This window comes from Alcaligenes sp. RM2, assembly GCF_052931795.1.
Genome location: NZ_JBRFIO010000005.1, coordinates 115,344 through 230,141 on the forward strand (window position 1 = coordinate 115,344; position 114,798 = coordinate 230,141).

99 protein-coding genes, 1 tRNA gene and 1 riboswitch (2 of these 101 running past the window's edge) are annotated in these 114,798 nt (G+C 56.5%); of the genes, 60 read left to right on the forward strand and 40 right to left on the reverse strand.

Annotation, left to right across the window (positions count from 1 at the left end; translation table 11 throughout):
- From selB to fdnG, 6 genes are all read right to left on the reverse strand, one after another.
- Nucleotides 1–1,291: the 5' portion of a selenocysteine-specific translation elongation factor gene (gene selB / locus ACU6HM_RS15975; protein ID WP_009463461.1), read on the reverse strand. Its footprint begins 629 nt before the window's first position; only the first 1,291 of its 1,920 coding nucleotides appear in the window; it begins with the start codon at nt 1,289–1,291; its stop codon lies off the left edge, out of view.
- Nucleotides 1,288–2,706, reverse strand: coding sequence for an L-seryl-tRNA(Sec) selenium transferase (gene selA / locus ACU6HM_RS15980; RefSeq protein WP_446764092.1), 1,419 nt, complete (start codon nt 2,704–2,706; stop codon nt 1,288–1,290). Before selA ends, selB begins: the two co-directional genes overlap by 4 nt.
- An 87-nt stretch (nt 2,707–2,793) precedes the next feature.
- Nucleotides 2,794–3,720, reverse strand: a complete 927-nt coding sequence (gene fdhE / locus ACU6HM_RS15985) for a formate dehydrogenase accessory protein FdhE (protein ID WP_021447215.1) — start codon at nt 3,718–3,720, stop codon at nt 2,794–2,796.
- A 77-nt stretch (nt 3,721–3,797) separates the two neighbouring features.
- Nucleotides 3,798–4,451, reverse strand: coding sequence for a formate dehydrogenase subunit gamma (locus ACU6HM_RS15990; RefSeq protein WP_009463457.1), 654 nt, complete (start codon nt 4,449–4,451; stop codon nt 3,798–3,800).
- Nucleotides 4,444–5,361: a formate dehydrogenase subunit beta gene (gene fdxH, locus ACU6HM_RS15995; RefSeq protein ID WP_021447214.1), complete on the reverse strand. Its 918-nt coding sequence runs from the start codon at nt 5,359–5,361 to the stop codon at nt 4,444–4,446. Before fdxH ends, ACU6HM_RS15990 begins: the two co-directional genes overlap by 8 nt.
- Nucleotides 5,362–5,364: 3 nt before the next feature.
- Nucleotides 5,365–8,439: a formate dehydrogenase-N subunit alpha gene (gene fdnG / locus ACU6HM_RS16000; RefSeq protein ID WP_254500260.1), complete on the reverse strand. Its 3,075-nt coding sequence runs from the start codon at nt 8,437–8,439 to the stop codon at nt 5,365–5,367.
- A gap of 560 nt (nt 8,440–8,999) precedes the next feature.
- Between fdnG and ACU6HM_RS16005 the strand changes: the two genes are divergently transcribed.
- Nucleotides 9,000–9,419, forward strand: a complete 420-nt coding sequence (locus ACU6HM_RS16005; RefSeq protein ID WP_009463451.1) for a helix-turn-helix domain-containing protein — start codon at nt 9,000–9,002, stop codon at nt 9,417–9,419.
- 140 nt (nt 9,420–9,559) lie between these two features.
- Here ACU6HM_RS16005 and ACU6HM_RS16010 read toward each other — a convergent pair whose 3' ends face one another.
- Together ACU6HM_RS16010 and ACU6HM_RS16015 are read right to left on the reverse strand one after the other, a co-directional pair.
- Complete coding sequence (locus ACU6HM_RS16010) at nt 9,560–10,510, reverse strand: carbon-nitrogen hydrolase family protein (RefSeq protein WP_446764065.1); 951 nt, start codon at nt 10,508–10,510, stop codon at nt 9,560–9,562.
- A gap of 20 nt (nt 10,511–10,530) precedes the next feature.
- The gene (locus ACU6HM_RS16015) at nt 10,531–11,853 is read right to left on the reverse strand and encodes an MFS transporter (protein ID WP_009463449.1); all 1,323 of its coding nucleotides are present in this window, start codon (nt 11,851–11,853) and stop codon (nt 10,531–10,533) included.
- 136 nt (nt 11,854–11,989) lie between these two features.
- Here ACU6HM_RS16015 and ACU6HM_RS16020 point away from each other — a divergent pair, with 136 nt between their 5' ends.
- The 7 genes from ACU6HM_RS16020 (at nt 11,990) to ACU6HM_RS16050 (ending at nt 19,358) form a co-directional block, all read left to right on the forward strand.
- A complete protein-coding gene (locus ACU6HM_RS16020; RefSeq protein ID WP_021447210.1) occupies nt 11,990–12,889 on the forward strand; it encodes a LysR family transcriptional regulator in 900 nt (299 codons plus the stop codon).
- 66 nt (nt 12,890–12,955) lie between these two features.
- Complete coding sequence (locus tag ACU6HM_RS16025) at nt 12,956–13,639, forward strand: response regulator (protein ID WP_254500261.1); 684 nt, start codon at nt 12,956–12,958, stop codon at nt 13,637–13,639.
- A gap of 24 nt (nt 13,640–13,663) precedes the next feature.
- Nucleotides 13,664–15,070 carry a sensor histidine kinase gene (locus tag ACU6HM_RS16030; protein ID WP_009463445.1) on the forward strand — a complete coding sequence of 469 codons (1,407 nt, stop codon included), beginning with the start codon at nt 13,664–13,666 and terminating at the stop codon, nt 15,068–15,070.
- A gap of 123 nt (nt 15,071–15,193) precedes the next feature.
- Entirely contained in the window at nt 15,194–16,186 is a 993-nt protein-coding gene (locus ACU6HM_RS16035) for a Bug family tripartite tricarboxylate transporter substrate binding protein (protein ID WP_021447208.1), read from the forward strand.
- A gap of 94 nt (nt 16,187–16,280) precedes the next feature.
- Nucleotides 16,281–16,718 carry a tripartite tricarboxylate transporter TctB family protein gene (locus ACU6HM_RS16040; protein ID WP_031232925.1) on the forward strand — a complete coding sequence of 146 codons (438 nt, stop codon included), beginning with the start codon at nt 16,281–16,283 and terminating at the stop codon, nt 16,716–16,718.
- Entirely contained in the window at nt 16,715–18,238 is a 1,524-nt protein-coding gene (locus ACU6HM_RS16045; protein WP_446764066.1) for a tripartite tricarboxylate transporter permease, read from the forward strand. Before ACU6HM_RS16040 ends, ACU6HM_RS16045 begins: the two co-directional genes overlap by 4 nt.
- Nucleotides 18,239–18,317: 79 nt before the next feature.
- Nucleotides 18,318–19,358: an AbrB family transcriptional regulator gene (locus ACU6HM_RS16050; RefSeq protein WP_035270197.1), complete on the forward strand. Its 1,041-nt coding sequence runs from the start codon at nt 18,318–18,320 to the stop codon at nt 19,356–19,358.
- A gap of 87 nt (nt 19,359–19,445) precedes the next feature.
- Here the strand turns inward: ACU6HM_RS16050 and ACU6HM_RS16055 are convergent, their stop codons facing one another.
- The 3 genes from ACU6HM_RS16055 to ACU6HM_RS16065 all read right to left on the reverse strand — a co-directional run bounded on the left by ACU6HM_RS16055 (nt 19,446) and on the right by ACU6HM_RS16065 (nt 21,598).
- The gene (locus ACU6HM_RS16055; protein WP_446764067.1) at nt 19,446–19,973 is read right to left on the reverse strand and encodes a pyridoxamine 5'-phosphate oxidase family protein; all 528 of its coding nucleotides are present in this window, start codon (nt 19,971–19,973) and stop codon (nt 19,446–19,448) included.
- Nucleotides 19,974–20,009: 36 nt separating this feature from the next.
- Nucleotides 20,010–20,558: a superoxide dismutase family protein gene (gene sodC, locus ACU6HM_RS16060; protein WP_009463437.1), complete on the reverse strand. Its 549-nt coding sequence runs from the start codon at nt 20,556–20,558 to the stop codon at nt 20,010–20,012.
- A gap of 275 nt (nt 20,559–20,833) precedes the next feature.
- The gene (locus ACU6HM_RS16065; RefSeq protein WP_254500262.1) at nt 20,834–21,598 is read right to left on the reverse strand and encodes a class I SAM-dependent methyltransferase; all 765 of its coding nucleotides are present in this window, start codon (nt 21,596–21,598) and stop codon (nt 20,834–20,836) included.
- A gap of 120 nt (nt 21,599–21,718) precedes the next feature.
- On the opposite strand from ACU6HM_RS16065, the gene ACU6HM_RS16070 reads away from it, so the two are divergent.
- Nucleotides 21,719–22,462 (forward strand): class I SAM-dependent methyltransferase, encoded by a 744-nt coding sequence (locus ACU6HM_RS16070; protein WP_051316297.1) that lies wholly within the window; start codon nt 21,719–21,721, stop codon nt 22,460–22,462.
- 144 nt (nt 22,463–22,606) lie between these two features.
- Here ACU6HM_RS16070 and ACU6HM_RS16075 read toward each other — a convergent pair whose 3' ends face one another.
- Complete coding sequence (locus ACU6HM_RS16075; protein WP_128831723.1) at nt 22,607–22,930, reverse strand: hypothetical protein; 324 nt, start codon at nt 22,928–22,930, stop codon at nt 22,607–22,609.
- Between the two features lie 445 nt (nt 22,931–23,375).
- On the opposite strand from ACU6HM_RS16075, the gene ACU6HM_RS16080 reads away from it, so the two are divergent.
- The 14 genes from ACU6HM_RS16080 (at nt 23,376) to ACU6HM_RS16145 (ending at nt 49,468) form a co-directional block, all read left to right on the forward strand.
- A complete protein-coding gene (locus tag ACU6HM_RS16080) occupies nt 23,376–24,914 on the forward strand; it encodes a ShlB/FhaC/HecB family hemolysin secretion/activation protein (RefSeq protein WP_446764068.1) in 1,539 nt (512 codons plus the stop codon).
- Between the two features lie 51 nt (nt 24,915–24,965).
- Complete coding sequence (locus ACU6HM_RS16085; protein ID WP_446764069.1) at nt 24,966–26,918, forward strand: DUF2341 domain-containing protein; 1,953 nt, start codon at nt 24,966–24,968, stop codon at nt 26,916–26,918.
- Nucleotides 26,919–26,927: 9 nt separating this feature from the next.
- Nucleotides 26,928–27,341 (forward strand): ExbD/TolR family protein, encoded by a 414-nt coding sequence (locus ACU6HM_RS16090; protein ID WP_088451941.1) that lies wholly within the window; start codon nt 26,928–26,930, stop codon nt 27,339–27,341.
- Nucleotides 27,342–27,360: 19 nt separating this feature from the next.
- Nucleotides 27,361–28,080, forward strand: a complete 720-nt coding sequence (locus ACU6HM_RS16095; RefSeq protein ID WP_021447204.1) for a TonB family protein — start codon at nt 27,361–27,363, stop codon at nt 28,078–28,080.
- 42 nt (nt 28,081–28,122) lie between these two features.
- Entirely contained in the window at nt 28,123–29,841 is a 1,719-nt protein-coding gene (locus tag ACU6HM_RS16100; protein WP_009461847.1) for a putative porin, read from the forward strand.
- Between the two features lie 66 nt (nt 29,842–29,907).
- A complete protein-coding gene (locus tag ACU6HM_RS16105) occupies nt 29,908–30,558 on the forward strand; it encodes a hypothetical protein (protein WP_021447203.1) in 651 nt (216 codons plus the stop codon).
- Between the two features lie 32 nt (nt 30,559–30,590).
- Nucleotides 30,591–31,124, forward strand: coding sequence for a YbjN domain-containing protein (locus ACU6HM_RS16110; protein ID WP_021447202.1), 534 nt, complete (start codon nt 30,591–30,593; stop codon nt 31,122–31,124).
- A 14-nt stretch (nt 31,125–31,138) separates the two neighbouring features.
- The gene (locus tag ACU6HM_RS16115; protein ID WP_137430600.1) at nt 31,139–32,119 is read left to right on the forward strand and encodes a peptidylprolyl isomerase; all 981 of its coding nucleotides are present in this window, start codon (nt 31,139–31,141) and stop codon (nt 32,117–32,119) included.
- A 91-nt stretch (nt 32,120–32,210) separates the two neighbouring features.
- A complete protein-coding gene (locus ACU6HM_RS16120) occupies nt 32,211–32,681 on the forward strand; it encodes a hypothetical protein (protein WP_250756209.1) in 471 nt (156 codons plus the stop codon).
- Nucleotides 32,682–32,807: 126 nt separating this feature from the next.
- On the forward strand, nt 32,808–33,539 hold the full coding sequence (locus tag ACU6HM_RS16125; protein ID WP_009461857.1) for an STN domain-containing protein: 732 nt from the start codon (nt 32,808–32,810) through the stop codon (nt 33,537–33,539).
- Nucleotides 33,540–33,542: 3 nt separating this feature from the next.
- Nucleotides 33,543–34,097, forward strand: coding sequence for an RNA polymerase sigma factor (locus tag ACU6HM_RS16130; RefSeq protein ID WP_009461859.1), 555 nt, complete (start codon nt 33,543–33,545; stop codon nt 34,095–34,097).
- Between the two features lie 10 nt (nt 34,098–34,107).
- Nucleotides 34,108–35,085: a FecR family protein gene (locus ACU6HM_RS16135; RefSeq protein ID WP_268379712.1), complete on the forward strand. Its 978-nt coding sequence runs from the start codon at nt 34,108–34,110 to the stop codon at nt 35,083–35,085.
- A gap of 102 nt (nt 35,086–35,187) precedes the next feature.
- Nucleotides 35,188–48,795: a filamentous haemagglutinin family protein gene (locus ACU6HM_RS16140; protein WP_446764070.1), complete on the forward strand. Its 13,608-nt coding sequence runs from the start codon at nt 35,188–35,190 to the stop codon at nt 48,793–48,795.
- A 22-nt stretch (nt 48,796–48,817) separates the two neighbouring features.
- Nucleotides 48,818–49,468 (forward strand): RNA polymerase sigma factor, encoded by a 651-nt coding sequence (locus ACU6HM_RS16145; RefSeq protein ID WP_128831698.1) that lies wholly within the window; start codon nt 48,818–48,820, stop codon nt 49,466–49,468.
- A gap of 203 nt (nt 49,469–49,671) precedes the next feature.
- Here the strand turns inward: ACU6HM_RS16145 and ACU6HM_RS16150 are convergent.
- Nucleotides 49,672–49,747 (reverse strand) — tRNA-Phe (locus ACU6HM_RS16150).
- A gap of 295 nt (nt 49,748–50,042) precedes the next feature.
- Here ACU6HM_RS16150 and hemA point away from each other — a divergent pair.
- The 5 genes from hemA (at nt 50,043) to ACU6HM_RS16175 (ending at nt 54,290) form a co-directional block, all read left to right on the forward strand.
- A complete protein-coding gene (gene hemA / locus ACU6HM_RS16155; RefSeq protein ID WP_021447198.1) occupies nt 50,043–51,317 on the forward strand; it encodes a glutamyl-tRNA reductase in 1,275 nt (424 codons plus the stop codon).
- A 98-nt stretch (nt 51,318–51,415) separates the two neighbouring features.
- Nucleotides 51,416–52,495: a peptide chain release factor 1 gene (gene prfA / locus ACU6HM_RS16160; RefSeq protein WP_009464100.1), complete on the forward strand. Its 1,080-nt coding sequence runs from the start codon at nt 51,416–51,418 to the stop codon at nt 52,493–52,495.
- 2 nt (nt 52,496–52,497) lie between these two features.
- Nucleotides 52,498–53,364, forward strand: coding sequence for a peptide chain release factor N(5)-glutamine methyltransferase (gene prmC, locus ACU6HM_RS16165; protein WP_009464102.1), 867 nt, complete (start codon nt 52,498–52,500; stop codon nt 53,362–53,364).
- A gap of 21 nt (nt 53,365–53,385) precedes the next feature.
- Nucleotides 53,386–53,712 carry a Grx4 family monothiol glutaredoxin gene (gene grxD / locus ACU6HM_RS16170; protein ID WP_003804985.1) on the forward strand — a complete coding sequence of 109 codons (327 nt, stop codon included), beginning with the start codon at nt 53,386–53,388 and terminating at the stop codon, nt 53,710–53,712.
- Nucleotides 53,709–54,290, forward strand: a complete 582-nt coding sequence (locus ACU6HM_RS16175; RefSeq protein WP_009464105.1) for a UbiX family flavin prenyltransferase — start codon at nt 53,709–53,711, stop codon at nt 54,288–54,290. The genes grxD and ACU6HM_RS16175 overlap by 4 nt, the downstream gene beginning before the upstream one ends.
- A 158-nt stretch (nt 54,291–54,448) precedes the next feature.
- Here ACU6HM_RS16175 and ttcA read toward each other — a convergent pair whose 3' ends face one another.
- The 3 genes from ttcA to ACU6HM_RS16190 are packed head-to-tail and all read right to left on the reverse strand — an operon-like array spanning nt 54,449 to nt 57,750.
- Complete coding sequence (gene ttcA, locus ACU6HM_RS16180) at nt 54,449–55,504, reverse strand: tRNA 2-thiocytidine(32) synthetase TtcA (protein ID WP_009464107.1); 1,056 nt, start codon at nt 55,502–55,504, stop codon at nt 54,449–54,451.
- A gap of 59 nt (nt 55,505–55,563) precedes the next feature.
- Entirely contained in the window at nt 55,564–55,923 is a 360-nt protein-coding gene (folB, locus tag ACU6HM_RS16185; RefSeq protein ID WP_009464109.1) for a dihydroneopterin aldolase, read from the reverse strand.
- Nucleotides 55,924–55,974: 51 nt separating this feature from the next.
- Complete coding sequence (locus tag ACU6HM_RS16190) at nt 55,975–57,750, reverse strand: M61 family metallopeptidase (RefSeq protein ID WP_446764071.1); 1,776 nt, start codon at nt 57,748–57,750, stop codon at nt 55,975–55,977.
- 34 nt (nt 57,751–57,784) lie between these two features.
- Between ACU6HM_RS16190 and ACU6HM_RS16195 the strand changes: the two genes are divergently transcribed.
- The 10 genes from ACU6HM_RS16195 to ACU6HM_RS16240 all read left to right on the forward strand — a co-directional run bounded on the left by ACU6HM_RS16195 (nt 57,785) and on the right by ACU6HM_RS16240 (nt 66,274).
- Nucleotides 57,785–58,561, forward strand: coding sequence for an enoyl-CoA hydratase (locus tag ACU6HM_RS16195; protein WP_009464111.1), 777 nt, complete (start codon nt 57,785–57,787; stop codon nt 58,559–58,561).
- 282 nt (nt 58,562–58,843) lie between these two features.
- Nucleotides 58,844–59,329 carry an ATP synthase subunit I gene (locus tag ACU6HM_RS16200; RefSeq protein ID WP_021447195.1) on the forward strand — a complete coding sequence of 162 codons (486 nt, stop codon included), beginning with the start codon at nt 58,844–58,846 and terminating at the stop codon, nt 59,327–59,329.
- Nucleotides 59,330–59,385: 56 nt separating this feature from the next.
- Nucleotides 59,386–60,267: a F0F1 ATP synthase subunit A gene (gene atpB / locus ACU6HM_RS16205; RefSeq protein ID WP_009464115.1), complete on the forward strand. Its 882-nt coding sequence runs from the start codon at nt 59,386–59,388 to the stop codon at nt 60,265–60,267.
- A 104-nt stretch (nt 60,268–60,371) separates the two neighbouring features.
- The gene (gene atpE, locus ACU6HM_RS16210) at nt 60,372–60,614 is read left to right on the forward strand and encodes a F0F1 ATP synthase subunit C (protein WP_009464117.1); all 243 of its coding nucleotides are present in this window, start codon (nt 60,372–60,374) and stop codon (nt 60,612–60,614) included.
- A 154-nt stretch (nt 60,615–60,768) separates the two neighbouring features.
- A complete protein-coding gene (locus ACU6HM_RS16215; RefSeq protein ID WP_009464119.1) occupies nt 60,769–61,239 on the forward strand; it encodes a F0F1 ATP synthase subunit B in 471 nt (156 codons plus the stop codon).
- 14 nt (nt 61,240–61,253) lie between these two features.
- Nucleotides 61,254–61,793, forward strand: a complete 540-nt coding sequence (locus ACU6HM_RS16220; protein WP_003805005.1) for a F0F1 ATP synthase subunit delta — start codon at nt 61,254–61,256, stop codon at nt 61,791–61,793.
- Nucleotides 61,794–61,828: 35 nt separating this feature from the next.
- Nucleotides 61,829–63,370 carry a F0F1 ATP synthase subunit alpha gene (gene atpA / locus ACU6HM_RS16225; RefSeq protein ID WP_003805007.1) on the forward strand — a complete coding sequence of 514 codons (1,542 nt, stop codon included), beginning with the start codon at nt 61,829–61,831 and terminating at the stop codon, nt 63,368–63,370.
- Between the two features lie 94 nt (nt 63,371–63,464).
- A complete protein-coding gene (gene atpG, locus ACU6HM_RS16230) occupies nt 63,465–64,373 on the forward strand; it encodes a F0F1 ATP synthase subunit gamma (protein WP_003805009.1) in 909 nt (302 codons plus the stop codon).
- A 44-nt stretch (nt 64,374–64,417) separates the two neighbouring features.
- Nucleotides 64,418–65,839, forward strand: a complete 1,422-nt coding sequence (gene atpD / locus ACU6HM_RS16235; RefSeq protein ID WP_003805012.1) for a F0F1 ATP synthase subunit beta — start codon at nt 64,418–64,420, stop codon at nt 65,837–65,839.
- Nucleotides 65,840–65,851: 12 nt separating this feature from the next.
- A complete protein-coding gene (locus ACU6HM_RS16240) occupies nt 65,852–66,274 on the forward strand; it encodes a F0F1 ATP synthase subunit epsilon (protein ID WP_009464130.1) in 423 nt (140 codons plus the stop codon).
- A gap of 298 nt (nt 66,275–66,572) precedes the next feature.
- Here the strand turns inward: ACU6HM_RS16240 and rfbD are convergent, their stop codons facing one another.
- Both rfbD and rfbC read right to left on the reverse strand, forming a co-directional pair.
- Nucleotides 66,573–67,499 (reverse strand): dTDP-4-dehydrorhamnose reductase, encoded by a 927-nt coding sequence (rfbD, locus tag ACU6HM_RS16245; RefSeq protein ID WP_041202954.1) that lies wholly within the window; start codon nt 67,497–67,499, stop codon nt 66,573–66,575.
- 4 nt (nt 67,500–67,503) lie between these two features.
- The gene (gene rfbC, locus ACU6HM_RS16250; RefSeq protein WP_446764093.1) at nt 67,504–68,052 is read right to left on the reverse strand and encodes a dTDP-4-dehydrorhamnose 3,5-epimerase; all 549 of its coding nucleotides are present in this window, start codon (nt 68,050–68,052) and stop codon (nt 67,504–67,506) included.
- Nucleotides 68,053–68,248: 196 nt separating this feature from the next.
- On the opposite strand from rfbC, the gene ACU6HM_RS16255 reads away from it, so the two are divergent.
- The gene (locus ACU6HM_RS16255) at nt 68,249–69,361 is read left to right on the forward strand and encodes a hypothetical protein (protein WP_446764072.1); all 1,113 of its coding nucleotides are present in this window, start codon (nt 68,249–68,251) and stop codon (nt 69,359–69,361) included.
- A gap of 11 nt (nt 69,362–69,372) precedes the next feature.
- Here ACU6HM_RS16255 and rfbA read toward each other — a convergent pair whose 3' ends face one another.
- Genes rfbA through ACU6HM_RS16275 form a run of 4 tightly spaced genes read right to left on the reverse strand, consistent with a single transcriptional unit; the run spans nt 69,373 to nt 73,867 of the window.
- Nucleotides 69,373–70,263: a glucose-1-phosphate thymidylyltransferase RfbA gene (rfbA, locus tag ACU6HM_RS16260; RefSeq protein ID WP_252605613.1), complete on the reverse strand. Its 891-nt coding sequence runs from the start codon at nt 70,261–70,263 to the stop codon at nt 69,373–69,375.
- The gene (gene rfbB / locus ACU6HM_RS16265) at nt 70,260–71,327 is read right to left on the reverse strand and encodes a dTDP-glucose 4,6-dehydratase (protein ID WP_446764073.1); all 1,068 of its coding nucleotides are present in this window, start codon (nt 71,325–71,327) and stop codon (nt 70,260–70,262) included. Before rfbB ends, rfbA begins: the two co-directional genes overlap by 4 nt.
- 26 nt (nt 71,328–71,353) lie before the next feature.
- Complete coding sequence (locus tag ACU6HM_RS16270) at nt 71,354–72,598, reverse strand: flippase (protein ID WP_446764074.1); 1,245 nt, start codon at nt 72,596–72,598, stop codon at nt 71,354–71,356.
- A gap of 3 nt (nt 72,599–72,601) precedes the next feature.
- Nucleotides 72,602–73,867, reverse strand: a complete 1,266-nt coding sequence (locus tag ACU6HM_RS16275) for an O-antigen ligase family protein (protein ID WP_446764075.1) — start codon at nt 73,865–73,867, stop codon at nt 72,602–72,604.
- A 264-nt stretch (nt 73,868–74,131) separates the two neighbouring features.
- Here ACU6HM_RS16275 and ACU6HM_RS16280 point away from each other — a divergent pair, with 264 nt between their 5' ends.
- The gene (locus tag ACU6HM_RS16280; RefSeq protein ID WP_446764076.1) at nt 74,132–75,319 is read left to right on the forward strand and encodes an exopolysaccharide biosynthesis polyprenyl glycosylphosphotransferase; all 1,188 of its coding nucleotides are present in this window, start codon (nt 74,132–74,134) and stop codon (nt 75,317–75,319) included.
- On the opposite strand, the gene ACU6HM_RS16285 is transcribed toward ACU6HM_RS16280, so the two are convergent.
- On the reverse strand, nt 75,316–76,176 hold the full coding sequence (locus tag ACU6HM_RS16285) for a glycosyltransferase family 2 protein (RefSeq protein WP_446764077.1): 861 nt from the start codon (nt 76,174–76,176) through the stop codon (nt 75,316–75,318). The genes ACU6HM_RS16280 and ACU6HM_RS16285 overlap by 4 nt on opposite strands.
- 5 nt (nt 76,177–76,181) lie before the next feature.
- On the reverse strand, nt 76,182–76,937 hold the full coding sequence (locus ACU6HM_RS16290; RefSeq protein ID WP_446764078.1) for a glycosyltransferase family 2 protein: 756 nt from the start codon (nt 76,935–76,937) through the stop codon (nt 76,182–76,184).
- Between the two features lie 855 nt (nt 76,938–77,792).
- Here ACU6HM_RS16290 and ACU6HM_RS16295 point away from each other — a divergent pair.
- The 7 genes from ACU6HM_RS16295 to ACU6HM_RS16325 are packed head-to-tail and all read left to right on the forward strand — an operon-like array spanning nt 77,793 to nt 86,919.
- A complete protein-coding gene (locus ACU6HM_RS16295) occupies nt 77,793–78,593 on the forward strand; it encodes a glycosyltransferase (RefSeq protein ID WP_252605602.1) in 801 nt (266 codons plus the stop codon).
- A gap of 36 nt (nt 78,594–78,629) precedes the next feature.
- Nucleotides 78,630–79,421 (forward strand): ABC transporter permease, encoded by a 792-nt coding sequence (locus tag ACU6HM_RS16300; protein WP_009458571.1) that lies wholly within the window; start codon nt 78,630–78,632, stop codon nt 79,419–79,421.
- A gap of 10 nt (nt 79,422–79,431) precedes the next feature.
- Complete coding sequence (locus ACU6HM_RS16305) at nt 79,432–80,193, forward strand: ABC transporter ATP-binding protein (RefSeq protein ID WP_446764079.1); 762 nt, start codon at nt 79,432–79,434, stop codon at nt 80,191–80,193.
- Between the two features lie 11 nt (nt 80,194–80,204).
- Nucleotides 80,205–82,448 (forward strand): glycosyltransferase family 4 protein, encoded by a 2,244-nt coding sequence (locus ACU6HM_RS16310; RefSeq protein ID WP_009458573.1) that lies wholly within the window; start codon nt 80,205–80,207, stop codon nt 82,446–82,448.
- 52 nt (nt 82,449–82,500) lie between these two features.
- A complete protein-coding gene (locus ACU6HM_RS16315; protein ID WP_031232888.1) occupies nt 82,501–83,589 on the forward strand; it encodes a class I SAM-dependent methyltransferase in 1,089 nt (362 codons plus the stop codon).
- A 4-nt stretch (nt 83,590–83,593) separates the two neighbouring features.
- Complete coding sequence (locus ACU6HM_RS16320) at nt 83,594–85,594, forward strand: glycosyltransferase (RefSeq protein ID WP_446764080.1); 2,001 nt, start codon at nt 83,594–83,596, stop codon at nt 85,592–85,594.
- Between the two features lie 2 nt (nt 85,595–85,596).
- Nucleotides 85,597–86,919, forward strand: a complete 1,323-nt coding sequence (locus ACU6HM_RS16325) for a hypothetical protein (protein ID WP_446764081.1) — start codon at nt 85,597–85,599, stop codon at nt 86,917–86,919.
- Nucleotides 86,920–87,160: 241 nt separating this feature from the next.
- Here ACU6HM_RS16325 and ACU6HM_RS16330 read toward each other — a convergent pair whose 3' ends face one another.
- Together ACU6HM_RS16330 and ACU6HM_RS16335 are read right to left on the reverse strand one after the other, a co-directional pair.
- The gene (locus ACU6HM_RS16330; protein ID WP_021447186.1) at nt 87,161–87,577 is read right to left on the reverse strand and encodes a GtrA family protein; all 417 of its coding nucleotides are present in this window, start codon (nt 87,575–87,577) and stop codon (nt 87,161–87,163) included.
- A complete protein-coding gene (locus tag ACU6HM_RS16335; RefSeq protein WP_446764082.1) occupies nt 87,570–88,532 on the reverse strand; it encodes a glycosyltransferase family 2 protein in 963 nt (320 codons plus the stop codon). The genes ACU6HM_RS16330 and ACU6HM_RS16335 overlap by 8 nt, the downstream gene beginning before the upstream one ends.
- Before the next feature lie 257 nt (nt 88,533–88,789).
- Here ACU6HM_RS16335 and ACU6HM_RS16340 point away from each other — a divergent pair, with 257 nt between their 5' ends.
- The 4 genes from ACU6HM_RS16340 to hpaI all read left to right on the forward strand — a co-directional run bounded on the left by ACU6HM_RS16340 (nt 88,790) and on the right by hpaI (nt 92,337).
- Nucleotides 88,790–89,803 (forward strand): ABC transporter substrate-binding protein, encoded by a 1,014-nt coding sequence (locus ACU6HM_RS16340; RefSeq protein WP_446764083.1) that lies wholly within the window; start codon nt 88,790–88,792, stop codon nt 89,801–89,803.
- Entirely contained in the window at nt 89,803–90,630 is an 828-nt protein-coding gene (locus ACU6HM_RS16345) for an ABC transporter permease (RefSeq protein ID WP_226349158.1), read from the forward strand. The genes ACU6HM_RS16340 and ACU6HM_RS16345 overlap by 1 nt, the downstream gene beginning before the upstream one ends.
- The gene (locus tag ACU6HM_RS16350; protein ID WP_226791389.1) at nt 90,606–91,349 is read left to right on the forward strand and encodes an ABC transporter ATP-binding protein; all 744 of its coding nucleotides are present in this window, start codon (nt 90,606–90,608) and stop codon (nt 91,347–91,349) included. Before ACU6HM_RS16345 ends, ACU6HM_RS16350 begins: the two co-directional genes overlap by 25 nt.
- A 181-nt stretch (nt 91,350–91,530) precedes the next feature.
- Nucleotides 91,531–92,337, forward strand: a complete 807-nt coding sequence (gene hpaI / locus ACU6HM_RS16355) for a 4-hydroxy-2-oxoheptanedioate aldolase (protein ID WP_009458582.1) — start codon at nt 91,531–91,533, stop codon at nt 92,335–92,337.
- 120 nt (nt 92,338–92,457) lie between these two features.
- Here hpaI and ACU6HM_RS16360 read toward each other — a convergent pair whose 3' ends face one another.
- The 5 genes from ACU6HM_RS16360 to rimO form a co-directional block, all read right to left on the reverse strand.
- Nucleotides 92,458–93,345, reverse strand: coding sequence for a LysR substrate-binding domain-containing protein (locus ACU6HM_RS16360; protein ID WP_446764084.1), 888 nt, complete (start codon nt 93,343–93,345; stop codon nt 92,458–92,460).
- Nucleotides 93,346–93,645: 300 nt separating this feature from the next.
- Complete coding sequence (locus tag ACU6HM_RS16365) at nt 93,646–94,407, reverse strand: maleate cis-trans isomerase family protein (protein ID WP_009458584.1); 762 nt, start codon at nt 94,405–94,407, stop codon at nt 93,646–93,648.
- Between the two features lie 122 nt (nt 94,408–94,529).
- Nucleotides 94,530–95,537 (reverse strand): UDP-glucose 4-epimerase GalE, encoded by a 1,008-nt coding sequence (galE, locus tag ACU6HM_RS16370; RefSeq protein ID WP_009458585.1) that lies wholly within the window; start codon nt 95,535–95,537, stop codon nt 94,530–94,532.
- A 37-nt stretch (nt 95,538–95,574) separates the two neighbouring features.
- Entirely contained in the window at nt 95,575–96,099 is a 525-nt protein-coding gene (locus ACU6HM_RS16375) for a gamma carbonic anhydrase family protein (RefSeq protein WP_009458586.1), read from the reverse strand.
- Nucleotides 96,100–96,260: 161 nt separating this feature from the next.
- The gene (gene rimO, locus ACU6HM_RS16380; protein ID WP_252605578.1) at nt 96,261–97,580 is read right to left on the reverse strand and encodes a 30S ribosomal protein S12 methylthiotransferase RimO; all 1,320 of its coding nucleotides are present in this window, start codon (nt 97,578–97,580) and stop codon (nt 96,261–96,263) included.
- A 204-nt stretch (nt 97,581–97,784) separates the two neighbouring features.
- Here rimO and rsmB point away from each other — a divergent pair, with 204 nt between their 5' ends.
- From rsmB to ACU6HM_RS16400, 4 genes are read left to right on the forward strand one after another with little or no spacing between them, the layout of a single operon-like run.
- On the forward strand, nt 97,785–99,089 hold the full coding sequence (gene rsmB / locus ACU6HM_RS16385; protein WP_321291058.1) for a 16S rRNA (cytosine(967)-C(5))-methyltransferase RsmB: 1,305 nt from the start codon (nt 97,785–97,787) through the stop codon (nt 99,087–99,089).
- A gap of 48 nt (nt 99,090–99,137) precedes the next feature.
- Nucleotides 99,138–99,722 (forward strand): DUF4390 domain-containing protein, encoded by a 585-nt coding sequence (locus ACU6HM_RS16390; protein WP_026483737.1) that lies wholly within the window; start codon nt 99,138–99,140, stop codon nt 99,720–99,722.
- The gene (locus tag ACU6HM_RS16395; RefSeq protein ID WP_026483738.1) at nt 99,722–102,058 is read left to right on the forward strand and encodes a sensor histidine kinase; all 2,337 of its coding nucleotides are present in this window, start codon (nt 99,722–99,724) and stop codon (nt 102,056–102,058) included. Before ACU6HM_RS16390 ends, ACU6HM_RS16395 begins: the two co-directional genes overlap by 1 nt.
- A 21-nt stretch (nt 102,059–102,079) precedes the next feature.
- Nucleotides 102,080–102,775: a response regulator gene (locus ACU6HM_RS16400; protein ID WP_009458594.1), complete on the forward strand. Its 696-nt coding sequence runs from the start codon at nt 102,080–102,082 to the stop codon at nt 102,773–102,775.
- Nucleotides 102,776–102,887: 112 nt separating this feature from the next.
- Here ACU6HM_RS16400 and ACU6HM_RS16405 read toward each other — a convergent pair whose 3' ends face one another.
- The 3 genes from ACU6HM_RS16405 to ACU6HM_RS16415 form a co-directional block, all read right to left on the reverse strand.
- Nucleotides 102,888–103,382, reverse strand: a complete 495-nt coding sequence (locus ACU6HM_RS16405; RefSeq protein WP_009458595.1) for a 6,7-dimethyl-8-ribityllumazine synthase — start codon at nt 103,380–103,382, stop codon at nt 102,888–102,890.
- 97 nt (nt 103,383–103,479) lie between these two features.
- Nucleotides 103,480–103,622, reverse strand: a riboswitch (FMN riboswitch).
- 33 nt (nt 103,623–103,655) lie between these two features.
- Nucleotides 103,656–104,996 carry a HAMP domain-containing sensor histidine kinase gene (locus ACU6HM_RS16410; RefSeq protein WP_336973354.1) on the reverse strand — a complete coding sequence of 447 codons (1,341 nt, stop codon included), beginning with the start codon at nt 104,994–104,996 and terminating at the stop codon, nt 103,656–103,658.
- Nucleotides 104,993–105,673 (reverse strand): response regulator transcription factor, encoded by a 681-nt coding sequence (locus ACU6HM_RS16415; RefSeq protein WP_021447183.1) that lies wholly within the window; start codon nt 105,671–105,673, stop codon nt 104,993–104,995. Before ACU6HM_RS16415 ends, ACU6HM_RS16410 begins: the two co-directional genes overlap by 4 nt.
- Before the next feature lie 83 nt (nt 105,674–105,756).
- Here ACU6HM_RS16415 and ACU6HM_RS16420 point away from each other — a divergent pair, with 83 nt between their 5' ends.
- A complete protein-coding gene (locus ACU6HM_RS16420) occupies nt 105,757–107,778 on the forward strand; it encodes a TonB-dependent receptor domain-containing protein (protein ID WP_446764085.1) in 2,022 nt (673 codons plus the stop codon).
- Between the two features lie 7 nt (nt 107,779–107,785).
- Here the strand turns inward: ACU6HM_RS16420 and ACU6HM_RS16425 are convergent, their stop codons facing one another.
- Entirely contained in the window at nt 107,786–108,700 is a 915-nt protein-coding gene (locus ACU6HM_RS16425) for a methyltransferase domain-containing protein (RefSeq protein WP_031232879.1), read from the reverse strand.
- A gap of 81 nt (nt 108,701–108,781) precedes the next feature.
- Here ACU6HM_RS16425 and ACU6HM_RS16430 point away from each other — a divergent pair, with 81 nt between their 5' ends.
- Nucleotides 108,782–109,531 (forward strand): ComF family protein, encoded by a 750-nt coding sequence (locus ACU6HM_RS16430; RefSeq protein ID WP_446764086.1) that lies wholly within the window; start codon nt 108,782–108,784, stop codon nt 109,529–109,531.
- Between the two features lie 54 nt (nt 109,532–109,585).
- Nucleotides 109,586–110,056, forward strand: a complete 471-nt coding sequence (locus ACU6HM_RS16435) for a tRNA (cytidine(34)-2'-O)-methyltransferase (RefSeq protein WP_446764087.1) — start codon at nt 109,586–109,588, stop codon at nt 110,054–110,056.
- Nucleotides 110,057–110,204: 148 nt separating this feature from the next.
- Here the strand turns inward: ACU6HM_RS16435 and ACU6HM_RS16440 are convergent, their stop codons facing one another.
- The 5 genes from ACU6HM_RS16440 to ACU6HM_RS16460 all read right to left on the reverse strand — a co-directional run bounded on the left by ACU6HM_RS16440 (nt 110,205) and on the right by ACU6HM_RS16460 (nt 113,490).
- Nucleotides 110,205–111,203, reverse strand: coding sequence for a Bug family tripartite tricarboxylate transporter substrate binding protein (locus ACU6HM_RS16440; RefSeq protein WP_009458612.1), 999 nt, complete (start codon nt 111,201–111,203; stop codon nt 110,205–110,207).
- Nucleotides 111,204–111,281: 78 nt separating this feature from the next.
- A complete protein-coding gene (locus ACU6HM_RS16445) occupies nt 111,282–112,334 on the reverse strand; it encodes an NAD(P)H-dependent glycerol-3-phosphate dehydrogenase (protein ID WP_446764088.1) in 1,053 nt (350 codons plus the stop codon).
- Entirely contained in the window at nt 112,334–112,822 is a 489-nt protein-coding gene (gene secB, locus ACU6HM_RS16450) for a protein-export chaperone SecB (RefSeq protein WP_009458614.1), read from the reverse strand. The genes ACU6HM_RS16445 and secB overlap by 1 nt, the downstream gene beginning before the upstream one ends.
- A gap of 39 nt (nt 112,823–112,861) precedes the next feature.
- Nucleotides 112,862–113,119: a glutaredoxin 3 gene (grxC, locus tag ACU6HM_RS16455; RefSeq protein WP_009458616.1), complete on the reverse strand. Its 258-nt coding sequence runs from the start codon at nt 113,117–113,119 to the stop codon at nt 112,862–112,864.
- A 23-nt stretch (nt 113,120–113,142) separates the two neighbouring features.
- Nucleotides 113,143–113,490: a rhodanese-like domain-containing protein gene (locus ACU6HM_RS16460; protein WP_226349166.1), complete on the reverse strand. Its 348-nt coding sequence runs from the start codon at nt 113,488–113,490 to the stop codon at nt 113,143–113,145.
- Nucleotides 113,491–113,651: 161 nt separating this feature from the next.
- On the opposite strand from ACU6HM_RS16460, the gene gpmA reads away from it, so the two are divergent.
- Together gpmA and ACU6HM_RS16470 are read left to right on the forward strand one after the other, a co-directional pair.
- The gene (gene gpmA / locus ACU6HM_RS16465; protein WP_009458620.1) at nt 113,652–114,398 is read left to right on the forward strand and encodes a 2,3-diphosphoglycerate-dependent phosphoglycerate mutase; all 747 of its coding nucleotides are present in this window, start codon (nt 113,652–113,654) and stop codon (nt 114,396–114,398) included.
- 3 nt (nt 114,399–114,401) lie between these two features.
- Nucleotides 114,402–114,798 carry the 5' portion of a murein hydrolase activator EnvC family protein gene (locus ACU6HM_RS16470; RefSeq protein WP_083054738.1) on the forward strand. The gene runs 1,178 nt beyond the window's last position, so the window shows 397 of its 1,575 coding nt (coding positions 1–397); it begins with the start codon at nt 114,402–114,404; the stop codon falls past the right edge of the window.

Below are 114,798 nucleotides of genomic sequence, written 5' to 3' on the forward strand. Positions count from 1 at the left end.
GCTGACTTTGTGGGCGAGATCCGGTGTGCCAGCGGGCATTGGCGGGGGCGCTCAAGCCTTGTTGAGATCCTCCTGACAGACGCAGCAGTGTTGCTTCGTCCAGACCGTAAGGTGCTTGGGCCAGCAGGCCCTCCAACGGTCCGCCGCGCGTCCATTGTGCCAAGGCATCCAGCCAGGCAAGGCGTGTCGTAGAGCGTCGTTTGCGGTCCGGCGCATTTGGGTCCAGCACAATCCCGCCGCCGACGGTCTCGCTGGCCTGGGCGTTGCGCAAGATAAAGCGCTCGCCCGTCATGGAGCAGATCGGGCGGTCAAAGACCAACTGGACCTTGCCGGTCTGGCCGGGCTGCAAGGACTCGCCATCCAAAGGTACGGCATGGGCCGTCAGGTGCGCGGCACCCATGTGGATATGCCAGGGCGACCAGGTGCGTAGGGCGGGAATATCTTTGTCCAGCAGGCTCAGTTCCACATCGATACGAGTGGAGGGGATGAAGCAGCGGGCATCGGCCAGCCAGTCGCCACGCTCTATATCCTGCACATCAATCCCGCCCAGGTTCAGGGCACAACGCTGCCCGGCGCGGGCCTGGCGTGATGCCTGATTCTGGGCGTGAATGCTGCGCACTCGTACGGGTGTACCGCGTGGCATCAGGCGCAAGTCCATCGCCGGGCCATCAAGATCCAACACGCCATCGTGCACGGTGCCGGTCACGAGGGTGCCGTGACCTTGCAAGGTGAAAACGCGGTCAATGGCCAGGCGGAAATAGCCGTTGCCATCCTGCTTGGTGGATTGCATGGCCTGTGCGTGCAGATGTTGGCGCAGTGCTTCCAGGCCGGGTTTGTCGGCGGACAGGGCATCAACAACGAAGATGGGGGCATTGTCCAGAAAGCTTCCTTGGACAAGTGCTTGCAGCTCGGCTTTGACGGATTCAATTCTGGCAGCATCAGCGCGATCCGCCTTGCTCAGGACGATGGCTCCCGCCTGCAAACCCAGCAATTGCAGTACGGCCAGATGCTCGCGGGTTTGCGGCATGACGCCGTCATCTGCGGCCACGATCAGCAGGCCAAAATCAATGCCGGTCGCACCCGCGACCATGGTGTGCACCAGACGTTCGTGACCGGGCACATCAATAAAGCCCAGGATCTGTCCGTCGGGCAAAGGCGTATAGGCATAGCCCAGCTGGATGGAGATGCCGCGCTTTTTTTCCTCTTCCAGACGATCGGTATCCACGCCGGTCAAGGCGCGGATCAAGGTGGTTTTGCCGTGATCGATATGTCCTGCGGTGCCAACAATCATGCTTGCTCGGGAATCAGTTGTGCGCTGAAGGCGGCCTCAAAGGGCTCTTCCAGGCAGCGCAAGTCCAGCCAAAAGGCATCTTGCGCAATGCGCCCGATGACGGGCTGGGGCAAAGTGCGCAGGCGTTTTTCCAGTTGAGTCAGATGGCGGCCCGGACGGCCTGTGCCTTGGTAGGCAAAGCGCAGTCCAAAGCTGGGCAGTACGTCTTCGGGCAACGCACCGCTGCCGATCTGGCTCAGCATGGCAGTGGGTTCTACAGCAAATTGTGTCCCCACCCATTGCTGCAAGACATGGGCCAAACGTAGTGCTTGGGCACGCATTTCAGCCGAAGGTCGAGTCAGCAGACGCAGGGTGGTCAGGTGCTCGGGCAGGCGCTCTGGCGAACGGTACAAGGCCAGCACAGGCTCCAGTGCGGCCAAGGTGATTTTACCCACGCGCAGAGCACGTTTGAGCGGGTTTTTCTTGATCTTGGCGATCAGGTCTGCACGGCCTACGATCAGACCGGCCTGGGGGCCACCCAGCAGCTTGTCGCCGCTGAAGGTCACGATATCGGCACCGGCTTCGATGGTCTCGCGCACGGTGGGCTCAGGCGGCAGGCCCCATTGGCTCAGGTCCACCAAGGTGCCACTGCCCAGATCCACGCTGGTGGGCAGGCCGTGTTTTTTGGCTATCTGTGCAACTTCTTCGACTGAAACGCTTTTGGTGAAGCCTTTGACGGCGTAGTTGCTGCAATGCACCTTCATCAACATGGCGCTGCGCTCGTTGATGGCGTTTTCGTAATCAGCTGCGTGGGTACGGTTGGTGGTGCCTACTTCATGCAGGCGAGCACCGGCACGCTTCATGATGTCGGGAATACGAAAGGCCCCGCCAATTTCAACCAGCTCGCCGCGTGACACCACGGTCTCACGGCGGGGGCTCAGGGTGCTGAGCATCAGCAGCACGGCAGCCGCATTATTGTTGACGACTGTAGCGGCTTCAGCGCCGGTCAGCTCGCAGAGCAAAGGGTTGATCAAGTCATCGCGGTCGCCTCGGCCGCCGGTTTCCAGGTCAAACTCCAGATTGGCGGGCGAGCGCATGGCCTGGACGACAGCCTGTATGGCTTCATCCGGTAGCATTGCTCGCCCAAGATTGGTGTGCAGCACGGTGCCGGTCAGATTGAAGACCGGGCGCAGCTGCAAGCGGGATTCTTCTTGCAGCTTGGCCTGCAGTGCATTGGCGAGCTGAGCGGGCTCCAGGTCCTGAGGGCTTAGTGCTCCCTTCAGCACGGCCTCCCGCAGTGCCTGCAAATGGGCACGAGTGCGTTGACTCAGGCGCGTGTGGCCGAACTGGCTTAGCAAGGGCTGGAACTCTGGCGAGCGCAGCAAGCGATCCAGGGAAGGGATGTGGGCGGGGGAGAGTTCAGGCGTTGGGCTCATCATTCAAAGGCAGGCGTTTGAGTCTATGGGCAAGGTCCGTCAGCTACGCCTTGTGCTCGGGGCAACAAGGCGTAGGGGAATCTTAGCTTAAGACTGGTGCCAAAGAAGCGGATTGCCGCTGGCGCGGGAATAGCCTTCTTCGCCCATCAGAACGTCCAGAGCCAGACTGGCCAGGTCGTCTGCAACTGGATCAAGACCCAGCTGCTTTTCCTGATAGAAGATTTTGCGGTAGGTGTGGCAGTTGTCGCAGGACTCGGCCTTGATCCCTTCCGGGCCATCTTCAATGGCGTGATACGCCACGCTTTTGGTACTCTCGCAGTGCGAGCAGGTCACGCGCACCAGATGCCATTCCACGCTGCAACGCGGGCAGCACATGTAGCGGCAGCCATCTTCACGACCACCCACACGCACCACACTGGATACGGGAAGGCTGCCGCAGGACGGGCATACGCCAAAGGGGCTGGTTACAGACAGTTGGCCCTCGGTCAGCGAGCAGGCCAGATGCGTCCAGTAAACCTGCAAGGCGGCCATGACAAAAGGTGCCGCGGCACCGTCTTGCTCAGGCAATTGCTCGGCCAGAATCGCGTCAGCCAGATCTTCCAGTTTTTGTGGGTCAGACTCGGCTTTCTTGAGCAGGTCCTGACAGACTTCTTGGGCGGCTGCAGGCACGTCCGAAGTGTTGATCATGTGATTGAGCAGGCTGCTCAAAATGCTGAGCCACTGTGGATCGCGCTTCCAGCCCGATGCCAGCAGGGGCGGCATACCGTGTCTTTGCGCTGTTTCCAGCACCTCGGCGGGCAGTTCGGTCGGGGGCAGGGCATTGAGTTGTTTGTGCTGCCCATCTACCAGATGTGCCAGCAAGAGCAGGTAGGCACCAACGGGATTGCCGTCAGCCAATTGACGCAGACGTGCTGCCCGGTCAGCAAAGACGCTGGCTCGCACAGGCAGGCGCAGTCGGGGGATGGAGGTGTGGTCCAGACTTTCGATTTCGCCGCGCGGAAGGATGCGTTGCAAGACAGACTCCTGAAAACAAGGCTGCCATGCCCGAAATGGTGCATGGCAGCCGGGTTGCTTATGTACCAGAGCCCCGCTTATTCGGCAGGACGGCTGGGACCTTTTTCCATTTCTTCACGGAACCAGGCGCGGTGGTGCTTCCAGGCCCAGGCACGGGTAACCGTACCGCGGGTCATGGCTTTGACTGAACCTTTTACCCAGATACCGGCGTAGATGTGCACGATAATCGCGCAAATCATCAGCAGGGCGCAGACCGCGTGCAGCACGGAGGCCAGACGGATAGCCCAGATGGGGAAGAAGGCGGAAAAGTATTCGCGCCACATCACCACACCGGTTGCCAGCAGGCCGATCATGAAGATCACCAAAGCAAAAAACAGGATTTTTTGCCCGGCGTTGTAGCGGCCTACTTCGGGAATGCGCTCGTCCTTGGCATTGAGCACGTCCTTGAAGTGACGCAGCCAGGCCGCGTCACCCTTGGAGAACATATTGTGCCGTACCATGCGGGCCGCAAACAGGAAAAAGCACACAAACATCACCACACCAATGAACGGGTGCAGAATGCGTGTCCACGGACCGCCGCCAAACAGATTGGTCAGCCAGAACATTGACGGATGAAACAGCGCCAGCCCGGACAAGGCCAGGAGCACAAAGCTCATGGCAATGATCCAGTGATTAATGCGCTGACTGGTGGTGTAGCGCTGAATCAAGCCCTTGCGGTTGTGATCAGTCATGGTGAGCCTCCTGGATCTTGCGTGCGTCCTCGTCGGCGCGGCGCTCGTCTTCCTCGTCAGTCTCGTTAGGACCGGTTCGGATGTAGTGGAAGAAACCAATCAGGGCGGTCAGTGCCATGGCAGCAACCCCCAGCGGCTTGGCCACTCCCTTCCAGAGCGAGACCATCGGACTGATTTGCGGGTCCTTGGGCAGGTCGCTGTACAGCTCAGGCTTGTCGGCGTGGTGCAGCACGTACATGACGTGGGTGCCACCCACTCCAGCCGGGTCGTACAAACCTGCGTTTTCAAAGCCGCGCGATTTCAGGTCTTCGATACGCTCTGCAGCGTGGTGCTGCATGTCTTCTTTGGTACCGAACACAATCGCGCCGGTAGGACAGGTCTTGGCACAGGCCGGTTCCTGTCCGACCGCCACACGGTCCGAACACAAGGTGCACTTGTAGGCTTTCTTGTCCTTTTCCGAAATGCGGGGCACATCGAAAGGACAGCCGGTAACGCAGTAGCCGCAGCCAATGCAGTTTTCCTCGTGAAAATCCACAATGCCGTTGGTGTACTGCACGATGGCGCCTGGCGAGGGACAGGCCTTCAGGCAGCCCGGGTCCTCGCAGTGCATGCAGCCGTCTTTGCGAATCAGCCATTCCAGATCGCCAGCGGGGTTTTCATACTCCGCAAAACGCATGATGGTCCAGGACTTGTCGGTCAGGTCGGCCGGGTTGTCATACACCCCGACGTTGTGACCGATTTCGTCGCGCGTATCGTTCCATTCCATGCAGGCGACCTGACAGGCCTTACAGCCAATGCACTTACTGGTGTCGATCAGCTTGGCCACTTCCCCGCCCACGGGCTCGCGCACGCTGGGCGATGGGGTGGTGGTTGCGGAGCGCCGTTTGATATCAAGTGATTGCAAGGCCATGGCTTACTCCTTAACCTTTTCAAGTTGAACCAGGAAGGCCTTGGTCTCCGGCGTTTGCGAGTTGCCATCGCCTACCGGCGGGGTCAGCGCATTGATCAGGAAACCAGGTCGGGCCAGACCCACAAATCCCCAGTGCAGCGGGATACCCACTTGGTGGACAACTTTGCCATCCACGTTCAGGGCTTTGATGCGCTTGGTCACCACCGCCACGGCCTTGATATAGCCACGGTTGGAGGACACCTTGACGCGGTCACCTTGCACAATGCCCACTTCCTTGGCCAGCTCCTCGCCAATTTCCACAAACTGTTCGGGCTGCACGATGGCGTTCAACTTCACGTGCTTGGTCCAGTAGTGGAAGTGCTCGGTCAGGCGGTAGGTGGTGCCCACATAGGGGAACTTGTCTACCGTACCCATGGCTGCCAGGTCGTCCTTGAAGATACGGGCTGCCGGGTTGGTCATGGCACGTGGTTCGTCAGGACTGAGCGGGTTGTAGCTCAGAGGGCTTTCAAAAGGCTCGTAGTGCTCGGGGAAGGGGCCTTCTGCCATGCCTTTACGGGCAAAGAAGCGGGCGACACCTTCAGGGTTCATGATGAACGGGCCCATGCCATCAGCCGGATTTTCATCGGCCTTGTAGTCAGGGATATCCGCACCACCCCAGCGCTTGCCATCCCAGTGAACCAGGCTGCGACGTGGGTCAAAGGGTTTGCCGGTCAGGTCACAGGAAGCACGGTTGTAGAGCACGCGGCGGTTTGCTGGCCAGGCCCAGGCCCAGTTCAGCGTCTGGCCGATTCCGGTTGGATCGCTATTGTCGCGGCGAGCCATCAGGTTGCCTTGCTGCGTCCAGGCACCGGCATAGATCCAGCAACCGCTTAGCGTGGTGCCGTCGTCGCGCAATTCGGCAAAGCCATCCAGCTGCTCGCCTGCCTTACGCGTGATCTTGCTTGGATCTTTGGGATCATGCAGATCCACCAGTGCGCGGCCCGAATATTCCTTGGCCAGTTCAGCGGCGGTTGGATCATCCGGGTTGGAGTAGGGCCAGGACAGGTTCAGGATTGGATCAGGGAAGGCACCGCCTTCTTTCTGGTACAGCGAGCGAATACGCGTGAACAGCGTACTCATGATCTCAATGTCGCTCTTGGCCTCGCCCGGAGGATTGGCGGCCTTCCAGTGCCATTGCAACCAGCGACCCGAGTTCACCAGTGCGCCTTCTTCCTCGGCGAAACAGGTGGTGGGCAGACGGAAGACTTCAGTCTGGATGGAAGCGGAATCGACATCATTGTGCTCGCCATAGTTCTTCCAGAACTCTGACGTTTCCGTAACCAGCGGGTCCATGATGACCATGTACTTGAGCTTGGAGAAACCACGCAGCAGCTTGGCCTTGTACGGTGCCGCCGCCAGGGGGTTGAAGCCCTGACAGATGTAGCCCGTCATCTTGCCTTCGTCCATCAGCTCGAACACTTGCAGCATGTCGTAGAGCTTGTCCAGCTTGGGCAGATAGTCGTAGGCCCAGTTGTTCTCGGCCTGGGCGGCATCACCAAACCAGGCTTTCATCAGGCTGACGTGGAACTTCTTGTAGTTGCGCCAGTAGCTGAGCTGGTTGGGGCGTAGCGGCTGTTGGGCACGTGCGCCGATGTAGCCGTCAAACTCTTTCTCGGCCTGGTTGGGCAAAGTCAGATAGCCGGGCAGCAGGTTGGACATCAAACCCAGGTCAGTCAGACCCTGAATGTTGGAGTGTCCGCGCAGCGCGTTCATGCCACCGCCGGCAATACCAATATTGCCCAGCAGCAGCTGGACCATGGCGCCGGTACGGATGATCTGCGAACCAATACTGTGTTGCGTCCAGCCCAGCGCATACAGGATGGTACCCGCGCGACCCGGTTCAGCGGTCGAGGCCAGCATTTCACAGACTTTCAGGAACTTGTCCTTGGGCGTGCCACAGACGCGTTCCACCATCTCGGGCGTGTAGCGCTCGTAGTGCTTGCGCAGCAGTTGGTAGACCGAGCGTGGGTGTTGCAAGGTGGGGTCCGTCTTGACGTAGCCGTCCTCGCCCAGCTCGTAGTCCCAGGAGGACTTGTCGTAGCTGCGTTTTTCTTCGTTGTAGCCCGAATACAGCCCCTGCTCGAAGTCAAAGTCTTCGCGCACGATAAAGGGCATATCGGTGTAGTTGCGCACGTATTCGTGCTGGATCTTGTCGTTATCCAGCAGGTATTTGATGACGCCACCCAGGAAGGTGATGTCACTACCGGTACGTATAGGCGCGTAAAAGTCCGCTACGGATGCCGAACGCGTAAAGCGTGGATCCACAACGATCAGTTTTGCATTGTTGTGTGCTTTGGCCTCGGTCACCCATTTGAAACCACAGGGGTGCGCCTCGGCTGCGTTGCCGCCCATAATCAGCACAATATCCGCGTTCTTGATGTCGACCCAATGGTTCGTCATCGCTCCACGGCCAAACGTCGGGGCAAGACCTGCCACCGTCGGGCCGTGTCAGACACGTGCTTGGTTATCGAACGCCAGTACACCCATGCTGCGGATGACTTTATGGGTGACATAGCCCACTTCGTTACTACTTGCCGAAGCAGCCAGCATGCCGGTGGTCAGCCAACGGTTGACGACGGTGCCGTCTTCAGCGGTGGTCTGGAAGTTGGCGTCGCGGTCTTCTTTCATCAGCTTGGCAATACGCGTGAAAGCGTCTTCCCAGGAGATGCGTTCCCACTTGTCCGAGCCAGCGGCACGGTATTCAGGGTATTTGAGTCGGTTGGGGCTCTTGATGAAATCCACCAAGCCTGCGCCCTTGGGACAGAGTGTGCCGCGGTTCACGGGGTGGTCGGCATCGCCTTCAATGTGAACCACGCTGGGCTCGGCATTCATGGCGCCGTCACCACGGGAGTACAGCAGCACCCCACAGGCTACGGAACAGTAAGGACAGGTATTGCGCGTCTCTGTCATGCGGGTCAGTTTGTACTGCCTGACTTCCGCCATGGCGGGGGTGGGCGCAGCGCCCAGCAAGACCATGCTGGAACTGGCCAGCGAGGCCCCCGTCACTTTGAAGAACTGACGCCGATTCATGTTCACCATGCGGCTCTCCAATAGGATTGTGTTTTCGTGTTTGAAATCGTCAGGGGAGGCGCCTTGTGAGCTCTGCCCCCGTTTTATAGTTGAACAGTATAAGCGTTGAACTTATGGGCTACTGCCAAGAGGGCGTGTCTAATTGATCAAGGACAATCTTGATTCTATTGAGGTTTTCACGCCGGAGCCGCAAGTGTAGTCGGTGATGCGGGTATTCACCTACTATTTGCAAGGGATTTTTTCAATTTAGCGGGCTTGTTTGAAGTATTCGATCTGAAAGCTGCCGGGCAGTTCGAACTCCACGTGATGCAAAATTTGGGGTTCACAAAGTATTCATGCGTGAGTTGTAGTCGCAGATACGAATGTAAATATGCCCAATGCTGTGTTTTGAAAGCGCGCCTCTGACGTGTTCAGGGGCTTTTTTTATGGTCTGTTTGGATGTGTGTCTTGATCAGGATCAGCCGATAGGGCGGTCAGGGAGCACTTTCAGAATTATCTGACAGACCGGGATGGAACGGGACGGTAAGTTCAGGGTTCTCCGTTCTCTTACATCCTTAGGTTTGTCAGCCATGATGAATACATACTTGTTGACCACTGAAGATACTGATCCTCGTACCTTGCCCGAGCAGGCCGTGCTGTATGCCCATCTGTTGACACGAGATGCCATGAATGATGAGTGCGTGCGCAAGTTGATGGCCGCACCGCGTTTTGTGCGTTCGGACAAGGGGATTCCGTATGTGGTGCTCAAGGATATGCGAACGCATCGTTGGACCCTGATTCGTGCCTGGCGCGAGTATCTGGAAATCAAGCGCGAGCGTTTGGCCAGTCGCTTGGGAATCAGTGTGGCGGAATACAACGTGATTGAGAAAGGTCTTGTTCCATTGAGCCTGACGATGTTGGCTCTGTTGGCGCAGGGAATGGGTCTGGACGAGACGCAGTTGCAGATGTCTCCGTATCAGCCCGTGCTGGAACCTTTGGCTTTGAGCTAGTGCCAAGGGATCAAAAACAAAGCTACGACAGGAAAGAGCAGGTGCAGGCAGCAGCTTGTGCCAGGCTCGAAAGCAGTTCCGGCCCCATCACGTTTATCGCGTAATGGGGCTGGTTTTTTAAGTGCAGGATTTGGCTGGTTTTACTCGGCCGAGTCTTCGGTTTGCAGTTTCACTACCTGCTTGGCTCGGGTGTCGACATGCAGAGAGAAGATGTCGGGGCGCGAGTAGTGGCCGTAGACGTCAAAGTCCAGATTGGCCTGTTTGAGCAGGTCCATATCCAGTTCGGCGTACAGCTCGGTTTCTTCATCAAACACCGGGCCGGCCAGCACTTCGCCGGTGGGGCTGACGATCATGCTGCCGCCGTGCATCACGTAGCTGTCCGGAGCAAATTCGCCGGGCAGAGCAAATTCTTTCTGGAAGGACTCGGGGTAATTGTTCAGGCGGATGGCCTGGCAGGCGGACAGCACGAACACACGGCCTTCAACGGCGATGTGAATCATGGACGAGGCCCAGGTGGGGCGGTCGTCTGCCGTGGGGGCGCAGTACAGTTCGGTGCCTTGGGCATACATGGTCTGACGCAGGGTGGGCATGTAGTTTTCCCAGCAGATCACGTTGCCGATACGACCCATGGGAGTATCGACAGTGCCCATGGTGGAGCCATCGCCAAAGCCCCAGACCAGACGTTCCTGGCCGGTAGGCATCAGCTTGCGGTGGATGCCCACCACGCCTTTGCCGGGAGCCAGTGTCAGAGCGGTGCAGTACAGGGTGCGACCCATTTTTTCGATTACGCCCATGACGGTGTACACACCGGTGTGGGTGACTGCATCGGCCAGTGCTTCCAGTTCAGGGCCACCCAGGGTGACAGCGCCTTCCACATACATCTGGTACAGGGCACGGCCTTCGGGGCGGCGGTTGCCGATGACGCTGCCAAAGCTGATGCCTTTGGGATACCCGCCCAGAAAGGCTTCGGGAAAGACAGCCAGTGTGGCGCCATTGGCAGCCACACGCTGCAAGATGGCGGCGGCTTTTTCTACACTGCTGGCAGAGTCAAACGGGATGGATGCCGCTTGTATAACTGCAACTTTGCTCATAACTAGGTCTCCTTTAAAGGTCAGCCTGCGGACAAGTCCACGTTTTTGGTTTCAGGCAGGCGGGTATACAGGATCAGGAAGCACACCAGGGATACCGCAGCCAGGTACCAGGCCGGTACGTTGGGGTTACCTGTGTACTGGATCAGGGCAGCAGCAATGAAGGGGCCAGGGCCAGCCAGCAGTGCTGACGAGACGTTGTGGCCCAGTGCGGCGCCGGTCGAGCGAATCGAGGCGGGGAACACTTCCACCAGCAGCACCACGTTCATGACGGCAGAGATGGCTACCAGGAAAGCCATGATGATCAGGCCCAGCAGGATCAGCGCGGGTTTGCCGGAGTTCATCATGATGAAGATCGGGTAGGCCATGATGGTCAGACCCGCAGCGGCAAACAGCGCCAGTTTGCGACGACCGTAGTGGTCCGAGAAGCGGCCAACCAGCGGGTGCAAGATGCAATACACCACCAACGAGGCACTGCACAGCCACAGGGCCGAGGTCTTGCTCATGCCCAGGATGGAAACCAGGTGGTTATTGGCGTAGGTGATGAAGTAGTACAGCGACACCAGGAACAGGGCGGAGAACGCAAAGGACAGAACAAAGGCGTTGAACTTGTCCTTGGACGAGACGCGCTCCAGCGTGTTGTTGGCTTTCTTTTCCTGCAGCTCGTGGTAGACGGGGGTGTCGTTCAGTTTGCGGCGGATAAAGACCGCAATGAAGGTCATCACAATCGACAGCACGAAGGGCACACGCCAGCCCCAGCTGTAGACCTGGGCTTCGGTCAGCGTGGCGTTGATGGCGGCAGCCGTGGCCGTACCCATCAGGAAAGCGATACCGGCGGTAAAGGTCACCACGCTGGCGGCCGAGGCACGACGGTTGGAGGGGGCGCTTTCCACCAGGAAAATACCGGCAGCGGACCACTCGCCACCCACCATCATGCCTTGCAGGAAGCGCAGCACAACCAGCAAGATAGGAGCCGTAATGCCGATGGTGTCATAGCCAGGCAGCAGGCCAATCAGAGTAGTGAACACACCCATGCCAAAGACGGTAATCATCAGCACGGTCTTGCGGCCAAAGCGGTCGCCAATGGGGCCCAGAATCAGGGCGCCAAAGGGGCGCGAAACAAAGCCTACGGCAAACACGGCCAGGGACGAGAGCAGGGAAACGCCAGCGGCGTCGGATGGAAAGTAGATGCTGCCGATAATGGCTGCAAAGTAGCCATAAATCGCGAAGTCAAACCATTCCATAAAGTTGCCAATACCAACGGCAACAACTTGTTTTTTACTTAAGCCCGGCTGGCCTGGGGGGGCCGATTTGGCATGCGAAGGGGCGACGGTAGCAGTGCCCATAAAGATCTCCTCGAGCAGGGCAGGTGAATACCTGACCCTTATTGTGGTTGTGGCTGATTTTTAGTCTAATCAAGCCAAATAATTATTCAAACTAATTAGAAAAATGGCTTCCATTAATATTGCTAATATCAGGCGGATGGATCTGAACTTGCTGCTGGTGTTCCAGTGCTTGATGAACGAGCGCAGCGTGACCAAGGCCGCCAATGCCCTATTTCTGACCCAGGGCGCGGTCAGCGCGTCCTTGCGCAAGTTGCGGGTGGTATTCAATGACGAGCTGTTTACCCGTGGTTCGCACGGAATGACGCCTACGCATCGGGCCTTGGAGATTGCCCCGCAGATATCCGAGGCCCTGAAAAGCATCTCGGCGCTGGTTACATCCGAGCAGGAGTTCGATCCAGCTCGCTCCAGCCGGGTTTTTCGCATCGCTTTGTCCGACGATCTGGAAAATATGCTGGCCAAACGCATGATTCGCATGGCTGACGAGCAGGGCTGGACGATCAGTTTTTCCTTCTACCAAACCAATAGCTATTTGTGGCCGCAAAGCATGGTGGAGCATGGGGCGGATCTGGCGATCTGCTCCAGCCCTAAATTTCTGAGCACCATGCACAAGTCGCAAGTGCTGTTTTCCGCTTCCTATATCTGCATTTACGATAAGCAGTCCATTGCGTTTTCAACCCCCATCAGCAAGCAGGAGTATCTGCATGCTCATCATGGGCGGGTGTCCTTTGACGGCTTGCGCGGCTTTGTCGATGAACTCTTTGATGCCGAGCGACTGCAGCGCAAGGTCAAGGCCTCATTCACGCATTTTTCCGGGGCAATCAACGCCATTATTGGCAGCCCTTTGGTGCTGACCATGCCCGATTACGCCGCCCGCTCCTTTGTGGAATGCAATAGTCGATTAGCCGTCTCGCCGGTGCCATTGCGGGTGCCGTCTTTTGTGGTGTCCATGATTTGGGACATCAACAAGGAACATGATGAAGAAAGCCGCTGGTTGCGGCGTTTTGTGCTGGAGCTGACCGAGTCTGTCAGCCAGTGACGTGCTGCTGATACGATCCGGCGGCGTACTATTGCCCCTGTTCTGTTTTCTTTTCTACTATCCGCCATGCGAATTTTATTGATTGAAGACGAGCCTGATTTGGCCCTGTGGCTGACACGCAGCATGCAAAAGAAAGGGTTTGCAGTCGAGTGGTCCAACGACGGGATGGTGGCCTACCATCGTTTGCAGATCGAGGAATTTGATGCGCTCGTCCTGGACCTGGGCTTGCCGGGCATGGACGGACGTGCCTTGCTGGCACGTCTGCGTTCGGAGGATAACCGGACTCCCGTGTTGATCTTGACGGCTCGCGACTCCTTGCAGGAGCGAGTGGAAGCCCTGGAGTGTGGGGCGGACGATTTTTTGCCCAAACCTTTTCGTATTGAAGAGCTGGTGGCGCGCGTTAATGCCCTGATTCGTCGTAGCCGGGGCAAGGACAAACCGCGTATGGCGTGTGGCAGTCTGGTCTATGACTTGTCCACGCAGCGCTTTACGCTGGATTCGACGCTTCTGTCCGTGTCACCGCGCGAGGCCGAGGTGCTGCGTATTCTGGTGCAGCGTAGCGGAGAGCCAGTGAACAAGCAGTTCATCCTGGATCGGCTCAATGACAAGGATGAGGATGAAATCAATATCGAAGCTATCGAGGTATTGGTGCATCGCTTGCGCAAGAAACTGCAGTCCTCGGATGTCCATATCGTCACTTTGCGCGGCGTAGGTTATTGCCTGGAGCCTGTAAGCGATGACGAGCCTTAGCGTATTGCCTTATTGGGGGCAAATATGGCCTTAAGCAGTTTGCGTCGTACTTTGTTGTTCATGCTGATTCCTGCGGCCTTGCTGACCTCGGGCGTGTCCCTGTTTGTTTCCAGCATGACCCTGAAAGATCAGGTCAACGCCGCGTTTGACCGGGCCTTGGCCGGTGCCTTGAAATCCATGTCGTCCAATGTCTTGACCATCAGTGGCGGGCTGGCGATGGAGCAGTCTTACTACATGATGGAGTTCATGGAGTACACCATCAGCAGTCAGGTGTATTTCAGAGTGGCCACTGAAGACGGTTTGTCGGAAATTGGCTTTACCGGTATGCCGCTTCCAGCGCGGCGTCTGCTCAGTAATCAGCCCGTTTTTTATGACGCTGAATATCTGGGAGAGCCCTTGCGCATCGCGGCAGTGGCGCTGGAATCGGATGGGCGCCTGCAGACTTATCAAGACAGCCGAATCCTGATTCAGGCAGGTGAAAACCTGAGCGAGCGCCATGCTTTCATACGCAAAGTCATTATCCAGAATCTGATTCAGGACGTGGCGGTGCTCAGCCTTTTCATTATTCTGATTCTGGTTGGCACCTTGCTGGCGCTACGCCCTTTGCGCAAGTTGAGCGCCGAGGTACGGCATCGTTCCCCCGACAACCTGGAGCCGATCAGCGAGGCCAGCCTGCCGCGAGAGGTCCGGCCTTTGGTACAGACCATCAATTTGCATATGGATCGTTATGCACGCAAATCACGCGAGCAACAGCAGTTTCTGGACGATGCCTCGCACCAGTTGAAAACCCCCTTGGCTGTTTTGCTGACCCAGGTGGATTTTGCCCTGTCTCTGGCCAAGACCGATGAGATGAAGGAGGTGCTGGAGGCAATTCAATTACGCTTGAACAACACGGCTCAGATGACGCATCAAATGGTGGCCTTGTCCAGGGTTCGCGATGCTGCTGACCAGCTACGCACCCGCGCGGCCTTGGGCACAGTCGACTTGTGCCAGCAAGCCGGGCTGGTGGTGGATGAGCTATGGAGCCTGGCGAGGTCCAAGCGTCAGGACCTGGGCCTGGACGCGCCCTCCACCCCTGTTCGGGTAGCCGGGGAGGCTTGGCTCTTGCAACAGGCTTTAAGCAATATGGTCAGCAATGCCATCAAGTACTGCCCACGTGCTGCATGCATTACGGTAACGGTGCGCAAGGAAGGGCCGGTGTGCAGCATTCAGGTTGAAGACGATGGTCCGGGTATGAGTGCTGATGATATGGCCAAGGCAGGCCATCGTTTCAGGCGCGGCGAGGCGGGGAAGGCCTTGCAGGGCTCCGGTTTGGGGCTGGCGATCGTACAGGCTATTGCACAGATTCATGGCGCCCGCATGAGCTTGCGGACAGGACCGCAGCAGCGTGGTTTGATCGTGCGTTTGGAGTTTGATTCGCTTGAACACTGATTGGATTTTCAGGGTATACCCTTGAAAATCGTGTTTTTTGGCGAAATTGAAAGGTAGGCGAAAGCTTCTCTCCGGTAAGGTCGCATCCATTACAACGACTAAGATCCTCCTGGAGGCGAATCAATGACTATCCACATGAAACTACGGGTGCTACTGGCCAGCAGTATTCTGGGCTTGAGCAGCCTGAGTGGCGTACAGGCTCAGCAACCCTCCAAGCCTGAGTGTATTGCTCCAGCACAGCCAGGCGGCGGGTTTGACCTGACCTGTCGTGTGGCCGTGAACGGTTTTCTGGAAACCAAGCTGCTGGAAAATCCCATGCGCACCGTCTATATGCCCGGCGGTGTAGGGGCGGTGGCCTATAACCATATCGTGGCGCAGCGTCCGGGCGACGGCAATGCGATTGCTGCTTTCTCGGGTGGCTCCCTGCTGAATCTGGCACAGGGCAAATTTGGCAAATATTCGGTAGAGGACGTGCGCTGGCTGGCGTCGATTGGCAGTGATTATGGCGTGACCATTGTGCGTGCGGACTCGCCTTATCAGGACCTGAAATCCCTGATGGAGGCCTTCAAGGCCGACCCGACCAAGATTGTTCTGGGCGCGGGTGGTTCCGTGGGTGGGCAGGACTGGATGAAGGCTGCGCTGACAGCCCGTGCTGCAGATGTGGATTTCCGCAAAATGCGCTTTGTTGCCTTTGAGGGCGGTGGCGAGGCGATGACGGCCCTGCGCGGTGGTCATATTCAGGCCTATATGGGCGATGCAGCCGAAGCTCACACCATGCTGGAGGGTGGGGCGCCTATTCGTATACTGGCTGTCTTTAACGACAAGCGACTGGACGGTGCACTGGCCGAGATTCCCACGGCCAAAGAGCAGGGCTTTGATATTGAGTGGCCTATTATTCGCGGCTTTTATGTGGGCCCCAAAGTCTCTGACGAACAATATCAGTGGTGGGTTCAGGCGTTCGAGCAGCTGATGAAAACGCCCGAGTTTGCTCGCATGCAAACTCAGCAGGGCCTGTTTCCCTTCAATATGAGCGGCCAGGAACTGGATGCTTACGTAAAACAACAAGTACTTCAGTATCGAGAATTGGCTGACTCGTTTGGCCTGATCAAGAAGTAAGTTTTTACGCTACTCCCGGCCAGTTTGTGCCGGGAGTGCCGCCTGTCTGCCCCGTCGTCCATGGCGGGTGAATCCGGAGATTCCAATCATGACGCTGAATGATCGCGTACTAGGCGTGGGCGCGCTGGTGCTCGCTGCCTTGATCACCGCTTTTGGCTACGACCTAGAGCCCCCATTTTCCTATGAACCTGTTGGGCCCAAGGCCTTTCCCTTATTGCTGGCCTTGATCATTGCTTTATGCGGGCTGCGCCTGACTATCAAAGGTGGTGGTACTGTGCCTGCCAACCCCAATGGAGCCAATGGCCGCATCTTGATGATGGTGGCTTATCTGGCGGCCTATGCCTGGCTGTTTCAGTGGCTGGGTTTCATCATTGCCACCACGCTGATGGCTACTTTGGTAGGCCGTCTGTTTGGCGGTAGCTGGAAGCAGGCCCTGATTGGCGGGCTGGCGATGGGAGTGGGGCTGTTTCTGCTATTTGATTTGGGCCTGGATGTGGTTCTGCCCTACGGCATCCTGGGAGAGTGGTTATGAGCTCGATTCTTGATTATTTGAGCGTAGGCTTTGGTGTTGCTTTTTCTGCCCAGAATCTGCTGGTCGCCGCGATTGGCGCTTTTATCGGCACCATTGTGGGCGTGTTGCCTGGGCTGGGGCCGATTAATGGTGTAGCCATGCTTGTGCCCATTGCCTTTGCCATGAAGCTGCCCCCGGAGTCTGCTCTGATCCTGCTGGCCGCTGTGTATGTGGGTGCGGAGTATGGTGGTCGTATTACCTCCATTCTGATCAATGTGCCCGGTGAAGCGGCAGCGGTCATGACGACGCTGGATGGTTATCCGCTGGCGCGCAAAGGTTTGGCCAGCGTGGCTTTGTCCTTGTCGGCTTTTTCCTCGTTCATCGGGTCCACCATTGCCATCTGCGGCATTGTGCTGTTGGCTCCCATGCTGGCGGGTTGGGCGGTTGCCTTTGGCCCGGCCGAGTATTTTGTGCTGATGGTGTTTGCCTTTTGTGCGCTGACCAGTTTGTTGGGGGATGAGCCAGTCAAAGGTATCCTGGCCGCCATGCTGGGCCTGTTCATTTCTACGGTGGGAGTGGACGCCAACTCGGGGGTATATCGGTACAGCTTTGATATTCCGAACCTGGCTGATGGCATTGATTTTGTTGTTGTCGTGATTGGTTTGTTTGCTGTGGCAGAGATGTTGCAGATGCTGGAAAACCTGTTGGGTGGCGTGTCGATCGAAGTACCTAAAAGCAAGCGCAAGCTCTTTAACCTGAAAGAGCTGGGCATGACCGGGTGGAGCACCGTGCGTGGTGGCGTGATGGGTTTTTTCATCGGTATCCTGCCCGGTGCCGGGGCCAGTGTGGCCTCTGCAGTAGCCTACGCCAATGAGAAAAAATATATCGAAGGCAAAGATCCCAATGCCATGTTTGGCCAGGGCGATATGCGTGGCCTGGCTGCGCCAGAGGCGGCCAATAACAGTGCTGCAACCGGCTCCTTTATTCCCATGCTGACACTGGGCGTGCCAGGCTCTGGAACAACGGCGGTCATGATGGGTGCCCTGACGCTGTACAACATCACGCCGGGGCCGGTGCTGTTTGAGTCTCAGCCACAGATTGTGTGGGGCTTGATTGCTTCCTTGATGGTCGCCAACGTCATGCTGTTCTTGATGAACGTGCCCATGGTGCGGGTCTTTGCCTCCATGCTGGCTATTCCTCCGCGCCTGTTGGTGCCTGGTATTTTGGCGATCAGCTATATCGGGGTCTATGCCATCAATGGCACGAGCTTTGATCTGCTGCTGGTCGTTGGTATCGGCGTTCTGGGCTACTTCCTGCGCAAGATGAACGTGCCCATGGCACCGATGGTGCTGGGAGTGGTTCTGGGCAATATGATGGAGCAGAGTCTGCGTCGCGCGCTGTCCATCACGAACGGTGAAATCGGTATTCTGTTCGAGAGCAAAGTTTCAATTGCCTTGTGGATCGCGGCCGTTTTGGTTAGTGTAGGTCCGATCGTGCTGCGTCGTATTGCAGGACGCAAGCAACTGCACGACGAGACATAAATAGGGGGACCCCACCGCTTCGGTGGGGCTTTTATCGGGAGAAAGCGCCAGGCTGCGGCCTGGCCTTGTTGTTTTTGTTATGGCTATCTGGTTTCGAATTGCCCTGGGTTTTGGGGTGGCCCTGCTTGGTGCCCTGGTGGCCAGTTGGCTAAGTATGCCTTTGCCCTGGATGTTGGGTGCCCTGATCTTGACGGCAGCTACCAAAATGGCAGGCAGTCCGGGGGCCTGCATGCCGCTGGCGCGCAACGCAGGTCAATGGGTTATTGGGACATCCCTGGGGCTGTATTTCACTCCGGCCATGGTGCATCTGATTGGCAGTAATGCTCTGTTTATCGTGATGGGCATGGTGTTTGCGCTGGTCTTGTGCTGCATAGGTACATTCATGCTGACCCGTTATGCCGGTACGGATCTGCGTACTGCCTGGTTTGCCAGTGCAGTAGGAGGAGCCAGCGAGATGACGGGGCTGGCGGAGCGTTATGGCGCACGTCCGGATCTGGTCGCCTCTGCACATGGTTTGCGGGTGCTGATGGTCGTAGTGATTATTCCCTTCGCGTTCGAGGCTTTGGGCTTTTCGGGGGAGCAGGCGGGAGCTGTCGTACGGCCTGATTTTTTGAACCTTCCTGGTCTGGCTCTGCTGGTGCTGTTAAGCAGTGTGGCCGGCTTCCTCTTTCAAATCTTGCGTTTGCCCAACCCTTGGGTGCTAGGCCCTTTGTTGGTGGTGGCCATTCTTACGTATAACGACATTATTTTGTCGGGCCTGCCGATACAAATTTCCAACTTGGGGCAGCTGTGCATTGGCTGGGCTCTGGGCGACAAGTTCGGGCCGGACTTTTTCCGTCGTGCTCCCAGGTATTTGGGGGTAGCTGCCATCAGTAACCTGATCAATCTGTGCTTGGCGTTTGCCTTCGCCTATGGCCTGTATAGGCTTTCCGATATTGCCTATCCCACGTTGGTGCTTGGCGTCAGCCCAGGCGGCATTGCAGAGATGGCGATTACCGCCAAAGTGCTGCAACTGGGAGCGCCGATGGTGACCTCCTTTCAGGTGGCGCGCATGGTTTGCGTGTTGGTGTTGACCGGACCTTTATATACCCGTCTTGCCCGCTACTTAAAACTGAGTTGAGGGCTGTTCGTATCAGCCTGATGAAAAAAGCCCGGTGTCTGACCGGGCTTTTTTTGGCATCAAGAAAGGGTGGCTTGCGGCAGAGGGTTAGCGGCCTGGCGTGACTTTGCCATGCTCGCCGATCTCGGTCAGGCGCTCGCCCATCAGGGTGGCTTTCAGCATTTTTCCGGCTTGTGCCAGCTTGCCTTCGCGCACGCTCCAGTACTCCGCACTATCAATATGCACGCACACCAGCGCCAGATCGGGGTCGGTAATCCCCCCGGCAAACCAGGCTTCAGTCATGGTGTTCCAGAAGCGTTCTTTCTGGTTCATGGAGTCGACCACGCGGGCCATACCGGACACCGACACATAGGTGTCGCTTTTAGGATCGGCATAGCTGACGTTCACATGCGGATTGGCGGTCAGATTACTGACCGGGTCACTGCTGCGCGACATGAAGAACCATAGCTTGTCATGCTCATAGTCCTCTTGGGTCGACCCCATTTTTGCCTTCTGGGTTGTCATGGGCCAGGCATGAAGTTCGCCATTGGCCGCATGGGTGACGAACATCGCAAAGCGGATGTCCTTGATAATCTCTTGCAGATGTTCAAAGGAAGATTCAATTGTTTCGTTCATGGCATCTCCTTGAGAAGGTTGAAGAGTTAAGACTGCTTACTTAATCACCCCGCAAGCAAAGCGTCCGCCACCGCCGCCCAGGGGCGCGGGGTGGTCGGAGTGGTTGTCACCGCCTTCGTGAATCATCAGGGAGCGGCCCTTGATCTGATCCAAGGACTTCAGGCGTGGGGCCAGAACGGGTGTGCTGGCGGTACCGTCAGCCTGTACATACAGGGCGGGCAGGTCGCCCAAGTGGCCGTTGCCCCATGGGAAGCCGTGCTTGCCGGTTTTTGCAGGATCCAGGTGGCCGCCCGCTGCTCCGGCAGGCGTTACCTTGCCGTCTTTTTCGCTGGGGGCGCAGCTGGCGTTCTCATGCACATGGAAGCCATGTACACCGGGTTTCAGGTTTTTCAGGTCTGGCGTGAAAACCAAACCATGCTCTGTCTGACGGACGCTAACCTGGCCGATCTGTTCGCCAGCACCGCTTTCGGTAGCCATATTCATGGGAATGATGACATCGGCCAGCGAGGGGGCGGATAAAGCAAGGGTGGCGCCTGCGGTGGCCAAGACCATTGCGCATCGCGCTTTGAAGGAAGAAAAACGCATAAGGCTGATTCCTTTGCTGAAATAAAACAGAAGGTTAGATCAGCCTAGCATTGCAGCCGCGCCATACAGTTAAGAGACGTTTCTCTTTGTCAGTAAAGTCGGCTCGGAAAAGAGATCAACCGTGGGCGGTACGCTGGTGGTTCCGAACGTGTCGACAAGCTGTGTCTTGGATTCCGTCATGCTGAAAAATATTTTGACGATTAGATGCCAGTTCCAAGCCGTTGCCCTGACTTCGTGCCAAAGCGATACAGTATGAAGAAAAAGGCCAGCCGGAATCAGTACTCTGCTTCCACCTCTTCCACGGACAGCAGTTCCTGGTGGTCGAAGTACAGATGGGAGCTGATTACGGGCGAGGATTCGTCGGCCTGCGCACTTAGTTCCAGGCAATCGCCGGACAGATAAAGATCAGTCAGCCGAGCGGGCTTGCCATTCATCCAGATTTTCCCGCTGACATCCTGATACCGCTGCTTGAGCTGCAAGCGATAGTCCGTCCCGTCCAGACCTTCCCATTCCCATTCGCCTGCCACCTGCGCGGGCACAATCCATTTGTAGATTTTGATGCCGCCTACATGCAGGATTTCGTCGGCTTCCCAGTCTCCCATATCAAAGGCGTGCGACACAATGCGCGCACCGGGTCGCAGCTCCTGCAACAAGCGCGGGCGCAGGATGGCATTGATGGTGTCCATCAAGTACAGCGTCACGATGGTGGCCTGGCTGAAGTCTGCGGTAAACAGATCCTCTTCCACAAAGTCCACCAGATACTCCACGCCGGCATGGCCGGCTTGCTCCATGGCATCGGCAACGCGCAGCGGGTCCAGTTCGACGCCTATGCTGGTGCAGTGGTATTTTTTGGCGGCCGCAATAACAATGCGCCCATCGCCACAGCCCAGGTCATACAAGACGTCCTTGCGCCCGGTTTGAGCCAGTTGCAGCATGGTGTCGATGACGCGGTCGTCGCTGGGGACGAAGGGTACGTCCAGAAAAATGTCAGGTTCCACGATGGAATGGTCGTCAAGGTCTTTAATCAGGTCTTTGAACAATAGCGGTCCTTATCAATGGTGTTGGGCGAAAATTCGTTTAAATTCGGCTAACTATAGTTTAAACCACAGCAAAGTAAGCCAAAATTCGCTTTTTGTGTGGATATGGACGATCATCAGTCTATGTCAGACTTATATGGCTCGACCTCATCCACGCCCGCCAAGTTAAAAACCCGTCTCCAGCATATACGAATCTCGCCCAGAGAATCGTTACGTATTCGTTCCTTGGCCGATCACATGCAATATGCTGACCCGTTGGGACATGCACAGTCTCTGGGCATAGGCCCGGCTGTCTGGCCCTTGTTTGGCCTGGTATGGCCGTCCAGCATTCAACTGGCGCGCAAATTGAAAAATCGTCCCATTCGGGCGGATGAAAGCATTCTGGAACTGGGCTGCGGATTGGGCCTGACCAGTCTGGTGATGCATAAACGTGGCGCGCAAATCCACGCCAGCGATTGCCATCCCATGGTGCCGCATTTCCTGAAGCTGAATCAGGCATTGAATGGCTTGTCCGATCTGCCGTATGTCCATGCCCAGTGGGGGGAGCAATCTTGCCCTGATTTATTGGCTTCTTTGGGGCTGAAACCCGCCCGGCAGCGTTATGACCTGATCGTGGGCAGTGATCTGTTGTATGAAGGGAATACGCCCGCCCAATTAGCCCAACTGGTAGACCAGCGCGCGAAGAAACAGGCCGAAGTCTGGGTGGTAGACCCGGACCGGGGGCATCGCAACAAATTTACTCAGGAAATGTCGCGCTACGGTTTTGAGCTGGTACGACAGGTCTGCTTGCGCGATCGTCCCATTTTGATGCCCGAAGGCAAGGAGGTGTCTTACAAGGGGCGCTGCTTGCAGTATCAGCGCAGTTAGAAAAAACACATCACCCCAAGTGTTTTTACCTGAGGGGCTGGAGTCGGTAACCGCTGGCAAAAGCCCCACACAAATCGGTCCCGTGTCCGATTTGTGTGGGGCTTTTCTATATTCAAACAGGTTTGCTTGAGGCCGGCTGCTTTCTCAGGGATTCGGCGGCGCAAAAGGCGAGGGCGCTGATGGCCGTGGCGGTCGTTGCGGATAAGCCGAGGTCCCGAAGTTCGAGCCCATGCGATTGCTGCTTGTTGCCGGATTGACCAAACCCATTGCATTCGGGCCTTTCTGGATGATGGCTTCAGACCCTATTCCTGGCGCCCCGGGTGTTGGGCCTGCTTTGGGCTGCATTTGCTGGCTCAAGCAATCGTAGGACAGGGCCGCCTGTCCATCCACTACTACACTGACACAGCCGGGAGACACATCGGACGGGGGCCTTTTTGCGCCTTCAATCTGCGCGTTTTCCTGTGCCATGCTGCCTGCCTGAACCAAAAACAATAAGAAGAAAAGGAGAGGGCGCATAGGGTGGTGCCAATAAAAAGAAGTCACACCATAACGGCGTTCGGGTTCCACACACCCTAGCGCAAGCTTTCTCTTTTCTGGGTGAAGTTTTCATGACAAAGGCGGCGTATTTTGCCGCTGTCATGGGGGCAGGCACATCGCGCCGTTGGGGACGAGTCCGCTTGGTTGGCCCCCGCCGCCCAGAAAGAATTATGAAGTTTTTGTTACAAACGAAAGTTTTCGATTTCTGCTGCGTCTAGATGTCAACGAGTCGCGCGGCGTGTCGTCCCAGCAGGGGTACACCGACACAGCGCTCATCAGATTGAGGATCGGAAGCATCGTGATGCCAGCAGAAATTTCAGGGCGCAACGTCCGTTTGTCCGGGTGGAGGGGCCACCCCTTTTGTGCTGCGCCAGTGATGGCGCTGGCTTTGTTGCTGCCTCATAGTGCCTTTGCGCAGGCTCAGGGCAAGGTCAACATCAATGAATACATTGTGCGTGGCAATACCGTGCTGGATGCCCGCAGCATTGAAAAAGCGGTCTACCCCTTTTTAGGCCCCGAACGCAGCCTTGAGGATATTGAAAAAGCGCGCGACGCCTTGCAGGAAGTCTATAACGTGCAGGGCTATCAGTCGGTTTACGTGGACTTGCCCGAGCAGGCGGTGGCCGATGGCGTGGTGTTTTTCCAGGTCACGGAAACCAAGGTAGGCCGTGTGCGCGTGGTCGGTGCTGAACACTATTCGCCGCTGGCCATTCGTGACGGCGTGCCGTCCTTGCAAGAAGGTCAGGTGCCGGATTTCAGCAAGGCGCAGGCGGAACTGGCGGAGCTCAATCGCGGCGCCAGTCGTCAGGTCATGCCGATGGTGAAAGAGGGGCGTGTGCCCGGCACCATGGACGTGGATCTGCGCGTTGACGACAAAAGCCCCTGGAGTGCCAGTGTGGGCTTGAACAATGATTACAGCGCCGACACCAGCAAGCTGCGCGGCATGGTCACTCTTGGCCACGACAATCTTTGGCAAAGCGGCCATACCTTCTCCCTGACCTACTTCACAGCTCCGCGTGATATGCAGGATGCCAAGGTCTGGTCGGCGGCCTACACCATGCCTTTGTCCCCGCGCTGGAGCCTGGCGTTCTCTGGCTACAAGTCTGACAGCGACGTTTCGACTGTTGGCGGTACCAATGTGCTGGGCAAGGGCCAGTCTTACGGCATTCATGCCACCTACACCTTTCCGCAGTCCGGCTCCTGGTATCACACCGCCTCGATTGGCATGGACTACAAGGATTTTGAAGAGCAAACCCGTTTTGGTGAGACCAGTGACCGCGTGCCGCTGACGTATCTGCCCTTCACGTTGGCCTACAACGGCTACCGCTATACCGAAGACTCGCAAACCAGTGTCGGCCTGACCTTGACGGGCGCCAGCCGCAGCCTGTTTGGCCTGAACAGCGAGTGGGAAGAGTTCGACTACAAGCGCTGGATGGCCAGCCCCAGTTTCATGGTGTTCAAGGGCGATCTGAACCACACCGAAACTTTTGCCAAAGACTGGCAGGCCTATGGCCGAGTGGGCTTTCAGATTGGTTCAGGTGCTCTGGTTTCCAACGAACAGTTTTCGGCCGGTGGCGCGACCAGCGTGCGCGGTTATCTGGCCGCTGAGCGCAGTGCAGACGATGGCTGGATGGCCAGCGTCGAACTGCGCACCCCCTCGCTGGCCCGCTGGATTGGCCCCTCGGTTAACGAGTGGCGCTTCTACGCCTTCAGCGACGTTGCGCGTTTGCGCTTGCGTGACCCCTTGCCTGAGCAGGAGTCCAGCTTTCATCTGGCCAGTGTGGGCATCGGTACGCGTCTGCAAATGTTTGACTGGCTGTCCCTGCATGCCGACTGGGCTTATCCCCTGACGCAAGGCGTCAACACCGAACGACACGATCCGCGTGTGCACTTCAGCCTGCGCGCCTCCTTCTGACCCCCTTAGCCAGAACAATCTGCCTGATTTTGTTCCCGGAGTAATTCGATCATGAAACGCCTTCTTCTTTTGATGCTTGCCATGATGGTGGGCTGGCTGCCCGCCGTGGCGCAGGCCTGGTGGCAGCCTGACTGGCAGTACCGCAAGCAAATCTCTGTTGATACTACGCCTGAAGGCGCGGCCATCAGCGAAAACGTAGGTCGCACCCCCTTGCTGGTGCGTCTGCATACTGGCAATTTTTCCTTTGATGGCACCAATGAAAATGGCTCGGACCTGCGCTTTGTGTCCGGTGATGATCAGACCGTGCTGAACCACCAGATCGAGAGCTTTGACCCCTTGATGGGCATGGCGCTGATCTGGGTGGATATTCCTGAGGTGATGGCCAGCCAGAAGCAGGATATCTGGATGTACTACGGCAACGAGAAAGCCCCGGTGGCTTCCAATGGCCAGATTACCTTCGATCCCAACTACACCCTGGTCTATCATTTTGATGGCGCTGCTGGTGCACCTTCGCGTGACAGTACGGCGTACACCAACCACGCTCAAACAGCCCCAGCGGGCGTGATTGACGGCGTGTCCGGACGTGCCGCCCAGTTTGTGGGTACAGCGCCCTTGATGCTGCCTGCCAGTCCTTCCCTGGCCGTGCCAGCAACCGGTGCTTTTTCGTTCAGCGCCTGGGTGCGTGCAGATCAGCCCCAAGGCCAGCAATTGGTCTATGCCCGTCGTGATGGTGCCAACAGCTTTCTGATCGGTCTGGACCAGGGCGTGCCCTTTGTTGAGATCAATGGCCAACGCAGTCCTGCCGGTGCCCCCTTGTCGCCCAGCACCTGGCAGCACCTGGCCGTGACAGCCGATGGCAGCCAAGTGATTCTGTACGTCCAGGGCCGTGCCACGGCTTCCCTGAATGCCAGCCTGCCACCACTGAACACGGTTGCCGCTTTGGGTGGTGATGTCCCCGGCACCTTGCTGGCCGCGCCTGCTCCTGTGGCGGCTGAAGTAGTTGGCGCTGAAGGTGCCACGCCCGGTGCAACTGCCTCTGCCGGTGCCGAGGCCACAGCGCCTGTCACCGCTCCAGTCGCTAACTATGCGCCCTTTGTTGGCGCGATCGACGAGCTGCGCTTGTCCAAAACTGCCCGACCTGCTGCCCTGATCTACGCCGATGCCCTGGCACAAGGAGCCGAGTCTCGCCTGATTGCGTACGGTGCGGATGAAGAGCAGTCCGGCTTCGGTTTTGGTGCTCTGGGCTTTCTGTTGAAAGCTGTCCCGATGGACGCCTGGATTGTGATCGCCGTGCTGGTCTTCATGATGTTCCAGTCCTGGGTCATCATGTACCGCAAGAGCCGTCAGGTGGGCCGTGTGCAAGAAGCCAACCGTCAGTTCCGTGCTGCATTTGGTGAGTCCGGCGGCAAGCTGGATGCGGTACAGACCGACGCCAAGGCCGAACAGAACTTTGCCCATTCCTCTTTGTGGCGTCTGTACCGCATGGGGGTGAAAGAGCTGCACAACCGTCAGGCCCAGGGCATGAAGGCCTTGTCTCCCAACACCATCGAAGCCATCCGCGCTTCCATGGACGGTGTTCGTACACAGGAAAATCAGGCACTGGGTGCACGTCTGGGCATTTTGTCCAACGCGATTGCCGGTGGCCCTTATATCGGTCTGCTTGGCACGGTGCTGGGGATCATGGTGGTGTTCCTGGGAACCGCGATGGCAGGTGATGTGAACATCAATGCAATTGCTCCCGGTATGGCTGCTGCCTTGCTGGCGACTGCAATGGGTCTGTTCGTCGCGATTCCGGCCCTGTTTGGCTACAACCGCCTGATTGGCCGCAATAAAGACGTCAGCGCGGATATGCGTGTGTTTGTGGACGAGTTTGTGACTCGCCTGGCTGAAATCCATGGCCAGAACAGCGTGCCCGGCAAAACCAAACACGACAAGCACGAGGCGGCATTGGCTCAAGGCGCTGACCTTGATCTGGCCCACGCCCAGGCTGCTGGCTCGGCATAAGGAACGGACATGGCAGCCCTACGAGACGACGATGATGACAGCGCAGCCGTTGACGGCATCAACATTACCCCGCTGGTTGATGTGCTGATGGTGGTGCTGGTCATGTTCATCCTGACCGCCACCGCACAAATTTCCGGCATTCAGGTGAATTTGCCCAAGGCCAGTTCCACCGTGTCCCTGGTTCAACCCAAAACCAAAGCCATCTCCGTGAACGAAGCGGGCCAGGTGTTTCTGGATGCCTATCCGGTGACCCTGCCCGAGCTGGAAGACCGCTTGCGTACCGAGAAAGCCCTGAACCCGGATTTCCCGGTCATTGTGCGCGGCGACAGCATTGTGCAGTACCAGAAAGTGGTGGAAGTGCTGGATGTGTTGCGGCGCTTGGAACTGTCCCAGGTCGGTCTGGTGACCGGCAAACCTCAGTAAGTTAATTGGTGTTCTAACGATGTTGCCAAACTCATCCAAACCGCAAGCCAACCAACGCGCACGCTGGCGTCGGCTGGCCATCAGGGGGCTGGTTGTGGTGCTGGTGGCGCTGCTGGGCTGGTGGGTCTGGAAATGGGCCAACGACATGGCAGGGATCAAGCGCCAGGTGCCCAAAGAGCCCATGTTGATTCCTTTGCCGCCACCGCCTCCTCCGCCGCCCGAACCCGAGCCGCCACCGGAGCCTGAAGAGCCCAAAGAAGAGGAAGTGGTCGAGCCGGAGCCTGAACCCGAGCCTACGCCGGTTGAAGAGCCCCAACCGCAGGATGAAGCGCCACCTACGCCATCGGACGATTTGTCAGACCCGATGCAGATGGACAGCGACGCCCAGGCCGGTACTGACAGTTTCAACATCAGTGCCGGACAGGGACGAGGCATGGGTGGCAGTGGCGGTGGCCGTGCAGGCAATGCCACCTATAGCCAGTACTTGGCCTATGCGCTGCAAAAAATCCTGCGTGAGGACAGCCGCACCCGCAACTTGGTCTACCGCGTTCAGGTGCAGTTGTGGTTGACCGAAGACGGGTCCATTACCCGTGTCGCCCTGGCGCAGTCCTCGGGCGATACCGAGATTGATGAGGCCTTGGTAGCTGCCTTGCGTGAAGTCGGGCGCTTGAGCGAGCGGCCACCGGCGTCGGTAAGCATGCCTATCCGAGCCCAGGTAACGGGTCGTAGGCCCAGTTGATTGTCTGCCTTTTTTGACCGAATGATTTGGAGTGCGCTTTTCATGAAAACCCATCCTAGTCGGCTGGCTTGCGCGGTGGCGCTGGCCTTGACCTGCACCGCTGGCCCTGTGCTGGCTCAGGCGCCATCCCAGAACGCCACCGTTAACCTGATTCGTCTGCTGGTGCAGCAAGGCGTCTTGCCCCAGGCTCAGGCCGATGCCCTGGTGGCTCAGGCCGAGGCGGAAGCGGCCCAGGCTCGTAAAGCCGATATTGGTGCAGCAGGTGCCGCCCAGGCCCGGCCAGGTGATGTGCGTGTCACGTACATCCCGGAGACGGTGCGTGAGCAGATCCGTGAAGAAGTGAAGAATGAAGTGATGTCGCAAGCCAAGGCCGAGAACTGGGCCCAGCCCAACACCTTCCCGGACTGGGTATCGCGCATCACGGTGGAAGGCGATGTACGCGTGCGTAACGAGTCGCGCCTGATGGATGGCGCGAACAGTAACGAGTTGATCAACTTTGCGAAGTGGAACGACAACGGCCCCATTCCTACCGTGGTCGAAAACAAGCCCTATGGTTTGAAGATTCCTTATCTGAACAGTCGCCAGGACCGCCGCAACCTGTGGCGTATCCGTGCTCGTCTGGGTGTGAAAGCGACGCTGTCCGAGCGTTGGGAGGCCGGTATCCGCCTGGCTACGGGCAGCGATGACAATCCGGTGTCCACTTCCGATACGTTGGGCAACGGCATGGGCAAGAAGCACCTGTGGCTGGATCAGGCCTACTTGTCTTACCGTCCTGCCGATTGGGCCACCATTGTGGCGGGTCGTGCCTCCAGTCCCTTTGATTCCACGGATCTGCTGTGGTCGTCTGACTTGAATGTCGATGGGATTTCTGCTGCCTTCAAGCACGCGATGTCGGATCGTCCAGTGACCGTCTTTGGCAATCTGGGTGCCTATGCGCTGGAATACGCCAACACGCCATGGGATCGCAACAGCCTGTCCGAAGGCTCCAGCGAAAACAAATGGCTGCTGGGTGCGCAGATCGGTGCCGAATGGAAGATCAACCAGCGCAACAATCTGCGCGGCAGCGTAGCGTACTACCACTTTGACAATATCGCCGGCCAGCGCTCCAGCGCGTGTACTTTGTACTCGTCCAGCGATGTGTGTGACACAGACTGGTCGCGTCCGGCCTTCATGCAAAAGGGCAATACCGTCTTCCTCTTGCGTGACATCCGTCAGTGGTCGGCAGATCCCAAGAACTGGAACGAATGGCAATACGTGGGCCTGGCCTCCAAGTTCAACTTGCTGGACGTGAACATGCGCTGGGATACCGAAGTCATGAATGGCTTGAACCTGCGTTTGGCCGGTAATTACGTGCGTAACCTGGCTTACGACAGCAACAAGATGGCGGATCGTGCCGGTGGTTTGTACAACATTGCCTCCAACGGTACTTACGATGCCTCCGGTAACCCGACCGGTATCGAAAGCGGCGGCAATGCCTGGATGGTTCAAGCGACCTTGGGCAGCAGCCTGGGCTTGAAGGACAAGGGCGATTGGCTGGCTTTTGCGGGCTACAAGTACATCGAACCGGATGCCATGCCCGATGGCTATAACGATTCTTCCTTCCACTTGGGTGGCACCAATGCACGTGGCTACTTCCTGGGTGCAGGTTATGCCTTCGAGAAGAACGTAACCGGCCATCTGCGCTGGAGCAGCTCCAAGGAAGTCTATGGCGCACCGCTGTCTATCGACATCATCCAGCTTGAACTTAACGCCAGGTTCTAAGCCATGAAGATATTGAACTCATCCTGGAAGCCGTGTGTGCAGCCAAGTGGGCGCAAGCCTTTTCTCATGACGCTGGGCGCGCTGCTGCTGGCGGGCCTGGGCCAATGGGCTGGCCCAGCCATGGCACAAAAATCGGATATGGAGGAGCGGCTGCGCACGCAGTTGCGCTCCAGCACGCAGCAATTGCAGCAGTTGCAAAGCCAGCAAGCGCAGCTGACGGCCGCCAAGACGGCTGCAGAAACCGAACGTGATGCGGCCCGCAAGGAGGTCGAGCAACTGAAGGCCCGTTTGGACAAGGCCAGCAAGCAGGCGCAAAGCTTGCAAGACGAGCAGGAGGGCATCAAGACCTCTGCGCGTCAGCAAGTGGCGGCAGCGCAATCGCAATTAGGCCGTGCGCGTAACGAGTTTGAAACCTTGCAGGTGCAAGCTCGTGCCACTGAAACGCAGCGTGCCAGCCTGGCGTCCAGTCTGGCCCAGCGCGAAGAGGAACTGGGACTGTGCACGGCAAAAAACAAGGAATTGTATGCAGCCGGGAAAGAAATCCTGGCGGCGTATGAGCAGTTCAGCACGGGCGACTTGCTCAAGATCCGACAACCGCTGGCCGGCTCTGCACGCGTGAAGTTCGACGAGCACGCGCAGGCGCTGGGCGACAAGCTTTATGACGGCTTGTACACGCCCGGTGCCACGTCGTCGGAACAGCCGCCTGTCGCGCCCTGAGCCTTATTGATTGATACCCACAAGGAATATGTATGACTGACTCCCAAACCATCCAATCCGTCTCCTTGAAGCAATTGCAGGAGTTGTTGCAACAGATGGGCTATCGCGTGACCGAGTCCGAGCAGGCTGGGAATCGCCAGCTCTTGTCGGCTTCGCAAGGCATTGGTTTTGCGCTGCGCCTGGGTAATCCTGCGCATGAGGCGGACCAGGCACTGGATTACACCTTGAGCTGCGCTTTGCGCGTTCAAGGCGAGATGCCTGCCGGTATCGAATCGGCCTGGAATATTGGCAAGCGTTTTGCTCGCCTAGCGGTACAAGGCGAGTTTCTGGTGCTGGAAATGGACGTTATCGTGGCCGGTGGCGTTGCACCAAGCTACCTGCAAGCTACCGCTGAATTGTGGGACCGCTTGTTGCAGGAATTCCTGCTGTTTTTGCGTCAGCATGCGGCGGCGAATAATGAAGCCCAGAGTGCCGACAAGGGTGAAGCGGTTACTGTTCAGCCAGAAGTAGCCCAAGAGACTACTGCGCCTGTCGACGCTGAACAAACTGAAGCGGCACAAGCTTGAATCAGGTGAGCACGATGACACACCCCAAATTTCTGCTGCAAAGTGTGCTGGCTCTGAGCCTGTCGGCCCTGTTGGTGGGTTGTGGGAAAAATGGCGATGCTCAAGCCCAGCAGCCGCAAGCTGCCGGGCAACAAAGCAGCGCTCCGGCATCGACGGCAAAAAGCAGTGCTGCGACGCCGGCGGTCGCCACGCTGGGACAGGTGGTGGTCAGCCAGGACGAGCTACAGCAGTTCCTGCAGGTTTTGCCCGCAGCCCAGCGTGAAGCCATGCGTAATGATCGCGTGGTGCTGGAGCAGTGGCTGCGCAGCCGCCTGGCCGAGAAAGCCGTGGTAGAGCAGGCCAAGGCTCAGGAATGGGACAAGAAGCCCGAGATACGCAGTGCCATTGAAGAAGCGCAGAATCAGGTGATCCTGCGCAGCTATCTGCAATCCGTGTCTGAACCTGCAGCGGATTACCCGTCCGAGCAGGATCTGCAAACGGCTTATCAGGCCAATCAGGATCAGTTCCAGTTGCCGGCCATGTATCGCTTGAGCCAGATCTTTTTAAGCGTGCCGGACAAGGACGAACAGGCTTTGGCGCAAGCGAAGAAACGGGCCGATGCCTGGGTCAAGCAAATGCGCGAAGGCAAGGCGGATTTTGCGGCGCTGGCCAAAGAGCATTCGGACGAGAAAATCAGTGCCGAGCGGGGTGGCGACAATGGCTTTTTACCGATTAGCCAGTTGGTGCCAGCCATGCGTGCCACGGTTGCCAAGCTGGAACCGGGCCAGCTGAGTGATCCGATTGTGCAGGCCGATGGTGTGCATATTCTGCAGTTGACTGATCTGCGCCCGGCTAGCGTGCGTTCGCTGGAGGAAGTGAAGCCGGCGCTACGTGATGCCTTGCGTCGTCAGCGACAGCAGGAAGCAACGCAGGCCTATGTGGCCGGCATGCTGGATGCCGATACGGTAAGCGTGGATGGCAAGGTGTTGAGTCAGTTGTTGCAGCAGACCCCATAGTCTTGAACCCTGGGGGGGATGCTGGCCGCTTGTGCCATGCAGAATGTTGCAGGCAGCAAGCTCAGGGGCAGGGCGGGTGAAGGAGGACGGCATGCGATTGTGGCGGATCAGCAGTACGCATTGGGAAAAGCAGCATGAAGCCACGCCGTGGTTCAGTGCCAAAACTTCTTCCATCGCCATCTACCATGCCTCCCCTCTGGCGGCAGTGTGCGCGTATTTATTGCGCCACTGCCTGCCTCATCCAGACCTGATCCCCAGCCACCAGGCCCTGCACTCAGTCGGTGTCAGCCAGAATTTGATACGCCGTGCGCAGGTCTCGCGCCACTGGCATTTCAACCTGAAAGAAACGCGCGACCTGACCTTGCGCTGGCGCTTGCTGGCTGATCGGCCTGTGCTGTGTGTGCCTGCCTTGAACGGGGCGAATCAATATTTGATTGATACCCGCTCGCCGCTGATTTCCTTGATTCATCTTTATCGCCAGGATGCTCAGGCGCTGGAGCGCAGCCTGGAACAGATGCGTGAACACCTGCAGGGCGCTACGCCCTGGCTGGTGCTGCGCTAAGGTGGCTTGGCACGTAAAGCGGGCGGGAACTGTCACTATGTTGTCATTGGCGACTTCTACAATCGCCTCGCCTCACCCCTTTTCGTTTCACTGTCCGACGCCGCGGCTAGACCTATTAACGTGCGCATGACCATGACTCAGGTGGCGATCAGTGTGGCGGTGTTACTCGGCGCTTTCTTGTTATTTGCCTGTGCAAGTCTCGCAGTTGCCCGGTCTGATGCTGACACCCTGCTAAATTCTTCCGAACGTTTGTCTTTCGACATTGCGGCTCAGCCTTTGGCTCAGGCCCTGAAAGCGTATGGTCAACGTTCTGATCTCTCTGTGCTGCTGGACGGTGCCGATCCGCAGCGACCCATGCCAGCTGTGCGCGGCGAAATGACGCGCAAGCAAGCCCTGTCCTCCTTGCTGCATGGTTCGGGCTTGCAAGCCTATTACGTGGATAACCGCTCGATTGTGATCCGCTTGCCCGATAGCAGGCCGGGCAAAGCGGCCACCGGCCAGCGCCCCTTGAATCTGAATCACATCTCGGGCGTGCGTGATGGTGCCCATGATTACAGTGCCTATGTCACCCGAGTCCAGCAGACCGTGCGTAATGCCTTGTGCCTATCGTCTCAGACCCGTCCCGGCGCGTACCGGCTGGCCATGCAGCTGTGGCTGAACCCACAGGGGCAAGTGGAGCGCGTGCACCTGTTGGGCTCGACCGGGCAGGCCAGCCGCGATCAGGCGATCAGTCAGGTGCTGGACTCACTGGCAATGGGCGTGGCCCCGGATGCCAGTCTGCCGCAACCCTTGGTCCTGTTGCTGGCTCCCGTTTCGGGCCATGTGCGTGACGACTGCCCTGTGCAGGCCGGGAAGTAGATCATGTCCGAAGCTCTGCGTAGTCGTTTGCGCCAAAGTCTGATTGCCCGTTACACGCATTTGCGTCGGCGGCTGGAGCGCACGATAGGTTCGCGTGAAGATGCGGCGGATGCCTTGCAGGAAACCTGGATACGGATAGGGGGGGTAGGCAACGGAGTATCGGTGAACAATGACGAAGCCTACTTGCTGCGCATGGCCACCCATATCGCCATTGATTCCTACAAACAGCGCAACAGCTTGCTGACTGCCATGGATCTGGACGCCTTGAGCCATATTGCCGATGACACCTACGATACCCAGCGTTGTGCCTGGGCGCGCATCACGACGGCGCAATTGCTGGCTGTGCTGCAGGACATGCCGATTCGTCAGCGCACGATTTTGATGGCTTCGCGGGTGGATGGTCTGACCTATGCCCAGATCGCCAAACAGTACAATATTTCGGTTTCCCTGGTGAACAAGGAAATGATGCGCGCGCTGGACTATTTGCGACTGCGTTGCGCGGAACAATTCAATGATGCTGTGGGTGTCAGCGTCTCCGACAGCCTTACCGACGCTTAAGTTTTGCCCCATGAGTCCTTCTTCCTCCTTCCCGTCTGACGCCGTGCGTACCCAAGCCAATCAATGGTGGGTGCGGCTGCATTCGGGCAGTGCCCGGCAGTCCGATGCGCAGAGCTTTCAGCAATGGCTGGAGCAAAGTCCCGAACATCGTGTGGCCTGGCAGGAGCTGACGGTAACGATGGACACGGTAACGCCGGGTTTGCAGGCCGCCAGAGACTTGTTGCCGGAATGGAAAGCTCCCGCTGCCCCACCCGTATTTACGGCCCGGCGCGCCTTCATGGGGGGAGCTTTTGCAGCCTCGGCCCTGGCGGTGGTGGGAGTGGTACATCCGCCCTGGGGCTTGTGGCCATCGTTCACGGAACTGACAGCGGATTTTCGAACAGGGGTGGGTGAGCAGCGTGAGATTCAACTGGGGCAGGCCGTTGCCATTCAGATGAACACGCAAACTTGCATCAACCGTCGTGACACCGCCCAGGGGGCAGGCATTGAGCTTGTTGAAGGCGAAGTCGAAATCCGGGTACTGGATGGAGCGGCCAGCCACCTCCACGTTCAGGCTGGGCCAGGGCGCATGCAAGCGCAACAGGCGCAGTTCAACGTGCGTTACACGGGGAAGAACGTAACGGTGACCTGCCTGCAAGGGCAGGTCCAGGTACAGGCGAGTCAAATCATCACTTTGCAGGCGGGCCAGCAAACGGTTTACGACTATGAGCGCATCCACGCGGTGCAGCGCCCTAACCTGGATCAGGTCAGTTCCTGGCGACGTGGTTATCTGGCTTTTGAAGGTCAGCCCCTGGCCGATGTAGTGGAAGAATTGAACCGCTATCGGCCCGGAAAAATCGTGGTTTACAGCGATAGTTTGAAGAGCCGCCCGGTGTACTTGAGCTTGTCCATCAGCGATATGGATTTGGCCCTGGATATGCTGCGCGCCATGTCCGGCATACGGGTGCAGGAGTTGGCGGGTGGTATTGCTCTGGTAAGGCAGGCGTAGTTACATAAAGTAACAAAATAGGCATGATTGATTTCTCGCCAGAACCAGTCTTGTAGATATGGATACGAAATCCCTCCAGTCTTAAGCCGGGAAACTCAAGCAATGTCGCCACGCCTACGCAGTTTGTCTTCCAAGTCATCTGATCCTAGAAACCCTGTCGATAGAGCTTATCGCGACAAGACCCGAAATCGCCTGACGCCGGTGGCCCGAGCCATAGCGACCTTGCTGCTTACAGGGGGGGTAAGTGCGCAGGCTTATGCGCAAACCCAGCCCGTATCAGGCGCGTGGTTCGCGTCGCGGGGAGCGGTAGAGCGCAATGTCTCCGGCGCACAAGGTGGAATGGTTGATCCGGGCAATGGCCTTTTGAACTCGGCGGCACGCCAACATGCCGAAGCACGTCAGCAATTGGCCCGTTCGGTCGAGAACCTGGGTCGTACCGCCAGTGCGATTGCTGCTCAGCAAGCTGCACAAAAAGCCGCGCGCGAGGCTGCTGCCAAAGAAGCCGGTGTGCCGGACGGTTATGTGCAAGGCGGGGTGTGGGATCGTGATGCTGCAGGCAATCTGCACGTCTGGACCGGCTCAGAGCGTCCGGTGTACACACAAGAGAATGGTCAGCACACCGTTGCCATCAAGCAGACCGAAAGCAAAGCCGTACTGAATTGGGAAAGCTTTAACGTGGGCCGCAACACCACGGTGCAGTTCCAGCAAAAAGCGTCCGATGCGGTGTTGAACCGTGTTGTGGGAGCGGATACCGCCCCGAGCCAGATTCAAGGCGCCATCAAGGGTGATGGCACCGTGATGGTGGTGAACCAGAACGGGGTGGTGTTCAGTGGCACGTCTCAAGTGAACGTGCGCAATCTGGTGACAGCCGCCGCCAAGATCACGGACCAGCAATTCAAGGAAGGTTTGTATGGCAAGGATGCCAACACGGCGTCCTTCACTAATGCGCAAGGCAAGATCGAGATACACGCCGGTGCACGTATCGGCACACACGCATCCGAGACCGTGAACCAGGGCGGGGGCTATGTGCTCTTGCTGGGGCAGGAAGTGCACAATGCAGGCAGTATCTCGACCCCGGGCGGGCAGGCTGCCTTGGCCGCTGGCGAGAACTTCATCATCCGCAAGGGGATGGGGACAGAGGAAAACGTCAATTCCACCACCCGTGGCAACACGGTGGTAGCTCAGGCAGGGGCATCCGACAAGGCGGGCCTGGTTCGCAATACGGGCGTGATTCAAGCCGTAACGGGCGACATCACCTTGGCCGGGCGCACGATCAGCCAGGACGGCGTGCTGGTGGCCAGCACCTCGGTTCACAACCGAGGCACGATTCATCTGCAGAACAACAAGACGGATGCTCAATCCAGCGTGACCTTGGGCAAGGATAGCGTCACAGCCATTGTGCTGGACGAAAGCGCTGCTACCGCCCTGGATGTGCAACGCGAAGCTCTGATCAAGGAATCGGACAAGGAAGGCGATGGCCTGCGTCACCGCCGTGATCAGTCGCTGGTACAGATTGCCAGCGGTGGCGATGTGGTTTTCGACGCCGACAGCCTTACGCTGGCGACGGGTGGTCAGGTCTTTGTGGACGCGGCCAGGAACAGCGAGGTACGTCAGGACGCCGTGATTGATGTGTCCGGCCATGTGGGTGTTCGCGTGGCGATGGAAGCCAACAACCTGATGATCAACATTCAGGGTAATGAGCAACGCGATGCTCCGGTCAACCGCGAGGGCGACAATCTGCGCAGCAGCGATGTCTGGCTGGATCGCCGCAACCTGGTGTTTGTTCCTGCTGGCACCAATGGCTATGAAAAGGACCGTTGGTACACCGCGGGCGGGCTACTGGAAGTGGGTGGTTATCTGGGGGTCGCCAGCCACGGTATCGGCGAGTGGGCCGCCCAGGGCGGCACCGTGCAGTTCAGCGGTGCCAGCGTGGTGACGCGCCCCGGTTCCTTGGTCAACTTGTCGGGCGGCACGCTGGATGTACAAAGCGGTTATCTGCGTCAAAGCTGGCTGCGGGGTGTGGATGGCCGTCTATACACGGTCGATAGTGCACCGGGCGATTTGCTCTACACCGGCTTGTACAAGGGTTACGAGCAGACCAGTGCGCGCTGGGGTCAAACCCGCAGCTTCTATAACCCGATTCTGGCTCCTACCCAGCGTTACGAAGAAGGCTATACGGTAGGACGTGATGCGGGCCGCCTGGTTATTTCGACCAAGGCGGCGGACCTGCAAGGGCATATCGAATCCGAGGTTTACCAGGGCCCGCGCCAGATTCAGGCACCGGCTCCCAAGCTGGATGGCTATCAGCAGTCACAAACGGCTGTAGCGCGTCGGGCCGAGCTGATTCTGGGTGGCTGGACGCCGGTTTATGACAAGGACACGCAGAATCTGAGCTATAGCCCCAGTGCAGTGGTTGAGCAGATTGTGATTGGCAAGGCTCAGGCGCAAGAGGGGGGGGAGCAGTCCGACGCGACGTCCGGCCCTTCTCGCATCAGCCTGGATTCCGATTGGTTGACGCAAATGGGTCTGGGGGCTCTACGTGCCTATGCCAGCCAAAGTGTGGAAGTCAACGACGCGCTGGAGCTTGCTCTGGGTGGCGAGATCGCGCTGCATGCCAATCAGGTCGATGTGAAGGCTGACCTGACGGCGCGCGGTGGCCGTATTTTGCTGGGTGATATGGTGGATAAATGGACCAGCGCCAGTTTGGGCTGGCAATCCAGCAAGATTGCCGATGTGGCAGCCGGCGCTATTGCTGCCACACGAATTGACTCAGGTGTCACCCTGGATACCAGAGGCTTCTGGAGCAATCAGGAGATGGATAGCCGCGCGATGCGCTATCTGCCGTGGCGTAATGGTGGTGAAATCATTTTGCGCAGCAGCGGTGATGTGACTGTGGCCGAACACGCGCTGCTGGACGTCTCTTCGGCGGCGGCCTATATGGCCGATGGCTCGGTGCTAGGTGGCAAGGGTGGCAATATCACTCTGGCCGCTGATGCGTATATATCCGGCGTATCCGGCATAGGTGGACGACTGGTCTTCGAAGGTGAAATCCGTGGTCATGGTGTGGCTGGTGGTGGCACCTTGCGCTTGCAGACCGGGGAGACTGTCGTGTTGGGTGGCACGGTGCAGGGCAGTGATGGCGTCCTGCAGGCGGGTCAAAGCTCTCTGGCCGATTTGCTGACGACCGAGGCCTTTACCATTGCTGCTGGTGCGATTTTGCCGGTGGATTTCCACTACATGCGTACCCATGCCGCCGCTGGCGAGGTTATTGGCGGGGCGCCCAAGGTTGAGCAGGCCAATCAGTCCAGCTGGATTCATTTGACGACCCCCTGGACCTTGCCCAAGCCAAGCAACGAGAACTCCAGTTATTCGGTTTGGCTGTCCAATGGCCAGCAGTTGCGGGTAGACGGTTATAGCTGGAGCGTGGCGCCAACCTTGCCAGCGGGAACGGTGATCATGGAGATCATGAATCCCGCCGGCTTCCCGACCAACTATGTGGTGCCGGCAGATATCCTGCCTGATGGCATTGCCATTGCGCCATCCCCCGGTGTTTACAAGGCTGGCACGGTCGCTCATGCCGATTTGAGCTATAGCGCAGGCACCTTGCTGCGTGCCGGAACGCGCTTGACGCAGGATGTGGCCGTGGGGACCATGCTGCATCTGGACAGCAGCCTGTTCCAGAAAGGGTTTGCGAATTACGACGTGATAGGCGGTTACGGCGTGGCCGTGGCAGAAGGGGCCAATCTGGCGCTGAACATGCCCGTCATGCAGCTGGATCTGCCCGCTGCACGTCAACTGGCCAATGGTGGGGATCTGAGCCAGGTTGCCTCCCTGTGGTTGCCACCCGAGTTCAGCGAATCGCCCGAAAAAGGCTCGATCAGCCAGCGCGGCGGTGCCGATCTGAGCTTGACGGCAGGTTTTGAGTACAAGCAGCAAGATGTGGACCCCAGTGGCCCCACCCTGTCCGTGGGCAAGGCGGCGCATATTAGCGTAGATGATGGTCGCAATATTGTCTTGCAAGGCAGCGGTCAGATTACGGTGGATGGCTCCTTGCGAGCCTCGGGTGGCAAGATCGGTATCTATGGCCTGAGTGCTGGTAGCGAGGACGTGCGCCACCTCAAAGGACACGACGGTTCAATCTGGTTGGGCAGCAATGCCGTGCTGGATGTGTCGGGCAAGGCCATGACGGCTGTCGATACCCAGGGTCAACGCTACGGCAAGGTGCTCAATGGTGGCCGTATCGAAATTGGTAGCAAGTACCAGCAGGCTGCGACGCAGGTCAAGGCTATCGACAGCTTTGTCATTGTGCGCGAAGGCGCGCGCCTGCTGGCATCCGGAGCCGCAGCGACTTTGGACATGCCTGGTCAGGGCGCGCAAACCATCGCTTCCAATGGCGGTGTCATTCATCTGGCCAGCTTCAACGGACTGTATCTGGATGGCGATATGCAGGCCTGGGCCGGTGGTGCCAATGCGGCAGGCGGAACCTTGTCGGTCGCCCTGGAGTCGCCGAACTATGAAATGTCAGGTGGGCCGGGTGATCGCGTGCTGGCACACCGTGAAATGACCTTGGTGCAAGAGCAGCAACTGGAGAATCTGCCGCTTGATCTGCAAGCTGGTCGTGCTGATGCGGGTTTGGTCTACGGCCATGCTCGTTTGGGTGTGGACCGCATTCAGGCGGGGGGCTTTGATAATCTGGCCCTGCTGTCCAACGGCATTTTGTCGATTGAAAACGGTGTGGATTTGCAGATGGGCCAAAGCCTGCATCTGGCCACCCCCAAGATTGCCTTGGCCCCTGGCTCTATGCCCGGTGCTACGGTCAAGCTGGCCGCGCCTCATGTCCGTTTGGCAGGGGCAACGCATCCCACCCGCGACAAGTATGTGACTCCGCTGATTCAGGCTCTGAACAGTAATGAAGGCCGATTGCCCGAGCTGCTGCCAGACTCCTATCTGCGTATCGACGCCAATGTGCTGGACATAGCCAACCAGATCGCCTTCGGTGCGTTGGGCCGGTCCTTGCAAAGTGGCAAGGCCGAGGTATCGCGTGCCGGTTTTGATACGGTGGATCTGCGCGCGCAGAACGATCTTCGTTTCTTGAAGCATGCGGTCGGTGATCGTACACAGCTGCTGACCGAAGGGGATCTGGTGCTGGCGGCTGGCCGCATCTATCCGGGAACTGGCGTGACGGCGGAGGTGATTTCCGGCCGTTATATCCAGCGCGATCAGTGGAATAACCCGCTGACACAGTATGACCCGCAGCGCAGCTTGCGTATCGAGCGCATTGGCAGTGGCCCTGTCGCCCAGCCTTATTCTGCCTTGGGTGTCTTGCGCCTGATGTCGGGCAATATTGATCAGGGCGGTGTGTTGCTGGCTCCCTTGGGGCAGTTGGAGTTGGGTGTGGGTGTAGGTGGTGCCTCGCAAGCCTCAACCTCCATGGTGATGCGCCCTGGCAGCATTACCTCGGTCAGTGCCGCGGGTTTGATCATGCCCTACGGCGGGACGGTGGATGGGCTGACCTATAACTATGCAGGTAGCGATGCGCCTTATGTGGGCCTGGGCGGTCTGCTGGGTAATCTCAGCCTGAAAGCCACCAGCGTGGACGTGCAGGAGGGTGCCTTGCTGGATCTGTCGGGTGGTGGGGAACTGACAGGAGCAGGTTTCCTGCCTGGGCGGGGTGGTTCTACGGATGCCCGTCTGCACCCCCTGATTCAGAGCACCAATAACGGCTTCATGCTGCCCGAGCTTTCTGGCAACCCGGTCTATGCCGTCGTGCCAGGTGTACAGCAAGTGGTGGCGCCATTGGCGGCCGACAATGGTGCAGGCGATCCTATGGTGGGACGCCAGATTCATATCGGAGAGGGCGTGCCGGGCCTGGCCGCAGGTACGTATACCTTGCTGCCCTCTACCTACGCCTTGTTGCCTGGTGCTTACCGCGTTGAAATCAGTGGTTCGGGCAGTGCCAGTGCGGCTATGGGTGGCACCATTGCCATGCGTAATGGTTCCTACAATGTGGCCGCCCGTTTGGGGATCGCCAATACCCATGTCATGGACGCCATGCCCTCGCGCGTGGTGCTGACCTCGGCAGACACCCTGCGCCAGTATTCCCAGTACAACGAAACGTCTTACTCGCAGTTTGGGCTGGACTGGGCCATGCGTGATAGCGTCCCGCGCCCTCAACTGGAGCGAGATGCCCGCCAACTGCAGCTGGAGGCGAACCGTTTGCAGGTGGCGTCCGGTGTTGCCAAGTTTGAACCGGCCCAGAATGGCCGTGGGGGCAATGTGGTGCTGACTGGTCAGCGCATTGAAGTGCTGGCTGATGGGGCAGCGCCGACCGCAGGCTTTGATGGTATGTCGGTAGAGTCCGGTGTGCTCAATCGCCTGGGGGCGGCAGGCATCAGTATCGGGGGTTCACCTACCTCTACGTTTGCCTTGCAAGGTTATGGTTCGACCCGCGATGCCTGGCGTGTCAGTCTGGGCAACACGCGCACAGATGAAATCTATATTCGCGGCGGCGCCGTGCTGGAAGCTGCGCAGGTATTTCTGGTGGTGGGTAATCGTGAAAAGGGCCTGACAGTTGAGCAGGGCGCCACGATCAACACCTTGGGCAAAGGCGCCGCGCCCTGGGACTCCAGCGAAGGCTATGTGCTGCAGCCCGGTCAGAAAGGGGTTCTGGCCTTGAGCAATGGCTGGCTGGATGTCACTGCACCCAGCAACGACGATAGTTGGGGCACGGTAGGGGCGGGCTTTCTGCATATAGGGACTTGTGCCGTCGGTAGCAGTTGTTCGGGTGAAACCCGCTTGTATTCTGAAGGCACGATTACTGCTGCCACCAATAAAACCTTTGAGCTGGATGAGTCGGTGCGCTATGGCACACGCAATCTGGTGCTGGCTATGGGTGGCATCAATGTGGGCGGAGCGCAGGCCCTGTCCGACGCGTCTGCTGCGGGTATCTTGCCCTCCGGTCTGACGCTGAATCAAAGTGTGCTGGAGCGCTTGCTGCGCGGCGATACCCAGATGGGGGCGCCTGCATTGGAGAACCTGGTGTTGACGGCGCGTGACTCCGTCAACTTCTATGGTGATGTCAATTTGAGCACGCTGGACCCGGTGACAGGCAAGTCGGCACTGGAGCGCCTGGTGTTAAGCGCACCTGCCATTTATGGCTATGGCGACGCAAATAGTGAAGCACGTATCGAAACCGGAATTCTGGTCTGGAACGGAGCCACGACACCGGCGGGCAGCATCGTGGAAGGCGGCGCGGGCACGGGGAATGGCCGTCTGGTATTTGATGCTCAGCAGATTGAGTTTGGTTACGGCCCGAAAAGCCAGCCCGATACCGTGGGTATGCACGACCGTCTGGCCTTGGGCTTTAGCAGCGTGAACCTGAATGCTTCCGAGCGCATCACAGCCAATCACAAGGGCAGCTTGTCCGTGTACCACAGTCGTGGTGCCTGGGATGCAGCCAGCAATGGCTGGACCTATCAGGGCGGCAATCTGAACTTCAGCACCCCCTTGTTTACCGGACAGGCCGGTTCGGTCAACAACATCCGTGCAGGTGGCAACATTGCGGTGACTCGTCCGCAGGGGAGCAGCACGGTGCAGCCTGATCTGGCCACAGCGGTGCACGCCTTGGGAGCCGAGTTGAGCCTGGATGCTGCCATGTCCTTGGTCTGGGACAGTGCGGCCTTGCTGCCTAGCGGCAAGCTGAAGCTGTCTGCTCAGGACGATGTGGTTCTGCAAGAGGGTGCGCAACTGGATCTGGCAGGGCGTCCGATCGGCTTCTTTGATGTGAACAAGTACAGCTGGGGTGGCGAGGTTGTGCTGGAGAGTCGCGGCGGCAATGTGATCCAAGTGGCGGAGTCCCTGATTGATGTATCGGCCCAGCACAATCGTGCAGGCAAACTGACGGCCCTGGCCTTGAACGGCTTGGTGGACTTGCGTGGCCGTATGTCGGGAGCTGGAACAGGGCATTACGATGCGGGCGGTACCTTGGTGCCTTTTGCCTCCGGCTTTATTGAGCTGCGTGGACAACAGATTGCGGACTTTGCGGGACTTAACGCCCGTCTGAATGAAGGATCGGTGTGGGGTGGTCGCAGCTTCCAGCTGCGCCAGGGGGATCTGCTCATTGGCAACGAGCTTAAAGCGCGTGAAATCAATGTCTCCGTGGACAATGGCAGCCTGACGGTCAACGGCACCATTGATGCCAGCGGTGAGCAGGCGGGCAGCATTCGCCTGGCTGCCAAGCGAGGGGTGACCCTGACTGGCAGCGCCGTGCTGGATGCCAGTGCCAGTGTGCTGCGTAGGGACAGTTACGGCCAAGTGATTGAAGCACCTAACCGGGCCATCATTGAAATTGATTCGGGCCAGGGTCGTCTGGTTCTGGCCGATGGCATGCGCATGAATCTGAGTGTGGCTGGTTCCCATGCGAATTACGGCACTGTCGCTCTGAACGCACCGCGCCTGGGTGGCGCGACGGGCAACGATGTCGATATTGATGCACGCGGTGCACTCAACATTACCGGGGCGAGGTCGATTGCCGTCAATGCTTTCCAGCAATACGACGATGCGCAGCTTGGCCTCGATGAAACGGTAGATGGTCGCAGCTACCAGCGTATCGATCAGGACTACTTGCGTCAGAAGCATCTGGATAGTGAAACCTTCATCAACAAGGCTCTGGCGAATCAGGCCTTGATGCAAGGCAAGCTGGCCGGGCTGCGTGCTTATGGTGATCAGTTCCACCTGCGCCCTGGTGTGGAGATTGTCAGCAATGCCGCCACGAATCCAGATGGTGATCTGCATGTAGATGGGGATATTGATCTGTCGGGCTACCGCTATGCCAGCGTAAATCCTCATGCTCAGAAAAGCTCGGTATATGGCTCGGGCGAGGCCGGGGCCCTGGTATTGCGCGCCGCTGGAGATCTGACGATTTTTGGCAGTTTGACGGATGGCTTCAATACCTCCGTGCTGGGTGTCACGGCTGATGATGGTGGCTGGGTTCTGCCCGCAGGTCGTATGCCTTTTGGCGGTGATCTCATCATCCCCCATGGCGGCATGGCCACGCTGGACGTGGGGACCCAGTTCGCGGCCGGTCGTACCGTTAACTATGACCTGCCCGTGGAGGGCATGAGCTTGCCACGCGGCACCGTAATCCCCAGCCTGATGAGTCTGGCGCAAGGCCTGTCCTTGCAGGCAGGAACGGTGCTGTCAGCGGCCGTGCTGGATGCGTCCGGGCAAGTGGTTTATGCCGCTGGCACGGTCTTGAAAGAGGCAGTGACACTACAAGCCAATATGCAGTTGGCCGCGGGCTTCCGTTTGCCGGAGGATGCGCAAATGGCGGCTACTCTGTGGCCCAAAGGCGTGCCCTTGCCGGTGCTCATGAAATTGAACCAGCAGGTTGCCTTGAAGAAAGGGGCGCTGGTGCCTTCCGAGACGGACGTGGTATTGCCGGGCGGGGCCGTGATGGTCGATCTTCGTCCTCGAGATGGGGATGACGCGCAAGGTCGCATGCTGGCTCTGGCCCCCATGTTGGCCGCTGGCTCGCAGTCCTGGGATTTGCGTCTGGTTGCCGGGGCGGATACCTCGGCAGCGGATAATCGCTTGACGTTGATTGATACCGAGCGTCGCTTGATGCTGGCGGATACGCACTTTGGCCTTGGCGTGAAATCAACCGAAATTCCAGGAACGGGTAAACCAGCGGTGTATGGCTGGGGAGAGGTCAGCCGCTTTGAAGAGCTGATTGAGTTGCTGGCGGGGGGCTATTGGTTGAGCTTTGTGCCTGTCTCTGGTGAGCAGGTGACACAGGCGCAGATCGAAGAGCTGCAAGCGTACGGCATTATCGGCACCGATATCACTGAACTGAATATTTTTGGCATGGGCGATATGGCCGCCGAGCTCTCGCCCGCTACACCGCCCGAGATGCAAGACGTGAAACAGCCCGCCCGTGAACAACTGTTCAGTGTCCTGCGTACGGGCGTGGGTGATCTGGATCTGGTGTCTGGTGGCGACATCGAGATGAACTCGCTGTATGGGGTCTACACCGCAGGCACGCCGTCGGCATCGATGGGGGCGGCCTATAACCAGGCGCGTGGCAAGTTGTTCGATGGCACGATCTTGCGCGCGGAAGGCAAGCGTTTCGAGTCGCTGGTCGACGGTGGTGCGGACAGCCTGTATCAGGCCTGGTATCCCGAAAAGGGCGGCAATGTGTTGCTGCGTGCTCAAGGCAGTGTGAAGGGGGATCTGGTCGGCAATAACGACGGCAAGAATGATCAGAGCTACACCTTCTACAACACGCGTCAGCAGATTGCTTCTACGGCAGTGGGTAACTGGTTGTGGCGCCAGGGAACGGGTAGTGCAGTGTCAGCCTCGGAAGGGACTCCCAGTGCCTGGTGGGTCAACTTCGGGACATATGTGGCGGGTACCGCAAATGGCGGGTATAGCGAGTACGACACCTGGTTGTTTGCCAACGATCCTTTCCTGGCCGGCTTTACCGGTGTGGGTACTTTGGGTGGTGGCAACTTGACCGTGGAGGCCGGGGCGGATGCCGGCATGTTGAACCAGCGCGGTATTCGCAGCAGCTGGAATCAGCAGACGCATACGCCGCGCAGCCAGGGCTTGCATCTGGTGGTGGGCAGCACAGGCCGAATCACCTCGGGGGGCGAACTGGTACAGACAGGTGGCGGGGACCTGGTCCTGCGCCTGGGTGGCACACTGAACCCGAACCCCGATGTGCGCTTGAACGAGCATGACCTGAACAGCACTTTGGTGAATTTGCGAGGAGCGATTGCTCTGGATGCCGGCGCGGTTGGTGGGGTAAAGCTGGGCTTTGGTGGAACAGATCAAATGGATACGCGTCCTGGCAATATTTATGCCAGCGGCGGAGGGACCGCAACAGGTGGTCCGATTCTGGTCTTGGGTGACTCCGCAGTACGCATGCAAACGCGGGGCGATCTGGTGCTGGGCAGTACGGTAGACCCAGGGCGTACCTTGTCCTTAAGCTCAACGCCTTTCTCCGTAGATGGCCAGCACTATGACGGCAATGGTTGGTCCTGGTTCTCCTTGTGGACACCGGCGACGGCGATTGATTTGTTGAGTGTGGGGGGCAACCTGACGCCCACCACGTCCTGGGATGAGCGCAATGCGTATGAGGATACGCGTTGGGGCGACCCAGGCCGCAACCAGTCCCATAACGCAGATGGTCATTTCTATCCTTCTATCCTGCGTGCGGCGGCCGCTAACGGCAATATTCAGTATGGAGCCAGTGCCAGCGATGCCACTGTACCCAGCAATTCAATATTGCGTTATGGCTTTGGTACGGTACTGGCCCCTTCGCCAATGGGCGAGCAGTTTGTCAACGCAACAGGGCGTGGTGAACTGCAGTTCCTGGCGGGGGGCTCCATTCAGGCGGCCGGCTACGTTTTCTCGGCCTCGGCGGCAGACGCAGCGGCCATGTCCAGCCCCTTCCGTCCTGCCTTTGTAGGCTTGCTATCGCAGACAGGGGGCGGCGAGTACGGCTATAACCCCCGCATAATTCATAACGTGGATGGCGAGGCCGTCAAGCTCAACGACTGGTTCACCGTCAGCAGCAAGGCGATCACTTCGCTGTACGGAGGCCGTCAAAATACAGGTTCCTTGTTTGTGTTTGGTACGCCGGTCAATATCGGTACTGCCGCAGCTCAACGTCAGCCCGCTCGTTACTACGCCGTCAACGGCGACATTGTTGGCTTGCGCGTCGGTCAGGAAGTGTTGTTGGGATACCCACCGGGCTCGCAGGGCTCACGTATGGAAGGCTCGGTTCCTGTGGCGATTCGGGCCGGGCGTGACATTACCGACTCGGGCACACGCCTGGGGCAGAAAGATGCCGTGGCAGGGGCCAAGAGTGCCACTGCGACGACACGCGGTAATTTGATTACCCATGCCTGGGCAGACGATATTTCCATTGTTGAAGCGGGTCGGGACGTGCGTAACAGCAGCTTCTACATCTTGGGGCCAGGTTTGCTGGACGTGTCGGCCGGGCGTCATGTGTATCTGGCTGACAAGGGCGAGATCAAGAGTCTGGGGCCCTTGAGCAGTGCCTTGTCCGATAGTCGTGGTGGCGGCGCCAGTATTTCGGTCTCGGCCGGAATGGGCGAAGGAGCGCATTGGAACGACTTTGCGGCGCGCTATCTGAACCCCGAGAATCAGGCTGATCTGGAGCTGCCGTTTGCAGATCAACAGGGCAAGGCGCTGTACATCTATAGCGGTGGCCTGACGCTGGGGCAATGGCTGCAACGCGAGTTTGGCTACACAGGCGATGAAGCCGGCGCACAAGCCTTCCTGCACGAGAAGCAGGGAGAGCTGGACCAAGTACGCGATCAGGCCAGGGCTGAAGGCCGCAATGCCTCCAGTCGTCCCTTGGCGCGAGAGTACAAGCTGGAGAGCCAGCTGCACCTGGTCAATTGGTTGAGCACCCGCTTTGGCGACAAGAACGGCCTGGGCCTGCATTTTGATGCGGCCAGTATGGACGCCCGCAGCTTCTTCGAGGCCTTGCCGCCCGAGCAGCAACGCAGCTATCTGCGTAATGTGTACTACGCAGAGCTGAAGGCATCGGGCCGTGAGTACAACGATAGTGACAGCAAGCGCGCAGGCAGCTATTTGCGTGGTCGTGAAGCGATTGCCACCTTGTTCCCCGAACAGGATGCTCAAGGCAAGGCCTTGAGCTACACGGGTGATTTGACGATGTACAGCAGTGCGCTGTATTACGACGCGGATTACGTGAACAACACGACGGGCAAGAGTCGACCCACTCCCAAGCTGGATTACATCACCAAGGCCGAGTGGGAGGCCTTGGGCAGTCCGGGTTACAACGTGTCGTTCTACGACGTGCTGGATGCGGGTATTCATACCAACTTTGGTGGTGATATCAGCATCCTGACTCCCGGCGGGCGTGCCCTGGTGGGGATTGATGGTGGCTTTAACCCTGGTCCGGGATCGGGTGTGATCACGCAAGGGGAAGGGGACATCAACTTCTTCTCGCAAAGCGACATTCTGATGGGACAGAGCCGGGTCTTTACGACCTTTGGCGGCAATATTCTGGCCTGGTCGGCAGCAGGGGACATTAACGCGGGTCGGGGTAGCAAGACCACGGTGGTCTACACGCCGCAACGTCGTGTTTACGATCTGTTTGGCAATGTGGCCTTGTCACCATCAACGCCTAATACCGGTGCAGGTATCGCTACCTTGAACCCGGTTCCCGAGGTCCCGCCAGGTTATATCGATCTGATTGCGCCATTGGGAACGGTGGACGCGGGCGAGGCAGGGATTCGCGTGTCGGGCGACATCAATATCGCCGCCTTGCGTGTGGTCAATGCAGACAATATTCAGGTACAGGGCGAGTCCAAGGGAATTCCGGTGGTGGCGACCGTCAACACAGGCGCCTTGAGTAACGCCAGCGCGACAGCATCGTCGGCCGCATCGGCGGCGCAGGATACGGTCAACCGCGCTCGTGCACAGGCTCGTCAGAATCTGCCTTCGGTCATTACTGTGCAGATTCTGGGATTTGGGGATGCAGGGCAGTCAGGGGGCGGGGCCACATCATCAGGAGCAGGCCCAGCGACTTCCAGGATAGATGCCTCTGCGTATCGCCAAGACAGTACGGTGCAGGTCCTGGGACTGGGCGCCAATCCGCAATCCGCTCTGGATCGGTTGACGCCCGAGGAGCGGCGGCGGATGACACTGTAGCTTGAGCCTGGGAGATCTGATCATGCTGTCCACTTGCCTGCCCTTGCCTACACGCAAGCGTAATGAAGAGTGTGTGACGCCGCAGTATTCACTGTGCTTGTATCTGAAGGTGCACTACGAAGAGCTGCTGCGTCAATTGACCATCCGCCTGCGCTGCCGCGACCGCGCAGCGGATGCCTTGCACGACACCTGGCTGCGTCTGCATGGCAGCCGGGAGATCGGGCCGGTCGCCAACCCCCGCCTGTATTTACTGCGTATGGCCAGCAATCTGGCGATCGATGAATGGCGCGCCGAGTCCGGCAGAGGGACGCTGGTGCCCCTGGAGGAACTGGAAGAGCATCAGCAGATTTCCCCCATGCCGGGGCCAGAGTCCAGCCTGATCGGCCGATCTTTGCTGTCCGTCCTGATCTACGCCATCGAGCTGCTGCCCCGCCAACGTCGCGCCATCTTTCTGGCGGCTCGCCTTGAGGAACAAAGCCTTAGCGTGGTGGCTGAGCGCTTCGGCGTCACCACCAGCAAAGCACGCAACGAACTGCGCCGGGCTGAGGCGCATTGCGAACAGGCGTTGCTGGGCAATTGGACAGAACTGCGGCAGGGGCGCAATTCCTGTCTGAAACCACCACCGACCATGACGGCCGGGTTTGGCTGGATGGCGGAGCCGGTGGGATTTTGAGGGCGACGGGGGGCTGGAACAGCAAGTATCGAGATTATCGATACTTCCGTTATATCGAGAATCTCGATATTGGCCCAGCAAAGAGGTGTTCGCTTGAGCCATGCGCATATGGGTAATCCAGTTGCTCTGGCTGTTTGATGCGCATCTGGCAAGTAGAAAAACAAAAAGCCCAGTCGTTTGACTGGGCTTTTTGCTTGAATTCTTGGTGGCCTGGGGCGGAATCGAACCACCGACACAAGGATTTTCAATCCTCTGCTCTACCGACTGAGCTACCAGGCCAACGTGTACTGCTCGGTAAAAATAGAACTATACCACGTTTTTTAATTTGTGCGCATAGTACAACAAAAAATTTATGCATCTTTTCGACTTCAAATTTGCCGTACCCCTAGGGGGAGGCCCTTTTCAGCGAAAAGAGGGCTGCATAAAGGAGTGCAATTGTAATCACAAAAGGGCAATTCAAGTAACATTTTTGGCAAAATTGCGGCTTGCGGCGTAAAATCACTTAAATTTCATGCGTTTTGCCTTTGCAAAATTGCCAGTCTTGGTCTTTTCAGGGCTATAGCCTGTACTGCTCATGTCTGTAGATGTTCTAACCTTCGGTCTGAATCATGTGTCCGCGCCCGTTGCCGTGCGCGAGCGCGTTGCGTTTCCGATCGATGTGTTAAAGCCTGCGCTTGATACCTTGCGTGCCACGTTCGGCACCGGTGTCCGTGAAGCAGCCATTCTGTCTACCTGTAATCGTACCGAGATCTACTGTGCGGCCGAGCCCCATGTGGCTGAGCGTCTGCCCGAATGGATGGCAGACTTCAACAGTCTGCGCTCTGCCGAGCTGACCCCCCATCTGTACCGCTACAACCAGAACGAGGCCGTGCGCCATGCGTTCCGTGTTGCCAGCGGACTGGATTCCATGGTCTTGGGCGAGCCCCAGATTCTGGGTCAGATGAAAGATGCCGTGCGTGCCGCCAACGAGGCCGGCTCGCTGGGCACCTTGTTGCATCAATTGTTCCAGCGTACCTTCTCGGTGGCCAAGGAAGTCCGTACGCAAACCGCTATTGGCGCCCATTCGGTGTCCATGGCGGCGGCGGCGGTTCGTTTGGCCGAGCGTGTGTTTGGTGATCTGAGCCAGGCCAAAGTGCTGTTTATTGGTGCTGGGGAAATGATCGAGCTGTGTGCCACGCACTTTGCGGCAGTGAACCCCTGTAGCATCGTGGTCGCCAACCGTACTCAGGAACGGGCTGAAAGCCTGGCCTCGCGCTTCATGGCCAGCACCATGAAGCTGGCTGATGTGCCTGATCGTCTGGCAGATTTTGACGTGGTGGTGTCCTGTACGGCCAGTACCTTGCCCATTCTGGGTCTGGGTATGGTGGAACGAGCTGTGCGTTCGCGTCGTCACCGCCCTGTGGTCATGGTTGATCTGGCCGTGCCACGCGATATTGAAACCGAAGTAGGCCGCCTGGACGACGTGTACCTGTACACCGTCGATGATCTGGGCCGCTTTGTACAACGGGGTGCCGATGCCCGTCAGGCCGCTGTGGTTCAGGCCGAAGCCATTATCGACACCCAGGTGCAGCATTACATGCACTGGCTGAGCACCCGTGCGATTGTGCCGGCCATTCTGGATGTGCAGCAGTCGGTCGAAAAAGTACGTCAACACGAGCTGGAGCGCGCGCGCCGCATGCTGGCCCGTGGCGATGATCCAGCAGAAGTCATTGAAATGCTGGCGCATGGCCTGACTCAAAAGTACATGCACGGCCCGATGGCTGAGTTGACGCGCAGTGAAGGTTCCGAGCGCGAGCAATTGTTGAATTTGCTGCCTCGTCTGTTGCCCTCGACCACCCGTCGACGTTAGCGTTTGGGCTGTTGTCTGTTCACCGACTCTCCTGCGGTGCAGCCCGATAGCTTTGAACTGCGCCCAGACCCTCTGATTTTCCCTTTAGGCTGTTCCCTATGAAAGACTCTATGCGCAGTCGGCTTGAGCAATTGGCTCGCCGTCTGCATGAAGTTGATGCCATGCTTGCCGAGCCTGAAATTGCCAGCAATATGGACGAGTTTCGCAAACTGTCGCGCGAACGTTCCGAGCTGGACCCTGTTGTAGCAGCCTTCAAAAGCTATGAGGCTGCCGAAGGCGATCTGCAAGCGGCCCAGGACATGATGTCCGACCCTGAATTGAAGGAAATGGGCGAGGAAGAATACAAGTTGGGCAAGGAACGTATCGCTCAACTGGAAGATGAATTGCAAATCCTGCTCCTGCCGCGCGACCCGGACGACACCCGTAACGTGTTTATTGAAATCCGCGCCGGTGCCGGTGGGGACGAAAGCGCCTTGTTTGCCGGGGATTTGCTGCGCATGTACATGCGCTATGCCGAAAACTGCGGCTGGCGTACGGAGATCATGTCTGCCAGCGATTCGGAAGTGGGTGGTTACAAGGAAGTGATCGTTCGAATTGAAGGCCAGGATGTGTACGGGCGTCTGAAGTTCGAGTCCGGTGCGCACCGTGTGCAGCGTGTGCCTGAGACTGAAGCTCAGGGCCGCATCCATACCTCTACGTGTACCGTGGCCGTGTTGCCCGAAGCCGAAGGCTTGGCAGAAATCACCATTAACCCCGCTGACTTGCGTGTGGACACCTTCCGCGCCAGTGGTGCCGGAGGTCAGCACGTGAACAAGACGGACTCAGCTGTCCGTTTGACTCACTTGCCTACAGGTTTGGTGGTGGAGTGTCAGGACGACCGTTCCCAGCACCGTAACCGCGAAAAGGCCTTGCAGGTGCTGGCCGCGCGTCTGAAAGACAAGCAGCAGCGTGAGCAATCTGACAAAGAAGCCGCTGAGCGTAAAAGCCTGGTCGGTACGGGTGACCGCTCCGAGCGCATCCGTACCTACAACTTCCCGCAAGGCCGCATGACGGATCACCGTATTAATCTGACCTTGTACAAGCTGGGCTACATCATGGACGGCGATCTGGACGAGCTGATCAAGGCCTTGCTGTCCGAGCATCAGGCCGGTTTGCTGGCTGATCTGGCGCAGGCGTGAGCATGAACCTATCCGGTGAGCAGGCCGTGTCCTCAATGGCCACGCCTGCCGACTATCCCCGTACCTTGCGAGCCTTGCAGCCGTTAAGTCCCTTGCCGCGCCTGGAGCGCGACATGCTGTGGATGCAGGTGCTGGGCGTCGGTCGTTCCTGGCTGATTGCGCACGACACGGACGAGTTGCCGCTGGACAAGATCCAAGCCTATCAAGCTCTGGAAGCCCGCCGTGTGGCGGGCGAGCCCATGGCGTATATCGTCGGTGTGCGGGAATTCATGGGCCATGAGTTTCTGGTGTCGCCCTCGGTGCTGATTCCTCGCCCGGATACCGAAACCCTGGTTGAGCGTGCCTTGGAGCGTGTGCAGAACATCCAATCTCCCCGCATTCTGGATATGGGCTGTGGCAGCGGCGCCATTGCGGTTTCTCTGGCGCTGGCACGTCCTGATGCCCATGTGGTCGCCAGTGACATCAGCACACTGGTATTGGCGCAGGCGGGCTTAAATGCTCAGCGTTTGTGTGGGAAAGTCGAGTTTTGCCTGGGGAGTTGGTACGATGCCGTGGCAGGCCAGGAACCTTTTGACCTGATCGTGTCCAACCCTCCATACATTGCAGTGGATGATGAGCATCTGGCGCAGGGCGATGTGCGGTTCGAGCCGCGTCAGGCACTGACAGATGGCTCTGACGGCTTGACGGATTTGCGTACAATAGTTCAGGGAGCCGGGCCGTATCTGCGTCCTGGTGCTAGTCTTCTCATGGAGCACGGCTGGGATCAGGCCGACCATGTGCAAAATATGCTGCGGCAGGCAGGGTTCAAACAGGTCATCAGTTATGAAGATCTGGCAGGAATCCGGCGGGTCACAGGTGGACAGTGTTAATTCTTTTCTTAAGAGAACATCATGAGTGAAGTTCAAGATTTCATCCGCGAAACCGTAACGGAAAACCCCGTTGTGCTGTTTATGAAGGGCACAGCGCAAGCTCCTCAGTGTGGTTTCTCCGCACGCACCGTGCAGATTCTGCGCGCTGTTGGCCTGAGCCAGGTGGTTGTGGTCAACGTGCTGGACGACGCCGAAGTGCGTCAGGGCATCAAGGACTTCTCCAACTGGCCCACCATCCCCCAGCTGTACATCAAGGGCGAATTCGTCGGCGGTTCGGACATCGTGTCTGAAATGTACGAAAACGGCGAACTGGAAACCATGCTGCGCGAGGCTGGGGCTCTGGAGTGAGCACCAAGCGACGCCTGGTCATAGGCATGACCGGGGCCACCGGGGCGGTCTACACCGTGCGCCTGCTGCAAGTGCTGCAGTCCTGTCCGGATGTGGAAACTCATTTGGTGATCTCGCCCTCCGGGGTGCTGAACATCAAATATGAGCTGGATATCGGCAGGCACGAGATTCAGGCTCTGGCCGATCAGGTGCACAGCTTCCGCGATGTGGGTGCAACCTTGGCCAGTGGCAGTTTTCCTACGGCGGGCATGGTGATTGTGCCGTGCTCGATGCGTACGCTGGCCGCCGTGGCGCATGGTTTGTCTGACAACCTGATTACCCGGGCTGCCGACGTTACCTTGAAAGAGCGTCGTCGTTTGGTGATGATGGTGCGTGAAACGCCATTCAATCTGGCGCATTTGCGCAATATGACGGCCGTAACGGAAATGGGCGGGATCATCTTCCCGCCTATGCCCGCGTTTTACCTGCGACCCAAAAACATCGATGATATTGTCGATCACACGGTGATGCGGGTGTTGGAATTGTTCGATATTCAGGTGTCCGGTGAACGCTGGGATGGTTCGCAAAAACCGAGCTAAGGCCTGATAGTCGTTCAGCGGGCGCAAAAAAAGCCCCGATATAAACCTCCACAATCTGGATATCATTCCAGACACTAGCGGTTTATATCGGGGCTTTTTATTGTCTGTCGCTTGTGTATTTGCAGGCGGCAAGCGCTACGCTAAGCCGCGTGTCATGTTTATTGGCCGGAACGACGCTTGCTCATGAACACAATCTGCTGTTCACCGGAAGCGGCAGGCTGAGCAGGTGTGAAGGCATCCTGACGCACGCCCGGAGTAGCGTCGTCGTTATCTTCCTCAAAGCCTGCGGCCAGCAAGCTCTCGGGCAGGTGATCGTCAAAATAATCCTGATCAAAGCCTTTATCGCCTTCCGGATCGGCCTGGCCTGTGACCTTCAGGTCTGCAAAGTTATGCAGCTTGGGGTCCATCAGGTGCGAAGGCACCACGCGTGTCAGAGCTCCAAACACGTTCCAGGAACGGTGCGGGAATTTCTTGTCCCATTCCGCAATCATGCGGTTGATCTCCTGGCGCTTCAGGTTTTCCTGCGAACCGCACAAGTTACAGGGGATGATGGGGAATTCTTTCAGCTTGGCGTAGGCGATCAGGTCCTTCTCGGGTACATAGGCTAGAGGACGGATCACGATGTGCTCGCCATTGTCCGACATCAGCTTGGGCGGCATGCCCTTCATACGGCCACCGTAAAACAGGTTCAGGAAGAAGGTGGCCAGAATGTCATCACGATGATGGCCCAGGGCGATTTTGGTAGCACCCAGCTCCTTGGCGACACGGTACAAGATGCCGCGACGCAAACGCGAGCACAGCGAGCACATGGTCTTGCCTTCGGCAATGACGCGAGTCACTACCGAATATGTGTCCTGAGTTTCGATGTGATAGGGCACGCCGAGCTTTTCCAGATACTCGGGCAGGATGTGGTCAGGGAAACCGGGCTGTTTCTGGTCCAGGTTCACGGCCACGATGTCGAACTTGATCGGAGCGCGCTTTTGCAAAGTCATCAGCACGTCCAGCAGGCCGTAGGAATCCTTGCCGCCAGACAGGCAGACCATGATCTTGTCGCCTTCCTCGATCATGTTGAAGTCACCGATGGCGCGGCCCACCTCACGCATGATGCGTTTGCTCAGCTTGTTGTCATTGACGCGCTGCTTGCGTTCAGCCTTGCTGGCAAATACGGGAGTCTCGGTTTCGGAAGGAGGGAGGGTGCTGGTGTCTTGGGACATAAGGAAAAGCGGAAAGAAGTGTCGTCGTGGCCCCGGCAAGAAGCGGGGCAGGAGGGGCTTTAGCGGCTGCGTTCAATCTCGATGCCGACGGCATCACAGTCGGCAAAGGCCTCGGGTTTGCTGGCCCGGATTTTAACGCGTTCCACGGTCGGGAAATCATTCTGGATGCGCTCAGCCAAGCGCTCTACCAGTGTTTCCAGCAGATTCGTGTGTTCCGTGGTGCTGACGTCGATCAGTGCCTCGCGCAGCTGACGGTAGTCCAACACGGTCCCGATGTCCTCGTCCTGAACGTCCTGCGTAATGGTGGTGTCGAATTCGGCATCAATATGCAGGGGCTGGCGGTGAACCAGTTCGTGGTCCAGCATGCCGATAGAGGCTTGCACCACCAGATTGTTGATGAATATACGGCGTGTAGTCATGGCAAAAACAAAGTAGCAGGCCCGCCATGGTTGACGGGCCTGGAAAGAAGATCAGGACTGGCGGCTCAGGACGCATTCGTCCAGAGCAGGGCGCGCCAGTTGTAGCGTGAAGCAGTGTAGTTCATCGCGGCGGAAGGCGTGAACTTGTACGGTCTGGCCGGGTTCATAGGCTGCCAGCAGGCGCTCCAGGCTGGCGGTGTCACTGACACGCAAGCCGTCAATAGCGACCAGGGCATCACCGGCAGACAGCCCGGCTTGATGTGCTGCGCCATCAGTAAATACCGTGGCCAGTTGGCATTGGCCTGCGCTTTGGCGCAAGCGGGCGTTCAGACTGGGCAGCTTGGAGGAGGCTTGCCATTCCAGCTTCAGGCCTTGTTCGGCCAGCCAGGGCTTCAGGGGCAGGTCCTCGCAGCCTTCCACATAGCGGGCAATGAAGTCTGTGGCGTCATAGCCAGTTGCCTCCAGAATCAGCGCTGGCATGGCGTCCTCTGGGATGCCGCGAGGCTTGCCTTGATAGAAGTCGCGCCCATAGCGTGCCCACATCAAGAGCATCACATCGTCCAGCCCCTTGGCCTGCTGGGTATGGCTGCGAATGCACAGGTCCAGGCCCAGGGCGATCAGTGCGCCCTTGCTGTAATAGCTGACCAGTGCGTTGGGGGAGTTCTCGTCCTGCTTGTAATAGCGCGTCCAGGCGTCAAAAGAGCTTTGTGCGGCGGACTGCTTGAAGCGCCCGGGGCCACGCTCAACGGCATTGATGTTCTTGGCCAGCAGCTTCAGGTAGTCGGCTTCGCTCAGCACGCCCGAGCGCAGCAGCATCAAATCGTCGTAGTACGAGGTGAAGCCTTCAAACACCCATAGCAAGCGGGTGTGGTTTTCACGGCTCAGGTCGTAGGGTGCGAAGACGGCGGGCTTGATGCGTTTGACGTTCCAGGTATGGAAGTACTCATGGCTGACCAGGCCCAAAAAGGTCTGGTAGCCCGCGCTTTTCACCGATTTGTCCTGGCCCTGGGTAGGCAGGTCTCGACGCGAAGCCATCAGGGCGGTCGAGGCGCGATGCTCCAGTCCGCCGTAACCGTCATCGGTCACCATGGTCATGAACACGTAGCGCGAGCTGCAATCCAGGAAGGGCGCGCGACGGGTTTCAGGTTCGAAAAAGGCGATTTGCTCGGCACAGATTTTCTCTACGTCACGGGCAATGCGGGGCAGGTCCAGGTTCGGGATGACGCCAGTAAAGACCAGTTCGTGTTCAGCGCCGTGGGCAAAGAAGCTGATGACCTGGGGAGTGCCCATTTCAATGGGGTGGTCGATCAACTCGTCGTAATTGCTGGCGCGGTACAGGCCAAAACCATAGCGCTCTGCCGCGCCTGGAATGCCGGTGGCCTCGGGCAGGCTGGTGTAAACCTGCCAGTCTTCCACGTCCTCGTTGGACACCAGTTCCAGCAGGCAAGGCTGTTCAGTCTGGCCCTCAACGGCCAGCAGGGCGCTGGTGCCATTAAAGAAAGCATGGGTCTGATCAATATGCGCGCCTCGTACGGACAGGTCCCAGGCATAGACCTGGTACTGAATGCTCAAGGGGCCCTCGCAGGGTTCGCACTGCCAGCGATGGTTGTCCAGCTTGCGGATGGAAACCGGCTTTTCGCCGGAGAAGGCGGCTATGCTTTCGATCTGACGCGAGAAGTCGCGGATCAGGTAGCTGCCAGGGATCCAGGCCGGAAGGCTCAAGATCTGGCCATCTGTTTGGGGGGAAGTGATCTGTATCTGGACAGTCAGGCGGTGGCCGGCGAGATCTGTCGGCTCGGCACGGTAAAGTACGGGTGTAGGTTCCATTCCCCTATTCTATTTAATTTTTCTGGGAGTCAGCATGAACGAACCCTTAGTCAAAGCAGAGGTGCATGGTCGTGTTGCTTTATTGACATTAAATCGGCCCAAGGCTTTGAATGCGCTCAATAACGAGCTGATCGCCGAGTTGTATGCCCTGTTAAAGAAATACGATGCCGACAACGAAATCGGTTGTATCGTGCTGACCGGTAACGAAAAAGCCTTTGCCGCCGGTGCCGATATCGGCGCCATGAAAGACTGGAATTACCACGATGTCAGCTCCCAGGACTATCTGGGTGGCCAGTGGGAAGAACTGCGCCGTTTCCGCAAGCCCATTATTGCCGCCGTCGCTGGCTATGCCTTGGGCGGTGGCTGCGAACTGGCCATGCTGTGCGACTTCATCATTGCCGCTGATTCGGCTCGTTTCGGTCAGCCAGAAATCAAGCTGGGCGTGATTCCCGGTTTTGGTGGTACGCAGCGTCTGCCCCGCGCCGTGGGCAAGGCCAAGGCCATGGATCTGATCCTGACTTCGCGCATGATGAATGCCGAAGAGGCCGAGCGCTCTGGTCTGGTGTCGCGCGTGGTGCCTGCCGACAAGCTGATTGAAGAGGCATTGGACGCCGCCACGGTTATTTCCAGCATGTCCCTGCCGTCTGTCCTGATGGCCAAGGAGTGCGTGAACCGTGCTTTTGAATCGTCGCTGGAAGAAGGTCTGCTGTTCGAGCGCCGCAACTTCCATGGCTTGTTTGCCACAGAGGATCAGAAGGAAGGCATGCGTGCCTTTGTCGAGAAGCGCAAGCCCGAGTTCAAGCACCGCTAAGTTTCTCAATCGCTGATAAAACAAGGGGTGTGTTGTAAAATTGCTGCACTGCAATGTTACAAAATAAGCTTACCCCTTGATGCCATTGAGCTTGCGTAAATCAGCCTTGCATTAAGTATCAAACAAGCAAGGCTGAATTTGCTTACAACAAAAAAAAGACGCTATACTTTATGGGTTTGACGACACCGGCTTTTGAAAGGGGCCGATAATATTGCGCGGATGGATTGGCCAAGGCCTTTGCAGTACATCCACCCACACAACGTTATCTGATTGTTTCCTACTATGAATCAGCCGATTTATCAGCAGACAGGCACCACAGCCACGGTGCAGGCAGCAGGGGACAAGCCACCATTTCCGGAACCCGTAGTACTTACGCCCGAGCAACGTAGCCGCATGGCTCGCCGGGCAGGGCAAGGAATTGTGCGCGCACTTGTTGCCCAGGCTTTTATGGGTCTGGTGGCAATTGGCCTGTCGGCATGGATTTCCGGCGCATATGCAGCAGCCTCAGCACTGATTGGTGCGGCTGCTTATTTTGTGCCTAACGCATTGTTCGCATTGCGTCTTTTGCTGGGTTTGATGGGCGGCGGCAACGCCGGGGCGCTTTCCTTCTTCTGGGGGGAGGCGTTCAAACTCGGTTTTGCGGTATTGACACTGGCAACGGCTGCCATGGCAAACACGGGCTGGTTAGTTTGGCCTGCCTTGCTCTTTGGCCTGCTGTGTGTCTTGAAGGGATATGTGCTGCTGCTGTTTTTCCGCAAGCTGCCATAACGAATTTTTGTTTCACGGGCTCGTCCCATAACGTATACATCACAGGGTAAATACAGATGGCTGCTGCTAGTGATATTTCGCCTCAGTCAGGGTACATCCAGCATCACTTGGTTCACTTGAACAACTTGGGTGAAAAACAGGATGTTCTGGCCAACTTCGGTGTCATTAACTACGACTCCATGTTCTGGTCCCTGCTGATGGGTCTGGTTGTGGTTTTCTTTCTGTGGCGCGCCGCTTCGGCCGCAACAGCCGGCGTACCAGGCCGCTTGCAGTCTTTTGTAGAAATGCTGGTCGATTGGGTTGAAGACCAGGCCAAATCCATCGTTCCTAACGCTGAGTCCCGGAAGTTCGTCTCGCCCCTGGCGCTGACCGTGTTCCTGTGGATCGTCATGATGAACGTGCTGGACTTGCTGCCCGTTGATGGTCTGGGCTGGATCTTCATCCAGACCGGTCTGGCCGCCGAACATGGCGACCCTCTGTACTACCACCGTATTTTGCCAACCGCTGACTTGAACGTGCCTATGGGCATGTCCATGGGCGTGCTGCTGCTGATGTTCTACTACGGCATCAAGATCAAGCACCCCGGCGGCTTCGTCAAAGAGCTGTTTACTGCACCGTTCACTGCCACAGGCCTGATGGCTGTTGTGCTGGCACCTTTCAACTTCTTGCTGAACTGCATCGAATACGCGGCCAAGTCCGTGTCCTTGGGCATGCGGTTGTTCGGCAATATGTTTGCCGGTGAACTGGTTTTCATGTTGATCGCTCTGCTGGGTGGCGCATGGACAGGGTTTAATGGCGCCAGCCTGGGACTGGGTATCGGTCACATTCTGGCCGGTTCTGTGTGGGCAATCTTCCACATTCTGATTGTGTTGCTCCAGGCGTTCATCTTCATGATGCTCACCCTTGTCTATATTGGACAAGCACACGAAGGCCATTAATCCGATTCCGACTGGACAATGGTGTCTGGTTGGGGGGAGCAGGCCTGGCCTGCTAACGCTTTGATTTTTTTGAATTACACCTGATTTTTAACCAAGGAGTTGTCATGACCAACGTAGCTCTCGTTGCTCTTGCTTGCGGTATCATCATCGGTCTGGGCGCTTTTGGCGCTTGCATTGGTATCGCCCTGATGGGTGGTAAATATCTGGAAGCATCGGCTCGTCAGCCTGAACTGATGAACGCTCTGCAAACCAAGATGTTCCTGTTGGCCGGTCTGATCGATGCTGCTTTCCTGATCGGTGTCGGTATCGCCATGTTGTTTGCATTCGCCAACCCATTCGTTGGGTAATAAGGCGAGTCCGTTGCCGCTTTTGGCAGACGGGCAGGCAGTCGTCGTTAGCGGTGTGTTGCTCGGTTTGATCATGCACCGCTTGTCGACTTGAACATACATGTGTCAGGACGCATACCGCTTCCTACACACGTGGTATTGAAGGGATACGACCGTGAATTTAAACGCGACTCTCTTTTTTCAGATGATCGTGTTTTTCGTTTTGGCCTGGTTTACGATGAAATTCGTATGGCCGCCACTGACGAAAGCAATCGATGATCGTCGTCAGAAAATCGCTGATGGTTTGGCTGCTGCCGATAAAGGCAAGGCCGATCTGGCACAGGCCCAAGCGCGTATCAGCCTGATGGATGCTTCGGCCAAGTCCGAAAACCATCAACGCATTGTCGACGCTGAAAAACAAGCGACTGCTCTTTTGGAGCAAGCTCGTCGTGAAGCCGAAGCCGAAAAAGCCCGCATTATTGCGCAGGCCCAGCAAGACGCTAACCAGGAAGTGCAACGCGTACGTGAAGGTCTGCGTAGCGAAGTGGCTGCCTTGGCCGTCAAGGGTGCCGAGCAAATCTTGCGACGCGAAGTTGACGCGAATGCGCACGCCCAGCTGCTCGAGCAGCTCAAGGCAGAACTTTAACATCAAGGCAGGCCATGGCTGAACTATCGACTATTGCCAGACCTTACGCCGAAGCCCTGTTCGCCGCCGTACGCGACGACAGCCAGGGCCTCGAATCGTGGTCGGCCCTGTTGTCCGAAATGGCTCAGGTGGCCGGTCTCCACGATGTGCGCGAGGCACTGAACGATCCGCGCCTGAATAACGGGCAGCGACTCGAACTCTTTACGGGCCTGGTTAAGTCACAGGTCACCGAAAAGGCTCGCAACTTTCTTCAATTGTTGGTGGATAACCAGCGCATCTTGCTGTTGCCACAAATTGCAGAACAGTTTGATCTATTGAAACACCAACTCGAAGGCACGGCGCAGGCACAGATTATCAGTGCTTTCCCGATGGCTGAGGCTCAGGTTGCTGAGCTGACCGCTGGGCTGGAGAAAAAGTTTGGCCTGAAGCTAAAACCGACTGTGACCGTCGACGCTGACCTTATCGGCGGTATTCGGGTGATTGTTGGTGACCAGGTGCTCGACACTTCCGTGCAGGCCCGGCTGGCCAGCATGCGCGATACGCTGACCGCATAGCGCGAGTCAGTAAACAGGATTTCAGGAGTCTGAACATGCAACTTAATCCGTCCGAGATCAGCGAACTGCTCAAGAGCCGCATCGAAGGCCTGGGTGCGTCGACTGACGTTCGTACACAAGGCACGGTCGTATCCGTGACCGACGGTATTACGCGCATCCACGGTTTGTCCGATGTGATGCAGGGCGAAATGCTCGAATTTCCGAACAACACGTTCGGTCTGGCCCTTAACCTCGAGCGCGACTCTGTCGGCGCCGTGATTCTGGGTGAATACACCGGTGTTTCCGAAGGCGACGCAGTTAAAACAACTGGCCGTATTCTGGAAGTACCCGTTGGCCCCGAACTGCTGGGTCGTGTGGTTGATACTCTGGGTATGCCTATCGACGGCAAGGGCCCGATCAACGCCAAGATGACTGACGTCATCGAGAAAGTGGCTCCTGGCGTTATCGCCCGTGAGTCCGTCTCCCAGCCCATGCAGACCGGCACGAAAGCCGTGGACTCCATGGTGCCAATCGGCCGTGGTCAGCGCGAACTGATCATTGGTGACCGTCAGACCGGTAAAACTGCCGTGGCTGTGGACACCATCATTGCTCAAAAGGGCAATGGCGTTAAATGTATCTACGTTGCCGTGGGCCAAAAAGCCTCCACGATCAACAACGTGGTGCGCAAGCTCGAAGAGCACGGTGCTCTGGAGTACACGATTGTTGTGGCCGCCTCGGCTTCCGAGTCCGCCGCCATGCAATACCTGGCTCCTTACTCCGGTTGCACCATGGGTGAATACTTCCGTGATCGTGGCGAAGACGCCCTGATCATTTATGACGACTTGACCAAGCAAGCTTGGGCCTACCGTCAAGTATCCCTGTTGCTGCGTCGCCCACCAGGCCGTGAAGCCTACCCCGGTGACGTGTTCTACCTGCACTCCCGTCTGCTCGAGCGCGCTGCTCGTGTGAACGCCGAGTACGTAGAAAAATTCACTAACGGTGAAGTGAAAGGCAAGACCGGTTCGTTGACCGCACTGCCTATCATTGAAACGCAAGCCGGTGACGTTTCTGCTTTCGTTCCAACCAACGTGATTTCGATTACTGACGGTCAGATCTTCCTGGAGTCCGACCTGTTCAACGCTGGTGTTCGTCCCGCTATTAACGCCGGTATTTCGGTGTCCCGCGTGGGTGGCGCTGCTCAAACCAAGGTCATCAAGAAGCTGTCCGGCGGTATTCGTACCGACTTGGCTCAGTACCGTGAATTGGCTGCGTTTGCTCAGTTCGCTTCTGACCTGGATGACGCAACCCGTCGCCAGCTGGAACGTGGTAAGCGGGTGGTCGAACTGCTCAAGCAACCCCAGTACCAGCCTCTGGCTGTGTGGGAACTGGCCGTGAGCCTGTACGCTGTGAACAACGGTTACTTCGACGATCTGGAAGTCGCTCAGGTTCTGCCTTTCGAGAAAGGCCTGAAAGACCACCTGCGCAGCAAGTTCGCTGCCCTGGTTGAGCGTATCGAAAGCAAGAAGGAACTGGTTAAAGAAGACGAGGCTGAGTTGGTTACAGCCATCCAGGACTTCAAAAAGCACGGCGCTTTCTAATCATTGTTGGCAGGCGCCGGAAACCCCGGCGTCATGATTAGCGGGAGTCGACAGCCTAGTCTGGCTCCCGATAATGCCCTTACAGGAAAGTGTGATGGCCGGAATCAAGGAAATTCGTACTAAGATCAAGAGCGTGCAAAACACGTCCAAGATCACCAAAGCCATGGAGATGGTGGCGGCATCCAAGATGCGCAAGGCGCAAGAGCGGATGCGTGCTGGCCGTCCCTATGCAGACAAGGTGCGCGAGATTGCTTCGCATCTGATGCAGGCGCACCCCGACTACACTCACCCCTACATGGTTGAGCCTGCCGAAGTCAAATCGGTAGGCATCGTGGTTGTCAGCACGGACAAAGGTCTGTGTGGCGGCCTGAACACCAATATTCTGCGTCTGGTACTTGCGCGTGTTCGCGAGTTTGAGGACAAGGGTATTAAGGTTCAGACGACGGCTCTGGGTGGTAAAGCTGCTGGAACATTGGCGCGTGTTGGTGCCAATCTGGTTTCTCAGGAAGTGGGTTTGGGCGACGCGCCTAACCTGGAACGTCTGATTGGCGCCATCAAGGTGCAGATCGACGACTTCGTGGAAGGCCGCATTGATGCTGTTTATCTGGCGACCAGCCGCTTTGTCAATACGATGAAGCAGGACCCAACATTTATTCGCTTGCTGCCTCTGCCTTCCGGTCTGAAAGATCCTTTCCAGGCTGGTGATCAGGTAGTCGCGCAAGAAAGCGTCAACTCTTCCGAATACGGTTGGGATTACATCTACGAACCCGATGCCAAGTCGGTTATTGATGACTTGTTGCTGCGTTACGTAGAGGGTCTGGTGTATCAGGCCGTTGCCGAGAACATGGCCTCCGAGCAGTCTGCTCGTATGGTGGCGATGAAAGCCGCTTCGGACAACGCCAAGACCGTTATTGCCGATCTTCAGCTGGTCTATAACAAGACCCGCCAGGCAGCGATTACGAAAGAAATCTCTGAAATCGTGGGGGGTGCCGCCGCTGTGTAATCACGGCAAGGCACACCATCAAAGTTATATTGCAAGGACTCAACATGAGCAACGGTACCATCGTTCAGTGCATCGGCGCCGTGGTGGATATTCAGTTCCCCCGCGACAGCATCCCTAAAGTCTACGAAGCATTGACGCTCGTTGACGAAAGTTCGGCTTTCGCAGAAAAAGGCCTGACTTTTGAAGTACAGCAACAATTGGGTGACGGTGTAGTTCGCACCATCGCCATGGGTTCCAGCGACGGCCTGCGCCGCGGTATGGAAGTGGCCGGTTCGGGCGCTCCCATCTCCGTTCCCGTGGGTGTCGGCACCCTGGGTCGCATTATGGACGTTCTGGGTCGCCCCATTGACGAAGTCGGTCCTATCCAGTCCGACGAGCGTCGCGCCATTCACCAGCCTGCGCCTACTTTCGACGAACTGTCGCCTTCCGTAGAGCTGTTGGAAACCGGCATTAAAGTGATTGACCTGGTTTGCCCGTTCGCCAAGGGTGGTAAGGTTGGTCTGTTCGGTGGTGCCGGTGTGGGCAAGACCGTGAACATGCTGGAGCTGATCAACAACATCGCCAAGGCACACAGCGGTCTGTCCGTGTTTGCCGGTGTGGGTGAGCGTACCCGTGAAGGTAACGACTTCTACCACGAAATGGCCGATGCTGGCGTTATCCAGATGGATAACCTGAGCGAGTCCAAAGTGGCCATGGTGTTCGGTCAGATGAACGAACCTCCAGGCAACCGTCTGCGTGTGGCACTGTCCGGTCTGACCATGGCCGAGAAGTTCCGTGACGAAGGCCGTGACATCCTGTTCTTTGTGGACAACATTTACCGCTACACGCTAGCCGGTACCGAAGTGTCCGCTTTGCTGGGTCGTATGCCTTCCGCAGTGGGTTACCAGCCTACGCTGGCCGAGGAAATGGGTAAGCTGCAAGAGCGTATTACCTCCACCAAGACCGGTTCGATTACGTCCATCCAGGCCGTTTACGTTCCAGCCGATGACTTGACTGACCCATCGCCTGCTACGACCTTCTTGCACTTGGACTCCACCGTTGTGTTGTCGCGTGACATTGCTGCTCTGGGTATTTACCCCGCTGTGGACCCTCTGGACTCCACCAGCCGTCAGCTGGATCCACAAATTGTGGGCGAAGAGCACTACGCAGTGGCTCGCGGTGTTCAGCAAACGCTGCAGCGCTACAAGGAATTGCGTGACATTATCGCGATTCTGGGTATGGACGAGCTGTCTCCAGAAGACAAGCAGGCTGTTGCCCGCGCTCGTAAGATCCAGCGCTTCCTGTCTCAGCCTTTCCACGTGGCAGAAGTGTTTACCGGCTCGCCTGGTAAGTACGTTCCACTGGCTGAAACCCTGCGCGGCTTCAAGATGATCGTCGACGGCGAGTGTGATGCACTGCCAGAACAGGCGTTCTACATGGTCGGTTCGATCGACGAGGCTTTCGAAAAAGCCAAGACTATTCAGTAATAAGGATTACTCATGGCTAAGCTTCATGTTGACGTGGTTAGTGCTGAAGAATCGATCTTTGCTGGTGAAGCAAAGTTCGTGGCACTGCCCGGCGAGGCTGGGGAGCTGGGTATTTTGCCCGGTCACACTCCACTGATCTCGCGGATTCGTCCCGGCACGCTGAAGATCGTTATGGACGATGGCAGCGAAGAGCATATCTTTGTCGCTGGCGGCATACTCGAGGTTCAGCCTGGGAAAGTCACTGTATTGTCGGATACCGCGATTCGCGCACAAGACCTGGATGAAGCAAAGGCGCTGGAAGCCCGCAAGCATGCGGAAGAAGCCCTGCGTAACACCAAGGACAAGGCCGATATCGCTGTTGTGGAAGCCGAGCTGGCCATGCTGGCCGCTCAAGCTGCCGCAGCACGTCGCTTGAGCAACGCGCGCAAGCACTAAGCTCAAGTCGGTAGCATCCGTGAAAAAGCCACCCTTAGGGGGGGCTTTTTTGCGTCTGAAGCAGCTGGACGGATGGGCTAGAAATTCTAATTTTCTGGTAGCAACAGCAACAGCAACAGCAACAGCAACAGCAACAGCAACAGCAACAGTAACCAACCACCTGAGTTGCGACTGTGTCAGAGGTATAGGTAGAGACTCCTAGTGGCGGTCGGTGTACCTGATTGACCGAACTCGGCTACTGCAGCGCAGACTAAACGCATCATCAGCTTTGTTTGCAGCACCGATGCGGCTTGGTTCACTACATCTGTTTCAGGGCAAGCAGACTTTGCTCGATACCGTGTTGCCAGTTTCTTTCTATATGTTCTGTACCGAGCAAAGCATCCAGCCTGTCTTGCTGCAGGCTGGAGTGCGCCGGCCGCTTGGCAGGTGTTGGGTACTGGCTGGTAGAGATGGCGGTCAGCCGTGGTGCTTGAGTCAGCAGGTCAAGTCTGACGGCCTGATCAAAGATTTCCTGAGCGAAGCCATACCAGCTTACAGAGGGCTGGCCGGCAAAATGGTAGATGCCTGATGGAGACAGTAGCTTGTCGCCGCCCTTCTGTTTGGATTGGCAAAGCCGTTCTGCCAGCTGGAGTAATACGTGAGCAATATGCGGCGCGTAGCTGGGGCCACCAACCTGATCATCCACAATGCTCAGTTCGGTGCGTTCATTACCCAAGCGAAGCATGGTCTTCAAAAAGTTGTTTCCGAACTGACTGAACACCCAGCTGGTGCGTAAAATGACGGCCGAGGGCAGGGCAGCCAGGACTGCTTGTTCACCTGCCAATTTGCTTTGTCCATAGATACTGGCAGGCTGCGTAGGGGCATCTTCGGTATAGGGCTGCTTTGCCAGACCGTCAAAAACATAGTCTGTAGACACGTGTATCAGCCCTATGCCACGTTCGGCGCAGACAGATGCTAGAAGGCCGGTGGCTATACCGTTGATCAGATGTGCTGGCTCTGGCTCGGACTCAGCCTTGTCGACTGCGGTGTAGGCAGCCGTGTTGATGACGACATTGGGACGATGTTGTTCCAATGCTAAAGCAATGGAGTCGGCTTGAGTAATGTCCAGCTCAGCACGTCCAAGCATGACAAGCTCGACTCTTGGATCAGGGGCCACGCTTAAGCATCCGAAGGACTGACCTAGTTGACCGTGAGCCCCTGTAATCAGGATGGTAGGACGTGTCATGGACTCAGGCCTGGCCTTGGGCGACGAGCTGGCTCAGCACAGGATAGTGTTTGTCCTTCTCGGATAATTGAGGGTTCTGAATGGGCCAATCTATTGCTATCTCAGGGCAGTCCCAAGCCAGCCCGCCTTCGTCCTGTGGGAAGTAAAAGTCGGTACATTTGTAGCTGAAGTCGGCAAAGTCTGATAGCACACAAAAACCGTGAGCATAGCCCGGGGGGATCCACAGCTGCTTATGATTCGATTCGCTCAGTTCAACACCGACATACTGGCCAAAAGTGGATGAGTCTGGCTGTATATCTACGACCACATCGTATACTGCTCCCCGACTGACGCTAACCAGCTTGCCTTGAGGCCGGGTTTTCTGAAAATGCAGCCCCCGTAGCACCCCCTTTTCAGAACGTGAAAAGTTGTCTTGCACAAAGGGAAGGCTGATCCCCGCTTGCTCTTGATAGCGTTGCTGATGATAGGTTTCTTTGAAGAATCCTCGTTCGTCACCAAAAACAGTAGGTTCAATAATCAGAACGCCCGTCAGGCGAGTGGGATATATGGTCATGTCGATGTGGGGGTGAGGTGCTTGAGTTGCCGCGTCAATCCAAAGTCGGGCAAAGGTGCGCAGCGCCAGTGCTTCTAAGACCAGCATGAGATTGTAAATCTCTGGTAGCGAGTATGCGCCGCTGATGGAAATTGTATCTATTTGGGTTTTTTTTAGCTATTGTGGATAGCTTGGTAAAACACTGGACGACAGCAGGATGGTGGTTTTTATTCGCTCGTACTTACGCCACGTGGATGGCAAACTCGCCAAGTATTTGAAGGTCCTGGATGAGGCCCAAATTCCTTATCACTTTGTGGGGTGGGAGCGTGGTACGGTTCCGGCACAAAAAAACAGCAACGATACCTATTATTCGCGCCCGGCCGCCTTAGGTGCCGGGTGGCGCAGCCTGATTGGTATTTTTTTCTGGAACCTGTTTGTATTGCGTTGGTTGCTCAAGAACAACCGTAACGTAGATCTGGTCCATGCGATGGATCTGGATACGGCTATGGCTGTAAAGGTATATGCTGCTTTATGCCGCAAGCCATGGATTTTTGATGTCTACGACAAGTACAGCTCGCTGCGTTATTTTCCTGGGGCGTTGGGCAGTTGGGTCGATAAGTTGGAGAACTACCTGTTGAAGACTGCCAATGCAGGGATTTTGGCTGATCCCTGCAGGTTTGAGCAACACGGGCTGAGCCCCGGGGCGCTGCCTTCTGTCATGGTGCTGGAGAACGTACCTCAGAAATCAGAGGTGCAGGAGTACGCGCCTGTGTCGGACCAGCAGCCTGTCAAAATTGCTTATTTTGGTGTGCTGGAGGCCAAAAATCGAGGCCTGGAAGATTTGTTGGCTGCCTGTGAACAATTTCCGGCCTGTGAGTTGCATGTGGCTGGCTATGGCCCGCTGGCTGACTTGTTTATGCGGTCGGCTCAACAATATTCACATATCCATTACTACGGGGCTCAAAGCTCGGTGCAAGGGCTACAGATAATGCAGTCCTGTCAAATTGTGGTGGGGATGTACTACAAACGAGTGCCCAATCATTTATTTGCAGCACCGAATAAGTACTACGAGCATCTGATGCTGGGGCGGGCCATGCTCACTACAGCGGGAATTCCAACGGCAGATAAAGTCCGTGCTCATCAGACGGGCTGGGCTGTTGAGGAAGGTCAATCGGCGATTGCAGAGTGGTTGCAGGGGCTGGATATGCAGCAGATTCAGGCTGCGGCCGCACGTGCCCGCCAGGTATGGCAGGAGCAGTACGCAGATTATTTTGACCAGCATTATGCTGGTCAGTATTTGCAAACGGTCCGAGCCTTGCGACGGGTTTAATTACTATAGGTTTAAGCTGTTTTTTCCGACTCGGGCTCATCTTGCAACAGCTTGTGCAAGTATTGGCCATATTCGGTTTTCGCCAGGGCTTGTGCTTGTTGCTTCAGTTCTGTGCGACTTAGCCACCCTTGCCTGAAACCGATCTCTTCCAGGCAAGCGATTTTCAAGCCTTGGCGATGTTCGATAGTACGAACAAAACTTCCCGCCTCTTGCAGGCTTTCGTGCGTGCCTGTGTCCAGCCAGGCAAAGCCTCGGCCCAGCAGGCTGACATGCAAGCTGTTCTGTTGCAGGTAGGCGTTGTTGACATCCGTAATTTCCAGTTCGCCCCGCGCCGAAGGGCGTACCTGCCGTGCAATATCAACGACCGAGTTATCGTAAAAGTACAAGCCTGTTACCGCGAAGTTTGACTTCGGCTGCTGGGGCTTCTCTTCAATAGAAATTGCTTTGCCTTGTGGATCGAACTCCACCACACCAAACCGCTCGGGATCACTGACTTGATAGCCAAAAATAGTGGCACCCTGCTCACGCTGGGCTGCTTCTTTCAGCATCTGGCTGAAACCGTAGCCGTAAAAAATATTGTCCCCCAGGATCAGGCTGACGCGATCAGACCCAATAAAATTGGCGCCAATCAGAAAGGCTTGAGCCAGACCGTCGGGGGAGGGTTGCTCTGCGTAGCTAAGCTGGATACCGAATTTGCTGCCGTCACCCAGCAAGGTACGGAAACTGGGCAGGTCGGTAGGAGTCGAGATAATCAGGATTTCCCGTATGCCCGCCAACATCAGCACGGACAAGGGGTAGTAGATCATGGGCTTGTCGTAGATCGGCAGTAGCTGTTTAGAAACACCCAGCGTAATAGGGTGCAAGCGGGTTCCAGACCCACCGGCGAGGATAATGCCTTTCATGATTCTTTCTGACCTAAGCGATGGAGCTGATAGCGGCCGTTCAGGATGCGCTCCCACCAGCCTGAATTCTCTAGATACCATTGGACGGTTTTGCGTAGGCCCGTCTCAAAGGTCTCCTGCGGTTTCCAGCCGAGTTCCCGCTCGATTTTACCGGCGTCAATCGCGTAGCGTTGATCATGCCCAGGTCGGTCCTGGACGAAGGTGATCAAGTCGGCGTAGTGTTGCAGGCCCTTGGGCTTTTCCGGGGCCAACTCTTCAAGCAAGGTGCAGATTTGCTGCACCACGCGAATGTTTTGCTGCTCGTTATGGCCACCGATATTGTAGGTTTCTCCTACTTGACCTTTTTCCAGCACAGTTAGTAGCGCGCGGACATGGTCTTCCACGTAGAGCCAATCCCGGATCTGTTTACCCTCTCCGTAGATGGGCAGAGCCTGCGCTTTAAGTGCATTCAGGATCATGTGTGGAATCAGTTTTTCGGGGAAGTGATACGGCCCGTAGTTATTGGAGCAGTTACTGATCAGGGTAGGCAGGCCATAACTACGTTGCCAAGCCCTGACCAGATGGTCCGAGCTGGCTTTGCTGGCGGAGTAAGGTGAGCTGGGAGCGTAGGGTGTCGTTTCTACAAACAGATCGTCGGTATTGTGCAGGTCGCCATAGACCTCGTCAGTCGAGATGTGGTGAAAGCGGAAGCGTGATTTTTTGGGCTCTGGAAGTCCATTCCAATAGTGGCGGGCGCACTCTAAAAGGGTGCTTGTGCCAACGATATTGGTTTGTATAAATGCGGCGGGGCCATCCAGAGAGCGATCAACATGGGACTCAGCGGCCAGATGCATGATGGCGTCTGGCTGAAATTTCTGCAGCAGGGTTTGAATAGCCGCAGCATCTTGAATATCGTGCTGAGCGAATTGATACCGTGGCTCGTTCTGAACGACTGCCAGGGACTCCAGATTACCTGCGTACGTCAGCTTGTCGACATTAAGGACGTGGTGCTCTGTGGCCTGGATCAGGTGACGGACCAATGCTGAGCCAATAAAGCCGGCGCCACCGGTAACGAGAATATGCATGACGATAAAGTAGCGTTCCGTAAGGCTTAGCGATAACGTTTAGCCAGAATTAAAAGGGCAAGGCAGTCTACGATAACCCGGCTGGTCCAGGCAATTGCGGCACCTAGCAAGCCAAAGTGGGAAATCAAGACATAGAGCAAAGCTATATATGGCAGGATCTCGGCCAAGTGCACATAGGCGGTAATGTGAGCGTGTCCCTTGGCTTGAATAACCGTGTAAGGGATCTGGGCGATGGCATTGAAAAAGAAGCCCACCAGCAAAATCTGCAGCAGGGGAACCGATTGTTCAACGTAGGCCTCACCCAGCCAAAGCAGGATAAGCCACTTGGCTCCAACGATGCCTACCAAGCTGATCAGCCCACAGACTCCCAGTAGTAAGAGATACGTCAGACGAGTTTCTTGGCGAGCACCCTTCTTTGCGCTGATCAAAGGGAAAATCACTCGGACCACGGCGCCTGGAATGTTCAATAAGCGTGTAATGGCTTCTGCGGGCGCTGTATAAAAGCTTACTGTGGTGGCGCCGTTCAGGTTGGACAGTAAGAAGCGATCAAAGTACACCATTAAAGGGCTGATCACGTTGCTGACTGTCAGCCAGCCGCCAAAACGTAGCAAACCATGAGCTTGTTGCCTGTCCCAGTGCCACAAGCCTTTGCGAAGAGAAGTGGGTAGAGCCCAGAAATAGGCCAATACGCAGGTAATCAGACGTCCGACGAACAGGCCCAATACAGCAAAGCTCAGGCTGGCCTGATACAGGATGGCCAGCAACGGCAGTATCGCGAGCAGCAGGCCGCTGAGGGTGCGCTGAATATTGACCTGCTTGAAGTCGGACAAGCCTTCGAGATATGACAGCCAGACTGCTTGCAAAAGCAGGAATGGCAAGCTGAGCGCCATCAGTCGAAAGGCGAACAGGCTGTCGGCGCGAAGGTCTGGGCTGATGTTGAGCCATTGCACCAGCAAGGGGCTGAAAAGGAAAACCAGCGCTGCAGCGACACCGCTACTGAACAGGATCAACAAGGTAGCGGTGCCCAGAATGGACTGGATCTGTTGAGTTTGCTTGTCTGCCATGGCAATGGCTCGGATCAAGGCGCGGCTGATCCCCAAGTCAAACATGCTGGCATAGCCAATCAAGGCAAAGAGCAGGGTGTAAATACCAAAAGGTTCCAGGCCCAAAATGCGCGCCATCATACCCATAGAGGGCAAGAGGGCGAACATGAGCACCATATAGGAGCTCAGATTCCAGAACGAATTACCTAATAGTTTTTTGGCAGACATAGCCTAAGGCTCAGACCGCAATTTGGCTTGATTGGGGTAAATCTGGCTCCAGAACAAGGCGATGCTTATCAGGAGGAACAAGAGCGTATTGTTGCGCTCCATCATGTTCTGAGTCAGGTTTGCCAGCGTGTAGATGGCGATAACAATGCTGCCACAGACAGCATAAGCGCGAGTATGTGGCTCAGAAGCATGCACACGCCGAATGAAACCATAAAAGCAGTACAGCAGAAGCAGTATCTGTAATAACAGCCCTGACAGCCCCAAATCCACCCAGGTTTCAATGTAGTTGTTATGCGAATTGGCCAAGTTCAGGACCACTGCATCAGCTTGTCCGGTTCTGACCAGTTCGGTGAGGGCCTGTTCGTGTTGTTGATAGGACCAGCCCGACAGGGGGCGTTCCTGGATTAGCTTCCAGTTGGCTTGCCAGATCGCAAACCTGGCTCCAATGGAGGTGTTGGAGTTGCCAGCCTCAAATTGCTCAATATCGTGTTGTGCCAGAGCGATACGTGATTGGATCGTATCGGTTTGCCAGAGAATGCTGGCGCTTAGGGCGGCGGCCAGCGAAAGAATCATCATGCCGCGTCGGAAATGCTGCTTGGGCAAGTAGGCGTAGGCAAGGATCAAGAATACGACGGGCAGAGCAATCCAGCCGCCACGGCTACCGGCCAATAATGACAGCAAGAAACCGGCCAGGCAGCCCAGGAGTGAAACAAGAAGAATAGGGGTAGAACGCTGTGCCTGGCTAAGTTGGCTTAAGAGGGCCACCAGACAAAAGCAAGCCAGGCTTAGGGCAATATTGCCGAACTGGATGGCTCCGGTATAACCGTAGATCCGACCATCATGCAGCGGGCCGCCATACTGGGCGGGAATGATCCATAGGGCAGACAGGCTGGCCAGTGCAAAGCAAACCCAGATCACCCCGTTATGTAAACGCAGAGAGCTGAGCATGTAAAAAATGGGGACCAGTAATAGATAGCGGCTAAGCAGATCCAGCTGATTGCTCGGGTTTTGGTGCAAGAACCAAATCAGCAGCCCATTGGCAAAGACCAGTGCCAGTATCGTGTACAGGCCGCGGCTAATGCTTTGACTTTGCAAAGACTGGCTGGAGCGCAAAGAGTTCAGATACCAGCACAGGGTCGTGACCAGCAGCAGAATCACCCCTGCAGAATAAACATTACGGGTAGAGAGCAGGCTGATGAAAAACAGGCTTACGCCCAGGTGAGCAGCCGCATTAAATGAAAAAAGGGACTTGGATACGGGCTCGGACATAAGAGGGGGGGGGAATGCCAAAAATTTGCGGAAACAATAGCGGATCAACAGGCTTCGCCAGCAAGGCGAGTTTATATATTCAGCACGCAAGTAAATCTATCAGGGTCTGGTTGGACGCAGACGGGAGCGACGTATAATTGGCGCGTAAATGGTCTATTTTAGGTTATTAGTGCTTCGATGAATCAAATTAAAATCAGGCGGTTTAAGCGTTTGCACGAGATACTCCTATTATCCGGGCCAAGCTCGTGGTTAATTGGATTTGCCGTGGTGGTGCTTGTCCCTGTTTTGTTGCTGTGGGGGTGGGGACCTTTGTGGAACCTGGATAATGGGCAGCGTACTGCACTGGTTCTGGTGATCGTGGCCTTCGTAGCTTGCAAGCTGCTGATCGATAAAAGCCAACAAGGCTATCCGGGAGCACGTAGTGCCTGGTTGATTATTCCTACGGTAGGAGTGACCTATGCCCTTATTTACATCACCAGCTTTGTATTTCGTTACGACGCTTCGCGAGCCTTATTGTTAAGCAGCAGTTTTCTGGCATTGGCATGGTTCTTGTTGGAGAGTTTGTTTACCAGCCGTTATCGAGTACTGAAATTGGCGATTGTTCCTGGGGGAGAGGCCGAAACCTTGCTGGACCTGCCAGGCCTGGATGGTCGCTTGCTGAAAGACTATGATCTTGCCGGGTATCGCTATGATGGGGTGGTGGCGGACTTTTCCTGTGTTCAGCCTGCTGCAGAACGTTTCTTGACACGTTGTGCGCTGGATCGAGTAGCGGTCTATAACTCCAGGCAGGTCTTTGAATCGCTGACTGGGCGCGTCAAGATTGATCGCATGTCGGAAAATACGATTGGCTCTTTGCTGCCATCACGAGGCTACGAGATCTTGAAGCTGATTTTTGACTATGCCATGGTCATTCTCAGTTCCGTGGTGGTGGTGCCGGTGTGCTTGTTGGCAATGCTGGCGATTCGCCTGGAAAGTCCTGGCAAGGTCATTTACTCCCAGCAGCGGATTGGTTTGGGAAATCGTGAGTTCACTATTTACAAGCTGCGCAGCATGCGTTTTGACCAGGATTGTGTGGTCGAGCAGTTCGCTGGGGAGGATGATCCTCGAATTACTCGTGTGGGCAAAATCATTCGCAAGTTACGTATTGATGAGCTGCCGCAGTTCTATAACGTGCTGCGAGGCGAGATGAGCTTGATCGGCCCTCGCCCAGAGCAACCTTCTTTTGTGCGGGAGTTCGACGAGAAGATCCCGTTCTATAGCTACCGTCACGTTGTGAAGCCTGGTATTACCGGATGGGCGCAAGTTCGTCAGGGTTATGTAGCCAATGAGGACGAGACACGCGTCAAGATCGAGCACGATTTTTACTACATCAAACACTGCTCGGTGATGCTGGATATTTATATCGTATTTTTGACGGTGAAGACCATGCTTACTGGTTTTGGGGCGCGTTAGTGCTTGCCCGCCAAAAGGCGTTTAACGGCATCGCGAGCAGGGCGAGTGATGCGGGTCAATCCACTATAAGCGGTAAATATAAGGTAGCCGGCTTTACCATAACGCTTGCGTAGATAGGTGCGCAAGCCGTTGCTATAGCATCGGCTACGGAAAGACGAGTCGCTGAAGGTGCCTCCAGCTTCATGAAAATAGCGTGCTGCTGGAATATGGTAGGACATAATACCGATTTCCCGCGCGCGGAATTGCAGATCAGTTTCTTCAAAATATAAGAAAAATTGTTCATCAAAGCCACCTAGGGCGGCGTATTGCTCTCGGCCTATCAGTAGCAAGCTTCCAGATACGTGATCGACTTGCGTGGGGTTGGTGTATGCATCTCGGCTTTGCAATAAACGCCCCAAACCCAAAGCTTTCAAGAACAAGGTGTAGCAGTTTGGAAAACGTTCGAAGGAAAATTCCGGGCGCCCTTTTGCGTCTAGTGCTAATCCGCCAAGAATAGGCAAGGGTTTGTTAGGGTATGTGTTCAGAAACTGTTCAAAGATGCTCAGTACGTTTGTCTGTAGTCGAGCATCTGGGTTGATTAGCAGGATGTAGGGGGCCTGAGTTTGAGCAGCACCGATATTGCAGGCTCTGCCAAAGCCGTGGTTCTGGTCTGCTTGAATGATCTGGGCGTCAGGATGTTGCTCGGCAATCAGGCGGCAACTTTGGTCAGTAGACGCATTATCAACGATGGTGATGGAATAAAGGTGTGAAGCGCAGTGCTGCTTGATACTGTCAATAGTCTCGACAATTTTTTTGCTACCGTTGTAATTCACTAGGATGAAGTCGACCCACGGTAGTGGCTGCTCGACATGGCTCATGGTGTCTAGGCTCGTTTCAAAGCTGCTTTCACTACGTAGTGAAACATTAAGTAGATAGACTGTACAAAAGGTAGCTTTAGATGGCGACGATAAATTTGCCAAGTCCATTGTATGGATTTGACCTTGTTGCCCGACAAGCTGCCAGCACTGACACGATAGGCTGCCAAAACTTCCTGTAGTCCAAGTGCTCTGCCTGCTTTACGAACCACTTCCAGCCACATCAAGTAGTCTTCATGGCGTACAGAGCGTTGATATACCTTTCCTATTGCATGGCAATCATACATGCCAGTCAGGTTGCCTATCGCATTTCCTTTTAGAAGGCTTGTATAGCTTAACCAATTAGGTGGAGTGGTTGTGCTTTGCCATTCCGGGGCCTGATTGAAACGGTAATAGGCAGTCATGGAAACGGTAGCGCGATTCTCCCGCATAGCACTGATTTGTCGGCTGAGCTTGTCTGGCAGCCAAAGATCATCAGCATCTAAAAAAGCAATGTATTTGCCTTGGGCAGCAGCAATGCCTGCGTTGCGTGCAGCTGCGACCCCTTGGTTTCTGACTTGCCGGATGAGCTTGATTCTAGGGTCTTTCCGTGCCTGCTCTGCTGTGTAGTCCGCCGTATTGTCACTGGATCCATCGTCAATGACCAACAACTCCCAATATGGGTAATTTTGTTGGCGTACAGACGCCAGGGAATGGGGGAGGGTATGGGTAGCATTAAAGGCTGGCATGATAATGCTGACCGTAGCTGGCTGGATGGCGCTCATGGAGAGAGTGGCGCGTGACGCGTATGAAAGAAATCGCTTGGTAGCTGTTTGTCAGGCAAGTTGCAAGGGAGGCGCTTGGCCCAAAGGTTCGGGTCTTAGCTTCATGCATGCTTGATTTGGCTCGGTACGGAGCCCAATGAGCAGCAAGGAAAGGGCTAGTTATTATAGTGGTTAACAACCTAAATTGTATGAATTTGAACTCAGCTACCAAGAGGCCTGGAGCTTTGAGAGAAAAGTTGTTTGTTGCATAGTGGTTGTTCGCGACTCCAGGAAGTCTATATGATTCCTAGAGTGGCTGGGTTGGGAAAAAGGTCTTGTGACTTGTTCGCCTGAATGGGAAAATGGCTACGTCGTTTAATTTGAGTTTTCGAAAAAATTATCACTGTCTGTAGTGATAATTTGATCATGATTGTTTTTATTTAATTAATCACCTCTTTTACAACCGCTCGGTTTTATCCTGTTCGAAAACACAGACTCAGGGTAAATAGCATCTGCTTTATGGCTTGTTGATTAAAAAACATTAATTAATACAGGCTTTTATACTCCAGTGCATTGATTTTATTGACTTATTTTAGAAGGTTTTTTCTGGATTTACCTATCGAGACACTTTTTCTTTGTTAAAAGAGAGGCTGTTTTTGATATGTTGTTTTTTCTGCACTTCAAGAAGTAGGTTTTTGGGTTGAGTGCTACCTTTCGCTTAAGGAGTGTTACAAGTTGCTTTATATGGTCGGCTTAATGTTGTTCTAATAGATGGTTAAATAGCGCGGCTGATTAACTCTTTAATGAGAATTATTTAGATTTATTGTTAACGACCCTACACTCTCGTCTTCTATGTCCACATTGTTTAGCTTGTTGATGTCCACCTACGACGGGGACGAACCAGAGCATTGTCGATTGGCCCTGGAGAGTATCTGCCAGGGTAGTGTGCTGCCTGACGAGTTGGTGCTCGTGTTGGACGGTCCCGTATCTGAACCTCTGTTGATGGTTATAAGATCCTTCCAAGGGCGGCTGCCCCTGAAAATTGTGCCACTACCGAAAAACTGTGGTCTGGGCCCTGCTTTGGCCGAGGGTTTGTTGCACTGCCGTCATGAATGGGTAGCACGATTTGATACTGATGATTTATGCATGCCCGATCGCTTTGAGCGCCAGCTCGCTTTTATTCAGGCTCATCCAGGTATTGATGCTTTCAGCTCTTCGATTTTGGAGTTTGAGCATAGTTATCAGGAGCCGAATCTGCTGTTGAAATCCGTACCCTGCGGAGAGCGCGAGTTGACTCGCTATGCGCGGTGGCGCAATCCGTTCAACCATATGGCGGTCATGTTCCGTAAGCAACGTGTTCTGGAAGCTGGCAACTATCAGAATGATCAGTGTTTTGAGGACTATGCATTGTGGGTGCGTTTGCTGTTGCAAGGTGCCCGGCTGGACAATATGAATGAACCAACGGTCTGGGTACGAGCTGGGCGTAACATGATTGCTCGCCGCGGCGGACAACGATATGCGCGCCTTGAGTACGATATCCAGCGTAAGTTTCTGAGCTGGGGCTTCACCAACATTTTTGAGTTCACCCGAAATTTAAGTATTAGAATTCCGGTGCGTTTACTCTCTGACTCCTTGCGTGGAGCTATCTACGCTGGCCAACTACGGCGCCGGACCTGACGGCAGACGACAGGCCAGTTTTTTCTAGGTTGTGGAATGAAACGATTTTTCAGCATTGGTTATCAGGATATGGCGCAGAGCTTGCGGTCCAGTAGTCTCTGGCTATTATTGGGTTGGGTTGAGATCCGCCAACGATACGCGCGCTCGAAGATAGGCCCCTTTTGGCTGACAATCAGCATGGCGATTCTTGTCACCGCACTGGGATTGGTGTATGGCACCTTGTTTAAGGCGGAGTTAAGTGAGTATCTACCTTTGTTGGCCATTGGTTTTGTGTTTTGGGCTTTTATCTCTACCACAATTAACGATGGCTGTAATGCGTACATCAGTGCGAGCCCCTATCTGAAGCAAGTGCCACTGCCGCGTGGGCTTTTTGTGTTTCAGACCTTATGGCGCAATATGATTGTGCTGGCGCACAACTTTGTGATCGTCATCCTGGTGCTGTTGATCTTTAAGATTGATTTCATTCATCAACTCCACTTTTTTGTGCTGGGGTTTGCGCTGGTTGTTTGGAATCTGATGTGGGCAGTTACGCTGTTGGCGTTGCTCTGTGCTCGTTTTCGGGACTTGCCCCAGATCGTAGCCAGTTTTATCCAGGTGATCTTTTACATTACCCCGATTCTGTTCAAGCGTGACATGCTGCAGAAATATCCTTTGTTGATTGATTTGAACCCTTTTGCGCATTTGATTGAAGTGGTTCGGGGTCCCCTGTTGGGCACTGCTGTACCTATGTTGAGCTGGATGGTTTGTCTAGGATTGGCTGTCCTTGGAACCTTGCTGAGTATTTTTATGCACGGAAAATATCGTGCGCGTATTCCGTACTGGGTCTAGGAGTAGCTGAATGTCTTATATCAAAGCACAGAATCTGGTGGTGGAGATGCCGGTCTACGAACTGAGCGGCCGTTCCATGAAAATGCGTATGCTTAACAAGCTGGCCTCTGGTCGCATTGGAGCCAGTGGCAACGGGATCACAGTGGTGCGTGCACTGCAGGACATCAGTTTCGAGTTTGGTGATGGCGACCGAGTCGGGCTGATAGGCTCTAACGGTTCGGGCAAGTCAACCTTGCTGCGGGTGTTAGCCGGTATTTACGAGCCATCCGCCGGACATCTGGAGATTCAGGGCAAGGCAGTGGCTCTTCTGGAAATGGGCCTGGGCATGGACGACTCCATGACTGGCTACCAGAACATCAAGCTGCGCGGCATGCTGCTGGGCATGACACCTGACGAAATCGAGGCCAAGACGGCTGAGATCGCCGAGTTCACCAATTTAGGTGATTATCTGCACCTGCCCATTCGCGCTTATTCGTCTGGCATGCGCATTCGCCTGGCTTTCGCTATTTCGACGGCAGTCGAGGCTGAGCTGCTGTTGCTCGACGAAGTAATCGGTGTGGGTGATGCTGCCTTTCTGGAAAAAGCCAATGCCCGCTTGAAGGCCTTCCAGGACAAGGCCAATATCGTGTTTATTGCTTCGCATTCGGCTGAGGTCATCATCGATATGTGCAACAAAGTCATGTGGCTGGAAGGAGGCAAGCTGCGTTTTGTAGGTGATGTCATGGAGGGCTTGCAGGCCTATTGGGCCTATCTGGCCGAGCCCAAGTCTTGAAGGGGGCGCCCATGCAGCCTATCAAGTCCAGGCACATTGCTTTCATCGTCGATATCCGCAATTGGGCATTTGACAACGTTGCCCGATCGCTTTGCACCAAGCTGCAGGCGCATACTCAATGCGCCATCCTTTACTGGGAGGATTTTTCCAACCCCGCTTTGCTGCTCAAGCATTTATCTGAACAGCAGTTTGATCATGTCCATTTCTTTTTTCGCGAACACCTGAAACTGCTGCTCTCGGTCGTGGATGGCGCTTCGTCGCACTATCGCAGGTTCGTGGGCATGGCTGTTTCCACACACGTGCCGGACTATCTGTATTCCAACCATCTGGAATTGTTGGATCGGGCGGCCTTGTTCAAGTTCGTGGACGGCTATTTCACCACGTGCCGTGATCTGCATGAGCTGTATTGTGCCGATCCTGTTGTGGCCGATCCCGACGATGTCATCTTCGATTGGCCTGACGTGCCGGTAGTGGACACGCCTGTCGATTCTGGCACCCGCCCGTTTACCATTGTCTGGTCGGGAAATTCCAAGTGGGGAGAGAGCGCCGGATTCTCGGATTACAAGGGGTTAAACGCCATTATCGAGCCGGCAGTTCAGGCTTTGCGTCGGCGGCATCCCGGCATCAAATTCGTTTGTTGTGATTCAGCGGTGAGTTCCACGCCCAGGGAGCAGCTTCTTGATATCCTGCAGGAAGCGGACGTGCTTTTGATCGCCTCCGTGCAGGAGGGTACGCCCTTGACGCTGATCGAGGCGATGGGCTGCGGTTGCGCGGTTGTGACAACGGACGTGGGTATCGCGCGTGAAGTCCTGCCGGCCTCCCAGCAGTTTTTGATCATCGACCGCGATCCGCAGGCTTTCGAACAAGCGCTGGAAACGCTGATTTCCGATCAGAATCTACTCCGTCGGATGCAGCGCGACAATGTTCAGGCCTATACGGTGCATTTCGGTCCGAACAGCCCCTTGTTGGCCAAATGGGTAAGCTTTTTGAATCTAGCTTATCAGCGCAGTCAGCAAGACGGCCGTGTGCGCAAGGAGGCTGCAGGCGCACGGCGCATGGGCTGGTTCACCCGTAACTTGATTACAGGGTTTCGCTCGGCAGCGCGCCTAGCCCAGAAACTGAACTTGATCAAGCCGATCGGGCGCTACGTCCCGGGTGCCGCGGTGCTGTATAACCGCGTCATTCATGGAGGCACGGGCAGTTCAGTAGACTACGAGCGGCTGGCTCAGTATTACGAGCGGCAATTGGAGCGATCCGAGCAGGCGGGCTTGCTAGTTGTGTATGCGCCTATGTGGCGCGGCGTGGCGGCATCCACGGAAGCATTGTTCGAGCAGGAGAGTCTACGCTTTCCCTATTCAGATCAGGAGTTTCCTGAGGTGCGCAAGCATGTGTATCTGGAGGCTCTGATTGAGCAATTGAGGAATTGGCGCCACCCCATCGTCTATAGCGGCGGTTCGGTCTTGCATATCGAATTGTCGGAGCGCCTGCGCAGGGTCAATCCGCAGCTGCGACAGTTCTTTGCCTGGCATGGTTCGCCGGCCCAGTGGGTGGAACCCTCGCATCGTGCTCATTTTGACCTGTGGCGCAAGCAATACGACAGCGGTGTCATTGACGGCATCATAACCATCAAGCCGGGGCTTAACCGCATCCTCGAGCGGCTGGGAATCAACAGTTGGGACATGTTCAATCCCATTCCTGACATCAGCAGTGTGCTAGGGCAGGCGCCTCGCCAATCGGATAAGGTACAAGTCGGTCTTTTTTCGGCGATCAGTTCCTGGTACAAGAATCCCCATGTACAGGCGCTGGCCCTGGCTGGCCGTGATAATGTCGTGTTGAAAACCAACCTCGATCAGGAACAGTTGACCAACCTGGAGCTGGGCGTTCGAGGAGTCGAATTCTATCCGATGCTGCCGCGCACCGAGTTCCTGCGTCTGCTCGACGGTTTGGATGTGAATCTGTATGTGACCAATACCGAATGCAGTCCGATGTCAGCGCTGGAGAGCTGGGCTTTGTCCGTGCCTTGCATCGTTGGACCGGCCGGAGATGTCTATTCCGCCGTCAGCCCGCGGCTTGGGGAATTACTGGTCGAGCAGCGAGTCGACGACCCCGACGCCATTAGCCGCCGCTTGGATTTGGTATTGACGCACCGGGAAGAAATTGTGGCCTTGCTGCAGTCGTACCGGACTGTGTATATGCAGAGGTATGAGGAAAAAAGAGTACAGCTCGTCGCAGCGCTGCAGGCATACCAAAAGTAAAATGGCAGCCAATTAGCCGGCTGGGCTGGCGGAAATTTCGGGGAGTTAAGGAATGGAAAGGCTGGACATGGTGGCATCGCCACAGTACCCCAACATCGAGGCCGCGATCCATTTGGCTCGCTATTCGGCCGTGCTGCCTTATGTTAAGGGTAAGGTTGTGCTCGACCTGGCTTGTGGGGAAGGGTATGGGGCGGCCTTGTTAAAAATGGCTGGTGCCAGCCGGGTGGTCGCGGCCGACGTATCCTCCGAGGCCGTAGATAAATCGCGTGCCTTGTTTGGAGGGCTGGGCGTGGAATACCTGCAGGCTGATGCGCAGACTCTGTGCGATCGGTTCGGCGCCGGATTCTTCGATGTGGTCGTCTCCATTGAAACCATCGAACACGTTCCCGATGATCGTGAGTTCTTGACGCTACTCAAGCAGATGGCCAAGCCGGATGCGGTGTTCTACATCACCTGCCCGAACGACCATTGGTATTTCGAGCCTGAACAGTCCAACCCTTATCACCTGCGCAAGTACACCTTCGGTGAATTTGAAAACCTGGCCACCGATGTCCTGGGAGAGAGTGTGCAGTGGTCGCTGGGCACTGCGGTGTTCGGTTTCGGTGCTGTGCCCAAAGACCAGGATAGGGACTATGACACGGTGGGTCAGTCCTGGATGCAGGTGCGTACCGCCGACAAGGGTTTCGCCATTCCCAACAAGCAGGCGGCTGTGGTGACTGTAGAGAATTGTAGCTATTACGCCGGCATCTGGAACTTGTCGGAGAAAGCTAGCGCCGCAGCCAGCTATTTCGCCGTGGATATGGACGCGTATTTGCGCATGTTCGACGCGTGGTGTAATTTTCCCGGCCAGCAGACTCAGCAGATCCAACAGATGTCGGATCATGTGGTGCGTCTGCAAGGCCGGCTGGCGGATCTGTCTCAGGAAAACCGTCACATGGCCTTACTGATGGCGGCGCTTCGGGCCGAGAACGAGGCCTTGCGCAGCGCCGACAATTCGGGCTTTCGCGATCGCATTGCTCACTTGGAAGGCGTCGTCGCCACCATGGAAACCGGTTATTGGCGATACACGCGCATGGCCCGTTTGGTGCCAGCGCCGCTCAAGCGAGTCATCATGGGCGTAAAGCGCGTCATCAGGGGGTGAAGTCATGTCTTCAGTTCAAGACGCGGATCAGGCCGAAATGGCCGGCTTAGAAGGCGGCAAAGACACCGCTGCTTTTACGCATTTCAACCAACCTATGTTGGGTCATAATGGCGAGGACCTGACTCTTGTTGTGAGGATGGAGCAGGGGCTGCAGGGGGCGCTGGCCGGTTTCATGGCTTCGCTCTGGCAGGCCATGCCGGAGTTTGCAGGCGAGATAATCCTGGTTCATGGGGTTGGTGCGCAAGAAGCCATGGATGGTGTGAGCGCCGAGTACGCGGCGCGGTACCGGATCCGTAGCAGGGAAGTCGAGGATCCTGGCACCATGGCAGCTGTTCAAGACGCTATCGAACTGGTCCACACTCGTTGGGTTTTTCTGCTGACCGATCACGTTGTGTTCGTGCGCAATCCATTGGATATGGCCATTGCAGAAATGTCTTCCACTGGGAGCCATTTTCTGAGCTTTCATGCTAGCGTGCGCGGAGTCGCCGATGTTGTTGTGGCGCCGCGCTTCATCGAGATGCTTTTCCTAAACGGCCGTAGTCTGGCGTTCCTGAACAGCACACGGGAGAGCGTGTTCAATGCAGTGGACACCCGTCATTTCCGGCGCCCTTACCTGAGCTTGGATGCTTGCCTGATGTTCGTGCCTAGCTGGAAAAGGCTAGGACGGTTCGATTCGGGCCTGATGGGGCAGTACGCCGATTTTGATTTTTCCCTGCGGGTGTTTCGCGATGGCCTCAAAGCGGTTTTCGTACCCGACGGCGGACTTGAGGAGCAGTTCGTGCCGGACCTCGGTAATAATCCGCTGGTGGAGGCTCCGTGCGTGGATGCTCGCTTCGCGGAGTTAATGAAGCGTGAATATGGCATCGACGTTTGCGGGGCACTGGATCCCCGCGAGATCGACCAGCAATTGGAGTCATATCGTCAGGAGTCCCTGCGGGACTGGATGGGACCGCTCTATCCGGAGTCGATCCCATCCGCCGTTTCCTCCAGGCCGCGCATAGCGCTGATTATTGACTCGGAATATTGGGCTTTTGCCAATATTGCGCGTCAGATAGTCCGCTACCTGAGCCATAAATATGAATTCGTCGTCATTCCGTCTGGGGTGGTAAATAATTTGTCGCAAATCCTGCTCATGTGTCAAGGCTGCGATATCGCCCACTTCTTCTGGCGTGAATATCTGACCTTGATCGATTCGCAGTATTTCAAAGATTACAATTATGGAATAGGCTATTCCGAGGCGGATTTCCATGCGCGCTACATTGCACCGTTGAAGTTGACGGGTGCGGTCTATGATCATCTTTTTCTAACCGAGCCCGAGATCCAGGCCCGCAGGCGCCTGTTCATGGAACTCATGTGCGGCTATACCGTCAGCTCCCGGCGGCTGCAGACTATTTATACACAAATCGACGGCTATCCGGAGCCGACGCAGGAGACTGCCGATGGCGTCGACTTGACCCTGTTCAGACCCAAAAATCTGGAGCGTTTTGATTCCATCGGATTGCGGCCGTTGGTCGTGGGCTGGGCGGGTAATTCGAAATGGGCGAGTGAGCAGGAAGATTTCAAGGGGTTTCATTCGGTTTTCATGCCTGCCATCGAACAGCTGCGCGCTGAGGGGCTGGAGATCGAGTTGCATCTTGCGGATCGTCAGCTAGGGTTCATTAGCCACCACGACATGCCTGATTACTATGCCCGGATCGATCTTTATATCTGCCCGTCTAAGATCGAAGGTACGCCCAATCCGGTGCTTGAGTCCATGGCCTGCGGCGTTCCGGTCCTGTCCACGGACGTGGGCATCGTTCCCGAGGCGTTCGGCCCGCGGCAGATGGATTTCATTTTCGAGCGCAGCATTGAAGGACTGGTTGAAAAATTGCGCTACTTTTATATAAATCGGCAAGAGTTGGCTCCCGTGTTGTCGCGGGAAAATCTGGAAAGCATCAAGAATTGGGACTGGTCGGAGAAGACGAAAAACTTCGAACTGTTTTTCGACAAGATTCTGGCTTCGTGATCATGCCTTTGGCGCATGCGGATTTTTTGAGAGAGTCGGATATGTTGAAGCGAGGTTGTCTGGACAATGCATTGCTGCTTGTTCCGGTGCTGGGCGTAGTCTGGATGTACTTGGTCTTTTTCCCCGGCATCAAGACACCTGATTCTTTACATCAGCTTTTGCAAGCCAATCTGAACGAGTATGTGGATTGGCATCCTCCTTTGATGGCGTGGCTGTGGGGCAAGCTCAATCATATCTTTCCAGAGACGTCGGGCATCATGTGGCTTCACATCTTTCTGTTGTGGACTGCGCTGATCGCTTATGCGCGCCTTATACCGGATCGCCGTTCAGCACTGATCTACCTGTTCGGCTTCATGCCCATGGTGGTTGGACTGACGGGGATTGTCTGGAAAGACATCACCACGACCTATATGTTGTTGTGGTGTCTGGTTTTCTTTTTGCTGCCTCGCACTCGCTGGTATGTGACGGCGTTTCTCGTTTGTGTGTGGCTAGCGGTTGCCTTGCGGTATAACACTCTGTTTTCCGCCTTGCCCATCGTGTTTTTCTATTTTCTGGGGCTTTTCCAGGAACACCATCGCTCCAGGTCGATTCTATTTGCTGTCACTACGACGGTCGCCGTCATGGCAGCCGTGTTCCTGAGTGCACGTGCCTTTACGTATGATTTCATCAAGGCCAAGGAGTCTTATCCTCAGATCGTTATTCTGGTGGACGATCTCAGTTATTTTTCCTTGCAGGAGCAGCGCTCCCTGGTGCCCGGCGTGGACTATTCGGCGGTCGAGCATAGTGCGCGACAGTGGACGTATGATAATTTCTTTCGCCTGAAGCTACCCAATACCAAAGAATATTATGATGAGGTGAAGGCGGCCTGGGAGGATGCTGTGCTGGCGGATCCAGTCCGGTATCTGAAGTTCCGCCTGTCCGTATTTGTCCGTTTCCTCGGTATTTCGCTAGATCCACCTTTTGCCACTGATGCGCCCAGCATCGATTATGGATTGCAACTCTACCACGTCCGTGATGTGCCCAATGCCTGGAAAGAAAGCACAGGCCAGTACATTATTTACGTGGCTGATCGTCTTCCCTTTCTTTTTGCAGGTTATTTCTGGCTGGCGTTCAACGCGTTGCTGTTCTTATTTTTGCTGTTCTACCGGAATATCGCTTATCGGCATGTTTTGCTGGCCTTAGGGGCTTCGGGAACGCTCAATGCCATGTCGTACCTGCTGGTGGCCAATTCGAACTTTTATCGGTACATTTACTGGACCGTACTAGCAGGATTGCTGGCCTTGTTTTTTATCTATTTTGGCTGGAGATCGCGGGCCAAGGACTAATTGCGCCTGTTTGTCTGGTTGGATTGAGCTTGCGACGCAAAGCCTGGTGCCCCCAGGCTTTTCTTCTTGGCGGATGCCAAGTCTGTAGTAGCCGCTCTGAGCCTGCCCCAACTGGGGCAGAGAGTCGGATGTAAGTAAGCCGAGATAGAAGGGAAGGGCGCGGAGAAAAGAAGGTGGCTGATCAGAAAAGTCTGGGAAGCTGGAGAAGATGACGCCAAAGCTTCCGATTTTTGCATAGTATCTATTCCTGTTTATCATTAGGCACAGGCTTGGCTTTGAAGAGCAGGAATTTCATCTGGGCGTAGTTGATCACCATGCCCGCCAGGCTGCCCAGGGCTACGCCGATGATGGGATGCTCACGTACGGTCGAATTTGCGTAGACGCTCAGGACATAGATGGCGTAGTTGGCCGCTCCGCCCAACAGCATCATGGCCAGATATTTTGCGAATTCTTTATGCAGGGGCAGATTGGAAGATCTGTGGCGAAAAGTCAGCCGCCGGTTTATCAGCCACGTGCCAATTACGGCGCACAGGAAAGAAGTAGCCCGCGCGCCATACAGACCCAGCGTTTCTTTCAACAGGTACAGAACGGCACTGTCGATCAGAAAGCCTGCCGTGCCTGCGACGCCGAACAGCGCGAGCTCTTTGAGTTTAGGCATCGCGTGGCGTATCGTTTTTCTTCAACGGGACGGCCAAGTAGGCGAAACGCCGCATTTCTCTGCGTGCCCGGGTGAGCGAGTCGAGAATGATGCCGGTGACGAACATGAGCAAGCTGACGATGGATAGGCCGGTTACCAGCACGGCGGTAGGAAGCCGAGGCACCAGACCATTGTGGTAATAATCGATGAATAGTGGGGTCGCCAAGATCAGAGCCAGCAGGGCGAACAAGCCGCTGATGATGGAGAAGCAGGCCAGCGGACGCTCGAACATGTACAGGCGGCCTATGGTGCGCAGGATGCGGATGCCATCGCGGTAGGTGGAGAGCTTGCTTGTCGATCCTTCTGGCCGGGCGCCATAGCGGGTGTCCATCTCCCCGTAAGGCATGGCCATTTCCAGCGCGTGCACGGTCAGCTCGGTTTCGATTTCGAACCCGGAAGAAAGACTCGGAAATGACTTGACGTAGCGGCGAGAAAATACTCGGTAGCCGGACAGCATGTCGGTGAACTGGCCGCCAAAGATGTTTTTCACTGAGCCGGTCAATAAGCGATTCCCGAAGCGGTGGCCGCGCCGGTAATTGGCTTTTTCACCCTCGTCGACCCGGCAGCCCACCAGCATGTCGAGGTTTTCGTCGATGAGACGCAGCACCATCTCTTCTGCACACGAGGCATCATAAGTGGCATCACCATCCACCATAATGTAGTAGTCAGCATCGATGTCCGCGAACATGCGGCGCACCACATTGCCCTTGCCTTTGTTCTGAACACGAAAGACTTCTGCACCCGCCGCCTGCGCCACTTCACAGGTTCGGTCTGTAGAGTTATTGTCGAAGACGCATATCCGGATGGTCGGAATGGCCTTGCGGAACTCCTCGACGACGGCGGCGATGGCGGCTTCTTCGTTATAGCAGGGAACGACCAGAGCGATTTGGTATTGGGACAGATCGGTATTGGACATAGGTGTTTTTGAAGGGTGCGACCTTGCAAAAGGGTTGTGTGATGAGTCTTTCCAACAGCAAAGTATAGCCAGTCGCTGTGCGGGGATGAGAAAAAGTTATGGACAGGGGCGTGCTTACGGCCTGTTGTTGTGCAGGTCTTTCGGCGTGGATGACGCTGGTACAGCGGTTTTCTATATATCACGTGATTATAAGCAAATGAAGATACATCTCCTCAACAGGTTTAAGCTTCAGTTTTCGCCTGTTTCACGAGATCTTTATGTTTTCCCGTTATTTAGCCCCTGGCCTTCTTGCTCTATCCGTCTCCTTCTCCGCACAGGCTGCCGAGCAAGCGCTGGAGATCGGCTATTTGCCCATCATGCCTGCCGCTCAATTGTTCGTAGGCTTAGGGTCGGGCGACTTACTGCCCAAGGGGCAGCCAGATCCCAAGCTGGTGCAGTTTCAGAGTGGGCCTGCACTGACTCAGGCTTTGATCGCCGGTCAGCTGGACGTGGCTTATGTGGGTATTGGGCCCGCTTTGGTGGCCAAGGCCAAGGAGGCTGACGTCAAGGTTGTCGCGTCCAATATCGTGGAACAGGTCAGCGTGGTCGCTATTGGCGATCTGTCCAGCTACCTGGATGCAGACAAGCCGGACTTCGCTGCAGCTGTTGCCAAATTCACTCAGGAAAAAGGCCACAAGCCCAAGGTTGCCAGCTACCCCAAAGGCGCTGTACCTGAAGCCGCCCTGCAGTACTGGCTGCGCAATATGCTGAAAGTCGATCCTGATGTGGTCGAAGTTATTTACCAGGGTGAAGCACAGATTCAGCAGGCCTTGAGTAATCATGCTGTAGATGCGGCTGCCATTCTTGAGCCTACGGTTAGCCAGATCCTGCAGCGTCAGCCCGACGCCAAGATTGTGGCTCATGGCGGTGAGCTGTTTCCCAATGAACCAGGTTCGGTGCTGCTGGTACGCGAAGGCTTGATCAAGTCCAATCCTGAATTGGTTCAACATCTGGTGAATGCACACCTGCGTGCTACGGCTTTGTTGCGTGATGAGCCTGCCAAAGCCACTCCTTATGTGCAGAAGTATGTAGGCGGTGGTCGCTTGCCTAAAGAGATTGTGCAAGCCGCTATCGAGCGCTCGCGTGATCAGTTCCAGCCTGACCCTCACAAGATTATTGATGGCACGGTTCAACTGCAGGATTTCCAGGTTTCTTTAGGCACGCTGGCTACCAAGCTGGATGATGTTCAAAGCCTGTTTGACGTTCGCTTTTATGAAAAGGCAGCACCGTAATGAGCGTTGCGAAACAAGCAAGTTTGCCCGCTGCAGCACCCGCAACTGCGGGTGCCCTGGTTGATGCCTTGTGGCGTCGCGGTCTGGAGCGGATTGTTTACGGCGTAGCCGGTCTGGCCTTGTTTATCTTGGTGTGGCGCCTGGCTTATGTCTATGGCTGGGCTCCGCGCGGTACGCTGCCTGATCCATTGAGCTTGCCCTCGGCTTTGTTCCAAGAGATTGAAGCCGGTCGTCTTTGGCCTGCTGCTCAGTCCAGTCTGGTGCATTATTTCTGGGGCTTGGGCATCGGCACTTTCCTGGGTATTGCTTTTGGTCTGGCGGCGGCAACCATCCATCGCTTTGATTTACTGCAAGCTTACTTGGTTCGCTTGCTGCGTCCTATCCCGCCCTTGGCGTGGGTGGTGTTTGCAATTGCCTGGTTCAAGGTCAGCCACACTGGTGCAGCCTTCGTGATTGCAATCGGTGTGTTCTGGCTGAATTACTTTGCCACTTACAGTGCGGTGCGTTCGGTCGATCCCCGCTATTACGAGTTGGCTGCAGCTTTTGGGCATAATTCTTATTTTTCTCGCGCCTGGACGGTAGTGTTGCCAGCGATCAGCCCCGGCTTGTTGAGTGGTGTGCGTGCCGGTATCGGTCAAGCCTGGATGACGCTGATTGCAGCCGAGTTGCTGGGTGTGCCTGGCATGGGTCAGGAAATGAATGCCGCGGCGGGTGTGGGTGCTTACGATGCGGTGGTGGTCTATATGTTGATCATCTCGGTGGTCTACACCTTGTGCGATATGCTTTTTCTGGCTTTCAACAAATGGGTACTTCAGTGGCAGCCTTGATTCAGTTCCAGGGGTTTGGTTTTCAGTACCCCGGTGCGCCTGCACCTGTGATCCGCGATGTGAATCTGGAAGTTCAGGCAGGGCATTTTGTGGCGATTGTAGGTGGTTCGGGTGTAGGCAAGAGCACCTTGTTGCGTGCGGCAGCCGGTTTGAGCCAGCCTAGCTTCGGACATCTGCGTTCCAACCTGCAAGATAGTCCTGGCCGTCGTGCCAATGCCTTCGTGTTTCAGGACAGTCGTCTGTTACCTTGGCGACGTATTGCTTCCAACGTGGCTTATGGTCTGGAAGGGTTGGGCTTATCGCGTGAAGAGCGTGATCAGCGTGTGGATGCCGCCTTGAATCAGGTGGGTTTGGCGCATCTGAAAGACCGCTGGCCGCATCAACTGTCGGGTGGTCAGGTACAGCGTGTTGGCATTGCCCGCGCCTTGGCTGTGCAGCCGGATTTGTTGTTGATGGATGAACCTTTTTCTGCCGTGGATGCCTTGACTCGTCAGGCCTTGCAGGATGAGCTGGTTCAAGTGTGGCAGCGTAGTTCAGCAGCAGTTCTGTTTGTGACGCACGACATTGATGAAGCGGTCTTTTTGGCCGATACCATTATCGTTCTGGGTGGCAGCCCGGCTGGTGTCAGCGCCCGGATAGAGGTAGACCTGCCACGTCCGCGAGATCGCACTACACCCCGCTTTGGGGAGTTGGTGAAAGAGGTTGGTCAGGCCTTGTAATTACGTCTGCCATTGCATCAAGAAGAACGGCCCATTGAGTGGGCCGTTTCTGTTGCCTACTCTTGTCTGCTGGTTCTGCATGGGTATGCTCAGAGACAAAACAATCAGGCCCTGTGCTCACTTCTACCTTGTGCGCTTTACACTACTTGTTTGATGCCTAAGCACATGACAAGGAGAGGACATGAAGCACCCGGTAAATGCATTCAAGCAGGCTTTGCGGCAGGGCAAGTCCCAGATTGGTTTGTGGCATGGCTTGGCCAGCCCGTATGTGGCGGACCTCTGTGCAGGCCTGGGCTATGACTGGATCTTGCTGGATGGCGAGCATGTTCCCAATACGGTACAGACTTTGTTGGCGCAGTTGCAGGCCGTATCGGCCCATCCTATTGCGCCGATTGTGCGTCCCAGCTGGAATGACCCTGTGCAGATCAAGCTGCTGCTGGATATGGGGGCTCAGAACCTTTTAATTCCCATGGTGCAAAACGCGGAGCAGGCCAAAGCGGCTGTTGCCGCGACACGGTATCCTCCGCATGGCATTCGAGGGGTGGGTGCAGCCTTGGCGCGTGCTGCTCGCTGGGGGGCGACCACGGACTATGTAGCGTGGGCCAATCAGGAAATGTGTGTAATTTGTCAGGTGGAAACTCGCGAGGCGCTGGATAATCTGGACGAGATTCTGGCGGTAGAGGGCGTGGACGGTATTTTCATCGGCCCGGCGGATTTGGCGGCCAGTATGGGGTATTTGACCGAACCCGGGCATCCAGACGTTTTGTCAGCGATTGAGGACGCGATCGTGCGTATCAGCAAGGCGGGCAAGGCTCCCGGAATCTTGCAGGCCAATGTCGAGGCAGCGCATCACTATTTGTCCTTGGGGGCCTTGTTTGTGGCCGTAGGCGTGGACGCGGTGTTATTGCGGCAGGCGGCAACGGCTTTGTTGGGTCAATTCAAGGACGAGGTTGAGGTGCCCGTTGCTCAGCCCGGCGCAGCTTACTAACGCTTGTTTGATCGCCAGGCGTCTTGCGGATAGCTGCTCTGTCTCAGTTATTTTGTAAAGGCCGGGTCTGTTTATAAGGCGATATGACCTTGGCCGCTGCTATGGCCAAGGTCTGCTTTCTCAAGCGCCGCTCTCGAGCAGGAAGCTCAGCAAGCTTTCTGCGCTCGGTTGCAGGTCACTGCGGCGGCGCACACCGATCAGAATTTCTCGCTGACTCCATTCTTCGTCCAGCTCAATCACACGAGTATTGGGGATCTGATAAATGCTGGCGCTCTTGCGCGGCAAGATGCCAATACCCATGCCTGCATTGATCAATAAGCACATGGCGTCGTAGCCAGAAACCTCGGTGCGGATACGCACCGAGCGGTTGGCTTCCATGGCGGTTTTGGTGATCTGGTAATGCAGCTGCGTGCCCGTTAGCAGCGTGATCTGCTCATGCTCCAGCGTTTGCTCGAAACGGACTTTGTCATGCTGAGCCAAGGGGTGATTGATAGGCACCAGCACGACCAGCTTGTCACTGCGAAATGGGTAAGCTTCGATATCGGCTGCGTAAGGCAGGCGGGTAAAGACACCCAGGTCGGCTTTGCCCTCTGCCAGAGCCCGAATAATGTCCAGGCTGGTCTGTTCTTCCAGTTGCAGGGGAATAGCGGGGTGCAGACGTCCAAATTCGCCCAGTGGCTCGGCCAGAAACTGAGAGATGGCCGATGTATTGGCCAGGATATGTACCAGCCCTTGCTGGCCTTGCGAAAACGCTTGAAGGCGCGTCTCGATCTCTTGCGCACTGTTGAGCAAGGCACGTGAGCGGTACAGCAGCTCCAGGCCCGCCGCAGTTGGGCTGACACCTTTGTTCGTACGCAGCAGCAAGGTGGTGTTCAGAGACTGTTCCAGATCCGCAATCCGGCGGCTGACCGCGGCGGCAGCAATATGCTCACGCTCTGCCGCTTGGCTGATCGTGCCTTCTTCCAGGATGCGGACAAACAGTTTGAGGGTTAGAAGGTCCAGTTTCATGCAGGCATCATATCGCTTTTTTTTGCTTATCTGCATCTGGGCTGACGGTGGCAGCGGAGAGAGTCATCGCTCCAAGCTATAGGGCTATTTCGCGGCGCGTCTACGTCATATGTCCATAAGGATGTAGTAGCAGAGGGTGTTATCAGCCTGTATCGAGGGCGAACGACCGGCCATGGCTTGGCGTTTGTTTATGAGTCGCTACAACTGCGGTTTTTACGGTACGCATTGAGGACGTCTAAGCATAAAAAAAGCCCCGCCGACTGTATGTCGGCAGGGCTTTGTACCGCTAAGCCTGTTCGATCAGGCTTGTGGCTTGGCGCCAGACAGGATGTGGCCAGCGTTAGGCACGCGGGTTTCCAGACCCAGGGTCTTGAGCATTTGGTACACGGTGCAAACAGCGGCGGACAGAACGGGCTTGCCGATCTGGTCTTGAGCGCGCTGGATAGCAGGCAGGGAAGGCATCTGCACGCAAGCGGACAGAATAACTGCGTCCACGCCGTCGTGGTTCAGGCGCTTGACGTGCTCCAGCAGGTTCTCTGGATTCAACAGGCCCACTTCCAGGTTGTCCGACACTTCCAGGCTGATGGAGTCTTGAACTTCGATGCCTTCAGCTTCGATGTAGTCAGCCACGCGCTTGGTCAGCGGCTTCATGTAAGGGGTGATGATGGAGACTTTCTTGTAGCCGAATTCTTTCAGCGTATCGACCAGGGCGCCGGCCGAGCTCAGCACAGGAATTTCCACGCCGTTATCTTTTACGGTGTTTTGCAGACGCTCTTGCGAGACGCGGTGGTAGCCGTCGCCTTGGGCCATGATGGCGACCAGGCAAGCGTAGGCCATCACGCTCATGCGGGCGTCGCTCAGCTCAACAGCGCAGCGATCGCTGGCGATGTCCATGGCTTTCAGCTCTTCGGGATTCACGTGCATCATGCGCATGCGCGAGGAGTGGAATGTGAAACGCTCTTCAGGAAACTCGGCGTAACGAGCCTGCAACATGGCAGGAATCTCGGTTTCCATGGTGGTGTTGGAGCTGGGAACGATCTGACCAATGCGGTAGGTTTTCATAGGGATCTGTCTCTGAAGGTGGTTTTTAGATTGACGCCTTCATTCTAGGACCCGTTTTCTTCCTTGCAAATCAATCATCTGTCAACGTGCCATCGCCAACGGCGATGGCAGGAGGGCAGAGATCAGGACTGGCCGGATTGCCAGCGCCAAGCGTCGTCGCACATTTCCTGGATACCTTTTTTGGCTTCCCAACCCAGTGTTTCGCGGGCTTTTTGGGTGTCGGCCCAGCAAGCAGCGATGTCGCCCGGGCGACGAGGGACCAGTTTGTAGGGAATAGGGCGTCCGGAGCTGCGGGTGAAGGCGGCGATCATGTCCAGCACGGAATAGCCCTGGCCGGTTCCCAGATTGACTGTCAGCAGTTCGCTGTCTTTGGTGTTTAGATAGTCCATTGCAGCAACGTGGCCTTTGGCCAGATCGCAGATATGTATGTAGTCGCGTACGCCCGTGCCATCCGGCGTGTCGTAGTCATTACCAAAGATCTGTACATGCTCGCGTTTACCCGCTGCAACCTGGGCGACATAAGGCATCAGGTTATTGGGAACACCTTGGGGTGTTTCGCCAATCAGGCCAGATTCATGGGCGCCGACGGGATTGAAGTAGCGCAGCACGGCAATTCGCCATCCAGCCTCGCTTTGATAAAGGTTGCCCAAAGCCTGTTCAAGCACTAGTTTGGTGTGGCCGTAGGTATTGGTTGTGGACAGCGGGTGAGTCTCTGGAATGGGTAGCTGTTGAGGGTCACCGTATACGGTTGCGGACGAGGAAAATACCAGGCTGCGCACATTGGCCTGTTGCATGGCCTGCAACAGCGTCAGCGTGCCGGTGATGTTGTTGTCGTAGTACTTGAGCGGTTGGGCTACTGATTCGCCAACCGCTTTCAAACCTGCAAAATGAATGACTGCTGCAATTGTGTGTTGCTGAAAAATCGTGTCGAGCAAGGCTCGATCCCGGATATCGCCTTCGATGAAACCGGTTTGAGTACCCGTAATTTTCTCGATGGCATCCAAGACGCTTTTTTGGCTATTGCTCAAGTTGTCCAGGATCAGAACCTGATAACCGTGTGCAATCAACTCCACACAGGTGTGAGAGCCGATAAAGCCGGTACCGCCAGTGACAAGAATGGTTTTGCCCATGGGGCTTTCCAGTTAAATGCAAGTTGAAAAGAAGTGCTTAGTCTATGCGTTTCAAGGCCGTTTTGTAGTGGCCACCGCGTTGGGCGTAAACACTGGCGTTTTGACGTAGCTTGGCAATGTCCTCATCGCTCAGGGTACGTACGGCTTTGGCAGGCGATCCGATGATCAGGCTGCGTTCCGGGAAGACTTTGCCTTCCGTGACCAATGCTCCAGCACCAACCAGGCTATCGCGACCGATGACGGCACCGTTCAGCACGACCGCCTGGATGCCGATCAGCGCGCCTTCACCGATGGTACAGCCGTGCAGCATGGCTTGGTGGCCGATGGTGACATGGTCGCCAATATCCAGCGGGTAGCCTGGATCGGTGTGCAGTACTGCGCCTTCTTGCACGTTGGAGCCTACACCCACGGTAATGGTTTCGTTGTCGCCACGGATAACGGCACCGGGCCAGACACTGCTTTGCTCTTTCAAAACGACCTTGCCAATCAGGGTGGCCTCTGCGGCAACAAAGCTGCTGTCGTCGATTTGTGGGGCGTGTTGATCTAATTGGTAGACAGGCATGAAAGATCCTTGGGTAATGTGCCGGGCCGCCTATGCCTGAATGAGAAGGGATAGGCAGCAGAGCAGGTGAGCAGGGAAGTTAATGAGGGGCTTGCGTATAAAAGCCAGTGTGATCATTGTGACCCCACTGGCTTGATCAGGCTATCAGGACTAGCCAGTGCTTAGATCTGTTCACCAAACAAGTCATATTCACTGGAATCCGTAATACGCACGCGCACCATCTGGCCGGGTTCCAGTTTTTGTTCGCTGGTGATGAAGACGTTGCCGTCAATTTCGGGGGCGTCGGCGCTGGAGCGGCCAACGGCATCGCCGTCTTCGTCGATCTCATCAATCAGCACGTCCATTTCGCGGCCCACTTTGGCAGCCAGGCGAGCGGTGGAGATGGCTTGCTGATGTTCCATGAAGCGTTCCCAGCGCTCTTGCTTGACTTCGTCAGGGACGATGCCGTCGAGTTTGTTGGCGGGGGCGCCTTCCACGGGGGAGTACTGGAAACAGCCGACGCGATCCAGCTGGGCTTCGGTCATCCAGTCCAGCAGGTACTGGAAGTCTTCCTCGGTTTCGCCGGGGAAGCCCACGATGAAAGTGGAGCGGATGGTCAGATCCGGGCAGTCCTGACGCCATTGCTTGATGCGAGACAGGGTGCGGTCCTCAAACGCAGGGCGCTTCATGGCGCGCAGCACGGAAGGGCTGGCGTGCTGGAAGGGGATATCCAGGTACGGCAGCACTTTGCCCTCGGCCATCAGGGGAATGATATTGTCCACATGCGGGTAGGGGTAGACGTAGTGCAGACGCACCCACGCACCCAGCTCGGACAGGGCGGCGCTCAAGTCCAGCATGCTGCTCTTGACGGGGCGGCCATTCCAGAAGCCGGTGCGCTGGCGGATGTCCACGCCGTAGGCGCTGGTGTCCTGCGAGATCACCAGCAGCTCTTTGACACCTGCCTTGACCAGACGCTCGGCTTCGCCCAGCACCTCGCCGACAGGACGGCTGACGAGTTTGCCGCGCATGGACGGGATAATACAGAAGCTGCAGCTGTGGTTACAGCCTTCGGAAATCTTCAGGTAGGCGTAGTGACGCGGGGTCAGCTTGATGCCTTGTGGCGGTACCAGATCAATGTAGGGATTGTGGTCCAGCGAGGGCGGGGCGGCTTCACGCACGGCGCGCAGGACTTGTTCATATTGCTGGGGGCCGCTGACGGACAGCACCGAGGGGTGTACGTCGCGAATCAATCCTTCGTCCACACCCATACAACCGGTAACAATGACACGGCCGTTCTCAGCCAGTGCCTCGCCGATCGCTTCCAGCGATTCGGCCTTGGCGCTGTCGATAAAGCCACAGGTATTGACCACCACCACATCCGCATTGTCGTAGCTGGGGGTGATCTGATAGCCGTCGGTACGCAGCTGGGTAAGAATTCGTTCGGAATCGACCAGGGCCTTGGGACAACCCAGGCTCACGAATCCGACTTTGGGGGCGCTCATAGAGGGTCCTTCTGGAGCTTGAGGGCTCGAAATTGGGAAATAGACTTGATTTTACCGTCCCATGCCCGGATGCGTGCGGATCTTGTGCGTTTGAGCCCGGTTTATGCGGCAAATAGTGCTACAGTCGCAGTCATATTTTTCTTTTCTAGCGGTTGTTCTGTGTCCGACACCCATCTTTCCCCCTCTTTGCCCCTGTCCGAAGTCATGCTGCTGAGCGCGCGCAATATTGAAGGCGTGCTGGCAGGCAAGTCCCTGACTGAAAGCCTGGCTGCAACGCCAGCGCCAGCCCGGGCGGCGGTGCAGTCTGTCAGCTTCCATGTTTTGCGCCGTCTGGGCCATGCCCGTCAGATTCGTATCACGCTGGTGCCGCGCCAGCCCAGCAATACCTGGCTGGATGCCTTGCTGATGGTGTCGCTGGCCTTGCTGGATACAGCCATGCGTGTGCAAGAGGATGCCAGGACTTTTGAGGATCGCCCGGATGTGCCGGTCTATGCCGTGCATACGGTGGTGGATCAGGCTGTGCGTGCGGCTGATAGCCAGGCTGCGCTGCGTCTGTCCAAGGGCTTGGTGAACGGGGTGCTGCGTCGCTTTACACGCGAGCGCAAGATGATCCTGTCTCAGGTAGAGAGCCGTCCCGAAGCACGCTGGAATCATCCTGGCTGGTGGGTCAAGGAATTGCGTCGTGCTTACCCACGTGATTGGGAAGCGTTGTTGCAAGCGGCTAATCGCCCCGGTCCTTTGACCTTGCGTGTGAATCAGCGTCGTTGCTCGGTGGAGCGCTTGCAGGCGGTGCTGACGGAAGCCGGGATTGCGTCCAGCAGCCCCGGCACGGGTGCCGTTACCTTGGACAAGGCCATGCCGGTTCAGGCGATTCCTGGGTTTGATCTGGGCTGGTGGTCGGTGCAGGACTGGTCGGCTCAGCAAGCCGGTCTGCTTTTGCCAGTCAAGGATGGCATGCGCGTGCTGGATGCTTGCGCGGCCCCGGGTGGCAAGACCGCTCATTTGCTGGAGCAGGCGGATGTTTCCTTGTTGGCCCTGGATTCGGACGGCGAGCGTCTGGAGCGCGTAGGTCATAACCTGCGTCGTCTGGGCCTGGCCAGCGACAAAGTTCAATTGAAACGGGGCGATGCGGCTCGTCCTGCCCAGTGGTGGGATGGTCAGCCCTTTGATGCCATCCTGGCTGACGTGCCTTGTACCGCTTCGGGTATTGTGCGTCGTCACCCCGATATTCGCTGGTTGCGCCGCGAGTCGGACATTGCCGATACCGCGCGTTTGCAAAGCTCTATACTGGATGCCTTGTGGTCCACATTGCGGCCCGGCGGGCATTTCCTGTATTCGACCTGCTCGATTTTCCCGGCTGAAGGGGAGCAACAGGTCGAGGCATTTCTGGCCCGTCACCCCGAGGCGCAGCTTTTGGACTCTCCTGGCCAGATTTTGCCCGGCGTTGCGGGACGATCGCTGGCAGATGGCGACGGTTTTTTCTACGCCTTATTTACGCGCCCGGTTTGACTTGTCACAATTAGGGCTCTGACTTTGTCCTTTTTGCGGTTAATCACGATGTGGCGCGTTTTTCTGTCTTTTCTGCTGATTTTCAACTGCGCGCTAAGCTCGGCCAATACCATTGTGCCGGTCGCTACGTCGGGAGAGCGGGTCGTCAAGGTCGAGCCCCATATTCGGGACGAAAAACTGTATATCGACGCGGATGTCGAATTCGAGTTAAGCCCAGAATTGCGTACCGCTGCCGAGAAAGGGGTGCCGCTGTATTTCACGGTTGAAGTGGAATTGGCCAAACCCCGCTGGTACTGGTTTGACAAAAATGTTGTTAAAGAACAACAAACTTGGCGGGTCGTGTATAACGCCCTGACCCGACAGTGGCGCGTGGGCACCGGGGACCTTTCTCTGCCCGAATCCTCCATGAACGACGCATTGGCCATGCTGCGGCATATTCGCGGCTGGGCCGTGGCCTATGTGGCTGATCTGGATCGCGACCAGGAATACCAGGGTCGTGTACGTTTGCGCCTGGATACCTCTTTGCTGGCCCGTCCGTTTCAAGTGGACGCCATCAATAGTTCTGCCTGGACATTGGCTACTCCATGGAAAACCTTTTCCTTTTCCGTCTCCGTCGACGAGCCCCAACCTTGATACGTTGGATCTTGCGCACCGCTCTGTTCGGAGCGGGTGTCAGCGCGTTGGCGCTGTTTTCTCTTCTTGTCTGGTCTACGGGTAATGCTTCGCGCTATGCGCAGCAGTATGACTTGCTGCTGGTGCTTAACGGTGTACTGGCCGCCACGCTGATTTCCTGGGTGCTGTTGCTGACGATTCGCCTGTTCAGACAAATACGCCGGCGTCAGTTTGGTGCCCGCATGACGGCGCGCTTTGCCTTTTACTTCACCCTGATCGGCATTATTCCGGGGGCATTGATTTATCTGCTTTCGGTGCAGTTCATGTCACGATCGATCGAGTCCTGGTTCAACGTGCGGGTAGATACGGCGCTGGAATCAGGCTTGAGTCTGGGACGTGCCGCCCTGGATTCGCAGCTCAATGAGCTGGAAGGTCGTGCCAATGAAATGGTGTCGGCACTGAACAAGGCGGATAGTGCGCAGTACAGCAGCTTGCTGATCTCCTTGCGTGAGAACAGCGGGGTGACGGAGGCAATGGTGTTCTCCGGCAATGGCCGTTTGATTGCCTTTTCCTCAGCACGGTATGACACCTTGCTGCCGGATATGCCGCCCTCCAGCGTGATGAATCAGCTGCGTATTGCAGGCCGCTATTCGGCTGCCGAGGTGGATGATGATGCGCCTGTTCACGACAACGGCCTGGACGAAGGCGGGGTTCCCGCAGAGTCCACGGGCTTGCGTCTGCGCACGGTTCTACCATTGGCCGATCCCAATCGCTTTGCGGCAACCTTGAGTGGCACGGCAGACTCGCGCTGGCTACAGGTCATTCAGCCTGTGCCGGACAAGATTGCACGCAACGCCAACCAGGTGCAGCAAGGTTTCCGGGATTATCAGGAGCTGGCTTTATCTCGTCAGGGCTTGCGCAAGCTCTACGGCATAACGTTGACGCTGGCCTTGATTCTGGCGGTGTTTACGGCTGTGGCGGCTGCCTTGGCCTTGTCGCGCCGCCTGACGCGTCCTTTGCTGACATTGGCTGCCGGGACGCAGGCGGTAGGGGTAGGGGATTACCGGGCTTTGCCTGAGCCACCTGCCAAAGATGAAGTGGGCCAGCTGACCCGCTCTTTCAATGCCATGACTCGGCAACTGGATGAAGCGCGCCGCATGGTCGAGAAAAATCGTCTGCAGCTGGAACGCTCCAATATGTACCTGGAGTCCGTGCTCAGTAACCTGTCCAGTGGTGTACTGGCGTTTGACGAGATGTTCCGCGTCACCATGTTCAACCAGGGGGCGCAGCGTATCTTGCAGGTGGATTTGCGCTCCATCAAGGGGCGTCCGCTGGAAACGCTGGAAGGGGCCATGACCTTTGCCTCGGTGATACGTGAAGCCTTTTCCACGCATCAGGCCATGGGCTCGGATCATCCTTACTGGCAGCAGCAGTTTGAATTGGAAATGCAAGAAGGTAATGAAGCGCGTGATACTATCGTCACCGTTTTGGCCCGTGGTACCTTGCTGCGTGTAGATGGTCAGCCAACCGGGTATCTGGTGGTGTTTGACGATATTACCGACGTGATTTCCGCCAGCCGACTGGTGGCCTGGAGCGAGGTGGCTCGACGCCTGGCACACGAGATCAAGAACCCGTTAACGCCTATTCAGTTGTCGGCCGAACGACTGGCCATGAAACTGGAGTCGCAGCTGGATGAAGTCCATGCTGCCATGTTGCTGCGCTATACCAATACCATCGTCAATCAGGTCAGTTCGCTCAAGAAGATGGTGGAAGATTTCCGAGAGTATGCTCGTAAACCGGCGACTCAGATGCAAGCTCTGAATCTGAACGAGCTGATTACCGAAGTGCTGACTTTATATGGTTGGGACCCGGAAGAAGGCATGGTCCGGGACGATGGTTATAGTGTGGCAATTGATGTGGAGCTGGACCCTGATTTGCCCATGGTTCAAGGCGACCCCACGCAGCTGCGGCAGGTTATCCATAATCTGCTGGCCAATGCTCGCGAAGCGGCTGCCCAGGATCAATCACTTGACCAGGCGCATGTATTTGTTAAAACCATGATTGCGGGCGTAGAAGGTTCCGACTCTTCTGATGCGGTCAGTTTTGTGGTGTCAGATAACGGGCCTGGTTTTGATCCCCAGATGCTGGTGCGCGTTTTTGAACCTTACGTAACCACCAAGCCCACCGGCACGGGTCTGGGACTTGCTATAGTTAAGAAAATCATCGAGGAGCACGGCGGCAGAATCGATGTTTCCAATCGTCGTGAGGGGGGGGCTCGCATTTCCATCCTCTTTACCCGGCTTGCTGGCCAGCATATTCGTCTGGACTCTGGGCGGCGAGCAAACGATAATGCGTAAAAATCACGTAGGTGACGTTTTATGGCCAGAATTCTGGTAGTTGATGACGAAATCGGCATTCGGGAACTTTTGTCGGAAATTCTTTACGACGAAGGGCACACCGTGCAATTGGCAGAGAATGCCGCCCAGGCTCGCGAGGCACGCTTGCGGGGCCGCCCCGATCTGGTCTTGCTGGATATCTGGATGCCAGACACTGACGGTGTCAGCCTGCTCAAGGAGTGGGCTTCTCAAGGTTTGCTGGATATGCCAGTGGTCATGATGAGTGGTCACGCCACGGTGGATACCGCGGTGGAAGCAACCCGTATTGGTGCGGTGGACTTCCTGGAAAAACCCATTACCATGCAGCGCCTGCTCAAGACTGTTGCTTCAGGTCTGGAGCGTACTGTTGCACCCAAGGCGCTGTCAGCCGCTGCCCGCCCGGTGGTTCAAGGTGGTGATCGCCGCCCTGAAACCGCCACCATGGCTCCCGGTATGGCACCTGCCATGGCCGTCCCTGAAGTCGAGCAGGATGAGTCCCAGCTGGGCAGCATTTCTTTGGATCTGCCTTTGCGCGAAGCGCGTGACGAGTTCGAGCGCATTTATTTTGAATATCATCTGCGCCGCGAAAATCACAGCATGACGCGTGTGTCGGAGCGTACTGGTCTGGAACGCACCCACTTGTACCGCAAGCTTAAACAGCTGGGTATAGACTCGTCGCGCAAGCGTAACCAGTCTTGATACAGTAGTTACCAAATGCATGGCCGGTAAAGTTCCGGCTAGCCCTGTAGCTGCGGGTAAAAGCCGCTCCAGGAGTCGAGAGTATGGCGGCCTTTTCAGGCCGCCTAGTCGTTTAAAGAGCGGCGACGGTTGCCGCAACAGGCAGTGCCTGCAATTTGCTCACGGTATCCAGGCATGTACGGGCCGCTTCCTGGCCCTTGATCACAAAGTGACGGTGGAAGTAATCGTGGTGCTCTTTGCCATCATGGAAATGGTGAGGAGTCAGCACGACTGAAAACACCGGCACGTTGGTGCTGAGCTGGACTTGCATCAAGCCTTGAATCACTGCGGTAGCCACAAAGTCGTGGCGATAAATACCGCCATCAACCACCAGACCGGCAGCCACAACAGCGGCATATTGACCCGATTGGGCCAGACGTTGAGCATGCAGTGGGATTTCAAAGGCGCCGCCCACTTCAAAGAAGTCGATCAGGCTGCTGTCGTGGCCCAGAGCTTTGACTTCGTCGATAAAACCCAGTCGGGCCTGATCCACAATGTCCTTGTGCCAGCAAGCTTGAATAAAGGCGATACGGGGAGCCAGAAGATTGGCTGAGGTAATACTGTTCATGTTGATTTCCTGTTTTATGACAACAAAAACAGGGCATGCAGGAAGCAGGATAGCTCAAGCCCATAGCAGGATGACTCCTGTACAGGTTATGAGGGTATCCCGTTCTCTCTTTATCCGGACTATACCGTCGGCCCCGGAATCACACCGGGTCTGCTGTCCCTGACCACAGGTCAGGCGCTCGCGGGCTAGGCTAGTGCCATTACCGCCGGTGGGGACTTGCACCCCGCCCTGAGAACGTAGTTGGCCGGGGAGGCCAACCGGACGAGTTTACCGCTAAACCGTTTTTTTGTCAGAGGCGGGAGCCGCTAGTGGCAGCAAGAGCCTCAGAGTGCAGGGTGCGCCGGGCAGGAACAGGGCCTGGCCACTGTGGCGCAGCATAATCTGGCGCACAATCGTCAGCCCCAGGCCCGCTCCTTTGCTGGCGCTGTCTTGCTTGTGAAAACGCTCAAAGGCCAGATGAGCTGTTTGCGCGTCCAAGGCTGCACCTTGATCGCTGATATCGATCGCGCATTGGTCTGGCTGTGGGTTATGCAAATGCAAGCTGACCGTGCCTTTGCCATGCGTCAGGGCATTGTCCAGTGCGTTGACAATGGCTTCGGACAGATCGGCCTCGCAGGCTTGAACAGTATCGAGCGAACTATCATCGTGAAATTGGATCTCCCGATTGGTCTGCTCGAAAAGCGGCCATAAGTCTCCCATCACACGGCGGCACAACGGTGCCAGGGCTGTGTGGTCTGTTAGCTCCGTAGCCTGCTCCTGCTTGCGGGCCAGGCTGAGCCATTGGCTGACCAGCCGCTGCAAGTGGCTAATATCCTCACGCAGCAAATCCCAGTTCTGATCGCTATGGTGTTCGGCCGTTTGCAGACGCAAGGACATTACAGCTAATGGGGTGCGTAGTTGGTGCGCCGCATCTGCGACCAGTTGCTGCTCATGTTGATAGGCCTGCATCAGGCGGTCCAGACTTTGATTGACGGCCTGTGCCAAGGGGCGAATTTCTTTGGGCAGTTCAGTGACCGGCAAGCGCAGCTCGGGTTGAGCAGGGCCCAGCGTCGCAGCCAGATTTGCCGCTTGTCGTACCGGGCGCAAGGTCCAATGAATCAGCCAGGTGATCAACAACAGACCCACCGCACACACCGGCAGCCACAAAAGCAGTGAGCGCCACATGCGGGTTTGCAGCAAGGCTCCGATCAGCTCTCTTTCGCGCTGGTCTCGTTTGGCGATCATCAGGATTTCGCCACTGGGCAGCGTGACCGAAACCGACACCACATAGCCACTGCGATGCTTCAGCCTGAACAAGGCCAGCTCGTCTTCGGGCTGAGCAGGGCGCAGGCGTCGTGGACTTGCCAGATTGGATGAAGCCTGGAGCAACTCACCCTCGGCGCTGTACAGAGAATAGGACATTTCGCCACCGGCGTACTGACGTGGCAAGCTGTCCAATGATTCCGAGGGTTTAAAGTCGCGGGCGATTTCTTCGGCCTGCAAAAACAGGCTGATGCGGCGCAGCTCGTCTCGTGTATCGAACAAGGACAGGGCCAAAGTGCAAAAGCCCAAGGCCAGCATCAGCAAAAGGCTGATCAGTAATCGCCCGCGCAGACTGAAGGCGCGCCTGCTCACAGAGCGCGCAAGCGGTAGCCCACACCGCGCACCGTGTCGATGCAAACCAGGGCATTTTGCTCGCGCAGCTTGCGGCGTAGTTTGGAGATCAACGCTTCGATGGCATTCAGACTGATGTCGGTCTGGTTTTGATAGAGCTGCTCCAGCAAATAATCCTTGACCAGCAAACGGGGGCTGGCCTGCATCAGCTCCAGCAAGAGCAGGCTTTCCCGCCGTGGCAACATCAAGGCTTGGTCATTGACCCAGGCTTGTCGCACTTCAGGCTCGAATCGTAGATTCGCGATCACCAGTTGCTGGTAACGATGGGGCGCAGCCCGCCGCAGGATTGCGCTAAGGCGGGCCTCCAGCTCAAGCAGATCAAAGGGTTTGAGCAGATAGTCGTCCGCACCGCCACGCAGCCCTTGAATGCGATTGTGGACGGCATCGCGCGCACTCAAGATCAGGCAGGGCAGGCGCTGGCTGCGATCTGGGCGATGCAGCTGCGCCAGAACTTCCATGCCGTCCATATCGGGCAATCCCAGATCCAGAATCAGGGCATCAAAGCTATGTTCTTGCAGCAGGGCAAGACCAATCCGCCCCGTCGTAGCGGTGCGAATTGCATATCCCTGCCCTTGCAGATGGCTTGCCAACAGGCTCAACAAAGGCCGGTGGTCTTCAATAATCAGAATAGTTTTCATCAGACTACGGTCAGAAACCGGGCTCATGATAGTAGCAAATAGAAATGAGTTTGGTTCGTATTATAAATAATGGAAGAAGTCTGATGAAAATGAGAACGGGCTTGCGTTGGCCCTTGGCCGCCTTATCCCTGGCGTGCATGTCCGCCTGGGCTCAGGAACGCAATGAAGTTGAGCAGTTAAGTGCAATCTCGGTGACCGCCTCGGGATTCGCTCAGGAAGTGGTGAGCGCACCAGCCTCTATCACCGTGATTCCGCGCGAGGAGCTGGAGGGGAAACGCTTCGAGTCTTTGGCCGATGCCTTGCGCCAGGTGCCGGGCGTCAGCATTTTAGGTGGCGACAAAGGGGCTATCTCGATTCGTGGCATGGAGTCCGAGCATGTGCTGGTCTTGATTGATGGTCGCCGCCAGGACATGCGCCAGATCACTATGAAGGGTGGGGTGTCTGAGGCTCTGGATATGAACTGGATTCCCCCGCTGGAAGCCATTGAGCGTATCGAAGTGGTGCGGGGGCCGATGTCGACCTTGTACGGCTCCGAAGCCGTGGGTGGGGTCATCAATATTGTGACACGCAAAGTGGCCGACAAATGGCACGGCTCCTTGACCGGTGGCTATACCTTGCAGGACAGTGGTTCGGCTGGAAATAGCGGCTCGGCTGATTTGTACCTGTCTGGCCCCATCGTGCCGGGGCGCTTGGGCTTGCAGTTCTGGGGCTACCACAAGCAACGTCAGGAAGATCAGGTGTTGAATGGCTTTGCGCGTGCCAAACGTCAAAACGGTACGGTGCGTTTGTGGGCAACCCCCAATAACAATCATGAGTTCATGTTTGAAGCTGGCCGCACGACCCAGCATTTCTGGACCACCCCCGGCAAGTCATTGGCTTTGACGGGCAAGGCCAATGAAAACGAGTACGTGCGCGACAGCTATACGCTGGCCCATACGGGGCGTTGGAGCCGCTTTGATACGGAGCTAAGCCTGAACCGTGAACAAGCCTATCGCGATGGCCCCACTCAAAGCGCCCGCCCTGATCTTCGCAATACCGTGATTGATGGCAAGCTCACCCTGCCTTTGGCCGATCACATGCTGGTGGGTGGTTTTCAGTGGCGCAACAGCGAGTTGAAGGCCGATGGCTACTACGCCAATCCGAATGGCGCAGGTGTGGATACTTCCGTGCGTGAATACTCCCTGTTCCTGGAAGATGAATGGAGCTTGAGCCCATCCTTCGCCCTGACCGGCGGCGTGCGCATGGACGACAACGAGTTCTATGGCCGTCACTGGACTCCCCGTTTGTACGGTGTCTGGAGTGCGACGGATGCCTGGACGCTGAAAGGCGGGATCGCCAAGGGTTTCAAGTCTCCGACCATCATGCAAAGCAATCCGCAAATCGGTTTGCCGCAGCGTGGCGGTGCTTATACCTGGGGCAATCCGGATCTGGAACCTGAGGTCAGCACCAACGTAGAACTGGGCTTGTACTTTGACGATGGCGGACCGTTGAGCGCCAACGCTACTTTGTTCCACACCCGCTACAAAAACAAGATCGCCAATACCGGCTCGCGTCAGCTGTACTACCCCGATGGCCGTCCTGTGCCACCGGACCCGTATACCAACAGCATGTATAGCACCTACTTCAATATCACTGAAGCACGGGTTCAGGGTCTGGAACTGGGCTTGGCCTATCGCTTTAACGAGCAATGGAAAGTGCGCGGCAGCTATACCTTTACGGACTCCAAGGTGCGTAATGGCAGCGCCACTATCCTGGGCTTTGGCTACCCGCAGTCTGAAGGACAGCCCTTGGTGGCGACCCCACGCAATATGGGCAGCCTGACCGTGGACTGGACGCCGAATGAAGCCGTGTCAGCCTTCTCGACCTTGAACGTGCGTGGTCGGGAAACCAATATTTCCTGGGGACAGGGCGGTGCTGTCAGCGAAAGCATGGGGACGATTGCTACGGTGGATCTGGGAGCTAGCTGGCGTGCCAGAAAAGATCTGAGCTTGAGCGCGGCCGTCTATAACCTGACCGATCGTCGTCGCGACTCGGGTACCAGCGGAGCCTATTTCTATGCGGAAGATGGCCGCCGCTTCTGGTTGCAGGCCGAATACCGCTTCTAAATGCGGTTTATTCCTGGGGTTTGGGGCGGCGGCTGATTGTGGAGATCGGCACGCTGACCTCGCCCTGGGTGCTGCGACGGCTACGAGCGCGCCAGGCGTGCCCGTACGCAATTTCCAGGCTCAGATGCAAGGTGCCGTCCATATGGCGCTGTTTCTCCAGCGCATTGAGCAGGCGTTGACGCCAGGGCAGGGTGCTCAGGCTGGCCTTGCGTTGTGGGTGCGGATTGCCGCCCAGTAGACGCAAATCATCCAGCAGTTTTTCAGCGCTGCGGTAGGTTAGCGTCACGACCTCCTGATCCATCACGGGATCAGCAAAACCGTTTTCCAGCAACAGATCGCCAAAGTCGTGCATGTCCACGAATTCCAGCGTTTGGGTGCCCAGATCCGCTTGCTCCATGGCACTGCGCAGCTCGGCAAAAGAGCCGGGACCCAAGCAGGAGAACATGACCAGCGTCTCGGGTTTCAGCAGGCGGTTCCATTCAGCCAGGACTCGATGCGGTTCCGGGTGCCAGTGCAGGGCCATGTTCGACCAGACCAGCTCCTGGCTTTCTGCGGGCAGGCCGCTATTGGCCATATCGGCCTGAACCCAGTTGGCAGCAGGGGTAGGTTGGTTGCGTAGTTTTTGCCACAGGCTGGGTTTGGATTGGTAGCGCTCGCGGGCAACCTCCAACAGCTTGGCGCTGCGGTCCAGGCCGGTGTAGTTCATATCCGGGTAGCGGGAACGCAAAGGTTCCAGCGCGTGGCTGGCACCACAGCCGGCATCCAGAATATGAGTGGGTTGCAAGCGCACCAAAGCCAGCCGGGACAACATCCGTTGCGCGACTTCACCATAAAGAAACTGAGCGTGATCCAGGGGAGCGCGGCGATTGAATTGCTGCTCGACGTGGGCGGAGTTGATTGGTAAAGAAGGTAACTGGGACATAGTTGCGCGGACGTTGCTGGCCTGGATCAGTGGCATGTGCTGTGATCGGATTAGCCTGGCTCTGAAAGGTAATGATCTATTATGGCGCATCCCCTGTTTCGGCGCGAGCCGACCCACCGTCTTGTAGGGATTCCACTGCTGGCACGGCCTTGTGTGCTGTGTGGATTACGTTCGCAAACTGGCCCACTGTGTCGCTTTTGCCGACACGCGCTGGCAACACCGGCCCAGGATTTGCGCTGTCCTCGTTGTGCTCTGGCCTTGCCGCCTTTGGCTTTACTGGCCTGCCCGGATTGCGGAGCAGGGCAGTTGTCTCTGCAAGCGACGGTTGCCGGATTCGATTATGAGCATCCTGGCGATATGTTGATACATGCGTTTAAAATTTCCCGTCGGCTGGAAATGGCAGCGGTGTTGGCGGAACTGATGGTGCAGCAATGGCGTAGGCATGGGCCTGTGCTGAACGCTGCTTGCCGGGTCATTCCAGTGCCTTCGCAGCGTAAAGCCTTGCGCCGGCGGGGCTTTAACCCGGCAGCCGTGCTGGCCAAGCGCGTGGCACATGAATTGGGTTTGTCAGCTCGTTTGCATATCGTCGTGACGCAAGTACGGCATGAGCAGGCACAGAAGAACTTGGGGCGTCAGGCTCGCAGGCAGGCCATGCGGGGTGCTTTTAACCTACGGGAGTCGCTACAAGGGTGTGATGTGCTGTTGGTCGATGATGTGCTGACCACAGGAGCCACTTTGGATGCTCTGGCCCGGGCCTGCCGTTTGGAGGGTGCACAGTCTGTTTATGCCTTGGTCGCTGCACGAGCTCCCTGGAAACTGAAGGCATCCTAGCCCTGTATACTTCCTCGCTTGTTTGCGGCTTTTTCTGCACTTTTTAGGTTTTTCATGTTTCATATCGTCCTGGTTTCGCCCGAGATCCCCCCCAACACGGGTAACGTCATTCGACTGGCGGCCAATACAGGCTGTGTCTTGCACTTGGTGCGGCCCCTGGGCTTTGAGCTTGAAGACAGCAAGCTGCGTCGTGCCGGGCTGGATTATCACGAGTGGGCGCAGGTGAAGGTGCACGACAGTCTGGAAGAAGCCCTCCAGGCCACTGGCTCCGCGCTGGATCGCGCGTTTGCCCTGACTACACGTGGCAGCCATTTGCTGGCTGAGCAAGGCTTTCAGCCGGGTGATGTATTTGTATTTGGCCGCGAAACCGCAGGCTTGTCTGCAGAACAACTGGCCTTGTTTCCCAATGAGCAGCGGATTCGTCTGCCCATGTTGGCGGGGCAACGCAGCTTGAACCTGTCTAATGCCGTGGCGATTTGTGTTTTTGATGCCTGGCGGCAAGCGGGTTACGAAGGTGGTGTTTAAGCTCGTGCAGAGGCAGGCCGCAAGGGCGTAGTCGTGGGCAACGCCACATTTGTCATTGAACGGCGCTTATTTATTTTTTGGTAATGGCTGCAAAGAAAAAGGCCCCGCAAATCTTGAATTTGCAGGGCCGTTTTTTTCGATCTTGTCCTTACTCCAGCGACAGATTCAGGCGTTCAATCACTTCATCCCAACGAGCCTTGTCGGCAATGATCTTGTCCGTCATCTCCTGCGGGGTGGAAGGCTCGGACGAGAAGTAAAAGGCGTTGAGCTTGGCCTTGATGTCGTCGCGTTGCAGGATGGTGGTGATTTCCTGGTTCAGGCGTTTGACCACATCGTCCGAGGTATTGTGGGGCACAAAGAAGGCGTCCCAGGAAATCGCCTCGAAGTTTTCCAGACCGGCCTGTGCCATGGTGTCCAGACCGGGCAGCAATTCGCTGGGCTGCAGGGAGGTTACGGCCAGAGCTTTCACCTTGCCCGCTTCAACCTGGGGCATGGCAATGCCGGGCACCATGAAGGCGGCGTCAATGTCGCCACCAATAATGGCGGTCAGGATTTGTGGAAAGCCCGAGTAGGGGATTTGTTCCAGTTTGATATCAACCGCATGTTCCAGCATGGCCATGGCCAGGTGGGCTGAGCTGCCGGGGCCAACTGAGCCGTAGTTCAATTCGCCAGGACGAGATTTCGCCAGGGCAATGAACTCTTCTACCGTGTTGGCGGGCGAGTTGGCCGGCACGACCAGCACGTTGGGGCTGGTGCCAATCATGGAGATGGCCTGCAAGTCTTTCAGCGGGTCATAGCCCAGCGAGGTCTTGTACAGGGTGGGGGCGGTCACCATGGGACCATTGATGGTCAGCAGCAGGGTGTAGCCGTCGGGTTTGGCATGCGCTACGAAGCGGGTGCCGATATTGCCACCAGCACCGGGGCGGTTATCAACAATGATAGTCTGGCCCAAAGCTTGGGACAGGGGCTCGGAAATGGCACGGGCCAGGGCGTCAGGCGAGGAGCCTGCCGGGAACGGCACGACCATTTGAATCGGGCGCTCTGGCCAGCTGGATTGGGCCAGAGCCGATTGAGCCAGCAAACCAGTGCAGGCCAGCCCCAGGACGGAGCGGATCAGAAGATCACGAGAACGAGCAAGCAATGACATTGTTTTATTCTGAGTAAGAGACGGTTGACTGCAGTTCTGGCAGCGCGGGTGAAGTGCCAGATCGGGCAGACGAAGGTATTAGTGGCCTTCCTGCTTTGCCTCGCGGGTAAGCAAGGCGTGGACAGCTTCGCGCGGGGCCAGTTGTTCAAACAGGATTTGGCAGACCGCGGCGGTAATCGGTAATTCAATCTGGTGTGCTCGGCCCATTTCCAGAACCGAACGGGCACAGCGTACACCTTCAGCGGTAATGCCGGTGGCCAGGATGCTGTCCAGGCTTTCACCAGCACCCAGCGCCAGGCCTACTTGGCGATTGCGGGACAATTCGCCCGTAGCCGTCAGGACCAGATCCCCCAGGCCCGCCAGGCCGTAGAAGGTTTCGGATTGACCACCCAGCGCAACACCCAGGCGCTGCATTTCAGCCAGGCCTCGGGTAATCAGGGCGGCACGGGCGTTATGGCCCAGGCCCAGAGCGTCGGCAATGCCACAGGCAATGGCCATGATGTTTTTGACAGCGCCGCCCACTTCCACGCCGATCATGTCGGTGCTGGTGTACAGGCGCGCTTGCTTGCCATGCAAAGCCTCCAGGGCAATGCCGGCCATATCAGCAGGTTCGCAGGCCAGTGTCAGCGCAACAGGCAGGCCTTTAGCCACTTCCAGGGCGAACGAGGGACCAGAGAGCACGGCACGGCCTAACCAGGGATGGTCGGGCAGGCTTTCACGCACAATCTGGTGGGGTAACAAGCCGCTTTCCTGATGGAAGCCTTTACAGGTCCAGACCAGCAGGACGGGATGGCGGCGTGTGGCAGGCAGGTACTGCGCCAGATCCACACAGGTTTGCGCCAGGCCACGCACAGGCACGCCCAGAATCAGCAGGGCAGGGCCGGTGTCATCAGCCAGGGCAAACTCCATGACTTGCTGCAGGCTGTCGCTGGCCTGTAGCGAGTCGGGCAGCACGACATCGGGCAGGTAGGCTGGATTGCGATGATCCTGCCTGATGGCTTGTGCGGTTGATGCTTTGCGCGCCCATACCATCGTGGGAGCCTGGGGGCTGGCCAGAGCGGCCAAGGCCGTTCCCCAGCTGCCTGCGCCCAGGACTGCAACACGAACAGGAGTGTGCGCGTTTGACATCATCAGGCCTGCAAGGGCTGGCCGTCAGCGGGGGCGGCTTGCTGGGCCAGACGCTGCTCGTACAGGGACTGGAAGTTCACTTCAGTCAGGTGCAGGGCAGGCAGGGACGTGCGGTTGATGGCGTCGGCCACGGCAGCGCGCAAGTAGGGGTACAGCATGGTGGGGCACACAATGCCCAGCAGGGGTTCGAGCTGCTCTTCAGGAATGTTGGCAGCTTCAAAGATACCGGCTTGGGTAGCTTCCACCAGGTACATGACCTTGTCGCCAATGCGTGTGGTCACAGTAGCGGTGACGGTGCTTTCGTAGACGGTGTCAGCCAGGCGTTGGCCGCCTACATTGATGGACACTTCCACGGAAGGGGCCTCTTGCTCCAGAAAGATCTGGGGAGCGTTGGGCATTTCGATGGACAGGTCTTTGATGTAGGTGCGCTGCAGGCTGAAGCTGGGTTGTTGAGCTTCTTGGTCAGCGGCTGGGGTGTTCTGGTCGGCCATGGGTGATCCTATGGGATAAAAAAATTGTTAGAAAAAAAATCAGGCAGCCAGCAGAGGCAGCAGGCCACCTTCGCGGTCCAAAGCGGCCAGATCATCGTAGCCACCTACATGGGTGTCGCCAATGTAGATTTGGGGAACGGTACGCCGACCGGTGCGCTCCATCATGAGAGCGCGCTGTTCGGGTTCGCGATCAATCATGATTTTATTGATTTCAGTTACGCCGCGTTGCTTGAGCAGCATTTCAGCGCGCACACAATAAGGGCACACCATTGTGGAGTACATCGTGACTTTTGCCATGAGAGCCTCGTAGAAGGGGGAGCTTACGATTTTTTGACGGGCAGACTGGACTGCAGCCAGCCTTGAATACCGCCTTGCAATGTGTAGGCTTCGTTGATGCCGTGCTTGCGCAGGACGGCCACGCTGCGCGGAGCGCTGCGACCGGTATCGCACACCAGAATGACAGGCTTGTCTTTGGGCAGTGTGCTGGCCTTGGCGTCAAGGTCGGCAGCAGGAATGTTGCGAGATTGTGCAATTGCCCCGGCCTTGAACTGATCGGCGCTGCGCAGATCAATCAAAATAGCGTCTTTCTGGTTTACCATCTGTACCGCTTCCGAGCTTGAAACTGCGCGTCCCGCACGGCCTTTGAAAAAGCTGGGTATTAACAGCATAATGCCGGCAAGCACCGCAATTGCTAAAATTAGAAGATTGTTCTGACTTAAGATGAAGTCCACGTTAAATCCTGTTGATTACCAAGAAAAGCAAGAAAAAAGGGCAAGATCACACGATTATAGAGTGGCGCCAATTTTTCAACCTCGAGGCTGTTTTTACCATGTATAAACTTGTACTGATGCGGCACGGCGAAAGCCAGTGGAACCTGGAGAACCGGTTTACTGGCTGGACCGATGTCGATCTTACCGAAACCGGGCGTCAACAGGCAAAGCAGGCCGGTGATCTGCTTAAAGAAAACGGTTTTGAGTTCGACCTGGCTTTCGCGTCGGTCCTCAAGCGCGCTATCCGTACCTTGTGGATCGCCCTGGATTCGATGGACGCCATGCACACCCCCATAGGTTTGAGCTGGCGCCTGAACGAACGCCATTATGGTGCTTTACAGGGCTTAAATAAAGCCGAAACCGCACAAAAGTACGGTGAGGATCAAGTCCTGGTCTGGCGTCGTGCCTACGCAATCGCTCCCGAGCCCGTCGCTGAAGACGATCCACGCAATCCGCGTTTTGATGCTCGCTACGCGCGTGTGCCAGCTGATCAGCTGCCTCGCACCGAGTGCTTGCAAGACACCGTAGCCCGCGTGGTTCCTTTCTGGGACGAGTCCATTGCTCCTGCAATCCGCTCCGGCCGTCGCGTTCTGGTGACGGCTCACGGCAACAGCTTGCGCGCGCTGATCAAGCACCTGGACGGCATCTCTGACGAGGACATCGTTCACCTGAATATTCCTACCGGCCAGCCTTTGGTGTACGAGCTGGACGAAAACCTGCGTCCTATCCGTCATTACTACCTGGGCGACCAGGAAGCGATTGCGGCTCAGATGCAAGCCGTGGCCAATCAGGGCAAGGCGCAGTAAATAATGTGGCGCTACAGCGTTTGCCTGTTGCTGGCAGCCTGGACCTTACCGGCCCTGGCTGCTGATCCGGACTTGGCCGCCCGCCAGGCCCAGGCTCAAAAGCAGCAGGCAGAGCTGCGCCAGAAGATCGAATCGCTGCGCAAAACCATCGACACTAGCGAAAGCTCGCGTCGTGACGCCGCCAATGCCTTGCGCGAATCCGAGCAGGCTATTTCCGATATCGATCGCACGCTGGCTCAGATTGAGCAGCGGCAGGAACAATTGCACCAGCAGCTAGGTACGCTGGGCAAACAGATCAGCGAACAGCAAGTGATTAAAGAGCAACGTCAGCAGGAGCTGGCCGAGCAATTACGAGCGCAATACGCCAATGGTGTGTCGCCCTGGTCTGCCCTCTTGTCGG

What these genes read in the sequence shown, in the direction of transcription:
- ACU6HM_RS16445 (WP_446764088.1), bottom strand. Translation starts at nt 112,334, where the DNA reads ATGATGTCAAACGCGCACACTCCTGTTCGTGTTGCAGTCCTGGGCGCA.
- ACU6HM_RS16335 (WP_446764082.1), bottom strand. Translation starts at nt 88,532, where the DNA reads ATGTCCAATACCGATCTGTCCCAATACCAAATCGCTCTGGTCGTTCCC.
- ACU6HM_RS16340 (WP_446764083.1), top strand. Translation starts at nt 88,790, where the DNA reads ATGTTTTCCCGTTATTTAGCCCCTGGCCTTCTTGCTCTATCCGTCTCC.
- ACU6HM_RS16010 (WP_446764065.1), bottom strand. Translation starts at nt 10,510, where the DNA reads ATGAGCAAAGTTGCAGTTATACAAGCGGCATCCATCCCGTTTGACTCT.
- ACU6HM_RS16295 (WP_252605602.1), top strand. Translation starts at nt 77,793, where the DNA reads ATGTCCACCTACGACGGGGACGAACCAGAGCATTGTCGATTGGCCCTG.
- ACU6HM_RS16420 (WP_446764085.1), top strand. Translation starts at nt 105,757, where the DNA reads ATGAAAATGAGAACGGGCTTGCGTTGGCCCTTGGCCGCCTTATCCCTG.
- rimO (WP_252605578.1), bottom strand. Translation starts at nt 97,580, where the DNA reads ATGAGCGCCCCCAAAGTCGGATTCGTGAGCCTGGGTTGTCCCAAGGCC.
- ACU6HM_RS16025 (WP_254500261.1), top strand. Translation starts at nt 12,956, where the DNA reads ATGCGAATTTTATTGATTGAAGACGAGCCTGATTTGGCCCTGTGGCTG.
- ACU6HM_RS16320 (WP_446764080.1), top strand. Translation starts at nt 83,594, where the DNA reads ATGTCTTCAGTTCAAGACGCGGATCAGGCCGAAATGGCCGGCTTAGAA.
- ACU6HM_RS16220 (WP_003805005.1), top strand. Translation starts at nt 61,254, where the DNA reads ATGGCTGAACTATCGACTATTGCCAGACCTTACGCCGAAGCCCTGTTC.
- prmC (WP_009464102.1), top strand. Translation starts at nt 52,498, where the DNA reads ATGAACCTATCCGGTGAGCAGGCCGTGTCCTCAATGGCCACGCCTGCC.
- folB (WP_009464109.1), bottom strand. Translation starts at nt 55,923, where the DNA reads ATGACTACACGCCGTATATTCATCAACAATCTGGTGGTGCAAGCCTCT.
- ACU6HM_RS16105 (WP_021447203.1), top strand. Translation starts at nt 29,908, where the DNA reads ATGACGCTGGGCGCGCTGCTGCTGGCGGGCCTGGGCCAATGGGCTGGC.
- ACU6HM_RS16075 (WP_128831723.1), bottom strand. Translation starts at nt 22,930, where the DNA reads ATGGCACAGGAAAACGCGCAGATTGAAGGCGCAAAAAGGCCCCCGTCC.
- ACU6HM_RS16290 (WP_446764078.1), bottom strand. Translation starts at nt 76,937, where the DNA reads ATGAGCGCCATCCAGCCAGCTACGGTCAGCATTATCATGCCAGCCTTT.
- ACU6HM_RS16255 (WP_446764072.1), top strand. Translation starts at nt 68,249, where the DNA reads ATGGTGGTTTTTATTCGCTCGTACTTACGCCACGTGGATGGCAAACTC.
- ACU6HM_RS15990 (WP_009463457.1), bottom strand. Translation starts at nt 4,451, where the DNA reads ATGACTGATCACAACCGCAAGGGCTTGATTCAGCGCTACACCACCAGT.
- ACU6HM_RS16115 (WP_137430600.1), top strand. Translation starts at nt 31,139, where the DNA reads ATGACACACCCCAAATTTCTGCTGCAAAGTGTGCTGGCTCTGAGCCTG.
- ACU6HM_RS16080 (WP_446764068.1), top strand. Translation starts at nt 23,376, where the DNA reads ATGGCGCTGGCTTTGTTGCTGCCTCATAGTGCCTTTGCGCAGGCTCAG.
- rfbB (WP_446764073.1), bottom strand. Translation starts at nt 71,327, where the DNA reads ATGCATATTCTCGTTACCGGTGGCGCCGGCTTTATTGGCTCAGCATTG.
- ACU6HM_RS16360 (WP_446764084.1), bottom strand. Translation starts at nt 93,345, where the DNA reads ATGAAACTGGACCTTCTAACCCTCAAACTGTTTGTCCGCATCCTGGAA.
- ACU6HM_RS16140 (WP_446764070.1), top strand. Translation starts at nt 35,188, where the DNA reads ATGTCGCCACGCCTACGCAGTTTGTCTTCCAAGTCATCTGATCCTAGA.
- ACU6HM_RS16405 (WP_009458595.1), bottom strand. Translation starts at nt 103,382, where the DNA reads ATGAACAGTATTACCTCAGCCAATCTTCTGGCTCCCCGTATCGCCTTT.
- rfbA (WP_252605613.1), bottom strand. Translation starts at nt 70,263, where the DNA reads ATGAAAGGCATTATCCTCGCCGGTGGGTCTGGAACCCGCTTGCACCCT.
- rsmB (WP_321291058.1), top strand. Translation starts at nt 97,785, where the DNA reads ATGCTGCTGAGCGCGCGCAATATTGAAGGCGTGCTGGCAGGCAAGTCC.
- ACU6HM_RS16090 (WP_088451941.1), top strand. Translation starts at nt 26,928, where the DNA reads ATGGCAGCCCTACGAGACGACGATGATGACAGCGCAGCCGTTGACGGC.
- ACU6HM_RS16285 (WP_446764077.1), bottom strand. Translation starts at nt 76,176, where the DNA reads ATGAGCCATGTCGAGCAGCCACTACCGTGGGTCGACTTCATCCTAGTG.
- ACU6HM_RS16125 (WP_009461857.1), top strand. Translation starts at nt 32,808, where the DNA reads ATGACCATGACTCAGGTGGCGATCAGTGTGGCGGTGTTACTCGGCGCT.
- hpaI (WP_009458582.1), top strand. Translation starts at nt 91,531, where the DNA reads ATGAAGCACCCGGTAAATGCATTCAAGCAGGCTTTGCGGCAGGGCAAG.
- atpG (WP_003805009.1), top strand. Translation starts at nt 63,465, where the DNA reads ATGGCCGGAATCAAGGAAATTCGTACTAAGATCAAGAGCGTGCAAAAC.
- ACU6HM_RS16300 (WP_009458571.1), top strand. Translation starts at nt 78,630, where the DNA reads ATGAAACGATTTTTCAGCATTGGTTATCAGGATATGGCGCAGAGCTTG.
- selA (WP_446764092.1), bottom strand. Translation starts at nt 2,706, where the DNA reads ATGAGCCCAACGCCTGAACTCTCCCCCGCCCACATCCCTTCCCTGGAT.
- ACU6HM_RS16035 (WP_021447208.1), top strand. Translation starts at nt 15,194, where the DNA reads ATGACTATCCACATGAAACTACGGGTGCTACTGGCCAGCAGTATTCTG.
- ACU6HM_RS16015 (WP_009463449.1), bottom strand. Translation starts at nt 11,853, where the DNA reads ATGGGCACTGCTACCGTCGCCCCTTCGCATGCCAAATCGGCCCCCCCA.
- atpA (WP_003805007.1), top strand. Translation starts at nt 61,829, where the DNA reads ATGCAACTTAATCCGTCCGAGATCAGCGAACTGCTCAAGAGCCGCATC.
- fdxH (WP_021447214.1), bottom strand. Translation starts at nt 5,361, where the DNA reads ATGGCCTTGCAATCACTTGATATCAAACGGCGCTCCGCAACCACCACC.
- ACU6HM_RS16135 (WP_268379712.1), top strand. Translation starts at nt 34,108, where the DNA reads ATGAGTCCTTCTTCCTCCTTCCCGTCTGACGCCGTGCGTACCCAAGCC.
- ACU6HM_RS16440 (WP_009458612.1), bottom strand. Translation starts at nt 111,203, where the DNA reads ATGTCATTGCTTGCTCGTTCTCGTGATCTTCTGATCCGCTCCGTCCTG.
- atpE (WP_009464117.1), top strand. Translation starts at nt 60,372, where the DNA reads ATGACCAACGTAGCTCTCGTTGCTCTTGCTTGCGGTATCATCATCGGT.
- ACU6HM_RS16055 (WP_446764067.1), bottom strand. Translation starts at nt 19,973, where the DNA reads ATGAACGAAACAATTGAATCTTCCTTTGAACATCTGCAAGAGATTATC.
- ACU6HM_RS16085 (WP_446764069.1), top strand. Translation starts at nt 24,966, where the DNA reads ATGAAACGCCTTCTTCTTTTGATGCTTGCCATGATGGTGGGCTGGCTG.
- ACU6HM_RS16100 (WP_009461847.1), top strand. Translation starts at nt 28,123, where the DNA reads ATGAAAACCCATCCTAGTCGGCTGGCTTGCGCGGTGGCGCTGGCCTTG.
- ACU6HM_RS16095 (WP_021447204.1), top strand. Translation starts at nt 27,361, where the DNA reads ATGTTGCCAAACTCATCCAAACCGCAAGCCAACCAACGCGCACGCTGG.
- ACU6HM_RS16005 (WP_009463451.1), top strand. Translation starts at nt 9,000, where the DNA reads ATGATGAATACATACTTGTTGACCACTGAAGATACTGATCCTCGTACC.
- prfA (WP_009464100.1), top strand. Translation starts at nt 51,416, where the DNA reads ATGAAAGACTCTATGCGCAGTCGGCTTGAGCAATTGGCTCGCCGTCTG.
- ACU6HM_RS16435 (WP_446764087.1), top strand. Translation starts at nt 109,586, where the DNA reads ATGTTTCATATCGTCCTGGTTTCGCCCGAGATCCCCCCCAACACGGGT.
- ACU6HM_RS16345 (WP_226349158.1), top strand. Translation starts at nt 89,803, where the DNA reads ATGAGCGTTGCGAAACAAGCAAGTTTGCCCGCTGCAGCACCCGCAACT.
- grxC (WP_009458616.1), bottom strand. Translation starts at nt 113,119, where the DNA reads ATGGCAAAAGTCACGATGTACTCCACAATGGTGTGCCCTTATTGTGTG.
- ttcA (WP_009464107.1), bottom strand. Translation starts at nt 55,504, where the DNA reads ATGTCCCAAGACACCAGCACCCTCCCTCCTTCCGAAACCGAGACTCCC.
- ACU6HM_RS16375 (WP_009458586.1), bottom strand. Translation starts at nt 96,099, where the DNA reads ATGCCTGTCTACCAATTAGATCAACACGCCCCACAAATCGACGACAGC.
- ACU6HM_RS16275 (WP_446764075.1), bottom strand. Translation starts at nt 73,867, where the DNA reads ATGTCCGAGCCCGTATCCAAGTCCCTTTTTTCATTTAATGCGGCTGCT.
- atpB (WP_009464115.1), top strand. Translation starts at nt 59,386, where the DNA reads ATGGCTGCTGCTAGTGATATTTCGCCTCAGTCAGGGTACATCCAGCAT.
- ACU6HM_RS16190 (WP_446764071.1), bottom strand. Translation starts at nt 57,750, where the DNA reads ATGGAACCTACACCCGTACTTTACCGTGCCGAGCCGACAGATCTCGCC.
- secB (WP_009458614.1), bottom strand. Translation starts at nt 112,822, where the DNA reads ATGGCCGACCAGAACACCCCAGCCGCTGACCAAGAAGCTCAACAACCC.
- ACU6HM_RS16270 (WP_446764074.1), bottom strand. Translation starts at nt 72,598, where the DNA reads ATGTCTGCCAAAAAACTATTAGGTAATTCGTTCTGGAATCTGAGCTCC.
- grxD (WP_003804985.1), top strand. Translation starts at nt 53,386, where the DNA reads ATGAGTGAAGTTCAAGATTTCATCCGCGAAACCGTAACGGAAAACCCC.
- ACU6HM_RS16390 (WP_026483737.1), top strand. Translation starts at nt 99,138, where the DNA reads ATGTGGCGCGTTTTTCTGTCTTTTCTGCTGATTTTCAACTGCGCGCTA.
- ACU6HM_RS16240 (WP_009464130.1), top strand. Translation starts at nt 65,852, where the DNA reads ATGGCTAAGCTTCATGTTGACGTGGTTAGTGCTGAAGAATCGATCTTT.
- gpmA (WP_009458620.1), top strand. Translation starts at nt 113,652, where the DNA reads ATGTATAAACTTGTACTGATGCGGCACGGCGAAAGCCAGTGGAACCTG.
- ACU6HM_RS16050 (WP_035270197.1), top strand. Translation starts at nt 18,318, where the DNA reads ATGGCTATCTGGTTTCGAATTGCCCTGGGTTTTGGGGTGGCCCTGCTT.
- ACU6HM_RS16325 (WP_446764081.1), top strand. Translation starts at nt 85,597, where the DNA reads ATGCCTTTGGCGCATGCGGATTTTTTGAGAGAGTCGGATATGTTGAAG.
- ACU6HM_RS16145 (WP_128831698.1), top strand. Translation starts at nt 48,818, where the DNA reads ATGCTGTCCACTTGCCTGCCCTTGCCTACACGCAAGCGTAATGAAGAG.
- hemA (WP_021447198.1), top strand. Translation starts at nt 50,043, where the DNA reads ATGTCTGTAGATGTTCTAACCTTCGGTCTGAATCATGTGTCCGCGCCC.
- ACU6HM_RS16200 (WP_021447195.1), top strand. Translation starts at nt 58,844, where the DNA reads ATGAATCAGCCGATTTATCAGCAGACAGGCACCACAGCCACGGTGCAG.
- ACU6HM_RS16330 (WP_021447186.1), bottom strand. Translation starts at nt 87,577, where the DNA reads ATGCCTAAACTCAAAGAGCTCGCGCTGTTCGGCGTCGCAGGCACGGCA.
- ACU6HM_RS16430 (WP_446764086.1), top strand. Translation starts at nt 108,782, where the DNA reads ATGGCGCATCCCCTGTTTCGGCGCGAGCCGACCCACCGTCTTGTAGGG.
- ACU6HM_RS16130 (WP_009461859.1), top strand. Translation starts at nt 33,543, where the DNA reads ATGTCCGAAGCTCTGCGTAGTCGTTTGCGCCAAAGTCTGATTGCCCGT.
- sodC (WP_009463437.1), bottom strand. Translation starts at nt 20,558, where the DNA reads ATGCGTTTTTCTTCCTTCAAAGCGCGATGCGCAATGGTCTTGGCCACC.
- ACU6HM_RS16070 (WP_051316297.1), top strand. Translation starts at nt 21,719, where the DNA reads ATGTCAGACTTATATGGCTCGACCTCATCCACGCCCGCCAAGTTAAAA.
- ACU6HM_RS16030 (WP_009463445.1), top strand. Translation starts at nt 13,664, where the DNA reads ATGGCCTTAAGCAGTTTGCGTCGTACTTTGTTGTTCATGCTGATTCCT.
- ACU6HM_RS16425 (WP_031232879.1), bottom strand. Translation starts at nt 108,700, where the DNA reads ATGTCCCAGTTACCTTCTTTACCAATCAACTCCGCCCACGTCGAGCAG.
- ACU6HM_RS16460 (WP_226349166.1), bottom strand. Translation starts at nt 113,490, where the DNA reads ATGCTGTTAATACCCAGCTTTTTCAAAGGCCGTGCGGGACGCGCAGTT.
- ACU6HM_RS16365 (WP_009458584.1), bottom strand. Translation starts at nt 94,407, where the DNA reads ATGAAAACCTACCGCATTGGTCAGATCGTTCCCAGCTCCAACACCACC.
- ACU6HM_RS16195 (WP_009464111.1), top strand. Translation starts at nt 57,785, where the DNA reads ATGAACGAACCCTTAGTCAAAGCAGAGGTGCATGGTCGTGTTGCTTTA.
- ACU6HM_RS16120 (WP_250756209.1), top strand. Translation starts at nt 32,211, where the DNA reads ATGCGATTGTGGCGGATCAGCAGTACGCATTGGGAAAAGCAGCATGAA.
- ACU6HM_RS16020 (WP_021447210.1), top strand. Translation starts at nt 11,990, where the DNA reads ATGGATCTGAACTTGCTGCTGGTGTTCCAGTGCTTGATGAACGAGCGC.
- ACU6HM_RS16045 (WP_446764066.1), top strand. Translation starts at nt 16,715, where the DNA reads ATGAGCTCGATTCTTGATTATTTGAGCGTAGGCTTTGGTGTTGCTTTT.
- rfbC (WP_446764093.1), bottom strand. Translation starts at nt 68,052, where the DNA reads ATGACCATATATCCCACTCGCCTGACGGGCGTTCTGATTATTGAACCT.
- ACU6HM_RS16350 (WP_226791389.1), top strand. Translation starts at nt 90,606, where the DNA reads ATGGGTACTTCAGTGGCAGCCTTGATTCAGTTCCAGGGGTTTGGTTTT.
- ACU6HM_RS16110 (WP_021447202.1), top strand. Translation starts at nt 30,591, where the DNA reads ATGACTGACTCCCAAACCATCCAATCCGTCTCCTTGAAGCAATTGCAG.
- galE (WP_009458585.1), bottom strand. Translation starts at nt 95,537, where the DNA reads ATGGGCAAAACCATTCTTGTCACTGGCGGTACCGGCTTTATCGGCTCT.
- ACU6HM_RS16315 (WP_031232888.1), top strand. Translation starts at nt 82,501, where the DNA reads ATGGAAAGGCTGGACATGGTGGCATCGCCACAGTACCCCAACATCGAG.
- rfbD (WP_041202954.1), bottom strand. Translation starts at nt 67,499, where the DNA reads ATGACACGTCCTACCATCCTGATTACAGGGGCTCACGGTCAACTAGGT.
- ACU6HM_RS16305 (WP_446764079.1), top strand. Translation starts at nt 79,432, where the DNA reads ATGTCTTATATCAAAGCACAGAATCTGGTGGTGGAGATGCCGGTCTAC.
- ACU6HM_RS16310 (WP_009458573.1), top strand. Translation starts at nt 80,205, where the DNA reads ATGCAGCCTATCAAGTCCAGGCACATTGCTTTCATCGTCGATATCCGC.
- ACU6HM_RS16400 (WP_009458594.1), top strand. Translation starts at nt 102,080, where the DNA reads ATGGCCAGAATTCTGGTAGTTGATGACGAAATCGGCATTCGGGAACTT.
- ACU6HM_RS16415 (WP_021447183.1), bottom strand. Translation starts at nt 105,673, where the DNA reads ATGAAAACTATTCTGATTATTGAAGACCACCGGCCTTTGTTGAGCCTG.
- atpD (WP_003805012.1), top strand. Translation starts at nt 64,418, where the DNA reads ATGAGCAACGGTACCATCGTTCAGTGCATCGGCGCCGTGGTGGATATT.